102 protein-coding genes and 1 pseudogene (2 of these 103 running past the window's edge) are annotated in these 113,971 nt (G+C 71.9%); 41 read left to right on the top strand and 62 right to left on the bottom strand.

The window, feature by feature from the left end; translation table 11 throughout:
- From OG959_RS06250 to OG959_RS06230, 5 genes are all read right to left on the bottom strand, one after another.
- A protein-coding gene (locus OG959_RS06250) for a 3-hydroxyacyl-CoA dehydrogenase NAD-binding domain-containing protein (RefSeq protein WP_326657132.1) crosses the window boundary here: on the bottom strand, nt 1-942 show its 5' portion. It extends 1,188 nt beyond the left edge of the window; only the first 942 of its 2,130 coding nucleotides appear in the window; the start codon lies at nt 940-942; the stop codon falls past the left edge of the window.
- Complete coding sequence (locus OG959_RS06245) at nt 939-2,165, bottom strand: thiolase family protein (RefSeq protein WP_326657131.1); 1,227 nt, start codon at nt 2,163-2,165, stop codon at nt 939-941. Before OG959_RS06245 ends, OG959_RS06250 begins: the two co-directional genes overlap by 4 nt.
- Nucleotides 2,166-2,408: 243 nt before the next feature.
- Nucleotides 2,409-3,683, bottom strand: a complete 1,275-nt coding sequence (locus OG959_RS06240) for a ribonuclease D (RefSeq protein WP_326657130.1) — start codon at nt 3,681-3,683, stop codon at nt 2,409-2,411.
- Nucleotides 3,684-3,798: 115 nt separating this feature from the next.
- A complete protein-coding gene (locus tag OG959_RS06235; RefSeq protein ID WP_093899280.1) occupies nt 3,799-4,461 on the bottom strand; it encodes a helix-turn-helix transcriptional regulator in 663 nt (220 codons plus the stop codon).
- Nucleotides 4,462-4,709: 248 nt separating this feature from the next.
- Nucleotides 4,710-5,369, bottom strand: a complete 660-nt coding sequence (locus OG959_RS06230) for a DUF3000 domain-containing protein (RefSeq protein WP_326657127.1) — start codon at nt 5,367-5,369, stop codon at nt 4,710-4,712.
- Between the two features lie 92 nt (nt 5,370-5,461).
- Between OG959_RS06230 and hemE the strand changes: the two genes are divergently transcribed.
- Nucleotides 5,462-6,535, top strand: a complete 1,074-nt coding sequence (hemE, locus tag OG959_RS06225; protein WP_326657125.1) for a uroporphyrinogen decarboxylase — start codon at nt 5,462-5,464, stop codon at nt 6,533-6,535.
- A 22-nt stretch (nt 6,536-6,557) separates the two neighbouring features.
- Here the strand turns inward: hemE and OG959_RS06220 are convergent, their stop codons facing one another.
- Both OG959_RS06220 and OG959_RS06215 read right to left on the bottom strand, forming a co-directional pair.
- Complete coding sequence (locus OG959_RS06220) at nt 6,558-7,940, bottom strand: FAD-dependent oxidoreductase (protein ID WP_326657124.1); 1,383 nt, start codon at nt 7,938-7,940, stop codon at nt 6,558-6,560.
- A gap of 85 nt (nt 7,941-8,025) precedes the next feature.
- Nucleotides 8,026-8,970, bottom strand: coding sequence for a DUF4349 domain-containing protein (locus OG959_RS06215; RefSeq protein ID WP_326657123.1), 945 nt, complete (start codon nt 8,968-8,970; stop codon nt 8,026-8,028).
- Between the two features lie 127 nt (nt 8,971-9,097).
- On the opposite strand from OG959_RS06215, the gene hemG reads away from it, so the two are divergent.
- A complete protein-coding gene (gene hemG, locus OG959_RS06210) occupies nt 9,098-10,597 on the top strand; it encodes a protoporphyrinogen oxidase (protein WP_326657122.1) in 1,500 nt (499 codons plus the stop codon).
- Nucleotides 10,598-10,601: 4 nt separating this feature from the next.
- Entirely contained in the window at nt 10,602-11,336 is a 735-nt protein-coding gene (hemQ, locus tag OG959_RS06205) for a hydrogen peroxide-dependent heme synthase (protein ID WP_148021503.1), read from the top strand.
- A 135-nt stretch (nt 11,337-11,471) separates the two neighbouring features.
- On the opposite strand, the gene OG959_RS06200 is transcribed toward hemQ, so the two are convergent.
- The 5 genes from OG959_RS06200 to OG959_RS06180 all read right to left on the bottom strand — a co-directional run bounded on the left by OG959_RS06200 (nt 11,472) and on the right by OG959_RS06180 (nt 16,524).
- Nucleotides 11,472-12,272 carry a TIGR04222 domain-containing membrane protein gene (locus tag OG959_RS06200; RefSeq protein WP_326657120.1) on the bottom strand — a complete coding sequence of 267 codons (801 nt, stop codon included), beginning with the start codon at nt 12,270-12,272 and terminating at the stop codon, nt 11,472-11,474.
- Nucleotides 12,273-12,336: 64 nt separating this feature from the next.
- A complete protein-coding gene (locus OG959_RS06195; protein WP_326657119.1) occupies nt 12,337-13,350 on the bottom strand; it encodes a TIGR04222 domain-containing membrane protein in 1,014 nt (337 codons plus the stop codon).
- Between the two features lie 6 nt (nt 13,351-13,356).
- The gene (locus OG959_RS06190; RefSeq protein WP_326657118.1) at nt 13,357-14,664 is read right to left on the bottom strand and encodes a DUF692 domain-containing protein; all 1,308 of its coding nucleotides are present in this window, start codon (nt 14,662-14,664) and stop codon (nt 13,357-13,359) included.
- Between the two features lie 123 nt (nt 14,665-14,787).
- A complete protein-coding gene (locus tag OG959_RS06185; RefSeq protein ID WP_326657117.1) occupies nt 14,788-15,525 on the bottom strand; it encodes a DUF4142 domain-containing protein in 738 nt (245 codons plus the stop codon).
- A gap of 231 nt (nt 15,526-15,756) precedes the next feature.
- Nucleotides 15,757-16,524 (bottom strand): peptidyl-tRNA hydrolase, encoded by a 768-nt coding sequence (locus OG959_RS06180; protein WP_326657115.1) that lies wholly within the window; start codon nt 16,522-16,524, stop codon nt 15,757-15,759.
- A 71-nt stretch (nt 16,525-16,595) separates the two neighbouring features.
- Here OG959_RS06180 and OG959_RS06175 point away from each other — a divergent pair, with 71 nt between their 5' ends.
- From OG959_RS06175 to OG959_RS06160, 4 genes are all read left to right on the top strand, one after another.
- Entirely contained in the window at nt 16,596-17,273 is a 678-nt protein-coding gene (locus OG959_RS06175; protein ID WP_326657114.1) for an AIM24 family protein, read from the top strand.
- A gap of 59 nt (nt 17,274-17,332) precedes the next feature.
- The gene (locus OG959_RS06170) at nt 17,333-18,148 is read left to right on the top strand and encodes an ATP-binding cassette domain-containing protein (protein WP_326666243.1); all 816 of its coding nucleotides are present in this window, start codon (nt 17,333-17,335) and stop codon (nt 18,146-18,148) included.
- Nucleotides 18,145-18,816, top strand: a complete 672-nt coding sequence (locus OG959_RS06165; RefSeq protein WP_326657113.1) for an ABC transporter — start codon at nt 18,145-18,147, stop codon at nt 18,814-18,816. The genes OG959_RS06170 and OG959_RS06165 overlap by 4 nt, the downstream gene beginning before the upstream one ends.
- Nucleotides 18,817-18,994: 178 nt before the next feature.
- A complete protein-coding gene (locus OG959_RS06160) occupies nt 18,995-19,186 on the top strand; it encodes a hypothetical protein (protein ID WP_326657112.1) in 192 nt (63 codons plus the stop codon).
- Between the two features lie 79 nt (nt 19,187-19,265).
- Here the strand turns inward: OG959_RS06160 and OG959_RS06155 are convergent, their stop codons facing one another.
- The 10 genes from OG959_RS06155 to zapE form a co-directional block, all read right to left on the bottom strand.
- Complete coding sequence (locus tag OG959_RS06155; protein ID WP_326657111.1) at nt 19,266-20,129, bottom strand: polysaccharide deacetylase family protein; 864 nt, start codon at nt 20,127-20,129, stop codon at nt 19,266-19,268.
- A gap of 21 nt (nt 20,130-20,150) precedes the next feature.
- A complete protein-coding gene (locus OG959_RS06150) occupies nt 20,151-20,309 on the bottom strand; it encodes a hypothetical protein (RefSeq protein WP_326657110.1) in 159 nt (52 codons plus the stop codon).
- 40 nt (nt 20,310-20,349) lie between these two features.
- Nucleotides 20,350-21,723, bottom strand: a complete 1,374-nt coding sequence (locus OG959_RS06145; RefSeq protein WP_326657109.1) for an alkaline phosphatase PhoX — start codon at nt 21,721-21,723, stop codon at nt 20,350-20,352.
- 81 nt (nt 21,724-21,804) lie between these two features.
- Nucleotides 21,805-23,325 (bottom strand): sensor histidine kinase, encoded by a 1,521-nt coding sequence (locus OG959_RS06140; protein WP_326666241.1) that lies wholly within the window; start codon nt 23,323-23,325, stop codon nt 21,805-21,807.
- Nucleotides 23,326-23,348: 23 nt separating this feature from the next.
- Complete coding sequence (locus tag OG959_RS06135; RefSeq protein WP_326657108.1) at nt 23,349-24,068, bottom strand: response regulator transcription factor; 720 nt, start codon at nt 24,066-24,068, stop codon at nt 23,349-23,351.
- A 174-nt stretch (nt 24,069-24,242) separates the two neighbouring features.
- Nucleotides 24,243-25,982, bottom strand: coding sequence for a CotH kinase family protein (locus OG959_RS06130; RefSeq protein WP_326657107.1), 1,740 nt, complete (start codon nt 25,980-25,982; stop codon nt 24,243-24,245).
- Nucleotides 25,979-26,656 (bottom strand): DUF4956 domain-containing protein, encoded by a 678-nt coding sequence (locus OG959_RS06125; RefSeq protein WP_306106195.1) that lies wholly within the window; start codon nt 26,654-26,656, stop codon nt 25,979-25,981. Before OG959_RS06125 ends, OG959_RS06130 begins: the two co-directional genes overlap by 4 nt.
- Nucleotides 26,653-27,564, bottom strand: a complete 912-nt coding sequence (locus OG959_RS06120) for a polyphosphate polymerase domain-containing protein (RefSeq protein ID WP_442805542.1) — start codon at nt 27,562-27,564, stop codon at nt 26,653-26,655. The genes OG959_RS06125 and OG959_RS06120 overlap by 4 nt, the downstream gene beginning before the upstream one ends.
- 196 nt (nt 27,565-27,760) lie before the next feature.
- Nucleotides 27,761-28,186, bottom strand: a complete 426-nt coding sequence (locus OG959_RS06115) for an OsmC family protein (protein ID WP_326657106.1) — start codon at nt 28,184-28,186, stop codon at nt 27,761-27,763.
- A gap of 83 nt (nt 28,187-28,269) precedes the next feature.
- Complete coding sequence (gene zapE / locus OG959_RS06110) at nt 28,270-29,364, bottom strand: cell division protein ZapE (RefSeq protein ID WP_326657105.1); 1,095 nt, start codon at nt 29,362-29,364, stop codon at nt 28,270-28,272.
- A 35-nt stretch (nt 29,365-29,399) separates the two neighbouring features.
- Between zapE and OG959_RS06105 the strand changes: the two genes are divergently transcribed.
- The 4 genes from OG959_RS06105 to msrB all read left to right on the top strand — a co-directional run bounded on the left by OG959_RS06105 (nt 29,400) and on the right by msrB (nt 32,618).
- Nucleotides 29,400-30,170 (top strand): pyrimidine reductase family protein, encoded by a 771-nt coding sequence (locus OG959_RS06105; RefSeq protein ID WP_326657104.1) that lies wholly within the window; start codon nt 29,400-29,402, stop codon nt 30,168-30,170.
- Between the two features lie 142 nt (nt 30,171-30,312).
- Nucleotides 30,313-30,765, top strand: coding sequence for an indole-3-glycerol phosphate synthase (locus tag OG959_RS06100; RefSeq protein ID WP_326657103.1), 453 nt, complete (start codon nt 30,313-30,315; stop codon nt 30,763-30,765).
- A 40-nt stretch (nt 30,766-30,805) separates the two neighbouring features.
- On the top strand, nt 30,806-32,200 hold the full coding sequence (murC, locus tag OG959_RS06095; protein ID WP_326657101.1) for a UDP-N-acetylmuramate--L-alanine ligase: 1,395 nt from the start codon (nt 30,806-30,808) through the stop codon (nt 32,198-32,200).
- Nucleotides 32,201-32,210: 10 nt separating this feature from the next.
- Entirely contained in the window at nt 32,211-32,618 is a 408-nt protein-coding gene (gene msrB, locus OG959_RS06090; RefSeq protein ID WP_326657100.1) for a peptide-methionine (R)-S-oxide reductase MsrB, read from the top strand.
- 86 nt (nt 32,619-32,704) lie between these two features.
- Here msrB and OG959_RS06085 read toward each other — a convergent pair whose 3' ends face one another.
- From OG959_RS06085 to OG959_RS06060, 6 genes are all read right to left on the bottom strand, one after another.
- The gene (locus tag OG959_RS06085; protein ID WP_326657099.1) at nt 32,705-33,403 is read right to left on the bottom strand and encodes a serine peptidase; all 699 of its coding nucleotides are present in this window, start codon (nt 33,401-33,403) and stop codon (nt 32,705-32,707) included.
- 84 nt (nt 33,404-33,487) lie between these two features.
- Nucleotides 33,488-35,095 (bottom strand): serine/threonine-protein kinase, encoded by a 1,608-nt coding sequence (locus OG959_RS06080; protein WP_326657098.1) that lies wholly within the window; start codon nt 35,093-35,095, stop codon nt 33,488-33,490.
- Between the two features lie 193 nt (nt 35,096-35,288).
- On the bottom strand, nt 35,289-35,747 hold the full coding sequence (locus OG959_RS06075) for a hypothetical protein (RefSeq protein WP_326657097.1): 459 nt from the start codon (nt 35,745-35,747) through the stop codon (nt 35,289-35,291).
- Between the two features lie 94 nt (nt 35,748-35,841).
- Entirely contained in the window at nt 35,842-38,301 is a 2,460-nt protein-coding gene (locus OG959_RS06070) for a GTPase-associated protein 1-related protein (protein ID WP_326657095.1), read from the bottom strand.
- Nucleotides 38,302-38,602: 301 nt separating this feature from the next.
- Nucleotides 38,603-39,508: a hypothetical protein gene (locus OG959_RS06065; protein ID WP_326657094.1), complete on the bottom strand. Its 906-nt coding sequence runs from the start codon at nt 39,506-39,508 to the stop codon at nt 38,603-38,605.
- Nucleotides 39,509-39,520: 12 nt separating this feature from the next.
- On the bottom strand, nt 39,521-41,347 hold the full coding sequence (locus OG959_RS06060) for a hypothetical protein (RefSeq protein ID WP_326657093.1): 1,827 nt from the start codon (nt 41,345-41,347) through the stop codon (nt 39,521-39,523).
- Between the two features lie 352 nt (nt 41,348-41,699).
- Here OG959_RS06060 and OG959_RS06055 point away from each other — a divergent pair, with 352 nt between their 5' ends.
- The 3 genes from OG959_RS06055 to OG959_RS06045 all read left to right on the top strand — a co-directional run bounded on the left by OG959_RS06055 (nt 41,700) and on the right by OG959_RS06045 (nt 47,711).
- Nucleotides 41,700-42,620 (top strand): LysR family transcriptional regulator, encoded by a 921-nt coding sequence (locus tag OG959_RS06055; protein ID WP_326657092.1) that lies wholly within the window; start codon nt 41,700-41,702, stop codon nt 42,618-42,620.
- Between the two features lie 352 nt (nt 42,621-42,972).
- A complete protein-coding gene (locus tag OG959_RS06050) occupies nt 42,973-43,677 on the top strand; it encodes a hypothetical protein (RefSeq protein ID WP_326657091.1) in 705 nt (234 codons plus the stop codon).
- 212 nt (nt 43,678-43,889) lie between these two features.
- Nucleotides 43,890-47,711, top strand: coding sequence for a S8 family serine peptidase (locus OG959_RS06045; RefSeq protein WP_326657090.1), 3,822 nt, complete (start codon nt 43,890-43,892; stop codon nt 47,709-47,711).
- A 136-nt stretch (nt 47,712-47,847) separates the two neighbouring features.
- Here the strand turns inward: OG959_RS06045 and OG959_RS06040 are convergent, their stop codons facing one another.
- Together OG959_RS06040 and OG959_RS06035 are read right to left on the bottom strand one after the other, a co-directional pair.
- Entirely contained in the window at nt 47,848-48,618 is a 771-nt protein-coding gene (locus OG959_RS06040; RefSeq protein WP_326657089.1) for an oxidoreductase, read from the bottom strand.
- 136 nt (nt 48,619-48,754) lie between these two features.
- Nucleotides 48,755-49,000 carry a DUF397 domain-containing protein gene (locus OG959_RS06035; protein WP_326657088.1) on the bottom strand — a complete coding sequence of 82 codons (246 nt, stop codon included), beginning with the start codon at nt 48,998-49,000 and terminating at the stop codon, nt 48,755-48,757.
- 254 nt (nt 49,001-49,254) lie between these two features.
- Between OG959_RS06035 and OG959_RS06030 the strand changes: the two genes are divergently transcribed.
- Complete coding sequence (locus tag OG959_RS06030) at nt 49,255-49,728, top strand: ATP-binding protein (protein WP_326657086.1); 474 nt, start codon at nt 49,255-49,257, stop codon at nt 49,726-49,728.
- A 10-nt stretch (nt 49,729-49,738) separates the two neighbouring features.
- On the opposite strand, the gene OG959_RS06025 is transcribed toward OG959_RS06030, so the two are convergent.
- The 3 genes from OG959_RS06025 to OG959_RS06015 all read right to left on the bottom strand — a co-directional run bounded on the left by OG959_RS06025 (nt 49,739) and on the right by OG959_RS06015 (nt 52,476).
- Complete coding sequence (locus OG959_RS06025) at nt 49,739-50,149, bottom strand: RidA family protein (protein ID WP_326657084.1); 411 nt, start codon at nt 50,147-50,149, stop codon at nt 49,739-49,741.
- Between the two features lie 80 nt (nt 50,150-50,229).
- Nucleotides 50,230-50,850, bottom strand: coding sequence for an L-threonylcarbamoyladenylate synthase (locus tag OG959_RS06020; RefSeq protein ID WP_326657083.1), 621 nt, complete (start codon nt 50,848-50,850; stop codon nt 50,230-50,232).
- A gap of 120 nt (nt 50,851-50,970) precedes the next feature.
- Nucleotides 50,971-52,476 (bottom strand): MFS transporter, encoded by a 1,506-nt coding sequence (locus tag OG959_RS06015; protein WP_442805541.1) that lies wholly within the window; start codon nt 52,474-52,476, stop codon nt 50,971-50,973.
- A gap of 131 nt (nt 52,477-52,607) precedes the next feature.
- Between OG959_RS06015 and OG959_RS06010 the strand changes: the two genes are divergently transcribed.
- Nucleotides 52,608-53,054: a MarR family winged helix-turn-helix transcriptional regulator gene (locus OG959_RS06010; protein WP_326657080.1), complete on the top strand. Its 447-nt coding sequence runs from the start codon at nt 52,608-52,610 to the stop codon at nt 53,052-53,054.
- 73 nt (nt 53,055-53,127) lie between these two features.
- Here the strand turns inward: OG959_RS06010 and OG959_RS06005 are convergent, their stop codons facing one another.
- Nucleotides 53,128-55,119, bottom strand: a complete 1,992-nt coding sequence (locus OG959_RS06005; protein ID WP_326657079.1) for an RICIN domain-containing protein — start codon at nt 55,117-55,119, stop codon at nt 53,128-53,130.
- 241 nt (nt 55,120-55,360) lie between these two features.
- Here OG959_RS06005 and OG959_RS06000 point away from each other — a divergent pair, with 241 nt between their 5' ends.
- Nucleotides 55,361-55,654: a hypothetical protein gene (locus OG959_RS06000; protein WP_326657078.1), complete on the top strand. Its 294-nt coding sequence runs from the start codon at nt 55,361-55,363 to the stop codon at nt 55,652-55,654.
- A gap of 72 nt (nt 55,655-55,726) precedes the next feature.
- Complete coding sequence (locus OG959_RS05995; RefSeq protein WP_326657076.1) at nt 55,727-56,563, top strand: alpha/beta fold hydrolase; 837 nt, start codon at nt 55,727-55,729, stop codon at nt 56,561-56,563.
- Nucleotides 56,564-56,730: 167 nt separating this feature from the next.
- On the opposite strand, the gene OG959_RS05990 is transcribed toward OG959_RS05995, so the two are convergent.
- A complete protein-coding gene (locus OG959_RS05990) occupies nt 56,731-58,527 on the bottom strand; it encodes a flavin-containing monooxygenase (protein WP_326657075.1) in 1,797 nt (598 codons plus the stop codon).
- 181 nt (nt 58,528-58,708) lie between these two features.
- Between OG959_RS05990 and OG959_RS05985 the strand changes: the two genes are divergently transcribed.
- On the top strand, nt 58,709-59,728 hold the full coding sequence (locus tag OG959_RS05985) for an SMP-30/gluconolactonase/LRE family protein (RefSeq protein WP_326657074.1): 1,020 nt from the start codon (nt 58,709-58,711) through the stop codon (nt 59,726-59,728).
- A 15-nt stretch (nt 59,729-59,743) separates the two neighbouring features.
- On the opposite strand, the gene OG959_RS05980 is transcribed toward OG959_RS05985, so the two are convergent.
- Complete coding sequence (locus tag OG959_RS05980; RefSeq protein ID WP_326657073.1) at nt 59,744-60,334, bottom strand: TetR/AcrR family transcriptional regulator; 591 nt, start codon at nt 60,332-60,334, stop codon at nt 59,744-59,746.
- A gap of 317 nt (nt 60,335-60,651) precedes the next feature.
- On the opposite strand from OG959_RS05980, the gene tdh reads away from it, so the two are divergent.
- Genes tdh through OG959_RS05965 form a run of 3 tightly spaced genes read left to right on the top strand, consistent with a single transcriptional unit; the run spans nt 60,652 to nt 63,880 of the window.
- The gene (tdh, locus tag OG959_RS05975) at nt 60,652-61,680 is read left to right on the top strand and encodes an L-threonine 3-dehydrogenase (RefSeq protein ID WP_326657072.1); all 1,029 of its coding nucleotides are present in this window, start codon (nt 60,652-60,654) and stop codon (nt 61,678-61,680) included.
- 42 nt (nt 61,681-61,722) lie between these two features.
- Nucleotides 61,723-62,916: a glycine C-acetyltransferase gene (locus OG959_RS05970; RefSeq protein WP_219574444.1), complete on the top strand. Its 1,194-nt coding sequence runs from the start codon at nt 61,723-61,725 to the stop codon at nt 62,914-62,916.
- Between the two features lie 43 nt (nt 62,917-62,959).
- Entirely contained in the window at nt 62,960-63,880 is a 921-nt protein-coding gene (locus tag OG959_RS05965) for a LysR family transcriptional regulator (protein WP_326657069.1), read from the top strand.
- Between the two features lie 21 nt (nt 63,881-63,901).
- On the opposite strand, the gene OG959_RS05960 is transcribed toward OG959_RS05965, so the two are convergent.
- Nucleotides 63,902-66,490: an ABC transporter permease gene (locus tag OG959_RS05960; protein WP_326657068.1), complete on the bottom strand. Its 2,589-nt coding sequence runs from the start codon at nt 66,488-66,490 to the stop codon at nt 63,902-63,904.
- Entirely contained in the window at nt 66,487-67,197 is a 711-nt protein-coding gene (locus OG959_RS05955; protein ID WP_326657067.1) for an ABC transporter ATP-binding protein, read from the bottom strand. Before OG959_RS05955 ends, OG959_RS05960 begins: the two co-directional genes overlap by 4 nt.
- A gap of 169 nt (nt 67,198-67,366) precedes the next feature.
- Here OG959_RS05955 and OG959_RS05950 point away from each other — a divergent pair, with 169 nt between their 5' ends.
- Both OG959_RS05950 and OG959_RS05945 read left to right on the top strand, forming a co-directional pair.
- Nucleotides 67,367-68,596, top strand: a complete 1,230-nt coding sequence (locus tag OG959_RS05950) for a sensor histidine kinase (RefSeq protein WP_326657066.1) — start codon at nt 67,367-67,369, stop codon at nt 68,594-68,596.
- Nucleotides 68,584-69,243, top strand: coding sequence for a response regulator transcription factor (locus tag OG959_RS05945; protein WP_326657064.1), 660 nt, complete (start codon nt 68,584-68,586; stop codon nt 69,241-69,243). The genes OG959_RS05950 and OG959_RS05945 overlap by 13 nt, the downstream gene beginning before the upstream one ends.
- Before the next feature lie 6 nt (nt 69,244-69,249).
- Here the strand turns inward: OG959_RS05945 and OG959_RS05940 are convergent, their stop codons facing one another.
- Nucleotides 69,250-69,636: a VOC family protein gene (locus tag OG959_RS05940; protein ID WP_326657063.1), complete on the bottom strand. Its 387-nt coding sequence runs from the start codon at nt 69,634-69,636 to the stop codon at nt 69,250-69,252.
- Nucleotides 69,637-69,692: 56 nt separating this feature from the next.
- Between OG959_RS05940 and OG959_RS05935 the strand changes: the two genes are divergently transcribed.
- Together OG959_RS05935 and OG959_RS05930 are read left to right on the top strand one after the other, a co-directional pair.
- A complete protein-coding gene (locus OG959_RS05935) occupies nt 69,693-70,334 on the top strand; it encodes a nucleoside/nucleotide kinase family protein (protein ID WP_326657062.1) in 642 nt (213 codons plus the stop codon).
- A 68-nt stretch (nt 70,335-70,402) separates the two neighbouring features.
- A complete protein-coding gene (locus OG959_RS05930) occupies nt 70,403-71,533 on the top strand; it encodes a M24 family metallopeptidase (RefSeq protein ID WP_326657061.1) in 1,131 nt (376 codons plus the stop codon).
- Between the two features lie 10 nt (nt 71,534-71,543).
- On the opposite strand, the gene treZ is transcribed toward OG959_RS05930, so the two are convergent.
- On the bottom strand, nt 71,544-73,304 hold the full coding sequence (treZ, locus tag OG959_RS05925; protein WP_326657060.1) for a malto-oligosyltrehalose trehalohydrolase: 1,761 nt from the start codon (nt 73,302-73,304) through the stop codon (nt 71,544-71,546).
- Nucleotides 73,305-73,469: 165 nt separating this feature from the next.
- Here treZ and OG959_RS05920 point away from each other — a divergent pair.
- Nucleotides 73,470-73,650 (top strand): annotated as a pseudogene (locus OG959_RS05920) (family 1 glycosylhydrolase); the annotation flags it as partial.
- Nucleotides 73,651-73,757: 107 nt separating this feature from the next.
- On the opposite strand, the gene OG959_RS05915 reads toward OG959_RS05920, so the two are convergent.
- A complete protein-coding gene (locus tag OG959_RS05915; RefSeq protein ID WP_326657059.1) occupies nt 73,758-74,714 on the bottom strand; it encodes a GNAT family N-acetyltransferase in 957 nt (318 codons plus the stop codon).
- A gap of 174 nt (nt 74,715-74,888) precedes the next feature.
- Here OG959_RS05915 and OG959_RS05910 point away from each other — a divergent pair, with 174 nt between their 5' ends.
- Complete coding sequence (locus OG959_RS05910) at nt 74,889-75,455, top strand: DUF1707 and FHA domain-containing protein (RefSeq protein WP_326657058.1); 567 nt, start codon at nt 74,889-74,891, stop codon at nt 75,453-75,455.
- Between the two features lie 10 nt (nt 75,456-75,465).
- Here the strand turns inward: OG959_RS05910 and lpdA are convergent, their stop codons facing one another.
- The gene (gene lpdA / locus OG959_RS05905) at nt 75,466-76,887 is read right to left on the bottom strand and encodes a dihydrolipoyl dehydrogenase (protein WP_326657057.1); all 1,422 of its coding nucleotides are present in this window, start codon (nt 76,885-76,887) and stop codon (nt 75,466-75,468) included.
- Between the two features lie 97 nt (nt 76,888-76,984).
- Here lpdA and OG959_RS05900 point away from each other — a divergent pair, with 97 nt between their 5' ends.
- Both OG959_RS05900 and OG959_RS05895 read left to right on the top strand, forming a co-directional pair.
- A complete protein-coding gene (locus OG959_RS05900) occupies nt 76,985-77,893 on the top strand; it encodes a LysR family transcriptional regulator (RefSeq protein WP_326657056.1) in 909 nt (302 codons plus the stop codon).
- A gap of 111 nt (nt 77,894-78,004) precedes the next feature.
- Nucleotides 78,005-79,000, top strand: a complete 996-nt coding sequence (locus OG959_RS05895; RefSeq protein WP_326657054.1) for a cytochrome P450 — start codon at nt 78,005-78,007, stop codon at nt 78,998-79,000.
- Here OG959_RS05895 and treY read toward each other — a convergent pair.
- On the bottom strand, nt 78,960-81,353 hold the full coding sequence (gene treY, locus OG959_RS05890) for a malto-oligosyltrehalose synthase (protein ID WP_326657052.1): 2,394 nt from the start codon (nt 81,351-81,353) through the stop codon (nt 78,960-78,962). The two genes, OG959_RS05895 and treY, sit on opposite strands and share 41 nt — an antisense overlap.
- Nucleotides 81,354-81,419: 66 nt before the next feature.
- A complete protein-coding gene (gene glgX, locus OG959_RS05885; protein ID WP_326657051.1) occupies nt 81,420-83,597 on the bottom strand; it encodes a glycogen debranching protein GlgX in 2,178 nt (725 codons plus the stop codon).
- 386 nt (nt 83,598-83,983) lie between these two features.
- Here glgX and OG959_RS05880 point away from each other — a divergent pair, with 386 nt between their 5' ends.
- On the top strand, nt 83,984-85,216 hold the full coding sequence (locus tag OG959_RS05880; RefSeq protein WP_326657050.1) for an SAV2148 family HEPN domain-containing protein: 1,233 nt from the start codon (nt 83,984-83,986) through the stop codon (nt 85,214-85,216).
- Between the two features lie 78 nt (nt 85,217-85,294).
- Entirely contained in the window at nt 85,295-86,023 is a 729-nt protein-coding gene (locus tag OG959_RS05875; protein WP_326657049.1) for a 3'-5' exonuclease, read from the top strand.
- Between the two features lie 131 nt (nt 86,024-86,154).
- On the opposite strand, the gene OG959_RS05870 is transcribed toward OG959_RS05875, so the two are convergent.
- On the bottom strand, nt 86,155-87,021 hold the full coding sequence (locus tag OG959_RS05870; RefSeq protein ID WP_326657048.1) for a phosphotransferase enzyme family protein: 867 nt from the start codon (nt 87,019-87,021) through the stop codon (nt 86,155-86,157).
- A gap of 126 nt (nt 87,022-87,147) precedes the next feature.
- On the opposite strand from OG959_RS05870, the gene OG959_RS05865 reads away from it, so the two are divergent.
- The 5 genes from OG959_RS05865 (at nt 87,148) to OG959_RS05845 (ending at nt 92,268) form a co-directional block, all read left to right on the top strand.
- Nucleotides 87,148-88,098, top strand: coding sequence for a carbohydrate ABC transporter permease (locus OG959_RS05865; RefSeq protein ID WP_326657047.1), 951 nt, complete (start codon nt 87,148-87,150; stop codon nt 88,096-88,098).
- Nucleotides 88,095-88,934 (top strand): carbohydrate ABC transporter permease, encoded by an 840-nt coding sequence (locus OG959_RS05860; protein ID WP_326657046.1) that lies wholly within the window; start codon nt 88,095-88,097, stop codon nt 88,932-88,934. Before OG959_RS05865 ends, OG959_RS05860 begins: the two co-directional genes overlap by 4 nt.
- The gene (locus tag OG959_RS05855) at nt 88,934-90,226 is read left to right on the top strand and encodes an ABC transporter substrate-binding protein (protein WP_326657045.1); all 1,293 of its coding nucleotides are present in this window, start codon (nt 88,934-88,936) and stop codon (nt 90,224-90,226) included. The genes OG959_RS05860 and OG959_RS05855 overlap by 1 nt, the downstream gene beginning before the upstream one ends.
- A 247-nt stretch (nt 90,227-90,473) precedes the next feature.
- Complete coding sequence (locus OG959_RS05850) at nt 90,474-91,676, top strand: S8 family peptidase (protein ID WP_326657044.1); 1,203 nt, start codon at nt 90,474-90,476, stop codon at nt 91,674-91,676.
- A 208-nt stretch (nt 91,677-91,884) separates the two neighbouring features.
- Nucleotides 91,885-92,268, top strand: a complete 384-nt coding sequence (locus tag OG959_RS05845; protein ID WP_219566635.1) for a nuclear transport factor 2 family protein — start codon at nt 91,885-91,887, stop codon at nt 92,266-92,268.
- A 28-nt stretch (nt 92,269-92,296) separates the two neighbouring features.
- Here OG959_RS05845 and OG959_RS05840 read toward each other — a convergent pair whose 3' ends face one another.
- Together OG959_RS05840 and OG959_RS05835 are read right to left on the bottom strand one after the other, a co-directional pair.
- Nucleotides 92,297-93,127, bottom strand: a complete 831-nt coding sequence (locus tag OG959_RS05840) for an ABC transporter ATP-binding protein (protein WP_326666238.1) — start codon at nt 93,125-93,127, stop codon at nt 92,297-92,299.
- Between the two features lie 20 nt (nt 93,128-93,147).
- Nucleotides 93,148-94,014 (bottom strand): aldo/keto reductase, encoded by an 867-nt coding sequence (locus OG959_RS05835; RefSeq protein WP_326657043.1) that lies wholly within the window; start codon nt 94,012-94,014, stop codon nt 93,148-93,150.
- Between the two features lie 95 nt (nt 94,015-94,109).
- Between OG959_RS05835 and OG959_RS05830 the strand changes: the two genes are divergently transcribed.
- Both OG959_RS05830 and OG959_RS05825 read left to right on the top strand, forming a co-directional pair.
- On the top strand, nt 94,110-94,694 hold the full coding sequence (locus tag OG959_RS05830; protein WP_326657042.1) for a TIGR03086 family metal-binding protein: 585 nt from the start codon (nt 94,110-94,112) through the stop codon (nt 94,692-94,694).
- A 233-nt stretch (nt 94,695-94,927) separates the two neighbouring features.
- A complete protein-coding gene (locus tag OG959_RS05825; RefSeq protein WP_326657041.1) occupies nt 94,928-95,560 on the top strand; it encodes a mycothiol-dependent nitroreductase Rv2466c family protein in 633 nt (210 codons plus the stop codon).
- 10 nt (nt 95,561-95,570) lie between these two features.
- Here the strand turns inward: OG959_RS05825 and OG959_RS05820 are convergent, their stop codons facing one another.
- From OG959_RS05820 to OG959_RS05755, 14 genes are all read right to left on the bottom strand, one after another.
- Entirely contained in the window at nt 95,571-96,341 is a 771-nt protein-coding gene (locus OG959_RS05820) for a sirohydrochlorin chelatase (RefSeq protein WP_326657040.1), read from the bottom strand.
- 9 nt (nt 96,342-96,350) lie between these two features.
- Entirely contained in the window at nt 96,351-97,274 is a 924-nt protein-coding gene (locus tag OG959_RS05815) for an ABC transporter permease (protein WP_326657039.1), read from the bottom strand.
- On the bottom strand, nt 97,261-98,049 hold the full coding sequence (locus tag OG959_RS05810) for an ABC transporter ATP-binding protein (RefSeq protein ID WP_326657038.1): 789 nt from the start codon (nt 98,047-98,049) through the stop codon (nt 97,261-97,263). The genes OG959_RS05815 and OG959_RS05810 overlap by 14 nt, the downstream gene beginning before the upstream one ends.
- Before the next feature lie 33 nt (nt 98,050-98,082).
- Nucleotides 98,083-99,198: an aliphatic sulfonate ABC transporter substrate-binding protein gene (locus tag OG959_RS05805; protein WP_326657037.1), complete on the bottom strand. Its 1,116-nt coding sequence runs from the start codon at nt 99,196-99,198 to the stop codon at nt 98,083-98,085.
- Nucleotides 99,199-99,441: 243 nt separating this feature from the next.
- Nucleotides 99,442-100,785: a sulfate adenylyltransferase subunit 1 gene (locus OG959_RS05800; protein WP_326657036.1), complete on the bottom strand. Its 1,344-nt coding sequence runs from the start codon at nt 100,783-100,785 to the stop codon at nt 99,442-99,444.
- Nucleotide 100,786: 1 nt separating this feature from the next.
- Nucleotides 100,787-101,722, bottom strand: coding sequence for a sulfate adenylyltransferase subunit CysD (gene cysD, locus OG959_RS05795; protein ID WP_148021566.1), 936 nt, complete (start codon nt 101,720-101,722; stop codon nt 100,787-100,789).
- The gene (cysC, locus tag OG959_RS05790; protein WP_442805540.1) at nt 101,719-102,264 is read right to left on the bottom strand and encodes an adenylyl-sulfate kinase; all 546 of its coding nucleotides are present in this window, start codon (nt 102,262-102,264) and stop codon (nt 101,719-101,721) included. The genes cysD and cysC overlap by 4 nt, the downstream gene beginning before the upstream one ends.
- A gap of 23 nt (nt 102,265-102,287) precedes the next feature.
- A complete protein-coding gene (locus tag OG959_RS05785) occupies nt 102,288-103,004 on the bottom strand; it encodes a phosphoadenylyl-sulfate reductase (RefSeq protein ID WP_326657034.1) in 717 nt (238 codons plus the stop codon).
- Nucleotides 103,001-103,180: a hypothetical protein gene (locus OG959_RS05780; RefSeq protein WP_326657033.1), complete on the bottom strand. Its 180-nt coding sequence runs from the start codon at nt 103,178-103,180 to the stop codon at nt 103,001-103,003. Before OG959_RS05780 ends, OG959_RS05785 begins: the two co-directional genes overlap by 4 nt.
- Nucleotides 103,177-104,874: a nitrite/sulfite reductase gene (locus OG959_RS05775; RefSeq protein ID WP_326657032.1), complete on the bottom strand. Its 1,698-nt coding sequence runs from the start codon at nt 104,872-104,874 to the stop codon at nt 103,177-103,179. Before OG959_RS05775 ends, OG959_RS05780 begins: the two co-directional genes overlap by 4 nt.
- Nucleotides 104,875-104,988: 114 nt before the next feature.
- A complete protein-coding gene (locus OG959_RS05770; protein ID WP_310739661.1) occupies nt 104,989-105,072 on the bottom strand; it encodes a putative leader peptide in 84 nt (27 codons plus the stop codon).
- Nucleotides 105,073-105,278: 206 nt separating this feature from the next.
- Nucleotides 105,279-105,887, bottom strand: coding sequence for a GNAT family N-acetyltransferase (locus tag OG959_RS05765; protein ID WP_326657031.1), 609 nt, complete (start codon nt 105,885-105,887; stop codon nt 105,279-105,281).
- An 82-nt stretch (nt 105,888-105,969) separates the two neighbouring features.
- On the bottom strand, nt 105,970-107,226 hold the full coding sequence (locus OG959_RS05760; RefSeq protein ID WP_326666236.1) for a GAF domain-containing protein: 1,257 nt from the start codon (nt 107,224-107,226) through the stop codon (nt 105,970-105,972).
- Between the two features lie 288 nt (nt 107,227-107,514).
- Entirely contained in the window at nt 107,515-109,152 is a 1,638-nt protein-coding gene (locus tag OG959_RS05755; protein WP_326657030.1) for an acyl-CoA dehydrogenase family protein, read from the bottom strand.
- 74 nt (nt 109,153-109,226) lie between these two features.
- On the opposite strand from OG959_RS05755, the gene OG959_RS05750 reads away from it, so the two are divergent.
- Together OG959_RS05750 and OG959_RS05745 are read left to right on the top strand one after the other, a co-directional pair.
- Nucleotides 109,227-110,336: a YihY/virulence factor BrkB family protein gene (locus OG959_RS05750; RefSeq protein ID WP_326666234.1), complete on the top strand. Its 1,110-nt coding sequence runs from the start codon at nt 109,227-109,229 to the stop codon at nt 110,334-110,336.
- Between the two features lie 185 nt (nt 110,337-110,521).
- Nucleotides 110,522-111,220, top strand: coding sequence for a helix-turn-helix domain-containing protein (locus tag OG959_RS05745; RefSeq protein ID WP_326657029.1), 699 nt, complete (start codon nt 110,522-110,524; stop codon nt 111,218-111,220).
- On the opposite strand, the gene OG959_RS05740 is transcribed toward OG959_RS05745, so the two are convergent.
- Nucleotides 111,217-113,971, bottom strand: the 3' portion of a protein-coding gene (locus OG959_RS05740; RefSeq protein WP_326657027.1) for a hypothetical protein. The gene runs 2,006 nt beyond the window's last position; only the last 2,755 of its 4,761 coding nucleotides appear in the window; the start codon falls outside the window, past its right edge — the gene reads right to left on this strand; the stop codon is at nt 111,217-111,219. The two genes, OG959_RS05745 and OG959_RS05740, sit on opposite strands and share 4 nt — an antisense overlap.

Genomic DNA, 113,971 nt, shown 5'->3' with positions numbered 1-113,971 from the left:
GTAGATCCCGGAGCGCAGCTCGCCGCCCATGATCAGGTCCGCCAGGGCCTGGTCCTCGCGGTCGAAGCCGGCCCCCAGGTCGCCGTCCTTGGCCGCGGCGATGATCTCCAGCGCGCGGTACGCGGCCGGGGCGGCGCCGTGCACCTTGGAGTCGGCGATGGCCTTGCCGCGGGCGACGGCCTGGTCCCAGGCGTCGCCGCGGTCGATCCCGGGGCGCTCGACCGTGACCGTGCCGTTCAGCACGTTCGCGGTCCAGATCAGCGACTGCTCCAGGAAGTCGGCACCCTCGAAGAGCGCGTCGGCGATCCCGAGCTCGAAGACCTGCTTGCCCTTGAGCTGGCGGTTCTGGTTCAGCGAGTTCTCGATGATCACCGAGACCGCGCGGTCGGCGCCGATCAGGTTGGGCAGCAGCGCACAGCCGCCCCAGCCGGGAACCAGGCCGAGGAAGACCTCGGGCAGCGAGAACGCGGGCAGCGCCTTGGAGACGGTGCGGTACGAGCAGTGCAGACCGACCTCGACACCGCCGCCCATCGCCGCGCCGTTGTAGTACGCGAACGTCGGGACGGCGAGGCCGGAGAGCCGGCGGAAGACGTCGTGGCCGCCCTTGCCGATGGCGAGCGCGTCCTTGTGCTCCTTCAGCAGCTCGACACCCTTGAGGTCGGCGCCGACCGCGAAGATGAACGGCTTGCCGGTGATGCCGATACCGGTGACGGTGCCTTCGGCGGCCTCCTTCTCGACCTGGTCGATCGCGGCGTCCAGGTTCGCCAGCGACTGCGGTCCGAAGGTGGTCGGCTTGGTGTGGTCCAGGCCGTTGTCCAGCGTGATGAGGGCGAAACGGCCCGCGCCGGCCGGAAGGTCCAGGTGGCGTACGTGCGCCTGGGTGACGACCTCGCCGGGGAACAGCTCGGCCGCCCCCTTCAGAAGCTCGGTGGTGGTGCTCACTTGTCGCCTCCGGCGTTCTCGAAGTGCGGGTTCTCCCAGACGACCGTGGCGCCCATGCCGAAGCCGACGCACATGGTCGTCAGGCCGTAGCGGACCTCCGGCTGCTCCTCGAACTGGCGGGCCAGCTGAGTCATCAGCCGGACACCGGAGGAGGCCAGCGGGTGGCCGTACGCGATCGCGCCGCCGAACTGGTTGACGCGGGCGTCGTCGTCGGCGATGCCGTAGTGCTCCAGGAAGGCGAGCACCTGTACGGCGAACGCCTCGTTGATCTCGAAGAGACCGATGTCCGAGATGGACAGGCCTGCCTTCGACAGAGCCTTCTCCGTGGCCGGGATCGGGCCGTAGCCCATGACCTCCGGCTCGACGCCGGCGAAGGCGTAGGAGACCAGGCGCATCCTGACCGGGAGGCCCAGCTCGCGGGCGACGTCCTCGGCGGCGAGCAGCGAGGCGGTGGCGCCGTCGTTGAGACCCGCGGCGTTACCCGCCGTCACGCGGCCGTGGGCGCGGAACGGGGTCTTGAGGCCGGCCAGGGACTCCATCGTGGTGCCCGGACGCATCGGCTCGTCGGCGGTGACCAGGCCCCAGCCCGTCTCACCGGCCTCCGGGTTGGTGCGGCGCACGGAGACCGGCACCAGGTCCTGCTGGATCTTGCCGTTGGCGTACGCCTTGGCGGCCTTCTCCTGCGAACGCACCGCGTACGCGTCGGCGCGCTGCTTGGTGATCGTGGGGTACCGATCGTGCAGGTTCTCCGCGGTCATGCCCATGAACAGGGCGGACTCGTCGACCAGCTTCTCCGAAACGAAGCGCGGGTTCGGGTCCACGCCCTCGCCCATGGGGTGGCGGCCCATGTGCTCGACACCACCGGCGACGACGACGTCGTACGCGCCGAAGGCGATGGAACCGGCCGTCGAGGTGACGGCGGTCAGGGCGCCCGCACACATGCGGTCGATGGAGTAACCGGGGACGGACTGCGGCAGCCCGGCCAGGATCCCGGCGGTGCGGCCGAGCGTGAGGCCCTGGTCACCGATCTGCGTGGTCGCGGCGATGGCGACCTCGTCGATCAATGCGGGGTCCAGATCCGGGTTGCGGCGCAGCAGCTCCCGGATGGCCTTCACGACGAGATCGTCGGCGCGGGTCTCGTGGTAGATGCCCTTCGGGCCCGCTTTGCCGAACGGGGTGCGGACGCCGTCGACGAAGACGACGTCCCGGATGGTACGAGGCACGGTGGCTCTCCTCCAGGGTGCGGGATGGCACTGCTGCGGGGCACGCCCAGGAGCGCGCCGCCACCCTCATGCTACTTGCGGGTAACCAGACTGCCCAGCCCTTGCGGCGGGAGCGGCGAAGGTCACATGCGCGAAATGGCCCGGACGGCCCCGAAAGGGGGCCGCCCGGGCCATGAAAAAGACGAGGCGAGTGGCCGCGGGCCGCGTGAACCTGGCGTGAATACGACCCTGTCACATGCCCTCTCAGGCCTCCGAAGCGAGCGCGCGCAGCAGGATGGGGGCCACTTGTTCGATCTGCCAGCGCCGCGCCCCGTATCCGGCGAGTGCGTTCTCCACCGTGTCCGGCGTGAGTTTCTTCGGCGGTTCCCAGCACACCCGGCGCACGGTGTCGGGGGTGATGAGGTTCTCCTGCGGCATGTTCAGCCGCTCCGCGAGCTCGGACACGGCCGTGCGGGCGGCCGACAGCCGGGCCGCGGCGGCCGGGTCCTTGTCCGCCCAGGCGCGGGGCGGCGGCGGTCCGGCCAGCGGCTGGCCGGGCTGCGGGAGCTCCGCGTCGGGCAGTTCCTTCGCCCGGTCCACGGCGGCCTGCCACTGCTCCAGCTGGCGCCGGCCCATGCGATGGCCGAAGCCGGTCAGTGCGGTCAGCGCGTGGGCGTTGGGCGGGAGCGTGAGGGCGGCCTCCACGATCGCGGCGTCCCCGAGCACCTTGCCGGGCGAGATGTCGCGGCGCTGGGCGATCTGGTCGCGCATGGTCCACAGCTCCCTGACCACCGCCATCTGCCGGCGCCGGCGGACCTTGTGCATGCCGGACGTGCGGCGCCACGGATCCTGGCGCGGGGGCGCGGGCGGTGCCGCGGCGATGGCGGAGAACTCCTCCTGGGCCCATTCCAGCTTGCCCTGGTGGTCGAGCTCCTCCTCCAGGGCGTTGCGTAGATCGATCAGCAGCTCGACGTCGAGTGCCGCGTAGCGCAGCCAGGGGTCGGGGAGCGGGCGGGTCGACCAGTCGACGGCGGAGTGGCCCTTCTCCAGGGAGTAGCCGAGCACGCTCTCGACCATCGCGCCGAGGCCGACCCGCGGGAACCCGGCCAGCCGCCCGGCCAGCTCGGTGTCGAAGAGCCCGGTCGGCGTCATCCCTATTTCGCGCAGGCAGGGCAGGTCCTGGGTCGCCGCGTGCAGGATCCATTCGGTGCCGCGCAGCGCCTCGCCCAGCCCGGACAGGTCGGGGCAGCCCACCGGGTCGACGAGCGCGCTGCCCGCGCCGTCTCGGCGCAGCTGTACGAGATAGGCGCGCTGCCCGTACCGGTAACCGGAGGCGCGCTCGGCGTCCACGGCCACCGGGCCCGAGCCCGCGGCGAAGGCGGCGATCACCCCGGCCAGGGCATCGTCGGAGGCCACCACCGGTGGAATGCCCTCGCGAGGTTCGAGCAAGGGGATCGGCGCCGGGGCGACGTCGTCCGGGGGGGCGCCCCCGGTGGTTCGCAGTGAGGTGTCTGCTGCGGTCTCTTGGGCGTCGGTCACGTATCAAGGGTATCTGTGTATGCGCGGCGCCCGTCGACGGAATGATCCGTCGGCGGGCGCCGATGCATGTAATCCAGCCGGATCCGCATTTCTGCACACCGGCGGGGGTGCGGAATCAGTGGATGATGCCCGTCCGCAGGGCGACGGCGACCATGCCTGCGCGGTCTCCGGTGCCGAGCTTGCGGGCGATTCGGGCGAGGTGGCTCTTGACGGTGAGGGCGGACAGCCCCATGGAGACGCCGATGGCCTTGTTGGACTGCCCTTCGGCGACGAGCCGCAGGACCTCCACCTCGCGGCCGGACAGTTCGCGGTAGCCGCCCGGGTGGCTCGGGGTGCCGGGGGGCCGGCGGTGCATACGGGCGGCGGTGGCGCCGATGGGTGCGACGCCGGGACGGGTGGGATGGCCGATGTTGGTACGGGTGCCGGTGACGACGTAGCCCTTCACGCCGCCCGCGAGGGCGTTGCGCACCGCGCCGATGTCATCGGCGGCGGAGAGGGCGAGGCCGTTCGGCCAGCCGGCGGCTCGGGTTTCGGACAGCAGGGTCAGCCCGGAACCGTCGGGCAGGTGGACGTCGGCTACGCAGATGTCGCGCGGGTTGCCGACGCGGGGGCGGGCCTCCGCGATGGACGACGCCTCGATGACGTCACGTACTCCGAGTGCCCACAGATGGCGGGTGACGGTGGAACGGACGCGCGGGTCGGCCACGACGACCATGGCCGTCGGCTTGTTCGGGCGGTAGGCGACCAGGCTTGCGGGCTGCTCGAGGAGAACGGACACCAGGCCTCCTGGGGAGTGGCGGGACGGGCCGGCTCGGGGATGAAGCCGGGGCGAACCGTGCTTGAAGGGTCATTGACTCCTTCGGCAGCAGACCCCTGCTCCTTTAGAGGAAGATCACGATTTGGTGAGTAACAATTCGGGCAAATAGGACGCGCGATCGATTGTACGAAAAGAGAGCCGGTGGCTGTGCGAGGTTTTGTGACGCAGCGTCACAAAAGCTGGGGGTGGTGGGAGAGGCGGGGAGCGTCCTACGAAACCTGCGGCCCGCGCCGCTGCGGCAGCGTCACCACTGCCGCGTCCACCGGCTCCGAGGGCGGCAGACCGGCGATCTGGCACAGCAGGTCGCCCCACGCCATCAGATGTGCCGCCGTGTCCGGCACGCCGCCACGGCCCTCGCGCGGGGTCCACGACGCCCGGATCTCGATCTGCGTCGCCGGACGCCGGGTCGCCAGCTCACCGAAGTAGTGCGAACTCGCCCGGGTGACCGTGCCGCCAGCCTCCCCGTACGACAGGCCGCGCGCCTCCAGCGCGCCGGTCAGCCAGGACCAGCACACCTCCGGCAGCAGCGGGTCGGCGGCCATCTCCGGCTCCAGCTCGGCGCGCACCAGCGTCACCAGGCGGAAATTGCCCTGCCAGGCCTCGTGCCCGGCCGGGTCGTGGAGCAGGACGAGCCGCCCGTCGGCAAGATCGTCCTCGCCGTCGACGACCGCCGCCTCCAGCGCGTACGCGAACGGAGCCAGGCGTTTCGGTGGCCTCGTCGGCTCCACCTCCAGCTCGGGCCTCAGCCGCGCCGAGCGCAGCGCGTCCACCGCCGAACGGAACGCGGGCGGGACGGAAGCATCCTCCGCACTGTCCGTGCTGTCAGCACCATCGGATTGATCGGAGAAGTGTCCCTGCGCCGGAGCCATGCGGGGAAGAGTAGGCGGAACCGGAGCCTCGCGCGCGGAAGGACACCCGTGCGGGGCAGGGCTCCTTCGGCATGCGTGCGAAGATTCTGTGCGTGAGTGCCATTGACCGCCCCTCGGGCCACCAGACGCAGACCTCCGCCACCCACGACTCGGTGTTCCTGAAGGCGTGCCGCCGCGAGCCCGTGCCGCACACGCCGGTCTGGTTCATGCGCCAGGCGGGGCGCTCGCTGCCCGAGTACCTGAAGGTGCGCGAGGGCATCCCGATGCTCGACTCCTGCACGATGCCGGAGCTCGTCGCCGAGATCACGATGCAGCCCGTCCGCCGCCACAAGGTCGACGCCGCGGTCTACTTCAGCGACATCGTCGTCCCGCTCAAGGCCATCGGCATCGACCTCGACATCAAGCCCGGCGTCGGACCCGTCATCGCCGAACCGATCCGCACCCGCGCCGACCTGGCCCGGCTGCGCGATCTCACCCCCGAGGACGTCTGGTACGTCACGGAGGCCATCGGCCTGCTCACCGCGGAGCTGGGGTCCACCCCGCTGATCGGCTTCGCGGGTGCCCCGTTCACCCTCGCCAGCTACCTCGTGGAGGGCGGCCCGTCCCGCAACCACGAGCACACCAAGGCCCTGATGTACGGCGACCCGGAGCTCTGGGCCGACCTGCTCGACCGTCTCGCCGAGATCACCGGCGCCTTCCTCAAGGTCCAGATCGAGGCCGGCGCCTCCGCCGTGCAGCTCTTCGACTCCTGGGTCGGCGCCCTCGCCCCCGCCGACTACCGCCGCTCGGTGCTGCCCGCCTCGGCGAAGGTCCTCGACGCCGTCGCGTCGTACGACGTCCCGCGCATCCACTTCGGTGTCGGCACCGGTGAACTGCTCGGCCTCATGGGCGAGGCCGGCGCGGACGTCGTCGGCGTCGACTGGCGGGTCCCGCTGGACGAGGCCGCGCGCCGCGTCGGTCCCGGCAAGGCGCTCCAGGGCAACCTGGACCCCGCCGTGCTGTTCGCCCCGACCGCCGCGGTGGAGGCCAAGACCCAGGAGGTGCTGGACGCCGCCGCGGGTCTGGAGGGCCACATCTTCAACCTGGGCCACGGCGTGATGCCGAACATGGACCCGGACGCGCTGTCGCGGCTCGTCGAGTACGTCCACACGAGCACCGCGCGCTGAACGACGGGCAGGCGGGCGCCGCTCAGGCGGTGCCCGCCTTCCGCAGCACCGTCACGGTCTTGCGCGCCGCCACCAGGACCGGGTCCCAGACCGGTGAGAACGGCGGTGCGTAGCCCAGGTCGAGCGCCGTCATCTGCTCGACCGTCATGCCGGCGGTGAGCGCCACCGCCGCCACGTCCACCCGCTTCGCCGCCCCGTCCCGGCCCACGATCTGCACGCCGAGCAGCCGCCCCGTGCGGTACTCCGCGAGCATCTTCACCGTCATCGGCCGTGCCCCCGGGTAGTAGCCCGCCCGGCCCGTCGACTCGATCGTCGCCGTGACGAAGCGCAGGCCCACCGCACGGGCGTCCTTCTCGCGCAGGCCCGTGCGGGCGATCTCCAGATCGCAGACCTTGCTCACCGCAGTACCGACCACGCCCGGGAACGTCCCGTAGCCGCCGCCGACGTTGGACCCGATGATCTGGCCGTGCTTGTTGGCATGGGTGCCCAGCGCGATGTGGCGGGTGCGGCCCGCCACCAGGTCGAGGACCTCGACGCAGTCGCCGCCCGCCCAGATGTTGTCGTGACCCACGACCCGCATCGACAGATCGGTGAGCAGCCCGCCGTGCGGGCCGACCGGCAGCCCGACCGCCCTGGCCAGCGTCGTCTCCGGCTCGACGCCGATGCCGAGCACCACCACGTCCGCCGGGTAGGACGCGTCGCCCGTCTCGACGGCGGCGACCCGGCCGTCCGCCCCGGTCCGGATCGCGGTGACCGCGGCCCCGTTCACCGTCGTGATCCCGAGCCCGTCCATCGCGTCGTGGACGAGACGCCCCATGTCGGGGTCGAGCGTCGCCATCGGCTGCTCGCCGCGGTTGAGCACCGTCACCTCGAAGCCGCGCTTCAGCATCGCCTCGGCCATCTCGACGCCGATGTAGCCCGCGCCGACGACGACCGCGCGCCGCCCGGTCGCCCGGTCCAGGGTGTCCAGCAGGGCCTGCCCGTCGTCCAGGGTCTGCACACCGTGCACCCCGGCCGCGTCCATCCCGGGCAGCGCGGGCCGCACCGGGCGGGCTCCCGTCGCGATCACCAGCTTGTCGAAGCCGGTCCAGGAGGTCTCGCCCGAGTCCCGGTCCAGGGCGCGTACCCGCTGCCCCGCGACATCGATCTCCGTCACCTCGGTGCGCATCCGCAGGTCGATGGCGCGGGCCCGGTGCTCCTCGGGGGTGCGGGCGATCAGGTCGTCCCGCTGCTCGACGTCGCCGCCGACCCAGTACGGGATGCCGCAGGCGGAGTACGAGGTGAAATGGCCCCGCTCGAAGGCGGTGATGCTCAGCTCGTCCGGGCCCTTGAGCCGGCGCGCTTGGGAGGCGGCGGACATGCCCGCCGCGTCACCGCCGATGACCACCAGTCGTTCCGCCGCCATGCCAGGTCCCTTCGACGTCCCTGCGAAAGGCCCCACGCTACGGCGCCATGGACCCCGGGGGCGCGGCGGCGCCCCCGGGGAACGCTCACTCGCCCGTCGGCGGCCGCTGCCCCGCCTTCCCGCCCGCTCGGCGCGCCAACAGCCGCCACAGGACCAGCAGGACGGCCGCGGCGGCCAGGAACGGGGCCGCGGCGCCCACCGCCACCGCGAGCCACCGCAGCATCGTCAGGAAGGCGTGCCAGCCACCGCTCAGCGCGTCCAGGAACCCCGGATCCTCGTCGGCCTCGGGCGCGGTCTCCGGCTCCATCAGATCGAGCGTGATCGTCGCCAGCGCCGTACGGTCCTTGAGCGAGGCCTGCTGGGCGAGCAGGGACTCCAGCGAGGCCTGACGGCTGCTCAGTTCGCCTTCCAGTGTGACCACGTCGGCGAGCTTGTCGGCCCGGTCCATCAGCTTGCGCACCCGTGCCACGCTGGCGCGCTGGGTGGCGATCCGGCTCTCCACGTCGACCACCTGGTCGGTGACGTCCTTGGCGGCCGACGAGCGGGAGATCAGCTTCCCCGCCCCGGAGAGCTCGCGCAGCACACGGTCGTACTCGGCCTGCGGCACGCGCAGAACGAGATGAGAGGAGTCGTGCGTGTCGTCCACCTGCTCGGTGGACTCGTCGGCGACCAGCCCGCCCGCGTTCTGCACGACCGCACGAGCGGCAGCGGCCGCCCTGGACGCGCTCTTCACCTGCACGGACAGGGAAGCAGTGCGGATGACGTGCGTGGCGGTCACCGGATCCGGCTTCTTCGGTGTGCCCGACTCGGCCGCGCCCTCCTTGGCGTCGGCTGCCGCCTCCCCGGCGGCGTCCGCCTTGTTCCGGCCGGCGGACAGGGCGCGCTCGTCGGACGAGGAGGCGCTGTCGCTGTCGGAGGCCGCGCCGCAGCCGCTCAGCGCCAGGACCGCGGTGAGCAGCCCGGCGGCGAGCGCGGTGCGGGTGCGGCGGGCTGGGCGTCTGCCGGTACGGGTGATGGGTGCTGCCTGCATAACTGTCCCCCCAGGACGGGTGATTGATGGCTCCGGTTCGACGTACGAGGTGGTGGAACGGGTTGCGGAACACCGGTTTCGAAGCGGTCACGGTCTGGACTCGGGCGAGGTTTGAGAGAGTGGGGGCATGCAGCGTTCACCACACCGTGCGGACAGGGCCCCCGGCCACGTCGTCGTCATCGGCGGGGGCATCGCCGGACTCGCGGCCGCCCACCGGCTCCTCGGCACCGGGCTGAGGGTCACCCTCCTGGAGGCCACCGACCGTCTCGGCGGCAAGCTCATGACCGGTGAGGTCGCGGGCGTACAGGTCGACCTCGGCGCCGAGTCGATGCTCGCCCGCCGGCCCGAGGCGGTCGCCCTGGCCCGCGCCGTGGGCCTCGGCGACCGGCTCCAGCCGCCCGCCACCGCCACCGCCGCGCTGTGGACGCGTGACGCGCTGCGCCCCATGCCCAAGGGCCATGTGATGGGCGTACCGGGCGACCCGTCGGTCCTCGGTGAGGTGCTGTCGCCCGAGGGTCTCGCCCGTATCGCCCAGGAACGCGACCTGACCCCGACCGCCGTCGGTGACGACGTGGCCGTCGGCGCGTACGTGGCGGACCGGCTCGGCCGCGAGGTCGTGGACCGGCTGGTGGAGCCCCTCCTGGGCGGGGTGTACGCGGGCGACGCCTACCGGATCTCGATGCGCGCCGCCGTACCGCAGCTCTTCGAGGTCGCCCGGCAGCCGGGCTCCCTGCTCGACGGGGTCACCCGCATCCAGGAGCAGGCCGCCGCCCGGCAGCAGACCGGACCGGTCTTCCAGGGGATCGCCGGAGGCCTCGGCACCCTGCCGGGCGCGGTGGCCGACGCCGTACGCGCCGGCGGCGGCGAGATTCTCACCGAGACCCCCGTACTGGGCCTGACCCGTAGCGCCGAAGGATGGGACGTGCGCACGGACGCCCGGGTGATCACCGCCGACGGCATCGTCCTCGCCGCCCCCGCCTGGTCCGCCTCCACCCTGCTCGCCGCCGAGTCCCCGGCCGCCTCCGCCGAGCTCGCCGGCGTCGAGTACGCGTCGATGGCCCTGGTCACCATGGCCTTCCGGCGCTCCGACATGACGGGCTCCAAGGCCTTCGACGGCCGCTCCGGCTTTCTCGTGCCCCCGGTCGACGGCCACACCATCAAGGCCGCCACCTTCTCCACCCACAAGTGGCAGTGGGTCGCCGACGCGGCACCGGACCTGTTCGTCCTGCGGACCTCGGTGGGCCGCTACGGCGAGGAGGACCATCTGCACCGCGAGGACGCCGAGCTCGTCGACGTGTCGCTGAGCGACCTCGCCGCGGCGACCGGGCTGACCGCGAAGCCCGTCGCCACCGAGGTCACCCGCTGGATCGGTGGACTGCCCCAGTACCCCGTGGGCCACCTCGGCCGCGTAGCCCGGATCCGTGAGGAGGTCGCGAAGATGCCCGCGCTGCGCGTCTGCGGCGCGGTCTACGACGGGGTCGGCATCCCCGCCTGCATCGCGAGCGCGCACCGGGCCGCGGACGAGATCGTCCGGGACGTCGCGGGAGGCGGTCGCGGGGAGAGCGACGGAGAGATCATCGCCACTCCGACCCTGGTTCAGGGCACACGGAGCGAGGCGGGACAATAGCCGTATGAGTGCTCCTGAGACTGTGACATCAAGCAAGGCCCCCAACGCCGGCAAGAAGGCGAAGGACCTCAACGACGTCGTCCGCTACACGCTGTGGTCCGTCTTCAAGCTGCGCGACGTGCTGCCCGCGGACACGGACCGTGCGGCGTACTCCGGTGAGGTCCAGGAGCTGTTCGACCAGCTCGCGGCCAAGGACATCACCGTGCGCGGCACCTATGACGTCTCCGGCCTGCGCGCCGACGCCGACGTCATGATCTGGTGGCACGCCGAGACGTCGGACGCGCTGCAGGAGGCGTACAACCTCTTCCGTCGCACCCGCCTCGGCAAGAGCCTCGACCCGGTCTGGTCGAACATGGCGCTGCACCGCCCCGCCGAGTTCAACAAGTCGCACGTCCCGGCGTTCCTCGCCGACGAGACGCCGCGTGACTACATCAGCGTGTACCCCTTCGTGCGCTCCTACGACTGGTACCTGCTGCCCGACGAGGACCGTCGCCGCATGCTCGCCGACCACGGCAAGATGGCCCGCGGCTTCCCCGACGTGCGCGCCAACACCGTGGCCTCCTTCTCCCTCGGCGACTACGAGTGGGTGCTGGCCTTCGAGGCGGACGAGCTGCACCGCATCGTCGACCTCATGCGTCATCTGCGGGCCTCCGAGGCGCGGATGCACGTCCGCGAAGAGGTCCCCTTCTACACCGGCCGGCGCAAGTCGGTCGCGGACCTGGTGGCCGGGCTCGCGTAGCGAGCGGGTTCCGACCACCCCAACCCGGAAGATCAGACGGCGGAACCCCCGGCACCCTGTGCCGGCCGCCGTTCCAGCGACACCGGGTTCGGCTCCCGGTGCGGCGCGCTTCCAGCGCGCCGCACCGGCGTTTTTCTACGGCACGTTCCGCGTGCCCCGGCCGCCGAGCGCGGCCCGCAGCGCCGGATCGGCCACCGCGCGCACGCCCCGCACGGCGACCGCCACCAGCACATCGCCCTCCGGGCTGTCCGCGGTGGCCGTGCGCACGTCCAGCAGCCGCTGTCCGGCGGGAGAGGCCCAGGAGCTGTAGGGATGCACCTCCATCCGGGCGATGGCCAGACAGCCCAGGGTCAGTACGAGCGGCAGCCCGAACCAGACGAGCACGGGTATCCCCGAGCCGCCCGGCCCCTGCTCCAGGCCGGGTGTGAGCAGCGCAGCGGTGCCCATCGCGGCCACCAGCAACGCGGCCCCGCGTACCGCCCGCACCGCCGACACGAGGTCCGTCCCTGCCTGGCCCGGCAGCGCCAGCCCCGCGGCGACCAGCCGGTCGGCGAGGGCGCGTACGGCGTCGGCGGCGGCCGCGGCCGCGCGGACCGGGGGTATGGGGGACTGGCCCTGCGGGCCGATGGCACGGATCACCGTGCGCTCCACGTCGTCGCGGCCGTCCGGGTCGACCACCGTCGCCCAGCCGGTGTGCGCGAGCAGCAGCCGGCGGCGCAGATGCATGGTGACGAGCGCGAGATCGGCGACCCGGTGCGGGCCGCCGGCCAGGAACGCGGTCTCGTACAGCGTGAGTTCAGGACCGTCTGCCGTGCGCCGAGGCTCCCGCGACAGCCCGCTTCGCGGCGGAGCCAGGCGGGCGGCAGCGAGGCAGAGCCTGACACACGAGATGGCCGCCGCACCCCATGCGACCAGCAGAAACAGAACCCAGAGCATGCCGGAGTTCTATGCGAGACGGGCCCGGAGCGCCAGAGAATTCCAGGATGCGGACGGCGACCGCTCAGGAACTGCTGCCGCAGCTGGAACCCGAACTGCTGCCGCAGCTTGATCCTGAACCGCAGCTTGATCCTGAACCGCAGCTGGATCCCGAGCTGCAACTGGAGCCGGAACCGCAACCGGAGCCGCCCCCGCCTCCGCCGCTGTTCCCGGCGGAGCTGCCGCAGCCGCCGTCGCCGGGGCTCGACCCCGCGCACCACACCGTCGGCACGAGCAGCAGCCCCGAGGAGTCGGACGAGTGGTGCGAGGGCGAGGGCATGGGCGGCCCCGCCGGCCGCATCCGCGCCGCCGTGACGAGATGCGCCCGCAGCGCCGGGTCGCGGAGCGCCCGCGGCCCCGCCGTGGCCACCAGATGGGCCGCGCCCGTCCCCTGCCCGTAGGCGATCCGGAACGCCGCCGCGGCTCTGCGGCCCGCCTTGGTGATCCGGGCGCGGGCCCCGCCCGCGACGGCCAGCCCGACGACGGCCCCGCCGAGCAGCGCCGGGAGCCCCTTGATGATGAACGGCGCGGGTGTCTCCCCGAGGCTGTCGGCCGAGGTGAACTGGGCGACGGTCAGCACGAAGGAGACCGGCAGACCGAGCAGGCAGATCACTGCCTGCGTCATGCCCCAGCGACGCCACGTCCGGTTCGCCCCGGGCACGTTCAGCAGACCGCGCCCTGCCAGGCCGTCCCCGACCTCCTGCACGGCGGGATGGCGCATCACGGCGTTCCGCAGGGTGTGCAGGGCGCCGCTCGGAGCGGCGGCGTGCTCCTGGAGCACGGCCCGCTCCACCGGGTCGTGGGCGACCGGCCGCTGGACCGCGACGATCCCCGGACCGCCGACGAGCAGCCGGCCGTCCTCCAGCATCGCGGCGAGCGCGGTGTCCACCACGCGGCCGGGCCCGCCGTTCAGGAACGCCACCTCGGACAGGTCGTGGACGACGCCGTCCGTACGGGGGCGGGCGCGGCCCGCTCCCACGATCAGCAGCGTCGAGGAGACCACCACGGCCAGTGTCAGGACCAGGGCGAAGATGTTCATGCCCCGTCACCTCCTTACGAGTACGGAACGGGCCGCCCGGACCAGCCGGGTGGTGCGGCGGGGCGGCCGGGGAGCCGTCCGGTCCTGCCACCAGCGGGTCAGCCGTCGGCGGGCCGCCTCGTCAGCGGGGCGCCCGGCGATGAGCAGCTGTTCGGCGAAGTCCAGGGCGTCGCGCCGGTATCCGGCGGACATCGGGCGGCTCCTGGCGTACGCGAGGAACGCGTCCCGGTAGCCGAGGCCCAGGATCCGCGGGAGTTCGGGGGCCACCTTGGCGACGACGTCGGCGCGCTTGGCGGCCAGGGCCCGGCTCTGGACGCCGAGCCGGCGGTGGTCGAAGCCCTCGGGGGCGGGGGTGCCCGCGACGAGGGCGGACAGCAACGAGGTCTGCGCGACGGCGACGCCGTCACGCAGGGTCTCAGGGTCCCCGGGCCGGTGCGCCGGGGGCGTGGTCCGCGGCGTGCGGCGGACGGGCGGGCGCACGCCGTCCCGGTCCGTGTCCGCTTCGAGCGTGGCGCGGATCGTGTCCAGTTCGCCCGCCAGCTCGGCGGCCGGCGGGAAGTCGTCGTCGCGCTCCAGCAGGACGCCGGGCGGCGCGATACGGGAGCGGAGCTCGGCGAGGACGCCGAGGACCGGAGCGGTGACCGGGTGGGCGTGGGTGTCGTGCCAGACGCCGTCCTTCTCGACGCCGCCCGCCACATGGACGTACGCGATGGCCTCCACGGGCAGTTCGTCGAGGGCCGTGGCCGGGTCCTCGCTCCGGTTCACGTGGTTCGTGTGCAGATTGGCCACGTCGATGAGCAGCCGCACCCCCGTGCGCTCGACCAGTTCCGCCAGGAACTGCCCCTCGGTCAGCTCCTCGTCGGGCCAGGAGATCAGCGCCGCGATGTTCTCCAGCGCCAGGGGCACCGGCAGTGAGTCCTGCGCCACGCGCACGTTCTCGCACAGCACGTCCAGCGCCGCCCAGGTACGCGGCACGGGCAGCAGGTGTCCCGCCTCCAGCACCGGCGACGCGGTGCGCGACCCGCCCGCCCGGACGAACGCGATGTGTTCGGTCACCAGGGGCGTGCCCAGCAGGGTGGCCCGCGCCGCGAGGCCGGCGAGCCGGCCGGGGTCGGGGCGGTCCGCGCCGCCGAGGCCCAGCGAGACCCCGTGCGGCACCACGGTGACGCCGCGCTCCCTCAGCCGTACCAGGGAGGCGGGCAGGTGATCGGTGCAGAGGTTCTCCGCGACCGCTTCCACCCAGTCGATCCCCGGCAGCGCCTCCACGGCGTCGGCGATCTCCGGCCGCCAGCCGATCCCGATGCCCAGCTCCATGGTGTCCCCCTCCGCCGCTCCGTGCAGGGGTCATGACCCCGCCGCACCGCGCTGAATCCGAAGAGGGGGACGTTCAGAGCTCGATTTGAGGTTCCCGCCGCTCCGCCGGGCGGGTGCGGTCCCTCAGGGCATCGGGGCCGTGGAGGGCCGCGAGGTGAACGACTGGTCCCCGGTCGGCGCCGCCGGAACCGGCTGCGGCAGGACGGAACCGTCCGGTGCCACCGGCGGTCCTGTCGGGCTGGCCGTGGCCGCCCCGGCCGCCTCGCGGGCCAGGGCGTCGAAGTCCACGAAGCTCGTGCTCTCCAGCATGGTGATGTGGTCGAGCACGGTCTGGTTGGCGTCGGTGGCCAGCTGCCGGATCAGTGTGTTGCGGGTGGTGTGCCGGACCTGGGCGATCAGGGCGAAGACCTTGCCGTGCGCGTTGCGCAGCAGATTGGCGAACTTCCGCTCGTAGTCCTCGCCGCTCGCCGCGGTCAGTTCCCGCAGCCAGCCCTGCTGCTGGTCGGTCGGCTGGTTCGGCAGCTCCACCCCCAGCTTGGCGGCCACGTCCCGGGCCCGGCGGTCCAGATCCGTGTGCCCGACGACCAGATGGTCCCCGGTCGCCTTGATCGCCTCGGTCGGCGCCCGCTCGATCGCCTGCTGGCCGGCGGGCAGTTCCCAGAGCCCGGCCAGGCGGACCTTCACCAGGAAGTCCCGGTCGGTCGCGGAGAGCGGACCCCACTGGGTCGAGGTGGACGACGCGTCGAGGTTGGCCTCCCCGGTGCCGGAGCGGTCGGCGTAGGACCAGACCGGATAGGCGAGGGCGCCGAGCGTGGCGACGAGCGCCGCGATGATGAGGGCCGTTCCGTTGATGCGTCGCACAGAGGGTTCTCCCGGGCCGAGGCGTGACGGCGTCCAATCAACCGCCGTGGCAACGGCCGGGCACTGACCGGCCGTTCAACCTACTGGGCAGTATCGCCAGTGCGGCGGTGTCAGGAGGTACGTATCGGTGGACCGGGTTGTTCAACGGCCCGGGACGAATCCGTGAACGAGGCGCGGGCACGGCCGCCGGTCCGTTTCCGCGGAGGAAGCGAGTACCCGGCCGCCCGTCCGTCAGCGGCGCAGGGCCGGATGGTCGGCGACCACCGTGCACGAGCCCGGGGCGATCTCGGTGAACCCCGCGTCCCGTACCACCGGCAGCCCGCTCACCGTGAGCTCCCGCCAGCGGTCCGCGTCAGGGGTGGCGACCGAGAGCGGGAAGCCCGCCTCGCGCCAGGCCTTGCGCTCCGTCTCCGGCAGTTCCCACCAGGCGAGCTGGGCCCCGTGCCCGGCCTGCGCCATCTCCTTGCCCGCCGACATGCCGAGCTCCGGGTTCAGCCACAGGACCGGGCCGGTGAGGTCGGGCGCGGCGGGGGGTCCGGGGTCGTCGAGATCCGTCCCGGAGACCTGGAGCTTGGCGAGCTCCTTCGGCCAGCCGTCGAGCGGCACCGGCGGGTAGACCCGCACCTCGGCCTCGTCGCCCGTGACCGTGATCCCGGGCAGAGCGCAGGCCTTCCGCCACTCCGCGCCGCGTGCCCGGCGCACCACCTTCCGGATCCGGGCGTCCTGCCAGTCGCGCATCACCTGCGCCCACTCGCCCTCGCCCGTCGACCGCTCGTCGGAGAGCATCACCAGTACCGCCCGGGCGGCCGTGCGCAGGGCGTCGGTACGGGCCGGGGGATCCGTCTTCTCGATGTGCACCACCAACGGGAGGACGTACTGGGGCGCTTCGTCCCGGTCCGTCCGCTCCGTACGGAAGGGACTGTCCACCGGCGGACCGGCGGGAACGGACGGCGACTCGGCGGGAACGGACGGGGACGCGGGGGTGTCGTTGCTGCTCACCCGTCCAGTCTGCCAGCCGCCCCGAAACGCGTTCTTGGCGGAATGAAACCCTCCGGGTGAGGATGCATCGCATGAAGAGCGATCTCTTTTCCAGCGAGCACATGGCGCAGCAGGCCACCGCCCCCGGAATGACCCTGCAGAACGCCAAATCCATCAAGTACGCGGTCAACGGCGAAATGCACGCACGCCAGGGATCGATGATCGCCTTCCGCGGTGACCTCCAGTTCGAGCGCAAGGGCCAGGGCCTCGGCGGCATGCTCAAGCGCGCTGTCACGGGCGAGGGGCTGCCGCTGATGGCGGTGCGCGGCCAGGGCGAGGCGTGGTTCGCGCACGAGGCGGCCAACTGCTTCATCGTGGAGATGGAGCAGGGCGACGTCCTCACCATCAACGGCCGCAACGTCCTGTGTTTCGACGCCACGCTCGCGTACGAGATCAAGACCGTGAAGGGTGCCGGGATGACCGGCGGCGGACTCTTCAACAGCGTCTTCAGCGGCTACGGGAAGCTCGGCCTGATGTGCGAGGGGAATCCCATAGTGATCCCCGTCACGCCCCAGCAGCCCGTGTGCGTCGACACGGACGCGGTCGTCGGCTGGAGCGCCCACCTGAACACCTCGCTGCACCGCTCGCAGAGCGTCGGCTCCATGCTGCGCGGCGGCTCGGGCGAGGCCGTCCAGCTGCGGCTGGAGGGGGAGGGGTTCGTGATCGTACGGCCCAGCGAGCTCAAGACCGAGAAGACGTCGTCCAGCTGAGCACGGACCTTCTGAGGCTGAGCGGGGTGGGCCGCCGGTACGGTCTCGCCGGACCATGGGTGCTGCGCGGGGTCGACCTCGGGCTGCCCCCGCGCTCCCTCGTCCGCGTCGAGGGAGCCAACGGCACCGGCAAGTCCACCCTGTTGCGGCTCCTCGCCGGGATCGACGCCCCCACCGAGGGCCGGATCACGGGCGGCCGGCCGCGCACGGCGTACGTCCCCGAGCGGTTCCCGGCGGCACTGCCCTTCACCGCCGCCGGCTACCTCGTCCACCTCGGCCGGATCCACGGACTGCGCAGGGCCGAGGCGGCCGGGCGTGCGCAGGAGTGGCTGACCCGCTTCGGGGCCGCGGAGCACGCCCGCACGCCGCTCGCGGAGCTGTCCAAGGGCACCAGCCAGAAGGTCGCCGTCACCCAGGCGCTCCTGGCCGAACCGGAGTTGCTGGTCCTGGACGAGGCCTGGACCGGCCTGGACACCGCGGCCCGCGGCGAACTGGACCGGGCCGTCGCGGCACGCGTGGCCGCGGGCTCCACCGTCGTCTACGTCGACCACGACCCGCACCGGCTCGCGGGCGCGGTCGCCGTGACCCTCCGCGTCGAGGGGACCCGGCTCGTCGCCGCGCCCCCTGCCCCTGTCCCCGCCGGCGCGACGGCCGGCCCCCGGGTACGGATCGAGGTCACGGGCCCGCCCGGTGCGACACTCCCCGCCCCCTTGCCCGGCGCCCCCGTGCGGACCGCCGCCGCGGACGGAGCGATCCGGCTCACCGTCGCGTCCGCGCACTCGGACGCCCTGGTGGGCGCGCTGCTCACGGCCCGCCCGTCCTGGCACATCAGGAGCCTCTCGACAGTGCCCGACGGCCACGACGAGGCGCCATGACCGCACTGGTCCGCTACCAGGCCGCCCTTCTGCTGCGCTCCCAGCGCTGGCTCGCACCCGTGCTCCTGTACGTGGCCTTCCTCGGGGTCGGCGTCCGCTCGGGCCAGCCCGTGCTGGACTCGCTCGGCTACTCCGCGGCCGGGCTGCTCCCCGTCACCGCCTGGCTCGTGCAGGTCTGCGTCACCCAGGAACCGCCCGCCGCCCGGACGGTCGTCGCCGCGGCCGTGGGCGGGCAGCCGCGGGCCCATCTGGCGGCCCTGCTCGCCGCGTCGGGGTGCGCCGGGCTCCTGGGCGCGGCCGCCACCGCGGTGGTGCTGGTGATCAGTGAGCCGGCGAGCACGGACCACACGGTCGAGGTTCCGCTGCCGTCCGCCGGTCTGGCCGGGCTGCTCGCCGCCGCCTGCTGCGTCCTGCTGGGAGCGACGGTCGGGGCGCTGTGCGCGCGGCCGCTGCTGCACCGGCGCGGCTGGTCCGTCGCGACGACCGTGCTCGCGGCGCTGCTGGCCCTGGTGACGAGCGGGTCACCCGCGAAGTACGCGGTGACGGGGCTGGTCACCGGATCGCACACCGGCGCCGTCGAGGTGCCGGTTCTCCCGCTCCTCGGCGCGGTGGCCGTGGCGACCGCGGCGGCCGTGCTCGCCTGCCGGCTCACGTCGACGCGCGGCTGAGTAAGGGCTGTCCCGCAATTCCTGGTGGATCAGCGCACGGCGTCAGATGCGGTGCATCGCAAGGCGGAGAGGCGCCCGCATACTGGATGTATTCGGGCGTTTCGACAACGCGGCGAGGTGCCGTAGCTGTCGTCGTGCGCCCGCCAGGAATTGCGGGACAGCCCTTAGGCTCGTCCGCATGAACGAACCCGCGCACGAGTCGCCCCGCGCCGCACCGGCCGTTCCGACGCCCGGCACCGCCGAAGGCCCTCCGTACGCCGAGTGCGTGCTGTGCCGGAAGCCGACCGAGTACGCCGAGTCCGTCAAGGGCATCACGCTCTGCCCGGTCTGCGAGTGGCAGGAGGCCCAGCGCACGGCCTGCTCCGGCTGACGCACGCCGTGCCGGGGCCTCTTGTTCGGATCATGCCGAGCGCGCGGGGTCCGGCCCGATCCAGACGAAAGGCCCTGGGTCAGCCGGCCATCAGCTCCGACACCTTCACGAAGCGGTATCCACGCTTCCGCAGCTCCGGAACCACCTGGCCGACCGCCTCGTCCGTGACCGGAGCCGCGCTGCGGGTGCAGTGCATGACGACCAGCGATCCGGGCTTCACCCCGTCCAGCACCTGCTGCGCCACCGCGTCCGCGTCCGTCGCGAAGGCGTCACCGCTGACGACGTCCCACTGCACCGCGGTCACCTTCTCCGGCGCGAGCGCGCGCAGCGTGGCGTCGTCGTAGCAGCCGCCGGGGAAACGGAAGTACGGCACGACATTCCGGGCGCCGGTCTTCCGGATCGCTCCGAAGGCCCGCTCCACCTCGTCGTGGACCGCCCCCTCCGCCACGCTCGGCAGCCCGTAGCAGGGTGAGGTGAAGGCGTAGTGGCTGTACGAGTGGTTGCCGATCTCGAAGAGCGGGTCCGTCCCGATGGAGCGGGCCTGGGAGGGGTACTCCTCGGCCCACCGGCCGGTCATGAAGACGGTCGCCGGCACCTTCAGCCGGCGCAGCAGCGCGATCAGTCCGGGATTGTCGAAGTGCTCACCGGCAGCCGCGCGCGGCCCCTCGTCGGCCGTCATGTCCGCATCGAAGGTGAGCGCCACGACCTTGTCCGCGTGCTGCGGTCCTCGTTCGAGGACCGGGGTGAGGCCGGCGGGGCCGGGCGCCATGGTGGGCGGCTTCCTCACGGGCCGGGGCGTCGCCGACGGCGCGTGGACCGGGGCGTGCGCGGCGGCGGTCGTACGGTCCGCGTCCGTGTGCCGGTCACCACGGGAGTCGCCCGAGGCCGCGCAGGCGACGAGCCCGCCACCCAGGACCGCTCCAAGAACGGTCGTAACCGTCATTTTCCGTACAAAGTTTGTCACTCACGGAAAATAGCCGATCAACTGACTGGGATCGGCCTGCGCCGTGAAGCGTTCGGCCGGGCGGGTGGCGCCGCGTGCCACCGCACCGGCGCGCCCGCGTCGGTCGGACCGGATCGGCTCCACGGTGCCGTCCGCGTCGGGAACGGGGCGCGCCGCCACGCCTCTGTGCTGAGTCGGCCGGTGTCGGTGCGTCAGCGCGTCAGCGCCATGGACCCGTCACCGCGAACGTCGTCCCCGGCGTGTAGCAGTTGACGAACATCGTCTCCCGGTCCGGTGCGAACGTGACCCCGGCGAACTCGCCCCACTCCGGTTCCTCGGCCGTCCCGATGTTCTGCCGGCCGCGGGCCATCGCGTACACCTCGCCGCCCCGCGTCAGGCCGAACACGTGCTGCGCCCCGCCGCCGTCCTCGCACACCATCAGTCCGCCGTCGGAGGCGAGACAGATGTTGTCCGGGGACTCGCCCGGCAGCTGGATGTCCGTGTCCGGGCCGAAGGCGATGACCAGGGTCAGCCGGCGACGCTTCGGCTCGTACCGCCAGACCTGTCCGAAGTGGTCGGCGGCCGAGCCCTCCGCGCTGTGCGCGAAGCTGGAGACGAAGTAGACCGAGGAGCCGCCCCAGTAGCAGCCCTCCAGCTTCTGGCCGTGGGTGATGCCCTTCGGCCCGAAGTCCTGGAAGCGGATGGCCGTTTCGGCGGCCAGCGGGTCCGGCACGGGAACCCACTCGATGCCCTCGAAACTCGTCCCGGTCTCCTGGACCGCGGAGAGGTCGGGGACCCCCGGCACCCGCATGGCCTCCAGCCGGCCGCCGGCCCGCAGCGAGCCCGTGCCGCCGAGCGGCTTCTCCGGGAGGAAGCGGTAGAAGAGCCCGAACGGCTTCTCGAACGCGTCCTCGGTCTCGTACACGACGCCGCTGCGCGGATCGATCGCGATCGCCTCGTGCTGGAAGCGGCCCATGGCGGTCAGCGGAACGGCGCCGGTGCGGTGCGGATTCGCGCCGTCCACCTCGAAGATGAAGCCGTGGTCCTTGGTGTAGCCGTTGGTGCCGGCCTTGTCCTCGGTCTCCTCACAGGTGAGCCAGGTGTCCCAAGGGGTACGGCCACCAGCACAGTTGACCGCGGTGCCGGCGATGGCGACGCGTTCGCCGAGGACGTGGTTACGGCCGTCCAGTTCCAGGGCCGTGCAGCCGCCCTTGCCCATCGGGTCGTAGGTGAGCCCCCTGACGGTCGGCACGGAGATCGCCGCGTCGACCCGGTTCTCGTGGTTGCGTACCAGCTGGACGTGGTCGCGCCGGCCCGCGAAGGCCGCCATGCCGTCGCAGTGGCTGGGGACCGGGCCCTCGCCGGAGCGGAGCGGGTCGCCCTCCCGGGAGAGCACCCGGTAGCGGAAGCCCTTCGGCAGGTCGAGGAGTCCGTCCGGGTCGGGCACCAGCGGGCCGTAACCCGCGTGGCCGCGGGCGGCGGACGTCCCCGCGAAGAGTTCGGTGAAGGCCCCGGTGAAGGCGATCGCGGCGGCTGCGCCGCTCGTGGCCAGGACCTGACGGCGTGTCGCGAGAGGTCGGGATGCGGTTGACATGGGGCAACTCCCTGTTGGCGGACAGGTGACATGGCATTGTCAAAAGCAGGCCTGCCCGTTCGAGGCCCTCGGTGAACGTTGTCACGGCCGAGTGGCCGATCCTGCCCCGACGCTCCGGGGCAGAAGCAGACGGAAGGTCGATCCCGCGCCCGGCCGGGTGTCGAGTTCGAGCCGGCCCCGGTGCGCCTCGGCGATGGTGGAGGCGATGGACAGGCCGAGACCCGAACCGGGCAGGGGGCCGTCCGCGCCCGTCGCGGGCCCGCGGTAGAAACGTTCGAACACCTGCCGGGCGGTGCCGGCCGGCAGTCCCGGACCGTCGTCCGCGATCTCCACCACGCACGCCGGTACGTCCGGGGGCAGTGCTCCCGTGGCGCTGCTGCGGCCCGGCCGGTCGGTCCCTCCGGTGTCCGGACCGGTCCGTAGCGTGCCGACCCGCACCTCGACACGCGCCTCGGGCGGTGTGTGGACGCACGCGTTGGCCAGCAGATTGGCGATCACCTGCGCGAGCTGATGGGGGTCACCCAGCGTCTCGACCACGTCGAGTACGTCCGGGGAGCCGTCCGGGCCCCCGCCGGTCAGCGGCGCCAGCCGCACGTCCCGCCCCGGATGCGCGACGACGGCCGCGCCGACCCCGTCAGCGGCCAGGGAGAGCAGGTCCACGCTCTCCCGGTGCGCCACCGGTGCGTCACCCAGCCTGGCCAGCAGGGAGAGATCGTCGACGAGGCGGCTCATCCGCTCCGCGTTCCGGGCGATCAGCTCATGCGCTTCCCGCCGGCGCGCAGCCGGGAGGCGGGGATGCTCGACGAGCAGTTCGGCGAACCCCTGGATGGAGGTGAGCGGTGTGCGCAGTTCATGGCCCGCGTCCGCCATGAACCGGCGCAGCCGCTGCTCCGACGCGTCCTTGCGGTGCAGGGCCGCCCGCACCTGGCCGAGCATCGTGTTGAACGCGATGCCGAGCCGTCCGGTCTCCGTACGCGGATCCGTGTCGGTGACGGTCAGGTCCGGCTCGCCGCCGGTGATCCGCCGTGCCGTGCGTTCCATCCGGTCCAGGGGGTGCAGTCCCAGGCGTACGGCCGCGCTCCCCAGCAGCCCGACGCCGGCGGCGGCCACGACACCGATGGCGAGGCTGAACCACAGCAGTTTGGACGTGGCGCCCTCGACCGTGTCCAGGGGGAGTGCGACGACGAAGCGCAGGCCGTCGGGGCCCGTACGGGCGATCACCCGCCAGTCCGACGAGCCGCGGCCGGCGGGTACGGTGGCGGGCCGCCCGTCGGCGAGAGGGAGGGCGGACACGGCCGCGGGGAGCAGGGGACGGCCGTCTCCGCTGCCGAGCGAATCCCGCCGGAGCCGTCCGTCGGCCCCGTAGAAGTAGACCCGGTAGTCGGAGGGCAGCGCGTCCTCACGGGGGAACGGCCGGGGCGCGCCGGAAGCCCTGTCATGGGCCGGCTCGGCGAGGAACGGGGGAGGCGGACCGAAATGAGTGAGGCGGTGGTCGATCTGGCCGGTCAGCCAGGAGCGCATGACCGTCAGCCCGGCCGCCTGGGAGGCCAGCACGGCGGCCGTGGCCAGCACGGTGGAGATCAGTACCAGGCGGGTCCGCATCGAGCGGGGCCGCAGCCGGAGCTTCACGGCGCGTCCGCCCGGGGCAGCCGCAGGCAGTAGCCCACACCGCGCACGGTGTGGATCAGCGGCGGCCCGGTGTGATCGGTCTTGCGGCGCAGGTTCTTGATGTACGTGTCGACGATGCGGGTGTCCCCGGCGAAGCCGTACTGCCAGACCTCCTGAAGGATCTCCCGCTTCTCCAGCACCGTCTCCGGACGGGACACCAGGCACACCAGCAGCCGGAACTCGGTCGGGGACAACTGCACGGGCTGCCCGGCACGGTGGACGGTGTGCCGGTCGCGGTCCACCCGCAGGTCCGCGTAACGCAGCGGCGGGTGCTCGGCCGGCGGCCGGGGAGTTCCGCCGGTGCGGCGCAGGATCGCGCGGATACGCAGCAGGATCTCCTGGATGTGGAAGGGCTTGGTGACGTAGTCGTCGCCGCCGGAGCTGAGCCCGATGATGCGGTCCTCGATGTCGGTGCGGGCCGTGAGGAACAGCACGGGCGTGTAGTCGCCCCGGGACCGGAGTTCGCGCGTCACGGCGAACCCGTCGGTGTCCGGAAGCGTCACGTCCAGCACGATCAGGTCCGGCCGGCAGCGGCCGGTCTCGCCGAAGGCCTCCCGCCCGTCCGCCGCCGAGGCGACGCTGTACCCGGCCGCGTTCAGGGCCGAGGCGAGCAGGGTGCGGATGCTCGGATCGTCCTCGACGACCAGGACGGTGTGCCGGGCTGACTGCGCGCCCATGGGTCGGATCACCTCGCGGTGTACGGACGGAACGCACGCCGGGCGAGGCGGCGCTGTGCGGTGCGCGAGATGGTAGTCGGCGAACATGTGCGGGTTCACAGGAACCGGAACCGCGGGCACGGCTGCGGCGCGCCCGGGCACGGAAGGGGGCTTCCTGCCGGGGCGCGCCGTCGGTCAGCCGGTGACCTCCTTGTTCTTCGCCAGGGCCGTGGTCCGCGAGGCGACCGTGGTGCGCAGCGTGCCCACCACGGTGGCGACGTCCTTGGCGGGGACGCCGGCCCGCTCGGCCTGCGCCGCGAGGTCCTTCAGCGTCTTCGTGGCCTTGCCGGAGGCGAAGAACTTCTCGTACAGGTCCTGGTACGCCTTCTTGTAGACCGCGTCGAAGGCGTCGAGCCCGAGGAAGCGTTCCTTGAGCGCGTGCCCGGACATCCCGCCGCCGCGCCCCGCGCCCTGGGCTCCGTCGCCGGCCGCGCCCGGGCCGCCCGCCCCGTCGGGCATGTCAGGCATGTTCGCCCTGTCGGGCATGCCCCCGGGGGCTTCCCCGGTCTGCCCGCCGTCCTGGCCGGCCTGACCGCCCGGGCGGCCTCCGCCGCCGCCCATGCTCATCTCGTCGTCGGGTCCGGCGGTCGCGTCCCCGCTGAAGGTGAGGTTGTAGTCCCAGCCGAGCACCGAGAACTTCTTGGTGTTCAGGTCGTATCCGAGGAGGTAGTTCTTCCCCGGGCCGGCCATGTCGTCGAAGTTCATCAGCAGGTTCTGCGTCGCGACGTAGTGGGCGAACGAGTCGACGTCGACGTACTTGTCGAGGTTCGCGGCGAACTCCTTGTCCGAGGAGTTCTCCACCCACTTGGTCAGCTTCATCACGGGTTCGAGGTCCTGGCTGCCGACCTTGTTCAGCTGACGGAAGGACGTCTCGTACTTCGAGGGGTCGTCCCCCTGGTAGGCGAACGTGCCGCCCGCCCTGGCCTTGTAGACCACCGACTCGCCCTCGACGGCCTCGGCGTACTCGGTGTCGGGGTTCTCGACCATCAGACGCACCGCGCTCGGCCGGTTGTTGACCTTCAGGGTCGAGAAGCCGTACCGCTCGGCCGGCTCCCCGGTCCCGTCGATCAGCGAGAGCGCCAGCGCCTCGTTGACGGGCACCTGGGCATTGGCGCCCGGACGGAGCGAGATCTCGCGCTCGCCCTGGTAGGCGCGGCCCTCGACGTACTCGTCGATCTTGATGAGCCAGGGGAGTTCCTCCGGCTTGTCCGCGGACAGGTTGTACTGCGTCATCCCGCCACCGCCGGCCCGCCCACCACCACCGGCCGCCTGACCACCACCGGCCGCCTGACCGCCACCGGCCGCCTGACCGCCACCGGCCGCCTGACCGCCGCCGGGCGCCTGACCGCCGCCGGGCGGCTGCGCGCCGCCGGGCAGTTGCGCGCCCCCGCTCGCTTCGCCGGCGCCGGGGAAGCCGTTCTGTCCGCCGCCCCCGCCGCCCCCGCCGCCCCCGCCGGGCATCCCTCCGGTGCCCTGAAGGGACCTCAGGGTGGAGTTGCCCTTGAGACGGATGCCGACGTCCTGGAGGTAGACCCCGTCGACGGTGAGGTCGGCCGGGATCGAGTCCTTGGTCCCGTCCTTCTTGAACTCCTTCATCATCTTGTCGAAGTCGGTCTGGTTGTACTCCAGTTGGATGGAGTGCCGCACCGCGGTGTCGTACAGCCCGACCGTTCCCCTGACGTTCTCCGTGATCGTGTCCGCTTCGACCCGCGAGGCGGAGGTCACGTACGGGGAGATGCGCGCGTCGCCGAACGCGTACAGCATCACCGCGAGTCCCGCGCACAGCGCCCCGGCCGGCTTCCAGTGGTGCCGCACCCGTACGGGCACACGGTCGCGCAGCCGTCGCCTTCGGGGCGTTCCGTCGACCGGGCTCACAGGTCGGTCGTGTCGTAACCGGTCAGCACCGTCACCCGCTGGCCGGACGTGCGCTCCTGCAGCGCGGTGACCAGGTCGCCCGGCTCGGTGCCCTTCTTCATGCGGACCGTGTAGAACACCTCGTTCAGCGCCCCGCCCCGGATCGTCTCGGTGCTCACCAGCTCGAACTCGGTGGTGTACTTGATCAGCACGTCACGTATGCCGGGGGTGTAGTCCTCGCCCGCCGGGACCTGGACCTTGACGACCTGGCGCTGGACGTTCAGGGCGAACCAGTCGAACTTGTGCATGATGACGACCACGACGCAGATGACGACGGCACCGACGGCGGCCAGCGTGTAGAAACGCGCACCGCAGGCCATGCCGATCGCCATGGCCAGGAAGATGAAGCCGACGTCCCGGGTCTCCTTGACCGCGTTACGGAACCGGACCACGGACAACGCACCGACCAGCGAGAACGCCCGTGCGAGGTTGGACCCGACGACGAGCATGATCAGCGCGACGATCATGCCGACGATGACGAGGGTCTGGACGTAGGACTGGCTGTAGGACACGTTCCGGTGGGTGTACCGGTAGACGTAGCCGATCACCGTACTCAGGACGAAGGACAGCACCATCGCCGCGACGACGTCGGTGACGCTGAACGTCCCGCTGAGTTCCTGCAGTTCGAGATTCACTGTGCTCCTGCTTTCACCGGCGGCTCGTGCGCCGGCACCTGCGTGTCGAGGGGGGCGGCGGGCGGGGGGAAGTCCGCCTCGTCGAGATGGAAGACGGACCGGGGCGCCAGGCCGAACGCCTCGATCGACTGGACGTACTTGGAGACCCGCACCAGGCTGAGATTGCGGCGGGCGGCCAGATCGGTGATCCAGTGAGGGGTGCGCTCGTTGACCTTGACCTCCATCACCGACATGTGCGGCGGGACGGTGAAGCGGTTCTCCGGATGCGGCTGACCGAGGTGGAAGTCCCGGTCACGGCCCCTGATACGACGGTCGAAGGTCACGCGCAGGCCGGTGTCCGAGCCCCGCCCGACCAGCGCCTCGCGCTGGTAGCCGGTGATCGCGGTCGGGCGCAGGTTCAGCCGTACCACCAGGTCGAGCACTTCGTGGATGAAGGCGCGTTCCTTCGGCGAGTGCTCCACCAGCTCCCGCCCGTCGCAGAGCTGACGGGCCGTGCCGTACGGGAGGGTGATGCGGCGCTTCTGTGTGACCCGGTTGACGCGCTGCTTGATCTCGACGCACACCGGCGAGGCGTCCGAGACACCGTCCGGCTCGCCGTAGTGCCGGATGCGCAGCTTGCGGCGGAACTTGAGACCCTCGATCTTCTCCCAGTAGAACCGGAGCTCGGGTGAGTCGTAGTAGAGGCTCCACACGCCGTAGCCGCCGGCCGGACTGTTCAGGTCACGGTCCATCCGCTCCGCGAGTTCGTCGCGGAGTTCCGCGGCCAGGTCCACGGGGACCAGGTACTTGAGCTCGTATCTGTTGAACGCGTGCAGCCTGCTCGCGACATGCAGCGGTGGGGGGTCCTCGTCGTCCTCGGGGCGCCCCTGGGCGGGCTCCCGGAACGGAGCCGTGTCGGGTTGCGACACCGTGCGCCTCCTTCGTCGTCCGTGCCGGACCGGCCGGCACGCGTCACGCAACCAACGACGGATGAGGAAGCGATGAGAAACCCGGGTGTATTACAGGAGGATTCAAGATGGCCGGAAGGTGAACTCGGCGATGTGCGGGAACAGCGATGCCCCCGGGACCGGCCGTGGCCGTCTCCCGGGGGCATCGAGCAACTGCTCAGGCGAGCGAGGCGCTCAGCGTGATCGTCGTGCCCGTCAGCGCCTGGCTGACCGGGCAGTTCGCCTTCGCGTCCTCGGCCGCCTTGACGAAGCCCGCCTCGTCGAGACCCGGCACCTCGCCCTGGACGGTGAGGTGGATGCCCGTGATGCCGGTGCCCGGCTGGAAGGTGACCTCGGCCTGGGTGTTCAGCCGGGTCGGCGGGGTGCCGGCCGTGGCGAGACCGTTGGAGAGCGCCATCGAGAAGCAGCTGGAGTGTGCCGCGGCGATCAGCTCCTCCGGGCTGGTCTTGCCGTTCGCCTTCTCCGCGCGGGACGGCCAGGAGACCGGGTACTCCCCGATCCCGGAGGAGTCGAGGGTGACGACACCGTTGCCCTCGAGCAGGTTGCCTTCCCAGACCGTGTGCGCCTGACGCGTGGTAGCCATGCTGGTTCCCTTCAAAGGAATGCGCGGTTGTACGGGGGTGGCGAGGCACTCCGTCGTGCCTCCCCGGTGTTACGTCCCCGAACCTACTGCGCCACCAGCCCCTTTGCGTCACGCGCCAGCGCCGTCAGCCGGGAGATTGCCCGGAAGTACTTCTTCCGGTACCCGCCGTTCAGCATCTCCTCGCTGAACAGGCGGTCGAACGGCATCCCGGACGCGAGCACCGGAACCTCCCGGTCGTACAGCCGGTCCGCGAGCACCACGAGCCGCAGCGCGGTCGACTGGTCGGGCACCGGCTGCACCTCGGTGAGGCACACCGCCCGGACTCCGTCCGTCAGCGCCCCGTACCGGCTCGGATGGACGCGGGCCAGATGGTCGAGCAGCGCGGGGAAGTCGTCCAGGCTGGCGCCCTCGGTCGCGTACGCCGCCCTGGTGACCTGCTCCTCGGAGTACGGCGGCGGGGCGTCGGGCAGGCCGCGGTGGCGGTAGTCCTCGCCGTCGATGCGCAGCGGGCGGAAGTGTGAGGACAGCCCCTGGATCTCCCGCAGGAAGTCGGCCGCGGCGAACCGGCCCTCGCCGAGCTTGCCCGGCAGCGTGTTGGAGGTCGCGGCGAGCGCCACCCCCGCCTCGACCAGCCGGCTCAGCAGCGAGGAGACGAGGACGGTGTCGCCCGGGTCGTCGAGCTCGAACTCGTCGATGCACAGCAGCCGGTGCCCGCTCAGCGTCCGCACGGTCTGCTGGAAGCCCAGCGCGCCCACCAGGTTGGTCAGCTCCACGAAGGTGCCGAAGGCCTTCAGCGAGGGCGCCGCGGGCGTGGCGTGCCAGAGCGAGGCGAGCAGATGGGTCTTGCCGACGCCGTAGCCGCCGTCGAGATAGACCCCCCGCGGGCCACTGGGCGCGGCAGCGGCCTTCTTGCCGAACCACTTGCGCTTGCCCGCGCCCGTCGCGTGCGCCCCGCCGAGCCCGGCCGCGAAGTCGGAGAGGACCTTGACGGCCTCGATCTGGCTCGGCTGGTTCGGGTCGGGGACGTAGGTGTCGAAGCGCACCGAGTCGAAGCGCGGCGGCGGCACCATCTCGGCGACCAGCCGGTCGGCGGGGACGTGCGGCTCAAGGGCGCACAGGGACAGCGGGGCCGTTTCGGCTATGGGGCTGGACCCCGGCACGGCGGTGGAGGAGGACACAACTCCCCAGCTTAGGCCGTGCCAGACTGCGGAACATGCGACGCCTGTTCCCTGTGACCGACCTGACAGCGGCCGACGACCGAGGCGAGTGGAGCCTGGACGCCCTCGCCGACGCCTACGCCTACCCCGGGGCGGACGGCCCCTGGCTCCGCGCCAACATGGTGTCGACCCTCGACGGCGCCGCCCAGCACGACGGCCGCTCGCAGCCGATCTCCTGCGACAGCGACATGCGGATCTTCGGCACCCTGCGGGGTCTGGCCGACGTGGTGATCGCGGGGGCGGAGACGGTACGGCTGGAGGGCTACCGCCCCGCGCGGGCCCGGGAAGCCTTCGCGGCGCGCCGGGAGGCCGCCGGACAGGGCCCCGCGCCCGCGGTCGCCGTGGTGAGCGGCAGCCTGGATCTGGACTTCTCGCTGCCGCTCTTCGTCTCGCCGCTGGTCCCGACGCTCGTGCTCACCGGCGCGGGGGCGCCGCCCGACCGGATCGAGACGGCCCGGAAGGCGGGCGCCGAGGTGGTGATCGCGGGGGAGGGCTCCCGGGTGGACCCCGCCCGTGCCGTGCGGGAGCTGGCCGACCGCGGGCACCGCAGGCTGCTGACGGAGGGCGGGCCCCGGCTGCTCGGACAGTTCGTGGCGGCGGACGTGCTGGACGAGATGTGCCTGACCCTGGCACCCGTGCTCACGGCCGGTGACGCACAGCGGATCGCGGGCGGTCCGTCGGTGGCCGTGCCGGAACGATTCGCCCTGGCGTCACTGCTGGAAGAGGCCGGGTTCCTCTTCTCTCGGTACCGTCGGATCCGACAATGAGCGGAATATCCCGTTCCGCTTAGCGTTCGGTGGGCAGAATGGATCTCGCAGACCCCGTGCGAGCACGGGGAAGGATGGTTTCCGCAGTGACCGGCGACGGTCACTGAAGCAGAAGGGCCCTGTGGTGTTCACCAGCGTTTTGATGATCGAGAAGCCCCTCACTTCCGAGGACGTCGAGTTCGTCACCACCCTGCACGGGGAGGAGCAGATCTCCTTCGTCGTGCTCATGCAGCCGCGTGGTGACCAGGCGGATGTGCTGTTGCGGGCCATCGACGACCTGGCGATGGGCGAACTGAAGGAAGCGGCCCGGGAGAGCGAGGAGCCGGAGGGCAAGAACGCCAGACAGTCCGCCGAACTCGCGCTCGAGGTGTCCCTGGAGGCCCTGCGCCAGGCCGGTTCGGAAGCCGTCGGACAGGTGATCGAGGACCACCCCCTGGACAAGCTCACGTCCGTCGTCGACGAGGCGGAGGCCGACGAGGTCATCGTCCTGACCGCGCCGCACTACGTGGAGGAGTTCTTCCACCGCGACTGGGCGTCCCGCGCCCGGCACAAGGTCGGCGTACCGGTGCTCAAGCTCTTCGCGCACAGCGAATAGGCTGGGAGCCCCTACCCGTACCACCCTGGGAGACACACGCATGGCACCCGGTATTCCTGCCGCCATGGAACGGCCGCACTTCATCGGCATCGGCGGCGCCGGAATGTCGGGCATCGCGAAGATCCTCACCCGGCGGGGTGCGGACGTCGCGGGCAGTGACTCCAAGGAGTCCGCCACGGCCGAGGCACTGCGCGCGCTGGGGGCGACCGTCCACATCGGGCACGCCGCCGGTCACCTGGCCGACGACGCCACCTGCGTGGTCGTCTCCAGCGCCATCCGCGCCGACAACCCGGAGCTGGTGCGCGCCGGGGAGCTCTCGATCCCCGTCGTGCACCGCTCCGACGCGCTCGCCTCCCTCATGCAGGGGCTGCGGTCCATCGCCGTCGCGGGCACCCACGGCAAGACGACCACCACGTCGATGCTGGCCGTCGCCCTCACCGAGCTGGGACTCGACCCCTCGTACGCGATCGGCGGCGACCTCGCCGGACCCGGCACCAACGCCACGCACGGCGAGGGCGCGATCTTCGTCGCCGAGGCCGACGAGAGCGACCGGAGCTTCCAGAAGTACGACCCCGAGGTCGCGATCGTCCTCAACGTCGAGCTGGACCACCACGCGAACTACGCCTCGATGGACGAGATCTACGACTCCTTCGAGACCTTCACCGGCAAGATCGTCCCCGACGGCACCCTGGTGATCTCGGCCGACCAGTCCGGCGCCGTCGAGCTGACCCGCCGGGTCCGCGACCTGTCCGCGCTCAAGGTCGTCACGTACGGCGAGTCCGAGACCGCGGACGTCCGCGTCCACAAGATCACCCCCCGCGGTCTGACCAGCGAGGTCACGGTCGTCCTGAACGGGAAGTACCTCACCTTCACGGTCTCCGTCCCCGGCCGCCACTACGCGCTGAACGCCGTGGCCGCCCTCGCCGCGGGCGTCGCCCTCGGCATCCCCGCGCACAACCTCGCCTCGGCCCTCGGCAAGTACACCGGGGTCAAGCGCCGCCTCCAGCTCAAGGGCGAGGCGGCCGGCGTGCAGGTCATCGACAGCTACGCCCACCACCCGACCGAGATGACGGCCGACCTCGAAGCGATGCGCGGCGCCGCCACCGACGCCCGCATCCTGGTCGTCTTCCAGCCCCATCTCTTCTCCCGCACCCAGGAGCTCGGCACCGAGATGGGCCAGGCCCTCGCGCTGGCCGACGCCTCCGTGGTCCTGGACATCTACCCGGCCCGCGAGGACCCGGTCCCCGGCGTCACCAGCACCCTGATCATCGACGCCGCGAAGGCAGCCGGCGCCGACGTCACCGCCGTGCACGACAAGGCGACGGTCCCCGAGGTCATCGCGGGAATGGCGAAGCCCGGCGATCTCGTTCTCACCATGGGGGCGGGCGACGTCACGGACCTCGGCCCGCAGATCCTGGACCACCTGTCGAGCTGAGGGAGCCACCGTGCCGTACGACATCGAGAAGCCGGACGAGCAGTGGCGGGAGGAGCTGTCCCCCGCCGAGTACGCGGTCCTGCGCAAGGCGGGCACCGAGCCGGCCTTCGTCGGCGAGTACACCGACACCAAGACCACCGGCGTCTACTCCTGCCGCGCCTGTGACGCGGAGCTGTTCCGCTCCGACACGAAGTTCGAGTCGCACTGCGGCTGGCCGTCCTTCTACGACCCGAAGGACACGGACGCGGTCGAACTGATCCAGGACCGCAGCCACGGCATGGTCCGCACCGAGGTGCGCTGCGCCCGCTGCGGCTCGCACCTGGGCCACGTCTTCGAGGGCGAGGGCTACCCGACCCCGACGGACCAGCGGTACTGCATCAACTCGATCTCGCTCCGGCTGACGCCGGAAGAGGACTGACCGCAGTCAGCTGACGCTGGTCCGAACTGATGCCCGCACAGGAGTAGTGGTTCTGTGCGGGCATTTCTGTCTCATCAAGCCGTGTGTCAGGAGTTGGCGAGAAAGGGCGCCAGCGTCGCGGCAACCGCGGCGGACCTCGGATACGGAGCTGCGCGGTGGAAGTCGAACGGGGCGATGCTGTCCGTCAGATCGAGATCCACCGACGGGAAGCGCTGTTTGAGCGGGCGCGGGACGGCGACGATGTCCCCGTGATCGCACAGGTCGACCCATCGGCGCACGCCCGGCGGACGTTCTCCGGTGCCGTTGGCCGGGGCTGGTGACAGGCGGTCGAAGACGCCATGGCGGAGCGCGAGGGGGGAGCCGAGTGTCAGGAGCAGATCGACTTCGAGCTCCGGGTGGGCGTGGAGGGCCTCGTAGGCCACGACGCTTCCGAGGGAGTGGGCGATGACCACGCGGGCACCCGTCGAGGAGATGACGCCTGCGACCTCCTCGCGGGCCGCTGCACGGACGCTGTCGTCCGGCCCGCCGAGATAGCGCGAGACGTCGCGGAAGAGCGTGGCGATGAATGCGCGGGTCAGGCGGCCGTCGAGACTCAGGTGCTCGGAGATCGCGGACACGAGCTGCCGCAGTGGAACGGCCAGGCGTCCGTGCGACGTCCCGGGTGGCGGAAGCCTCAGGCCCAGGGGCGCCTCCAGCGATTTCGCCCAGTGGGAGACGTCCTCGGCCAGGTGCGGGTGCTCGCGCTCCAGAGGTAAGGGCTGTCCCGCAATTCCTGGCGGGCGCACGACGACAGCGACGGCACCTCTCCGCCTTACGATGCACCGCATCTGACGCCGCGCGCTGATCCACCAGGAATTGCGGGACAGTTTTTAGACGCTGGGCAGCAGCAGGGTGACCAGGGCCGCGGCGGCCACCCATGCCGCCGCACCGGCCTGAATCGCGAGGGGTACGGACAGAACGCCCCCGGCGGCCAGCAGGCCGGCCAGAACGACGCCGTTCAGCAGGCCGACGGCCGTGCCGGCCGCGGTCTGCCACGGTGCCCCGGGAACCACCGCCGCGACGGTCTTGCATACCCCCACGCCGCCGAGCCACAAGAGGGGACCGCCCAACACACCGAACAACAGGGCTGTCCACCACGGCGACGGGGGCCAGATGACGAGAAACGCGACGCCGATCAGCGTGCAGAGCAATGCCATGGCGAACAGGCAGATATCCGGATCATTGTCGTCGTGCGCCGAAAGGGTCGGCGCCCCCAGATAGGCCACCGCCGTGGCGGCCAGGAAGACCGCTGCGCACAGTGCCACAGTCCAGACCGGGGACCAGTCGGTCAGCAGGGCGAACTGGGACCAGAGAGAGGTGGCTGCGAGCAGTCCGTTCCAGGCCGATACCCGGCCGGCTCCCGGCACCGCCGGCGAGGCGGGGGGCTGGGTGGCCGGCTCCACGGGCGGATCCGTCCGGAGGCCCGGTTCGGCGGTGAGTGGAACGGCCGGGGGGTCCGGTTCGGCGGTGAGCTGATCGGCCCGGGGGTCCGGTTCGGTGAGCGGATCGGCTCGCCTCGGGGGCTCCGCGCCCGGCGCGCGGGGGGCATCGACCGTGGGGGCCCCGGCGAGCTTCCGGACGGCAGGGGGCGCGTTGCCGAGGTCGTCCAGCACATCGCGCAGACGTTCGGACACCTCTTCGGCCGTGGCGGGCCGGCGGTTCGGGGCCTTGTCCAGCAGACGGAGGACCAGTCGGTCGAGAGCGTCCGGAATTCCGGGACGCAGGTTCCGCACCGGTTCCGGTGTCCGGTTGAGGTGCTGGGCCAGTACCGACCATCCCGCGCCCTCGAAGGGCGGTCTGCCGGAAAGGAGTTCGTACAGCAGACAGCCCAGCGAGTAGAGGTCGCTGCGCCCGTCGAGGGTTCGGTCGCCGCGTACCTGCTCCGGTGACATGTAGGCGGGCGTGCCAATCGTCGCCCCGGGGCCTGTGAGCCCGGTTCCGGACTCCTCGATCAGCCTCGCAATGCCGAAGTCGCAAATTTTCAGGTCGAGTTCACTGTCTCCGTACACCATGACGTTCGCCGGCTTGATGTCCCGGTGGACGACGCCTGCGCGGTGGGCGGCCGAGAGGCCGGCACAGATCTGCCGCCCCCAGGCCACGACGTCCTCGACGCTCCGCCGTTCCGTGGCGGCGAAGGAGGCCATGGAGCGGCCGGGGACCAACTCCATGACCAGGAAGAGCACTTGGTGGCCTCCGAGGGCGGCCTCGCCGTGATCGTGAATGGTCACGATGCTCGGGTGGGTCAGACGGGCGGTGGCCCGTGCCTCCTGACGGAACCGCGCGGCCGACTGGCTGGTCGTGAGAGCGCTCTGGGTGATGACTTTGACGGCGACGTCACGGTCGAGCCGCGAGTCGACAGCCCTCCACACCTGGCCCATCCCACCGGCTCCGAGCATCTCCACCAGCCGGTAGCGGCTCTCGAGCACCTCTCCACGCACCGAGTGCCCCCTTCGATCGTCCGATCGTCGTGTGCGGGGTGTCCGACGCGGCGGCTACGCCCCGCCCGTCGGCTCCCGGGCAGCAGCCTACGCAGCGACAGGCCCGGAAACCTCACCGATTCAAGATCCCCTCGACTCGGTTCAGGAGGTCGGGCCTGCAGCGGGCCATGCCCGGATGGCGTCGAGCGTCGGGTCAGGCGTCCTCGGCCTCGGGCTTCAGCAGCGGGTGCACCACACCGGGGAAGACCCGGGCCCGCACGACCTCCTCGGCCGAACCGCCCTGGATCACCGTCTCCGCGACACCCCAGGGCCGGTCGGGCAGCTGGACGATCAGCGTGTACGAGGCGGAGCAGCCGGTGCACTCGTACCGGTCCACCCAGGTCTCCACCTCGGTGGCACTCCCCGGGTAGCGGGCCACGTGCCGGTGCCGGGCGTGGCACCGCTCACACGTCTCGCCGGGCTCGCACGTGCCGCCGCACGGGCACGGCACGTCGAGCGACTCGGCCGGGCGCCAGCGCTGCGTGAGGACGGCGTCACGCGTGGCGCCCATGTCCTTCATCGCCTTGAGGTTGCGGGCGGCCACGTTGTACGACTCACCGGTCGCCGCCATCCGGTCGCGGATCACGTCCTTGCGCCCACGGTTCGTCGTCATCTGTTCCTCCTGGGGTTGACGGCAGGCCCCAGGCCCACGAGATCGTTGTGCCCCAAAGGTACCCGGCACACGGCGCCCCCGACGACTCGCGCGGTCAGCCCCGGCGCACGCGGCCCGCGATCCGCCGGCTGATCCGCCCCAGAGTGCCCCGGCCCCGGCGGTTCCAGTCGTGGAAGGCCTCCGCCCGGCCGCTGCTCCCCGAGCGCCCCACGGCCTCCTCCACCGCCGCGACCCTGTCGGCGGAGAGCGTGCGCACGGCGGGGCGCAGCACCTCCTCCAGCAGGGCGTCCGCGGTCCGGCTCCACTCCGCTCCGGCGTGCGGATGAGCGGTCCAGACGGCGAAGCAGTCCGCGGCGTACGCCGGTTCCGCCTTCAGGCGGGAAAGGACACCGGCCTCGCGCGCGGCCCGGTCGTACGCGGCGACGAGATCCGGTTCGCCGCTGTGCACCAGGGCGTACAGCTCCGCCTCCGGCCGGTCCGGCGCGAGCAGCCGCGTGGCCAGCGCCCCGTACGCATGGTCCAGCACCTCCGGCTCCACCGGCTCGGCGCCCTCGCGCAGTCCGCGGGCCCGCTCCGCCCACTCCGGCGCCGCCTCGTCCGACCGGATCTCGCGGGCGAACTCCAGGAGCAGCAGGGCCCCGCGTTCCCGGCCCGCGATCTCCTGCGGGAAGCCGCGCAGCAGGTCATGGGCGAGCTCCGGCGCCTCCTCGTCAGCGGCGGGGGCACCGAGCGCCGCCGCGACCAGGTGCGACCAGGTGCCGGCCGTCCGGTGGGCGTCCGAGGTGGCGGCCTCCAGCAGCAGCCGGGCCTCGCCCGCCGTCATCGTGCCCGTCTCCGTGCTCTCCTCCCACACCAGCCCCACGGCCGTCCGCAGCACCAACGGCTCCGCGAACGGGGACATCCCGGCGGCCCGGAGCACCCGGTGCACCGCGCCCACCCGGTCCGTTCCGCAGCCGGCCTTGGCCTCCGGCGCCTCGGCGCACATCCGCAGATGCGGCAGCGACTGGGTGCCGGTGAAGGGCAGCGGGACCCGGCCCAGCAGCCGTTCGACCCCCGACGGGTCCTGCGGCGCGATCCGGTCCAGCGCACCGAGCAGGGCCGTACGGACGTCGAACTGCTCGTCCATCAGTTCCAGCAGCGCGGGCGCCCAGCCCGGCTCGCCGTCCGCGGGCTCCAGCAGTGCGGGCGCGAGCCGGCGGACGACCGCGGGCAGCAGCTCCGCGCAGTCCACGCCGAGCAGCCGGGCCACCCGCAGCAGCTGGACCGTCCTGGCCACGTCGAGACCGACGCCCGCGCCGCTCAGCTCGGTCAGGATCTCCGGGCCCAGCACCGAGGCGACGGCCGCGCCCTCGGGACCGCTGAAGGCGGTACGGCCGGGCAGCTCCACGGAAGCGTTGCCGCCACGGACCGCCTCCGTGACCAGCATCGCGGCCAAGGGGGCCGTGGTCGTCGCGGGGGAGCGGCCGTCGAGTGCGGCGAACAGCCGTCCCGCGGCGTCGAACTCGGGACCGGTGCGGTCGTCGACCCCGGGCGCGGTCAGCGCGTCGACGAGCTGCCGGGTGCGCTTCGCGTCCAGCGCGTAGGGCCGCTCGGCGGCCCAGCCGGCCGCGGCGGCGCGCCCGCCCGTGCCCAGCGCGATGCCCGCGCACAGGGCCGTCACGGCCACCGGCCCGGCGGCGAACGGATCCCCGGGCAGCTCGGCGGCCTCCCGGAACAGTTCCGGTGCGCGGCTGCGCCAGATCCGGGCGGCCGTCTCGGCCCAGGCATCGGCCACGGTCCCTTCCGGGCGCGGGCCGGTGCAGGTGTGGACGTGGAAACCGGGAGCCGTCAGTGCGTGCGCGTCCTGCGGCAGTACTCCGACGATCCGCTGCGGGGCGCGCTGCGGGTGACGGGTGTACGTGGTGAACGTCAGCCGTTCGGCGAGTTCGTCGGGCAGCGCGACGCAGGCCAGCGCGATCCACCGGGCCACGTCCGCGCTCTGCCGCTCGACGAGCACGACCCGGCCGGCGCCGTCCTGTCCGTACAGCCGGCGCAGGTCGGCCAGCACACCGGCGAGCCAGGGGCCCCGGGAGACGGCGAAGTCGTTGAGCCCCTCGCGGTCCCGGGCGTGGCCGGTGGCGGGCAGGGCGGTGAGGGGGCCGGGCAGTGTACGGTCCGGCGTCGTGGCGGCCCAGCGGGCGGACCGGCAGGCGGTGATCGGGAGGGCGCCGCCCGGCAGCCGGGTGCCGGCGGGAAGATGGACCGCGTGTGCGTGGAAGCCCACGTCGGAGCCGGGTCCGGGCCGGGTTGCCACGGTCCTGGCCAGGAGATGGCTGCCGTCGGAGAGGACGCTGAAACTCAGTGCCTCGGGCAGTGCGCGCAACGCGGCGTCCGTGGGCCGGGGTTCCGTTCCTGCGGGCGTCCCGTACGCCAGGAGAGGGCCCGCCTCGGTGAGCACGGAGGCGGGTATCGCGGGGTCGACTGCGGTGAAGCGGGCCGGTATCGGTTCGGCCTCGCCGGTGCCGGGACCGTCCCCGCCGGTTGCCGAGGTGTAGTGCAACTGCGCGAGGCTCATGCGTCGGCTCTCTTCGTCCCTGCCGTGAAGGTCCCCCTGCCACCCGCACCCGCCGTCGCGTGGTGGCAGCGCCGTCCCGGCAGAGCGACGACCCCGGCGGGGAGTGGTCCGCAGTCGCTGGGGCGACGCTATCAAGTACTGGGGTCCCCGAGGTCGCGAAGACGGGGCCGCGGCGCACAGCCCGGGCCCCGCTGTCGCGCCGGGGCCGGCCCCGTTCCCCGGCCCACCCGGCACCCGGCGGTCCCGGTGCGGGGCGGGGGCTGTCCCGCCACGCGCGGCGGATCGCATCACTGACGGGCACTCAACTCCCGTGCAGCAGCATCGCTATGCCGCCGACCGGCCGCTCGTCCCGGTACTGGGCGATCTGGAAGGGGACGAAGGTCCCACTTCCCACCTCGTCGGTCACGACGATCAGCAACTCCATCTCGCGCTGCTCCCGCGGGCCGAGCGTCAGCGTCCGGGTCACCGCGTCCTGGCCCTGGACCTCATCCCCACCGGCCGTGCTGGTCAAGGACAGCCATGCCGAAGCCTGCGTCGGCCGAAGCCGTTCGTCGGTGGGCAGATTGCCCCACAACTCCTGCGGCATGGACCGGACATCGATCTGATACGTGACCTCCTGATCAGCCGGGTTCGTCGCCAGGAACGCGAACGGCCGAGGCGGGGATGCGGGCATGGCGGTCAGGTTGTGCTGCGCCCAGTGCCTGTCGTTGACGGGATCTGCCAGCCCTCCGGCGGCCACGTTGTCCAGCGGATGCCAGACCTTGGCCAGCAGGCATATGTGGTTTCCCGAGCCTGAGGGAATGCGCGCGGTGACGGGAGCGGTTTCTGCCCGGCCGCCATGAGGAGGAACTTCGACCGGCGAGAATCCGATGAACTTGGACGCGTCGGGGATGACGGGCCCACTCACCGGCCTGGACCACCACACTCCGACGTAGGCCAGCGAAGCGCTGTTCCCGCCCTGCCAGTTCCCGACGGACACCTGGACCGTCAGGTCTTCTCCGGGCTCGAACGGCGTCAGCGTCTGGATGCCGGAGCACAGATACCAGCAGACCTCGGGGGGCACCGGCCGTTCACCGATGTCCTCTTCCGCAGAGGGAAGGGCGGGCGGCGGGTAGCTGTGGACGTACAGGAACGGTCGGTCGTTCGTCTCGCCCTGCGGCTGCTGATTGCCGTTCGGCTGCTGTTCGCGGCCTTGATCCACGTCCATGGCTGCCGGTCCTTACTGGTCCGGGTAGGCGAGGATGTCCACGCCCACCGGGTCGTCGTCGATGGAGCCGACGGTGGACCAGCACGGATGGGCCACGCCCCGGTCCGCGTCGAGGTCAAGGTTCTTGAGACCGGGCGAGCCGTCGGCGATTTCTTCCCACCTCTGAACGCAGTCGGAGACCGCGACAGCGAGGAATCGTCCGGGATTGGCTCCGACGGGAACGCGTGCGGAGAAATCTACCGGGTTCTCGAGCTCGGTCTGCGGATACCGATAGAACGTGCGGACGTCGTCCAGCTCAGGACGATGCGGCTGCACAGTATCATTCGGGACCGCGAGGAACTGGCGATAGAGAGGGAATTCAAGACGCCCTTCCGGGTAGATTAGTCCGCAGCCGGAAAGAAACGCGCTCGCCTTACCCAGGGCCTCCCACAAACGAACCTGGAGGTCGAACAACTGGGCGACGAGTTCATCCATCTGGGGAACTCCCGCTGCGGTGGCGAAATTGCTCGTGGTGAGAGGCTGGTTCTGTGCGGCCAGCGCATCCTTCTCCTCCTGGCTGAGATCTATGGTGAATGCGTTTCTCCAGTTCTCCGCCACATGCTTTTCCCAGAAGGTGCAGGATCGTCCGTCGGCCCATTCTCCCCAGCAAGGGCCTCCCAGCAGGCCGGCGAAGGCGAGGAACGCCAGCACGGCGAGGCAGAAGCTTCCGCAGGCGCTCTCGCTGTCGGCCGTGCTGTCCGTCGCGGTGGGCGGGCGCTTCTGCCCGGCGCCGAACCCGGGGCCACCGGAGAACGTGGTCGGCACGACGCCGGGCCCGTGGGCGTACGCCGGCGTGGCTGTCTCCGGCGTGGTGGGCGACTGCGGTGGATGCGCGGGGTCGGAGAACATCTTCGTGATGAACCGAGGCGCAGGCAGCGCCGGCGTCGGTGGCTGAGCGAACGTATCGAGAAGTTCCAGCTGTGTGATCAGGCGCTCGTACCCTCGCCCGAGGTCGGGCACCGCGGTCAGCTGCGACAGGTCGTACGTTGCCCCGAGCGTTCGGGTGATGAAGTCGATCGCCTCACCTGGCAGCGTCCCGTCCGGAACGCCGGTGAAGCGGAGGGATTCCGCTATCCCGCGACAGCTCCTGACGTCCGGGTACCGTTCGCCGAACCATGACCCGACGGAGTTCCGGGCTATGCGGTCCCGGAATCGGTGGGAACGGCGAGGCCCGCCGACGACCTGCGTGAGGTACGTCGATCCGTGGACGTTCGTCGAGTAGCCGGACAGGATCCCGAAAGCCATGGCACGGGTTTCCGGCGTGCCGGCCTCGCCGAACGCGGCACGGGCGAGCGCATCGGTTCTGCGGGCCAGGAAGACGTCCCCCCAGCCCCACTGCGACAGGGGCTCATCCTGTTGCCGCGGATGCCGCGGGATGTGAGACATCTTCCGCAGCCTCTTTCCGAGGCTGTCCATCTCGGTGAACGTGCCCTTCGCGTTGTCCATGAGCTGACGGAAGCTCAATGTGGCATCGCAGAACCTCGATGGGGAACGCGGGTCCGACGGATCGACCAGTGCGGATTCGATCTCACCGCGAATTCGGCCGACCTCGGCATAGAGAGCGACGCCTTCCGCCCACATGGCCGATGCCTCCGCGAGCAGATCGACCTCCGCACCGTCCGAGGCCGCGTGGTGCAGCACCTGGTCGAGCAGGGCTCCCAGCCGTGCGTACGCGCGGTGGTCGGCGCAGTCCGCCACGAGCTGGTCCCGGGCGGCCCCGAGCCGGGGGTGAACGGGTGCGGCAGCCAGCGAGTCGATCTGATGAGACAGCGCGACGACATGGGTTCGAGCGTCAATCATGACGCATATCCCCTTTTACGTGTCGGTGATGATTTCCCCCGACAGAACTCTGGATCGGCTCTGCTGCCGGCGCCGGCCCATTCGCCAGTCCTTGCACCCGGCCGGGCTTCGATCCGCATTGCGGGATTCTCGAAAGGGCCTTTGCCACCAGGATCGCGCCGATCCATCCATGCGGCAACTCAGTCGAGGAGCGACTCCGGCGCGAGTCGGCGGAGTTCGTGAGCTGCGTGCCTGCCCCGGGCCGCCGCCGCGATGAGGGAATACACGGGGCACGGTCCACGATGTAACGGCTGTCAGTACAACGATGGCCACGGGCTGGACCGTGGCCATCGCCGGAAGGGGACAGGAGCAGATGAGCCTTCGTCAGTTCGAGTACGCCCTGGCCGTCGCCGAGGAGGGCTCGGTGACGGCGGCGGCGGAGCGGTTGCACGTGGCTCAGCCGTCGGTGTCCCAGCAGATCCGCGGCCTGGAGCGGGAGCTCGGCGTGGAGCTGTTCGACCGCACGCCGACCGGGCTGGTGGCCACCGCGGTCGGCCGCGCGTTCCTGCGGGAGGCCGAGGTCGCGGTGAGCGCGGCGCGGAAGGCGAGGGCGACGGCGCGGGCCGGTGCCGACGAGCTGGTGGGGGAGCTGGTGGTAGCGGCGCAGATGGGGTTCGGTACGCGGCAGTTGCCGGGCGCGCTGGACGCGCTGCGGCGCCGCTTCCCGCGTCTGGAGGTGACCGTCTTCGAGGAGCCGAGCTCCGCGGAGCTGGAGCGCCTGTGCCGCCGTGGCGTGCTGGACCTCGCCCTGATGGCGGCGTGCGAGCGGACCCCCGCCGACGCCCACCGCCTCGGTGACGAGGAGTTCGTCGTGGTGCTCGGGCCCGGGCACCGGCAGCTCGCCGCGGACCGGGTCGACCTGCGTGACCTGGACGGGGAGGCGTGGGTGAGGTTCGACCGCGACAGCGCGCTCGACGGCGTACTGCTGGGCCTGTTGCGGGACAACGGCCTGACCCCGGCCACCGCCGCCCGCGTGTCCCAGACCGCGACGGCCGTGCGTTGGGCCGCCCACGGGCTGGGGGCGGCGCTAGTGCCGGCATCCGCGGTGCCGCACGGGCACGAGCACCTGGTCCGGCCGGTGTTCCCGGCTGTGTCCCAGCCCGTCATCGCGGTGCTCCGGCAGGGTGCGGGCCCCGGCGAGACGGCGCTGCTCGACGTGCTGCGCCGGGAGACGTGGACCGAGTCCTCTCCGTACGGACGTTCCGGCAGCGACGGGCCACGCGCGGCCACATAATTTCTCACCGGCAGATGACCGGACACCGCGGCCAGTTGCGGGTCACGAGCCCGGCCGACACCCTCCACAGCCTGCTCAAACGTGCAATCGGTCACGCCCGGACCCGCCGGTAGCCCATTGCCAGATTCCGGATGAGTTCTCAAGATTCGGAATAGTCCCCGGCGAGGAACCGGGGCCGGGCCGCGCGCGGCCGAGGGTGGAGGTGGGTGTGGACGTGGAGGCGATCGGGCCGTCGGAAGAGGAAGCGCGCCATTCCGGCGAAGCGGTGCGCGAGGGGTCCGGCGGGTTACCGGGGCTCGCTGCTCGGCTGAGGCTGACCCCTGATCGTCTTGAGCGGGCCCTGGAGGGTTTCGTGCGGCAGATGCCCGCGGCCCGGCCGGCCGGCGCCCGCCCGCCCGAGCCCTCCGCCGAGGCCCCGCGGCCCCCCGGACGTGTGATGTCGCCGCGGGACAGCCTGCTGCTCCGGGCACGGCACGAGGTGCTCCACTTCGACGTGCCGCCGTACCTGTCCGTGGACAACGGCACCCAACTGGACCAGCTGGCCCGGGGGGTGGTCTACCGGACGGTGTACGGGCAGCGGGCTGTCGAGTACCCGGGGGCACTGGTCCGTATCGATCAGTGTCTGGAAGCCGGCGAGAAGGCGCGGGTCACGGCCCGTCTGCCGATGAAGATGATGATCGTCGACCGTGAACGGGCCGTTCTCGCCGTCGCCGCCGACGTGGCACTGAGGCCCGGCACGGCCGTCGTCATCACCCACGGACCCCTGCTGGACGGGCTGATCGAGCTGTTCGAACGAGTCTGGGCCGAGAGCGTGCCCCTGGATCCGGCCGGCGCCGTTGTCGATGCCCAGGAGGGCGAACTGAACCCGGAGGAGGCGCGGTTGCTGGCTCTCCTGCTCAGCGGACTCACGGACGACGCGGTCGCCCGCCATCTGGGTATCGCCCGGCGCACGGTCGTGCGCCGGGCCCGCAGTCTCATGGACCGGGCCGGGGTGGCGACCCGCATGCAACTGGGCTGGCACGCGGCGCGGCGCGGCTGGATCGAGGTGCCGGGCTGAGGGGGACCCCTCCGGTCCTCCTCAGCCCCGCGCCCTGCTCCGCCGACGTTCACAGGTGGCGCATATGCGACACCCGAGGAGCCTCACCAGCGGACCTGACGGGCTATAGCCTCCGATGGCGCGCTGGTCATCCGGCCGGATCCTTCGATTCCAAGCTGGCGTGCCCGGATTTCGGCGTGCCGTCTTTCCCCTCCCCACCCAAGGAGACGTACGTGCACAGTCCCTCTCGCGGCAGACGTGGCAGACGGCTGATCGCCGTCGCCACGGTGATCGCCACCGGAGCCCTCATACCCGCGGTCGGTTCCGGCACCGCAGCCGTCGCCCAGCCCGCCACACCGCAGGGCGGCTCTCTGCCGACGGCGGCCAAGCCCGTCCAGGTCACCCTGGTCACCGGCGACCGGGTCTCGGTCACCACGGCCACCGACGGCCGGCAATCCGCCACCATCACCCCCGCGCCCGGCAACCCGAAGAACTTCCAGACGGTCACCGACCCCGACGGCGACCTCCACGTCTATCCCGCGTCGGCCCTCTCCGGCCTCGGTGCCAATACCCTGGACCGCCGGCTGTTCAACGTCTCTCAGCTCATCAGGGACGGCCAGGCAGACAGCAAGGGTGACTCCCTGCCCGTCATCGTCTCCTACGACGACAAACCGTCCCGCTCCACCCTGGGCCAACGCGCCGACCGTCTTCCCGGAAGCGAGCGCGGCCTCGTCCTGGACCGAGTGGACATGGCGGCGCTGCACGTCGACAAGAGTGAGGCGGCCTCGTTCTGGAAGGCTGCCGCACCGCGTACGGCGGCCAACGGCCGCACGGCTGCTGCCGGTTCCGGCGTCGCCAAGATCTGGTACGACGCACCGGCGAAGGTCTCCCTCGACAAGAGCGTCCCGCAGATCCACGCCCCCGAGGCCTGGGCTGCCGGCTTCGACGGCACCGGAACCAGGATCGCCGTGCTGGACACCGGCATCGATCTGAACCACGCCGACGTCAAGGACCGTGTCCTGGGCTCCAAGAGCTTCGTCGGTACCGCCACCGTCCAGGACGGACACGGCCACGGGACCCATGTCGCGTCGACCATCGCCGGCAGCGGCGCCGCGTCCGCAGGCCGTCTCAAGGGGGTCGCCCCCGGGGCGAAGCTCCTCGTCGGCAAGGTGCTGAGCGACAGCGGCTCCGGCCCCAACTCCGGTGTCATCGCGGGTATGGAGTGGGCGGTCGAGCAGGGCGCCGACATCGTCAGCATGAGCCTGGGCGACGACGCGGGCACGGCCGACGACCCCACGTCCCAGGCCCTCGACCGGCTGAGCGCCACCAGCGACTCGCTGTTCGTCGTCGCCGCGGGCAACACCGGGCCAGGTGCCTCCACCGTGGGCAGCCCCGGAGCGGCCGCCTCCGCACTGACCGTCGGCGCGGTCGACCGTGCCGACGCGCTCGCCGACTTCTCCAGCCGCGGCCCGGTCGGCGAGAACCAGGCCATCAAGCCGGACATCACCGCCCCCGGGGTCGACATCGTCGCGGCCAGGGCGGCGGGCACCGCCATGGGCTCCGTGGTCGACGCCGACTACACCTCGGCGAGCGGCACGTCGATGGCCACGCCGCATGTCGCCGGCGCCGCCGCCATTCTCGTCCAGCGTCATCCCGACTGGCCGGGTGAGCGGATCAAGGCGGAACTCACCTCCCACACCACGCCGTCCGCGAACTACACGGTTCAGGAACAGGGCAACGGCCGCGTGGACGTGGCCGCTTCGCTTCACGCGAAGGTGGACCTGTCGAGCCCGGTCGACTTCGGCATGATCTGGTTCCAGAAGAACCGGCCGTACGACAAGCAGACCCGCACCCTCACCGTGAGCAACCCGACCGACACCGCCACCACGGTGAAGCTGTCCGCGGGCACCTCGACCGGAACCCTGACCGAGGGTGCGCTCACCTTCGACAAGGACGCGGTCACGCTGGCCGCGGGCGGCAGCACCGAGGTCACCGTCACGCTCGATCCCCATCTGCTCGCACCCGCGACGTACTCGGGGCAGATCACGGCGACGACGGACGACGGAGCCACCGCCACCTCGGCGCTCGGCTTCACCAAGGAGACCGAGAGCTACGGTCTGACCGTCGGCCTCCAGGGCCGCGACGGCACGGCCCCCGACAGTGGTCTGCTTGTCGTGATGGGCCTCGACAGCGACTACTACGAGTCCTTCCCCTTCGCCCGCCAGGACAGCCTGAAGCTGCGGATGCCCCAGGGCTCCTATGCTCTCTACGGTGCGATCGGCACGGGCGACATGGGGTTCCGCGGCGGTTTCTCCGACGCGTACGACCTCTTCAGCCTCCCCGACGTGACGGTCTCCGATGAGCCCGTCGAGGTCACTGTCGACGCGACCGAGGCAACGGACTTCCGGCTCGACGTGCCCGGTGACAAGCGCCCGCGCGTGAACTCCGGGTACGCGCATACGCTCCGGCGGACCACCGCCGACGGCCGCGGCGCGGGCATCGCCCTTGAGGGCGACGCGTTCATGACCACCGGTCACCTGGGGGCGATCCCGGCTGCCAAGCCCTCGTCCGGCAAGCTGCTGACCTCCTTCTACCACCGGGAGCGGGCTCCGCTGATGACGGCGGAGGTCACCGGGCGCGGAGGCTTCACGCTCACGCCGCGCACCTACGAAGAGTTCGCGCGCTTCGAGGGCGACCGGACCCTGACCCTCGTCGACGTGGGCAGCGGCACTCCGGAGGAGGTCGCCGCAGCGGACGTCAAGGGAAAGGTCGCGCTCGTCCACGACGACGCTCACGCCATTGTGGAGGCGGCGAACGCCCTGGAGGCAGCGGGCGCCGCGGCGGTACTTCAGGCACCTGTCACCGACCGCCCGGTGTACGCCGTGCTCGGCGCGGGTCTGACCATCCCCCTCGCGGTGCTCGACCACAAGGACGGCACCAGGCTGTCGGCCCGGCTGGCGGCGGCCGGCAAGTCTCCCGTCCGGGTGACGCTGCACGGCGACAAGGAGTCCGCGTTCGCCTACGGCGGGCAGTGGGACTTCGAGAACACCATCCCGGCCGACCTGACCGTCAGGGCCCGGCGCGGTGACTTCACCAAGGTCACGAACCGCTTCCACGGCTACGGCACCGAGCAGGCAAGCTATTACCAGCAGCAGATCTGGAGCGGCGCGACCTCACGGCTCGTCGTCCGGGTGCCGGAGCCCCTCCTGCGGGGCCACGAGCGGGACGACTACGTCTACGCGAAGGCCGGTCAGGCGTACCGCCAGGGCGTGGGCACCTCCCGGTTCGGTCCCGAGATGTTCGGCCGGACCGAGACCTATCGCCCCGGCCGGTCCGTGACCGAGGAGTGGTTCGCCCCCGCACTTCACCCCGCGCCTGTGGGGAGCCAGCTCTCCTGCAACTTCTGCAGCACCGACGCCGGGATCGCACCGTTCCCCGGGGCGGTGGGCGACTCCGACCAGGCGCACTACAGCGAGGACGGGTACTCGGCCCTGGGAATCGCCTTCTACCGCGACGGGGTCGAGGTGCCGGCCAGCACTCCCTGGATCATCAAGGACAAGGCCGTCTACCGGCTGGACCTGGACACGACCTACGAGGCGGCCAACGGCTTCGCCGACTCGACGAGCCACAGCGAGTACTCCTTCCCCGCGGACGCGCCTCAGGGCATGAACGACACGTTGTGCAAGGACTTCGTCGGTATGGTCGCCTCCTGCGAGCCGATGGCGGTCGTCCTCCCGCACTACGGCATGAAGACCGACCTGCTGAACCGGGTGCAGGCGGGCGAGAAGTACACGTTCACCCTCGACGGCTACCGCGCCGGCGGCTGGACCGGTTCGACGAAGCTGGCCGGCGCGAAGGTGTCGCTCAGCTACGACGGCGGCAAGACCTGGAAGGCGGCCGACGTACGGCGGCTGGACGGTGACTCCTTCCGGGTCTCGGCCCAGAACCCGAAGCTCGCGAAGACGAACGGGCACGCGTCCATCAGGGCCGAACTGTGGGACGCGGCGGGCAGCCGCACGGTCGAGACCATCGACTGGGCCTACGGGCTGAAGTAGGGGTCGATCGGCGTCACATTCCCGGCCCCGGACGCGTTGCGTCCGGGGCCGGTTCCCTGTCGGGCCGGCGCGGTCGAATTCTTCCCGGCAACCCGGAGGCAGCCATTCCATTCCGTGTCCCGGAATTTTGTGCGCGTCAACTCCTGGGAAATTCTCCCCCGTCCACCGTGAGAATGTTCCCGGTCACCCAGCTCGCCCGGTCGGAAACGAGGAACAGCACCGCGTCGGCGATGTCTTCGGGACGGCCGACGCGTCCCAGCGGCACGCCGCTGTTGTCCGCGCCCGACCCCGGGACCATGCGCGCCCACGCCTCCCGCGTCGCCTCGCCGCCGGGAGTCTCGGTCCTTCCGGGGCTGACGATGTTGACGCGGATCCCGGACGGTGCCAGCTCCTGGGCCAGCCCACGGCTGTAGTTCTCCAACGCGGCCTTCGCCGCCGTGTAGTGCAGGAACGGCGGGGGCGTGAACGGGGTCGCGGCAGAGGACACGTGCACGATCGCCCCCGTTCCCTGCTCCCGCATCCCCGGCGCCAGCAGGGCGTCCAGCCGTACGGAGGCCAGGTAGTTCAGGTCCAGCTGGTTCTGCCACTCCTCGTCGGGGATGTCTGCGGTCTGCCGGAACGGCCCTGCCCCGCCTGCGTTGTTGACGAGGATGTCCACCCCGCCGAGCGTCTTCTGCGCGGCTGCGGCGATGGCCTCCGCCCCGGCCCGTGTCCGCACGTCGGCCTCGATGAAGGTGACCCCGTCCGCCACCGCGTCCGGCGCCGACCGGGCAGTGGTGAGCACCTCGGCCCCCGCGTCGCGTAGTTGGCGCACGACGGCCGCTCCGATTCCACGGGAACCACCTGTGACCAGGGCCCGCTTTCCGGCGAGTTCCCGAGTTCCTGATCCGTTTTCCGTCGTGCTCATTGCCGCTGTTCCTCTCGGTGAAGTCGTACGCTTCCGCGTTGTTTTGAAGGTACGACCGGGAGAGAACGAGAGGCAAAGACCAAATGTCAGCAGGCGCTATAGGGGATTCCTATAGCGCCTGGGACGAGCCGCGTGCTCAGCCCTGGACCGCGTACGCGACGAAGTGGGTCCAGGTGGTGGGGGAGAGAGCGAGCTGGGGGCCCTCCTCCACCTTGGAGTCGCGGATGTGGACGGTGGTGGGGCAGGTGGCGACCTCTACGCAGGAGTCGCCGGAGCCGCTGCTGTAGGTGGACTTGTGCCAGGACAGGGCGACCTCTACGCAGTCGTCGCCGGAGCCGCTGCTGTAGCTGCTCTTGAACCAGGTCAGTTCCGTCGTGCTCATAACGCTCCTCGCATCTGCCGCAGCAGGCTCACGGAGTCCTCCAGTGAGACCACCTCCCCGAATGCCTTGAGGCTGTCCGAGCAGTCGGGTTCGTCGGTCATGTGCGGCCACCTTTCGTACGCAGTCCCCAGTCCGCAACTCGCCCATGGTCACGCATCGTTACGCGTACCGTCCACTCTCCGTACTCGTACGCTGACCCAGCGTACGAGTGGCGGAGCTGGTCCGGGTGGTCCGGCGGGGCGAGGCTGGGGCGCATGGAAGCACCCGTCACCTCACACCCGCCGCGTACCGAGAAGCTGTTCGTGCAGCGGTTCAGCTCGACGCCCCGGGGCGCGCGCCTCGCGCGCAGGCTCGCCGTTCACCAACTGCACGCCTGGGGCGTCCCGTACCGCACGGACGTGTCCGACACAGCCGCGCTGCTGGTGGCCGAACTGGCGGCCAACGCGGCGACCCACGGCCGCGTGCCCGGAAGGGACTTCGAGCTGCTGCTCGCCCTCGCCCCCGGCGGTCCGGAGACGGCCGGCACGCTCCGTATCGAGGTCACCGACACCCGGGGCGAATGCCGGCCGCCGGGCCCCGGGGAGGTCGTGGCTCCACCGCCCGGGTCGGACAGCGGGCACGGGCTGGTGCTGGTCGAGGCGTTGGCGGACCGGTGGGCGGTGCTGGAGCGCGGACCGCGGGAGCGGCCGGGGAAGACGGTCCGCGCGGAGCTCGATCTGCGCTACTGAGCAGGCAGGTTCAGGCGTCGAGGACGGCGGCGACCGACTCGATCTCGACGAGCTGGTCGGCGTAGCCGAGCACCGTGACCCCCATCAACGTGCTGGGAACGTCATGGTCGCCGAACGCGGCCCGGACCACCTTCCAGGCGGTCCCCAGGTCCTCCTGCCGGGTGGAGGCGACGAGCACGCGCGTGCTGATGACATCTTCCAGGGACGCACCCGCGTCCTTCAGCGCGGTCCGCATGTTCTCCACGGCTTTCGCGGCCTGGCCCGCGTAGTCCCCGATCGCCGCCGTCGAACCGTCCTCGTTCAACGGGCACGCGCCTGCGAGGAAGATCAGCCGTGCCTCGGCGGGGGCCGTGGCGGCGTAGGCGTACTCGGCGACGTCGGACAGGGCGGCGGAGCGTATCAGCGTGACGGAACGAGGCATGGTCGGTCAGGTCCTCCGGTGTGAGGGTGCAGGGGAATCGGGCCCGGCGGGCCGGGAGCGTGGGCCCGGCCCGCGCCCGTCTACTCGAAGCGGGAGGGGTCGCCGGCTCCGCGTCGTACGATCTCCAGCTCGCCGCTGGAGAAGTCGATGACGGTGGTCGGCTCCGTGCCGCAGTCGCCGGAGTCGACGACGACGTCCACCTCGTGGTCGAGGCGTTCCTTGATCTCCCAGCCCTGGGTCATCGGCTCCTCCTCGTCGGGCAGGAGCAGGGTGCTGGAGAGCAGCGGCTCGCCGAGTTCCTCCAACAGGGCCTGGACGACGGGGTGGTCGGGGATACGGACGCCGACGGTCTTCTTCTTCGGATGCAGCAGCTGGCGCGGCACCTCCTTCGTCGCCGGAAGGATGAAGGTGTACTGGCCGGGCGTCGCGGCCTTGATGGCGCGGAACACGTCGTTGTCGATCTGGACGAACTGCCCGAGCTGGGCGAAGTTCTGGCACATGAGCGTGAAGTGATGACGGTCGTCGAGGTTGCGGATCGCGCGGATGCGGGAGATGCCGTCACGGCTGCCGAGCTGGCATCCGAGGGCGTAGCAGGAGTCCGTCGGATACGCGACGAGTGATCCGGAGCGGATGCTTTCGGCCACGCCGGTGATGGTGCGTCGCTGGGGATTTTCGGGATGTACGTCGAAATACTTCGCCATCCGGCGAGTCTACGGCGGGGGCGGGGGCCGGTTCGAGGCAAAAGCGGGTTGTCCTGCCCCTGGGAGGGACAGGACAACCGTTTCGGGTGGTGAGGTGCCGCTCAAACCTTTTCGGCCATGTCAGGCCTGGGCGGTGGCAGCCTCGGGTGCGCTGGGTTCCGTGGCGAGCGGGTCCTTGTTCGCCGGTGCCCGTACGGGGATGAGGGCGGCGAGGAAGGCGGCGGCGAGGGCGACTCCGCAGCCGATCAGCATGGCGGCGCGGAAGCCGCCTGCCGTCGTGAGGGCGTGACCGCCGAAGTCGGTGGTCATCTGGGCCATCACGACCCCGATCACGGCGGCGGCGAGGGAGCTTCCGATCGACCGCATCAGGGTGTTGAAGCTGTTGGCGGAGGCGGTCTCGGACTGCGGCACCGCGCCCATGATGAGTGCGGGCATGGCGCCGTAGGCGAACCCGACGCCGGTGTTGCAGACGAGGGTCACCGCGAGCAGGCTCCAGGTGGAGCCGCCGTCGATCACCGGTACGGCGAGGCCGTAGCCGAGGGAGATGATCAGTGCGCCGGTGGCCAGCGTGACCTTGGGGCCCCGGGCCGCGGAGAGCTTGGCGCCGACCGGCGACATGACCATCATCATCAGGCCGGACGGGGCCATCCACAGGCCCATGGCGAGCATCGACTGACCCAGGCCGTACCCCGTCCCTTCGGGCAGCTGGAACAGCTGGGGCACGACCAGGGACTGGGCGTACATCGAGAACCCGATCAGGACCGAGGCCGCGTTCGTCAGGAGGATCTGGGGGCGGGCGGTCACCCGGAGGTCGACCAGCGGGTCCTCGACGCGCAGTTCCCACCGGCCCCAGGCGAGCAGGACGACGACCGCGGCGGCGAGGAGGCCGAGGGTCGTGCCGCTGCCCCAGCCCCAGTCGGCGCCCTTGGAGACGCCGAGGAGCAGGCAGACCAGGGCGATGCCCAGGCCGATGGCGCCGAGCACGTCGAACCCCTGGGACGCCCTGCTCTCCGCGTCGCGCGGAACGAGGAACCGGATCAGCGCACCGACGGCCAGGGAGAGCGCCGCGACGACCCAGAACAGGACCCGCCAGCTGGAGTTCTCGGCGATGGCAGCCGCGAAGGGGAGGCCGAGCGCGCCGCCCACGCCCATGGAGGCGCTCATGATCGCGATGGACGAGCCGAGCTTCTCCGCCGGCACCACGTCACGGAGCAGGCTGATACCCAACGGCACGACGCCCATCCCGAGGCCCTGGAGTCCGCGGCCGACGATCATCGGGACGACCGAGGAGGACAGGGCGCAGACCACGGAGCCGGCGACGAGCGGCGTCAGGGAGACGAGCAGCATGCGCCGCTTGCCGAACATGTCGCCGAGGCGTCCGGCGACCGGCGTGGCCACGGCGGCGGCGAGCAGTGTCGCGGTGATGACCCAGGACGCGTTCGACGAGGAGGTTCCGAGGATCTTCGGGAGCTCCGCAATCAGCGGCACCACCAGGGTCTGGGTGATCGCGGCCACGATGCCCGCGAAGGCGAGGATGCCGACGACGCCGCCTGTGCGGGCCGTGGGCCGGGGTGTGTCCACGAGTACTCCTGGCTCTGCGGGGCCATGGCGGACTGCGCCATGCATGACCTATGCACCATACATGAGAAATGTAGGATGCACATCGCGTGCATGGTGCATATCTGTGGTATATATGTACCAAAGAGGTCGCCCGCCCCGCGGGGAGGCGAGCCCCCGGCAGTCGAAGGAAGCCTCGCGTGGACATGCCTGTGGACCGGATCGAGTTCGAGACGATGCTGCTCGGGCGGCATATGAGTCTGCTGACCTCGCGAGGTGGCGGGCGGCTCGACCGGAGCGCCTACATCCTCCTCAGCCGCATCCGGGCCCAGGGCCCTATGTCGATCGGGCAGCTCAGGGACGCCTTCGGCCTCGACACCTCCACGCTGAACCGGCAGACCGCGGCGATGCTCCGGGTCGGAGTCGTGGAGCGCATCCCCGACCCGGACGGCGGGATCGCCCGGAAGTTCGCGATCACGGCCGAGGGCGAGCACCGGCTCGACAAGGACCGCGCCGAGAACCGGGACGGTCTGCAGCGCGTACTGGCCGAGTGGACCCCGCAGGAGGCGGCCCAGCTCGCGGACGGTCTCGCCCGCCTCAACCGCGACATCGAGCGCCTCGACGGACGGCCCTGGCCGCGGGAGTGAGCGGGCCGGCAGCGACGCGAACGGGGCCGGGCGCCTTTCGGCATCCGGCCCCGCCCTGTGTACCGCGGTCCGGTCAGGACACCTTGGTGAAGGACCAGGTCTGGACCGCGGTGGTGGAGGGCGCCTGCTGGGTGAGCAGCGCCCCGTTCGTGGTGGAGGCGGCGGTGAGGAGCAGCCCGCTGGACCTGCTCGTCAGCCGGTAGCCCCCGGCCGCGGGGGTCGCGGTCCAGCGCTGGTTCGCGTCGCCGCTGCACGCCCACTGGTCGATGGCGGCGCCCGCCGCCTTGGAGTTCTTGTAGACCTCGGCGCACAGGCCGCTCGTGACGTTCTTCAGGGTGTACGTGCCGTCGGTGTCGGCCGTGACGTTCCACTTCTGGTTGTCGCCGCCGTTCCAGAGCCAGCCGACCAGCTGGGTGCCCTGGGCCGTGGAGTGCGCCGGTACGTCGATCGCCTGGGTGCCGGCGGAGATCCGGTTGATTCCGGCCGCCGGACCCGTCGGCTGGACGCAGGCGGTGGACGACTGCTGCGCGCCGCGGTCAGGCACGCAGCCGGCGGTGACCGGTCCGCCGAAGTAGTCACGTACGCCCGCGTTCGCCACGACCGCGCCGTTGGCCAGGGCGGAGGAGCCCGCCTGCAGCCGGTAGCCGTCGGCGTCCGTGCGTGAAGTGGCCGTGCCGGGGGCCGTCAGCTTCGGGTCAGTCGTCACCTTGTGGGCGTCGGCCGGCTCACCGGCCGGGTGGGTGCCGTAGAAGACGTTCGCGTCGTATCCGAGGCCGGCGGCGTTGACGTAGCTCGCGTCGGCCGTCGCCACGTGGAAGATGTTGTTGGTGAACGTGGCGTTCGCCGCCGTCGAACCGTTCGAGTTGCTGATGATCTCGACCGGCTTCGACAGGTAGAAGGTGTTGTTGTAGATCTGCGTGTTCGTCGCCTTGGCGCAGACCATGTCGAAGAGCTGGCCGCCGTCGTTCTGGCTGATGTTGTAGCGGACGACGTTGTCGGCGGTCGTCGACCCGCCGCCGTTGCACAGGAGGATGAAGCCGCCCTCGTTGTCGTGGCTGTAGTTGTACTGGTAGATGGTGCGGATGTTGCCCTCGTCGAGGTCGAGTCCCTGCCCGTCGCAGGTGCTCCTTCCGCCGCTCACCTCGTTGAACTGGTACAGCGCGTCCTCGGTGTTCCACCCCCAGAGGCCGGCCGCGCAGTGCGCGGGCTCGCGCTCACGGAAGCCGTCGACCTTGTTGTACTCGATGAGGGCGCCCTCGGTGTGGTGAGGGACGATCGCGTCGCCGCCGATGTCGGAGACGGTGTTCCCACGGATGACGACTCGCGTCTGGGGCGTCCAGGCCCCGCAGGTCGTCCCGCAGTTGGCGTTGGCGAGCTCGGGGCGCTGCATCCACCGGGTCCAGAAGTGGATCCCGTAACGGTCCACGGCCCGCACCGTGTTGCCGGTGAGGGCGACGTCGTCGAACTTCGTGGGCGTCGTGTTGCCCAGGACCTCGAAGAAGATTCCGGCGCTGGCGTCGTCGTCCTTCTTCGTCTGGTTCCCATTCACGTCATGGACGTCGAGACCCGTGAGCCGGTAGTAGGTGCCGGTGCCCGAGTCGGTCCTGGTGACGTGGACGCCGCGCCGGGTCGCCGCGGCCGCACCCTTGTTGGAGACGTCCAGGTTGCGGATCTCCCAGTACTGCTGGTCCGCGAGACGTACGACATCGGTGACCTGGCCGGCGCCGGCCAGCGCGGGCTTCGCGCCCGTGCCGTACGCGTCGACCACGACCGGCGCTCCGACGGCGCCCGACCCCTTGGGGAACAGCGTCTGGCCGGTGCAGGTCGAACCGCGCTTGAGGAGGATCGAGTCGCCCGGCTGGAACGTGTGGGAGTTGACCGGAGCCAGCGCGTTCCAGGGTGCGGCCTGGGTTCCGTCGCCGGCGGCGGCGGCTCCGCAGTCGACGTAGAAGGACTGTGCGGCGGCCGGTGCGGCGGCCTGTGCTGCTGTGGTGGGGGCCGCGGTCAGGAGAGATGCCAGCGGTAGCGACAGGGCCGAGAGGAGCAGGGTTCGTCTTCCGGTCATGGAACAACTCCATATTTCGAAAACGGACAGCAGACGTCTGATGCCTGCTCAGGTTAGGGAGCCGCAGTACCAGTGGTCAAGACCTGTCCATGCCAATCGATGGTGGGGTGCGGACGCCTCAACGTCCTTATGGCGTAACAGTTTTGACGCCTCCTGCCTCTGGCCGGCCGGCGATCATAGGGTCGGTGCGGCCTTCGGGGGAGAGGGGTGGTCGATCGTGGCGTGCGCGAGGACGAAGCGCATGTGTCTACTCCGGCCGTTCGAAGAGTCGTTGGCCATCGGGCTGACCAACTACCTCACCCGCGTCCGGCCGGCCGAGCACGTGGTCGTCATCGAGGACCGCGCGGACCCGACCAGCGCAGTCGAAGCCCCGCGCGGCGGGGTGGCCGCGCGGATCCTCCGTAGCGACGACCGGGGCATGACCAGGCGCCTCTCCTTCGACGGCACACGCCGGGTGGACTGCACGACGGGCAGCCTGCTCCACCGGGTCGACAAGGGGCGGCTCCGCTTCCTGGGACCCGCCGCGTCGGCGTGAGCCGAAGCGCCCCTCCCCGCCGCTGGGTACGGTGGAGCGACGAGCACGGAAGCCACCGAAGAGGAGCACCACATGCCCGAGTCGGAGCTCTCCGCAGGTGTCGTGGAGTACGAGGACACCGGCGGGAACGGGCCGGTCGTGGTCCTGCTCCACGGTGTGGCGATGGACGGCTCGCTGTGGCGGCACGTCGTCGCGGATCTGCGGGACGGCCATCGGTGCATCGTGCCGACGCTGCCGCTCGGCGGGCACCGGCGGCCGATGAGGCCCGACGCCGACCTTTCGGTCCTCGGCGTGGCACGGCTGGTCGCGGAGTTCCTCGAAGCGCTCGACCTCACCGGTGTCACCCTGGTCATGAACGACTGGGGCGGCGCGCAGGCCCTGGTGGCGGACGGCCGGGACCGGCGGATCGGCAAGCTGGTCATCACCTCCTGCGAGGCGTTCGACAACTTTCCGCCCGGCCTGCCCGGCAACAACCTGTACGCCTCCGCCAGGATGCCCGGCGGCCTGAACGCGGCCTTCGCCCTGTTGAGGTTCAAGCCGCTGCGGCGGCTGCCGATGACCTGGGGCCGCATGAGCAAGCGGCCGGTGCCCGACGCGGTCATGGATGCCTGGTTCCGGCCGCTGTGGACCTCCCCGGACATCCGCCGGGACCTGCGGAAGTACGTCCTGGGCGTACCGCCGAAGGCCGAACTCCTGCGCTGGGCGGAAGCCCTGCGCACCTTCGACCGGCCGGCGCTCGTCGCCTGGGCGGCGGAGGACAAGGTCATGCCGCTGGAACACGGCCGCCGGCTGGCCGGAATGATGCCCAAGGGCGAACTGGTGGAGATCGCGGACAGCTACACCCTGATCCCGGAGGACCGGCCGGAGGAACTCGCCCGGCACCTGCGGGAGTTCCTCCGGCACGGCTGATGTCTAAGGGCTGTCCCGCAATTCCTGGCGGGCGCACGACGACAGCTACGGCACCTCGCCGCGTTGTCGAAACGCCCGAATAAATCCAGTATGCGGGCGCCTCTCCGTCTTGCGATGCACCGCATCTGACGCCGCGCGCTGATCCACCAGGAATTGCGGGACAGCCCTTAGCGCCTTTCGCTGAGCGCCTCGTCCATGGACTCCTCCCGCCAGCGGCGCAGGAGTTCGTGGAAGGCGGTGGCGCCGTGCGGATACACGTTCGGGCCGTTGGGGCGGCCGCGGCCTTCACGGTTGTAGTAGCCGGGAGTGCACTCGGCGTGGAACCACTCGTGATCCGGGGCGCCCTGCGCCATCGTGGCGAGCCAGGCGTCCTCCGCCGCGCGGGAGGGTTCCAGGAGCGCGCCCCGGTCCTCGGCGGCGGCGACGAGGGACGCGGCGTGCACGGCCTGTTCGTCGAGGACGTGCGTGTAGTTGACGCTGCTGGCGTTCTGCAGCGAACCCATCTGGATCAGATTCGGGAAGCCGTTGCAGGTGAAGCCGTGGAGGCTCCGGATGCCGTGCTGCCCCCAGGCGTGCAGCAGCTGGGTGCCTCCCCGGCCGTGGACGGGCAGCTTGCCGGAGTGGACGCCGGACACGCCGACGGAGAACCCGGTGGCGAAGATGAGGCAGTCGAGCGCGTACGCGGTGCCGCCCACCACGACGCCGTCCTCGGTGACGCGTTCGATGCCGTGGGTGTCCGCGGTGTCGACCAGGGTGACGTTGCCGCGGTTGAACGCCGGGTAGTACAGGTCGGAGAAGGTGGGGCGCTTGCAGGCATAGCGGTACCAGGGCTTGAGTGCCTCGGCCGTCGCCGGGTCCTTGACCGTCCGCTCGACGCGGCTCCGTACCTCGTTCATCTTGGCGGCGTCGGCGGCCTCGTAGGCGGCTTCGAAGCCCGCCCGGTCGTCGGGGCGGTGGAAGCTCGGCAGCAGCTTCTCCAGCAGCGCGGCCGATGACGTCCACCCGTCCGCCACGAGGTCCTCGCCGAACGCCTCGCCCGAGACGATGCGCAGGAAGTTCTCGCGCCGCGCGCCGGCCCAGCCCTCGCGGTCCGCGCCGACGTCGGCGGCCGTGGTGCGGCGGTTGGCGCGCACGTCCACCGTGGAGGGGGTGCGCTGGAAGACGTAGACGTGCCCGGCGTCCTCGGCCAGCTTCGGAATCACCTGCACGCCGGTGGCGCCGGTGCCGACGACTCCCACCCGCTTGCCCGCCAGTCCCCTCAGGGCGCCTTCGGGGGAGCCTCCGGTGTAGGCGTAGTCCCAGCGGGAGGTGTGGAAGGTGTGCCCCGCGAACTTCTCGATGCCGGGTATCCCCGGCAGCTTCGGGTCGGACAGGGTGCCGGTGGCGGTGACGACGTACGTAGCCCGGAACGCGTCACCGCGATCGGTCGTCACGACCCATGAGCGGGAACCCTCCTCCCAATGAAGAGCGGTGACGGTGGTCGAGAACAGGGCGTCCACGTAGAGGTCGTACCTCTGCGCGATCCGTACCGCGTGACGCCGGATCTCCTCTCCCGGGGAGTACTTCCACCGCGGTACGTACCCGGTCTCGTCGAGCATCGGCAGGTAGACATGGGACTCGATGTCGCAGTGGATCCCGGGGTACCGGTTCCAGTACCAGGTGCCGCCGAAGTCGCCGGCCGTGTCGATGACTCGGACGTGTTCCACGCCCCGCTGCCGCAGCCGTGCTCCGGCGAGGATGCCGCCGAACCCGCCGCCGACGACGGCGACGTCCACGGTGTCGCGCAGCGGCTCGCGCTCGGCCCGGTCCTTCACGTACGGGTCGGCGGCGTAGTAGCCGAACTCGGCCTCGGCGCCCAGGTACTGACGGGGGCCGTCGGCCCGCACGCGCCGCTCACGCTCGTGACGGTAGCGGCGGCGCAGTGCGGAGAGCTCGTCAGGGGTCGCTGTCTGAGGCGACGTCATGTGGGGGGCCTCGTTTCCTCTTCGTCGTTCGTGCGTCTGTCCGTCGTGGGCCGGACCGTCCGTGGGCTGCCGAACTGCCGTGGAAGCGGGCGGCCTTCCGCACCGTAACAACAACCGGACAGGCGTGTCCGGTTAGGGTGCGGGGGCACGTCGATCTTCGGACAGGAAGAGGAACCCCCCCATGCGACGACTCCGGAACCGTTCACTGGCCGTGCTCGCCACCCTCGGCGCCCTGGCGCTGACGGGGTGCGGCAGCGAGACGTACGCCCCCGGCGGTGAGGCGGAATCCACAGCCTCGGGCCGGACCGTGACTGCCCGCCAGCTCATGCGACTGACGTCGGTGCACGAGGAAACCGGGATGACCCTGCTGGAGGGCCCGGTCTTCGGCGCGGACGGCACACTGAACGTCGTCGACGTCACCGCGCCCGCCGGTGAGCCGAAGGTGCTGCGCGTCGATGTCCGGAAGAAGACGGTGCGCACGCTCTACACCGACAGTCGGGGCGCCTACACCTCGGCGCAGTTCAGCCCGTACGACGGGCGGCTCTATCTGACCGACATCTCCCACGGCGAGATCGTCTCCCTGGCCCCGGACGGCAGCGACCGGCGCACCTTCTTCGCCGGTGAGGTCGACGGTGACCGGATGCAGCCCGACGACATCGCCTTCGACCCGGACGGCCGGCTGTACGTCAGCGACGCCCTCGGCATGGCCGAGGGCGAGCCGCGCGGACGCGTGGTGCGCATCGGCCGTGACGGCGGCGACGCCACCGTCCTGGCCGGCGGGCTCGCCGCGACGAACGGCATCTCGTTCGACGTGGACTACCGGGGGCTGTGGATCAGCGAGCTGACGGAGAACCGCATCTCCTACCTCCCCGTCGAGCAACGGCCCGGAGCAGCGGGCCGGCATACGGCGATGCGCGTCGACGGCGGCCTTGCCCGGACCGACTCGATCGCCGTGGACGCGGACGGCAACCTGTACCAGGCGCTGCACGGCCGGGCCGCGATGGCCGTGTACAGCAAGTACGGCGAGCGCCTCGCGACGGTGGAGGTGCCGGCCCGTGCCGAAGGGCTGGAGTCGGCGACGAATGTGGCGATCACGCCAGGCGGGACCAAGGCGTACATGACCGTCAGCGGACCGGCCGGCGGCTACCTCTACACCTTCGACGCGCTCGCGAAGGGCATCCGGCAGTCCAACGGAGGCTGACCCCGCCCGCTCCTTTCACCCCTCGAAGGGGCGAACCGGTCCCACCGTGACGCCGAGCAGGCCCCAGGCCGCCAGCGCCCGGTGCTCACGCTGCTCGGGGGTGGGGCCGCTGACGGCTCCGGAGACCATGGAGACGGCGAGCATGAGGTCGCCCGGGGCACCCAGCCGGTGGCCTTCCGGCAGGCACTGGCGAAGGGTGCGTTCGACCCGGTCGTGCAGGTCCCGGGCGAACGTGCGGGTGTGCGGGTGGCCGCCGCTCGCCTCGTCGGCGTGCAGGAGGCTGATGAAGGCCGCCGACTGGGTGAGGTGCCAGGTCAGCACGCCCAGGACGCCGGCGAGGGCGGTGCCTTCGCCGGCCGCCTGCTCGATCTGGCGCACGTTCTCCTCCAGGACCGCGGCCGCGATGGCGTCCCGGTCGGGGAAGTGCCGGTACAGCACGGCCTGCCCCACCCCGGCCCGGCGCGCGATCCCGGACAGCGGGGCGTCCAGACCCTGCGCCGCGTAGATCTCCCGGGCGGCGGAGATCAGGGCGGCCCGGTTGCCGGCGGCGGCCTTCGGCCCCCGGTTCGCCGGTCTCCGCGCGGCCGCAGTGGGGTGCTGGGTCATCCGGTCAGGGTAACGGGGAGGGTCGGGCCCTGGCCGGGCCGCTTCAGCCCCGTCCCGTCCGCCGAACGGAGCAGGCGGACCTCACGCCCGTACGGCAGGGCGTGAAGCCAAGCTGCGGGCGCGCTTAAGAAAACCTCGATGGACCTGGGGCGCGGGGTACGGCAGATTGCTCCGTGACGGCGGAGGATGGTGCGCGGCAGCCGGTCGAACGCGCTGCCACGCAGTCCCTCTCATAACTTCCCCGGGCCGCAGGCTTCCTTTGGCATGCCCCCGGCCCGGGGACATCAACGCCGCACCAGGTACAGGGAGCCGCAGCCGTGAAGGCACTCGTGAAGCAGAAGGCCGAGCCGGGACTCTGGCTGATGGACGTGCCCGAGCCGGAGACCGGCCCCTCGGACGTGCTGATCAAGGTGCTCCGCACCGGCATCTGCGGCACCGACCTGCACATCCGTAACTACGACGGCTGGGCGCAGAACGCCATCAGGACCCCGCTCGTCCTCGGCCACGAGTTCGTCGGCGAGGTCGCCGCGATCGGCTCCGACGTCGTCGACATCGCCGTGGGCGACCTGGTCAGCGGCGAGGGCCACCTGGTCTGCGGCAAGTGCCGCAACTGTCTGGCCGGACGCCGCCACCTCTGCCGCTCCACGCTGGGACTCGGTGTCGGACGCGACGGGGCCTTCGCCGAGTACGTCGCGCTGCCCGCGTCCAACGTGTGGATCCACCGGGTCCCCGTCGACCTGGACATCGCCGCGATCTTCGACCCGTTCGGCAACGCCGTGCACACCGCGCTGTCGTTCCCGCTCGTCGGCGAGGACGTCCTCATCACCGGCGCCGGCCCGATCGGCATCATGGCCGCCGCCGTCGCCAAGCACGCCGGCGCCCGCAACGTCATGATCACCGACGTCAGCGAGGCCCGCCTGGAGCTCGCCCGCAAGGTCGGCGTCAGCCTCGCCCTCGACGTCGGCGAGCAGACCATCGCCGACGGCCAGCGGGAGCTCGGGCTGCGCGAGGGCTTCGACATCGGCCTGGAGATGTCCGGCCGCCCCGAGGCGATGCGCGACATGATCGCGAACATGACGCACGGCGGCCGCATCGCGATGCTCGGACTGCCGTCCGAGGAGTTCGCCGTCGACTGGTCCCGGATCGTCACCTCCATGATCACGGTCAAGGGCATCTACGGCCGCGAGATGTACGAGACCTGGTACGCCATGTCCGTCCTGCTGGAGGGCGGCCTCGACCTCGCCCCCGTGATCACCGGCCGGTACGGCTACCGCGACTTCGAGGCGGCCTTCGATGACGCGGCGAGCGGACTCGGCGGCAAGGTCATCCTCGACTGGACCGTCTGAAACCGGATCGCCCGACCTCTCGAAACCCTTAAGGAATCCCGCATGTTCGACTCCGTACGCGACGATCTGCGCACCACTCTCCAGGAGATCGAGGCCGCCGGGCTGCACAAGCCCGAGCGCGTCATCGGCACCCCGCAGTCCGCGACCGTGGCCGTCACCGCGGGCGGCCGCCCCGGTGAGGTGCTGAACTTCTGCGCCAACAACTACCTGGGTCTCGCCGACCACCCCGACGTGATCGCCGCCGCGCACGAGGCACTGGACCGCTGGGGCTACGGCATGGCCTCCGTCCGCTTCATCTGCGGCACCCAGGAGGTCCACAAGGAGCTGGAGCAGCGGCTCTCCTCCTTCCTGGGCCAGGAGGACACGATCCTCTACTCCTCCTGCTTCGACGCCAACGGCGGAGTCTTCGAGACGGTCCTCGGCCCGGAGGACGCGGTCATCTCCGACGCCCTCAACCACGCCTCGATCATCGACGGCATCCGGCTGTGCAAGGCCAAGCGCTTCCGCTACGCCAACCGCGACATGGCCGACCTGGAGCAGCAGCTCAAGGAGGCGTCCGGGGCCCGGCGCCGCCTCGTCGTCACCGACGGCGTCTTCTCCATGGACGGGTACGTCGCGCCGCTGCGCGAGATCTGCGACCTCGCCGAGCGCTACGACGCCATGGTCATGGTCGACGACTCGCACGCCGTCGGCTTCGTCGGCCCCGGCGGGCGCGGAACGCCCGAACTGCACGACGTGATGGACCGCGTCGACATCATCACGGGCACCCTGGGCAAGGCGCTCGGCGGTGCGTCCGGCGGCTACGTGGCCGCCCGCGCCGAGATCGTGGCGCTGCTGCGCCAGCGCTCACGCCCGTACCTCTTCTCCAACTCGCTCGCCCCGGTCATCGCGGCGGCCTCCCTGAAGGTCATCGACCTGCTGGAGTCCGCCGGAGACCTGCGCGAGCAGCTCAACGCCAACACCGCGCTCTTCCGTACCCGGATGACCGAGGAAGGCTTCGACGTCCTGCCCGGCGACCACGCCATCGCCCCCGTGATGATCGGGGACGCGGCGAAGGCAGGCCGGATGGCGGAGCTGCTCCTGGAGCGCGGTGTGTACGTGATCGGGTTCTCGTACCCGGTCGTCCCGCAGGGCGCGGCCCGCATCCGCGTCCAGCTCTCCGCCGCGCACTCCACCGCGGACGTGAACCGGGCGGTCGACGCCTTCGTCGACGCCCGGGCGGCGCTGGGGGAGTGAGGCCCGACGGGGGCGTCCTTCGCGACCTGGGACAATAGGGCACATGATCGATGCACGGCGGCTGCGCATCCTGCGTGCGGTGGCGGACCACCGCACGGTGACGGCCGCGGCCGCCGCGCTGTACCTGACCCCCTCCGCCGTCTCCCAGCAGCTCGCCGCGCTGGAGCAGGAGACCGGCCACCGGCTGGTCGAGCGGAACGCCCGCGGCGCCCGGCTCACCCCCGCCGGGGAGATCCTGCTGACCCACGCCAACGCGGTGCTGGCCCAGCTGGAACGGGCGGAGGCCGAACTGGCCGCGTACGGCGCGGGTGACGCCGGTACGGTCACCGTCGCCGCCTTCGCCACCGGCATCGGCCTGGTCCTCGCCCCCGCGATCGCCGCCCTGAACAGGACCGCACCCGGCATCAAGGTCCGCGTCCAGGACGCCGAGGGCGACGCGAGCGTCCCCATGGTGCTGGACCGGCAGGTCGATGTGGCGGTCGCCGTCGAGTACCGCGGCGCACCGGGTGAGGACGACCGGCGGCTCACCCGCGTACCGCTGTACTCGGAACCGTTCGACGCGGTGCTCCCGGTGGGGCACCGGCTGGCCGGCCAGGAGCAGGTGGCCGTCGCCGATCTGGCGAAGGACGCGTGGATCGGCCCCTACCCGGGCAACCCGTGCCACGACGTGGTCGTCCTGGCCTGCGAGTACGCCGGCTTCGCACCGAACCTCGAACACTCCTCGGACGACTTCCACGCGGTGGTCGCACTCGCGGGCGCCGGCGCCGGAGTGGCCCTGGTCCCGCGTTCCGCGCTGCGCGGAGTGGCCCTGGCCGGAGTGGTGGTCCGCCCGGTGCGGGGCAGCGCGCCCACCCGCCGGGTCTTCGCGGCGGTGCGGCGGGGCGCGGAGGCGCACCCGCTGATCGCCCCGGTGCTGGAGGCGCTGGCGGGGGCGGCCGGGGACGACGTGCTCAGGACGGGCTGAGGCGCCCCGGGGCCCGGCACCTCACCCGCGGGGCGGGCCCGAGGGCCCGCCCCGCGCCCCCGGGAACAGCGTGCCCATGGCCGCCGCCACCGTGACGGCCGCCGCGAGCACTCCGTACCGCACGGGCGGCAGGTACGGCAGCCCGCCCGTCGCCGGGAGCGCGAACGCGAGCAGCGGGACGGCCGCGACCACGGTTCCGATGGTCAGCCCGGCCACCGTCACCAGGCCCGTCTCCAGCACCCGCATCCGCAGCAGTTGCCCGCGTCCCGTGCCTACCAGCCGCAGTAGGCGGAACTCGGGGCGGCGGCCGACCGAGATCAGGGCGAGGGTGCTGACCACGGCCAGCAGCGCGAACCCGCCGATCACCCCGACGCCGATGACGATCAGGGCGTCGTCCCGGTCCGAGGACGACGGAGCGATCCGCACGTCGTCCGCCGTCGCCGCGCGGACCTGGAGCCCCTTGTACGGTGTCAGCGCGGCCCGTACGGCCGACGTGGCGTCCCCGTCCCGCGAGCGCACCAGGATCTGCCGGTCGGGCGGAGCCGATACGTGTCCGGCCAGGGCCTCGCGGGGCAGCATGAACTCGCCTATCCCCAGGGACCGTTCATAGAGCGCCACCACCTTCAGCCGTGCCTGCGTACCGTCCCCGAGGCGTAGCTTCACCTCGTCCCCGACACCGACGTCCAGGTCGGCGGCCCGGTCCTCACCCACGGCGACCGTGCCCCGGCCCGTGAGCGCGGCCGGGTCACCTGCCGTGACCCGCGCGTCGAGCGTGCCGGACAACTGGTCCGCGGTGACGCCCAGCACCGGGAAGCGGTCCAGCACCGGGTCGCCGGTCTCGCGGTGGGCGAGGACGACGGCCGACCGCAGCAGACCCGTCGCGGCCGCCACACCGGGCGCCCCGCGCACGGCCTCGGCGGCCTCCGCCGGGATACCGGCCGCCGGGCCCGTCACGACCAGGTCCGCCCGCAGGGCGTCGGCCGCCTGCCGGCCGGCGGCCCGCTCCAGCGTCGTACCGGCCGCCAGCTGGACGCACACGAACGCGACGACCAGCACGATCGGGGTGAGCGCCGCACCCAGCCGGCGGTGGTGCGCGGCGGCGGAACGGGCTGCCAGGAACCCGGAGACCCCGCCCGCACGCCGAACCGACGTGCCCAGCACCCGCATCGAGATCCGGGCGATCCACGGGCCGAGCAGCGCCACCGCGATGATCAGCGAGGTGGCCGCGCCCGACGCGGCGAGCGCCGCGGACTGACCGCTCCGCGTGGCCGCGGTACCGGCCGAACCGAGCCCCGCGACCGCCAGCAGCACCCCGGCGCCCGTGCGCAGCCGCCCCGGCTCGCCAGGCTCCGGCGCCCGCGCCGCGCTCAGGGCCGCCGCGGGCCGCATCCGGGTCACCGCACGCGCCGCGAGCAGGGCCATCGGCCGGGCGGCCAGGACGACGAGCAGTGCGCCCACGACGCCCGCCGCGGCCGGCAGCCACACCGGGACGGGCAGCGGCAGCGGGTCCGTGGCCAGCAGCGACCGCATCAGCAGCCCGAGCGGTACGGAGCCGGCCGCGCCCAGCACCGCGGCGGCGCCCGCGACCCGGCCCGCCTCACGGCCGATCGCCGACCTGAGCTGCCGGGGCGTCGCTCCGACCGCACGCAGCAGCGCCAGTTCACCGGAGCGCTGGTGCACGGCCTGGGAGACCGTGGTGGCGATCACGAGCAGGGCCACCATGACCACCGTCGCGGCGATCGACGCCAGCATCGCCAGCAGATCGCCGCGCCCGCCGAGCGCGTCGACGTGTTCCGCCTCGCCGCGCCCGGCGCCTGTCAGCACGCGCGGCCCGCGCTCGCCTCCGCCCGGCCCCGCCACGGCCTTGTCCAGCGAGGCCCGCAGCGTGTCGGCGGACACGCCCCGCTCGGCCACGACGCCGATCGCGTCCACGGTGCCGGGGTGCCCGGCCAGTGCGGTGAGCCGGGGCTCGGTGAAGAACACGGCGGGTGTGCCGCCCCGGTGGCCGGTGACGGCGACCCCGCTGACGGTGTACTGACGGGCGGCGCCGCCTGCTTGAAGCGTGACGCGTCCGCCCGTGGACGCCAGCGCAGGGTCCACGACCACCTCGTACGCCGACCTCGGGGCACGCCCCTCGGAGAGTTCGTACGGAGTGAGTGCGGCGGACGGCCAGGAACGGCCCACCGCCGGCGCCCCGTTGCCCACCGTCACCGGAACCGAGTCGTCCGCGACGGCGCGCGCCACGCCGTCCGCCGCTGCCGCCCGCGCCACCGCGGAACGCTCCAGCCGCACCCGTTCCGGCAGATGGGCGGTGGCCGTCCGCGGTTCGCTGCCCCACGGCTTCGCCGTGTAGGTCACCCGCTGATCGGCCACCACCACCGCATCCGCCCCGGCGTAGCGCTCCACCGGCGGCCCGGCCGGCAGCAGCGAGCCGAGCACCAGCGCGAAGGCGCCGAGCAGCGCGGCGGCGGCCGCTGCCGTGGCGAACACCGCGGTCCAGGCCCGGCGGTGGGACGTCAGCGAGCGGCGGGCCAGAAACGCCGAGGCCCGCTGGCTCCCGGTCCGCACGCCCGCGCGCACCGGCTTCCTCCGTGTTCCGGCGACCGTCATCGCAGTCGGCCCCCGTCCATCGTCATGACCCTGTCCGCCCAGCTCGCGGCCACCGGGTCATGGGTGACCATCACGACCGTGCGGCCGTCGAGCCGTACCGCGTCCCGCAGCAGCCCCAGCACCAGTGCCGCGGACTCCTGGTCCAGGGAGGCGGTCGGCTCGTCCGCGAAGAGCACATCGGGTTCGGTCACCAACGCCCGTGCGACCGCGACCCGTTGCTGTTCACCGCCCGACAGGGTCGCCGGTTTGCCGCCGCCCCGGCCGGACAGCCCGACCCGCTCCAGCAGCCGGCGCCCACGGTCCAGCACGTCAACGGCCCCGGGGTCGGCGCCGGCCAGGACCAGCGGCAGGACGACGTTCTCCTCGATGCTCAGCGAGGCCACCAGGTTCAGTGCGTGCGACTGGAAGACGAAGCCGATCCTGTCCCGGCGCAGCCGGGTCAGCGCGGCCTCGGAGAGCGTGCCGAGGTCGGTCCCGGCGATCCGTACCGTGCCCGACGACGGACGGTCCAGGCCCGCCGCGCACTGGAGGAACGTGCTCTTGCCCGACCCCGAGGGGCCGACCACCGCGGTGAAACTCCCCGCGGGAATCACACAGCTCACCGCATCCAGCGCGACCGCCTCCCGGCCGCTGCCGCGCCGCCCGTGGCGCCGGCTCACCGACTCCAGCTCCAGCGCCGCCGTGCGCACTGCCGTGGTTGTCTCCACCTTGGTCCCCTCGCCTGTTCCGTACTTCCTGACCTGCGTAAACGCTATGAGCGCGCGGGTGTGGGGGCGAGGGTGCGCGCTCCCGGACCGGGGGTGTAGCGGGCACCACCACCGCCCGGGGTGACGGCTCCACTCCGGGGGCGGCCGGCCCGCCGTAACGTAGGGCGGCATGAGCACCGCCCCCGTCCCGCTGACCGTCGCAGTCCGGCGTTCCTGGCACGCCTCGCGCTACGTCTTCATCGGCATCCCGATCGCCCTGTTCGCGTACGTCGCCACGTTCCTCGTGGTGGCGGTGCTGCTGTTCGCGGTCGTGGTCGTCGGACTCCCGGCGCTGCCCGAGGCGGCCAAGGCGCTGCACCGGTTCGCGGAGTTCGAGCGGCGCAGGGCGGCGGCCTACCTCGGAGTCGCCTTCCGGCCCACGCCGTATCTCCCGCTCGACGGCGGCGAACTCGCCGCGCGGGTCAGGCATGTGCTCACCGACCCCGTCGTCCGGCGCGAGGCGGTGTGGCTGCCGTTCCAGGCGCTGGCCGGCAATCTCATCGGCTACGCCACGATGGTGCTGTGGCCGGTGGGGCTGCTGGTGGACGGGATCGTGCTCGGTGCCGTGCACCTGCTGGACCGGCGGAGCAGCGACGAGTACGGCACGCCACCGCCCGAGCGCCATGGCCTGGTCCTGCGCTGGCACCCCGTACTCGCGGAACTCTCCGCGAGCTGGACGAGGTCCCTGCTGACGCCGCCGCACTCCGCCGAACTCGCGGAACGCATCACTCAGCTGACGGAGAGCCGCGCGGGCGCGGTCGAGGCGCACGGAGCCGAACTCCGCCGTATCGAGAGGGACCTGCACGACGGCGCGCAGGCCCGCATCGTCGCCCTGTCGATGCGCATCGGCCTGGCCAGACAGATCCTGGACCGGGACCCGGCCGCCGCACGGCAGCGCCTCGACGAGGCCCAGGACGGAGTCGACGCGGCCCTCGCCGAGCTGCGGCACGTGGTCCGCGGTATCCACCCACCGATCCTGACGGACCGTGGACTCGCCGGAGCTGTACGGGCACTGGCCGCGGATTCGGCGGTCCCCGTCACGGTGGAGCTCGACGGCGTCGAGGACGGGCGCCGGCTGCCGGCGGCCATCGAGGCCGCCGCCTACTTCGTGGTCGCCGAGGCACTCACCAACATCGGCAGGCACAGCGGCGCCACGACCGCACGGGTACGGGTCGACCGGGCCCGTGACGCCCTGCTCGTCGCCATCGGCGACGATGGGAACGGCGGCGCGGACGAACGCGGCGGCAGCGGACTGGTCGGGATCAGGCGGCGGATCGCCGCCCTGGACGGCACCACCCGCATCAGCAGCCCCACCGGGGGGCCGACGGACATCGAAGTGGAGCTGCCGTGCGGATCGTGATCGCCGAGGACAACGCCCTGTTGCGGGAGGGGCTGATCCTGCTCCTCACCAGCTCGGGCCACGAGGTGGTCGCCGACGCCGCGGCCGGACCCGAAGTACTGCCCGCCCTGCTGGAGCACCGCCCGGACGCCGCCGTCCTCGACGTACGGCTGCCACCCACGTTCCGCGACGAGGGACTGCGCGCCGCCATCGCCGCCCGCGAGGAGATGCCCGACCTGCCGATCCTGGTCCTCTCCCAGTACGTGGAGGAGACGTACGCCGCCGAGCTGCTCGCCCGGGGCGCGCAAGGCATCGGCTACCTGCTCAAGGACCGGGTGGGCCGCGTCGACCAGTTCCTCCAGGCCCTGGACCGGGTGGCATCCGGCGGCACCGCACTCGACCCCGAGGTGGTCAGCCAACTGCTCACCCGCAAGGCGTCCGCGAAGCCGCTGCTGAGCCTCACCCCCCGGGAGCGGGAGGTTCTGGAACTGATGGCGCAGGGCAAGGCGAACGGCACGATCGCCACCGAACTCGTCGTCACGGAACGGGCGGTGAGCAAGCACATCGGATCCATCTTCGCCAAGCTCGGTCTCGAACCGGACGACGGATCGGTCCACCGCCGGGTCCTCGCGGTCCTGGCGTACCTGGAGGGCAACGGGGCGCGCTGAGCGCGCTCACGCGGGCTGGAGCAGATCCCAGCGGTTGCCGTACAGATCCTCGAAGACCGCGACCGAGCCGTAGACCTCGTGGCGCGGCTCCTCCAGGAACCGGACCCCGGCCGCCCGCATGCGCGCGTGGTCACCGGCGAAGTCCCCGGTGTGCAGGAAGAAGCCGACCCGCCCGCCGGTCTGCGCGCCGACACTGGCGGTCTGCGCCTCGTCCTTGGCCCGGGCCAGCAGCAGTCCCGTCCCCTCGGTTCCGCGCGGACGCACCACGATCCAGCGGGAGCCGTCGCCCCGGTCGGTGTCCTCCACCAGCTCGAAGCCGAGGGCGCCGGTGTAGAAGGCGAGCGCCTCGTCGTAGTCGCGGACGACCAGGGTGACCAGAGCGATGTGGGACATGGGGTTCCTCGCGGGACGAAGGGGAATGGGAGGCTCTTGGCGGGACAATATCCGCCATGGACACCAGCGACCTCATCGGGCTGACGGCCCGCGCCCGCCGCCTCGCCCTGGCCGCGGACCGACGCGTCCTCGGAATCGCCGGGCCGCCCGGTGCCGGGAAGTCAACCCTGGCGGAGCAGCTCGTCGACGCGCTCGGCCCGCTCGCCGTCCTCGTGCCGATGGACGGCTTCCACCTGGCCCGGGCCGAACTCGAGCGGCTCGGCCGGGCACAGCGCAAGGGCGCGCCCGACACCTTCGACGCCGCCGGGTACGCGGCCCTGCTCCGGCGGCTGCGGACGCCCGAACCGGGGACCGTCGTGTACGCCCCCGCCTTCGACCGGTCCCTGGAGGAGCCGGTCGCGGGATCCGTCCCCGTACCGCCGGACGTCCCGCTCGTCGTGACCGAGGGCAACTACCTCCTGTACGGGGAAGGGGACTGGGCGCCCGTGCGGGGGCTGCTCGACGAGGCGTGGTTCCTGGAACTCGACCAGGACGTACGGATCCGCAGGCTCGTCGACCGGCATGTGCGGTTCGGGAAGCCGCGGCCCCACGCGGAGCGCTGGGTGGCCGGTTCCGACGAGGCCAACGCGCGGCTCGTCGCGGCCGGGCGCGGCCGCGCCGACCTCGTCGTGCGACTCGCCACCGGCACGCCGCCCTGACCGCTCGCGGCCGGGCCCCCGGGCGGGCAGGATGCAGAGAGCCGTTCCGCGCCGCCAGGAGGTTCCGCATGTCCAGCCCGAACCAGCCCGTACCGTTCACCGCCGACGACTACCGGGCCCGCATGACTCGGGCCGCCGAGAGTGCCGCAGCCGCCGGACTCGCGGGTGTACTGGTGGCCCCCGGACCGGACATGGTCCATCTCACCGGCTACCAGCCCACCGCGATCACCGAGCGCCTGACCCTCCTCGTCCTCACCGCGGGCCAGGAACCGGTCCTGGTCGTACCGACTCTGGAGGCCCCGGACGCCGAGAAGGCCGTCGGGGCGCCCGCGCTGACCCTGCGCGACTGGACCGACGGCAAGGACCCCTACGCCGTCACCGCCCCGCTGCTCGACGGCCAGGGCCGGTTCGGCATCAGCGACAACGCCTGGGCGATGCATCTGCTCGGCCTCCAGCAACTGCTCCCCGGGACCTCGTACGCCTCCCTCACCGAAGTGCTCCCGATGCTGCGCGCCGTCAAGGACGCCCATGAACTGGACCGGCTCGCCGCGGCCGGCGCGGCCGCCGACGCCACGTACGAGGAGATCCTGAAGGTCCGGTTCTCCGGCCGCAGGGAGACCGACGTCGCGGCCGACCTGGCCCGGCTGCTCACCGGGTTCGGGCATTCCCAGGTCGACTTCACCGTGGTCGGCTCCGGACCCAACGGCGCCAACCCGCACCACGAGGCGGGTGACCGCACCATCGAGCGCGGTGACATGGTGGTGCTGGACTTCGGCGGCCTCAAGCACGGGTACGGCTCCGACACCTCCCGCACGGTCCACGTCGGCGAACCCACCGCCGAGGAGCAGCGGGTCCACGACATCGTGCGGGAAGCGCAGGAGGCGGGCTGCAGGGCCGTCCGGCCTGGTGTCGCCTGCCAGGAGATCGACCGGGCCGCCCGCGCCGTCATCACCGAGTTCGGTTACGGGGAGCGCTTCATCCACCGCACCGGCCACGGCATCGGCGTCACCACCCACGAACCCCCGTACATGATCGAGGGCGAGGAGCAGCCGCTCGTCCCCGGCATGTGCTTCTCCGTGGAGCCCGGCATCTATCTGCCGGGCCGCTTCGGCGTCCGGATCGAGGACATCGTGACCGTCACCGAGGACGGCGGCCGGCGCCTCAACGCCACCGCCCGCGAGCTGGCGATCGTCGAGTAGGAGCGCTTCCTCAGTCGTCGGCCAGCACCACGCACGACTCCGGCGGCAGATGCAGCGCCCCGTCCGGGCCGGGCGCGTCCACGGGCAGCCAGGCGGCCAGCACCCGGCCTCCGCCACCGCGGTGCCGGCCGCCTCCCAGCGGGATCGTGGCCGGCTTCTCGTCGAGGTTGACGGCGATCCGCAGATCCCCCCGACGGAACGCCAGCCAGCGGGCCTCGTCGTCGTACGCCGTCCTCACCGTCGCCAGATCGGGGTCACTGAGGTCGGGCAGGGAGCGGCGCAGCGCGATCAGTTCGCGGTACCAGGCGTGCAGGCGGGCGTGCGGTTCGCGCCGCGGTTCGCTCCAGTCCAGACACGACCGGTCGCGGGTGGCGGGGTCCTGCGGGTCCGGAATGTCCTCCTCGGCCCAGCCGTGCGCCCCGAACTCCCGCCGCCTGCCGGTGCGTACGGCCTCGGCGAGCTCCGGATCGGTGTGGTCCGTGAAGAACTGCCAGGGTGTACGGGCGCCCCACTCCTCGCCCATGAACAGCATCGGGGTGAAGGGGCCGGTGAGTACGAGCGCCGCCGCGCAGGCCAGGAGACCGGGGGAGAGGGAGGCGGCGAGCCGGTCGCCGAGCGCCCGGTTGCCGATCTGGTCATGGGTCTGGGCGTAGCCGACGAAGCGGTGGGCGGCGCTGCGCGTGACGTCGACGGGGCGGCCGTGCGAACGGCCGCGGAAGGTGGAGTACGTGCCGTTGTGGAAGAACGCGCTCGTCACGGTTTTGGCGAGCCCGGCCAGCGGGGCGGCGGCGAAGTCCGCGTAGTAGCCCTGGGCCTCACCGGTCAGCGCGGTGTGCAGACAGTGGTGGAAGTCGTCGTTCCACTGGGCGTGCAGACCGATGCCGCCGGACTCGCGCGGAGTCGTCGTCCGCGGGTCGCAGAGGTCGGACTCGGCGATGAGGGAGAGCGGACGGCCCAGTTCCGCCGAGAGTGCGTCGGTGGCGGCGGACAGCTCCTCCAGGAACGTCAGCGCCCGCGTGTCGGCCAGGGCGTGGACCGCGTCGAGCCGGAGCCCGTCGAGCCGGTAGTCGCGGAGCCAGGCGAGCGCGCTGCCCCGCAGGAAGGCCCGCACCTCGTCGGAGCCCGGCGCGTCCAGGTTGACCGCCGCGCCCCAGGGGGTGTGGTGCGTCTCGGTGAAGTACGGGCCGAAGGCGGGAAGGTAGTTGCCGGACGGGCCCAGGTGGTTGTGGACCACGTCCAGGACGACCGCGAGCCCGAGCCCGTGCGCCGTGTCGACAAAGCGCTTCAGCCCCTCGGGGCCGCCGTACGGCTCGTGCACGGCCCACAGCGACACCCCCTCGTACCCCCACCCGTGGACCCCGGGGAACGGGCAGACCGGCATCAGTGACACATGGGTGATGCCCAGCTCGGCGAGGTGTCCCAGCCGGGCCGCCGCCGCGTCGAAGGTGCCCTCGCCGGTGTACGTACCGATGTGCAGTTCGTACAGGACCGCGCCCGGCAGCCCGCGTCCCGCCCAGTCGGTGCGCCAGGTGTACGCGTCGTGGTCGACGACGGCACTCTCGCCGTCCGGCCCGTCCGGCTGGCGGCGCGAGCGCGGATCGGGGCGCACCGGGCCGCCGTCCAGGGCGAATCCGTAGCGGTCGCCGTCCGTCGCCTCCGCATCCGCGGTCCACCAGCCGTCCCGGTCCGGATCACGCGCCATGGTCCGCAGCTCACCCGACAGCCGCAGGGCGGCCACATCCGCGTCCGGTGCCCATACCTCGAACAACATGCAGCGCTCCCTCGTTTCCGTGTACCGGCCCATGGTCGGCAGAAGGCGCGATCTTCGACCCGCGACACTGGGTCGAGCCCGTTACTGGCGATTAAGGTCTGATTCTGATCATTGCCCTGCCGGCTTCTGACATACGCACTCCCACTTACGGCTGTGGAGGCCGAGATGACTGTGCCGCCGTTCCCGCCCGGCTTCCCTGAGGGCCTCCGCGTCCGCCTTCCAGACCGAGGGCGCCGCCGACACCGACGGCAAGGGACCCTTCGGCTGGGACGCCTTCGCCGCGCAGCCCGGACGCATCAAGGACGGCACCGACACCACCCGCGGCACCGGATTCCAGCGGCACTGGCCGAGACGCTGCGCCGCACGCCCAAGGAGTCGTACGCCCGGTACCACGACGTCATCAGACAGCAGCGTGCACCCGGGAGCTGACGCCGGCCGCCCGCCGGCCCCGCGTCAGTGGTGCCACACCATGTCGAAGGCGCGCTCGAAGTTGACGTACCCCAGGCGCGCGAAGGACTTCGCCATCGGTACGTTGCCGAGGTCCGTCGACGCCCGGATGCGCTCCACACCGTCCTGCCCGGCGAGCACCCGGGTTCCCTCGGCGAGGAGTTCGTCGATGTGGCCGTGACCGCGCTGCGCGGGCACGACGCCGATGTACGCGATGATCGGGTTGTAGCTGTTGCGGGCCGGGACGACGAAGCCGACCGGTTCGCCGTCCGGGAGTTCGGCGACGCGCCACCACTCCCGCGGGGTCGAGTAGTGGGCGAGCTCCTCGTCGTAGTGCTTCTCCGCGGCCTCGCGCGCCGACAGGCCCGACGCCAGGTCCTGCTGTCCGTGGGCGTCGAGCGTGCCCTCCATCACCGGCGTCATCAACGCCAGGAGATCCTCGCGCCCCTCCACCGGGCGGAACCGCAGCCTGCCGCTGTCGGCCGGAACAGGGGTGCCCGCACGCCACTCCAGACGCAGCCGCTCCACGAGCATCCGGGCACCGCTGCGTTCCATGACCCGGACGCGCGCCTCCACGACGTCACGGGCCACCGGGTCCTCACGCCAGTCGGGCGGTACGTAGCGCCCGTACTCGGGACGCGGGGCACCGGCCGGAACGACGGCGGCCGTCGCCGTCTCCAGCAGCCGCGCTCCCGCCTCCCCGCGTTCGGGCTCGGGAAGCGTGTCGTCCAGGTCGAAGAAGTCGAGGAGCTGAGGCTCCTTGCCGTCCTTGCTCCACCAGGCGATCCGCGCCACCACCCGGTCGTTCCGCAGGGCCACCCACATCCACTCCGGGCGGCGACGCCCCGCCGCCAGGTCGCCCGCGAGTTCGTGATCCAGGACGTAGGAGAGCCGGCGGAAGAGGCCGAGCTCCTCCGGCCCGCTGATCGGACGGACAGTCAGGCCGAGTGGCGCGTCGAGCACAGATCCCCCACAGGTGTACGGGCGCGCCCGGCGGTCGCCGGAGCGGCACGGCGGCCGACAGTAGCAACGCCCGCCGTGCGGCGTCCCGGATATTTCCGGGGCCGCGCAGGTCAGGAGGGCGGAAAGCGGCGTTGTTCTGGACACTCCGGGGCGGTCGGCCCGACAATCGATCCTGTGACGTCCTCCTTCGAGTCCCACACGTATCCCGCGCGGCTGTCCGACGCCCAGCGCGACCGTGTTCTCGGTGTGCTCAGAGAGGGTGCGGCACAGGGCAAGCTCTCCCACGACACCTTCATGCGGCGGATGGAACTGGCCCTGACCGCCAGCCGTTCCGAGCAACTGGACGCGCTCACCGCCGACCTGGGGCACGACGGCCGCTGGTCGCGGCAGCTGTTCCGGGCCGTGAGCGGGGTCTCCGGCTTCCCCGAACGGGTACGCAGGGCCTGGCGGGCCGAGCGGCTGCCCAAGCTGCTGCTCCCGGCACCGAGCCCGCACCCCCTGCGCATCGGCCGCGACCCGGGCAACGGACTCCGCCTCAGCCACGAGACGGTGTCCCGGATGCACGCCGAACTCACCGCGCACGGCGGCCGGTGGCTGCTGCGCGACCTCGGCTCGACCAACGGCACCTGCGTCAACGGGCAGCGCGTCACGGGCGCGGTCCCGGTGCGGGAGGGGGACCAGGTGAGCTTCGGCAGGATGGCCTTCCGGCTCTCCGCGCCCGCGCTCCGGCCGCCCGCCTGACCGGACGCGGTCACGCCTGCTGGTGCAGTCCGCGGCCCGCCAGGGTGAGGAACGCCTCACCGACCGCCTCCGAAAGCGTGGGGTGGGGGTGGATGTGGTGTGCCACGTCGGAGGGTTCGGCGTCCCAGCCGACGATCAGCTGGCTCTCGGCGATCATCTCCGAGACGTGCGGCCCGACCAGGTGCACCCCGAGCACCCGGCCGCCGCGCTCCGCGACGACCTTCACCACACCGCCCTGCCCGTGCACCATTCCCTTGGCGACGGCCGTCAGCGGCATCGTGTTGACCGCGACATCGTGCCCGGCGTCACGGGCCTGCGCCTCGGAGAGCCCCACCGAGGCGGTCTGCGGGGCGGAGTACGTGACCCGGGGCACCGCCGCGTAGTCCACCGGCGTCGTACGCAGACCGGCCAGCGTCTCGGCGGCCAGCAGCCCCTCCGCGAACGACGCGTGGGCCAGCCCGAGGGACGGCGGCGGCAGCAGATCCCCGACCACGTGGATGCCCGGCACGGCGGTCTCCAGCCGCGACCAGTCCGCCGGTGCCACGTGTCCGCGCCCATCGGCGGTGAGGCCCGCCGCCGCGAGACCCAGACCGTCCGTCACCGGAACCCGGCCGACGGCCACGAGCAGCCGCTCCGCCTCCACGGTCCGGCTCTCGCCGCGCGGGGTGCGGACCGTGGCCCTGACCCCGGCGTCGAGAACGGTCGCCTCCACCAACCGTGCCCCCACCAACACGTCGATCCCGCGCTTCTTCAGACCACGGGTCAGATGGCGTGACACATCGGCGTCCTCCAGCGGGACGAGCCGGTCCGCGGCCTCCACCAGAGTGACCCGGGCCCCCATCGACCGGTGCAGCGAGGCGTACTCGACGCCGATCGCCCCGCCGCCCAGCACCAGCACCGACTCCGGCAGACCGGGCGCGAACAGCGCGTCGTCGCTGGTGACCACGCGCCGTCCGTCGGCGACGAGTCCGGGCAGCATCCGGGGCCGCGAACCGGTCGCGAGCACGATGCCGCGACGGGCGGTGACCTCACCGTACCCTTGGATCCGGACGCTCCGCTGACCCGTCAACCCGGCGCTGCCGTGCACCACTTCGACGGCCGCGTGGGCCAGATGTCCCTCCACGCCGCGGTGGTTGCGGGCCACGATGTCGTCGCGGGTGGCGACGAGCGCCGGCCAGTCCACCGACTCCAGCGTCGCCTTCACGCCCCAGCGCTCGCGGGCCTCCACGATGCCGTCCACGAGTTCCGCGGCGTGCAGCATCGCCTTGCTGGGGACGCAGCCCCGGTGCAGGCAGGTACCGCCCACCTTGTCGCGCTCGGCGAGCACCACCTCCAGGCCGAGCGCCGCCGCCCGCAGCGCGGTCGAGTAGCCGCCCGTCCCGCCGCCGATGACCACGACATCGGTTTCGTTCACGTTCTGCTTCTGCGTCATGTCCTCAGCCTCCGCCCGGTCCTTGCCATGAGTCCAAGGCAATGTTTGTGTGGGATCGATGCACAGTGTTTATGGCTGAGGTCAGGAGGCGGGCGCGATGAGCCTGCGGCAGATGGAGTACTTCGTCACGGTCGTCGAGGAGGCGTCCTTCACCCGGGCCGCGGAACGGCTCCATGTCACCCAGCCCGCGCTGTCCCACCAGATCAAGGCGCTGGAGCGGGAGGTCGGCGGCGCGCTGCTCGAACGGCTGCCGCGCGGAGTCCGGCTGACCCCGATGGGCCGCGCCTTCCTGCCGCACGCCGAGCGGTCCGTGCGCAGCGCCGCCCAGGCCCGGCGCGCGGCCCGCGCCGCGGCGGGTGTGGAGGGCGGCGAGCTGCACATCGCCACCGTGCACGCGATCGCCGTCGGCATCCTCCCCGACGTCTTCGCCCGCTGGCGCGGCACGCACCCCGGAGTCGGGCTCGTCCTGCACGAGTACGCCACCACCGACGCCCTGGAGGACCGGATCGAGCGCGGCACCGCGGACCTCGCCGTCGGCCCGCCGCCCCCGCGCTGGTCCGGACCGGTCGTCCCGATCGGGGCGGAGGACATCGTCCTGGTCGTCCCCTTCGACGACCCGCTGGCCGGACGGGCCTCCGTCCGGCTCCACGAGCTCGCCGACCGGCCGTGGGTCCGATGCGCGATGGAGGCCGTGGTGGAGGGCCGCCCGTTCCTCGACTGGGCCTGTGCCCGCGCGGGATTCGAACCCCGTACGGCGGTGCGGACCGAGCACACGTCGACCGCGGTACGGATGGCGGCGGCCGGCGTCGGCGTCGCGACGGCCCCCGCGCATGTCGTACGGGGCGCGGTCGGCGAGGACTGCGCGGTGCTCACCGTGGACCCGCCCTGGAGGCGGGAGCTCGCGGTCTTCTCCCGCGTCGGGCTGACCGGCGCGGCCGCCGCGTTCACCGAACTGCTGACCGTCTGCCGGCCGCCCGCAGTCCCGGGAGCCGGGACCGGACGGTGACCGCCCCGTCACCCGTACGGCCCCACGCCGGCTGCGGCGGGACCGTTCAGGTGATCCCCTGAACGGGAGCGCGCCGCGCACCGGCGCACCGGACACCCCGGGGGGTACGCCATGCAGGCAGACACGCCCGGAGACATACCGGCCCCGACACCCTCGCCCGAACGACGCGGCACCCGGAGCCCGTCCACGCGGCCCCGCCGTGCCGCCCGGGCCGGCGGCGGCCCCAGTCTCCTCGCACCCGGCGCGGCCCACGACCCGTACCGGCTCTACCGGGCGCTCCGCGAGGAGTACCCGCTCTGCTACGACGCGCCGCTCGGCGCCTGGCTGGTCAGCCGCTACGACGACGTGGCCACCGCCCTCACCGACCCGCGGTTCGCGGGCTACCCGCACGACGGAGCGCCCCGGGGCGGCCCGGCACCGCTCGGCCTCTGCCACGGGAACTTCCGCTGCCTGCCCAGCGACCCCTACGCGGTCGCGCCCGGCACCGTGCCCGGGCACCTGGCCGAGCGCGTCGAACGGACCGCCTACGTGCTGGCCCGGCGCATCGCCACCCGCCCGCAGGCCGATCTCGTCGAGGAGTTCTGCCGCTGGCTGCCCACCGGCGCACCCGCCGACGCCCCCTGCACCCGGCGCACCGCGCTGCGCGAGACGGCGCTCGCCTCGTTCCTCGCCAATCTGCTGGACGACCCGGACCTGATGGCCGTCATGCGGATCGAACCCGCGCTCGCCGGGCGGGCCTGGACCGAGTCGCTGCGCCGCGACCCACCCGTCCAGATCGTGCTGCGCCGCACCGTCGCCGAGGTCACCCTCAGCGGCGGCACCCTGCCCGCCCGGGCACCCGTCGCCTGTCTGATCGGCTCGGCGGGCCGGGACCCGGAACGGTTCGCCGCACCGGACGTCTTCGACCCCTTCCGCCGCGACCAGGACCGCAGCACACCCGGCCCCGCGGGCTGCCCCGCCGTGCTGCTGGGCCGGGTGGAGGCCGAACAGGGCCTGCGCGCCCTGCTCGACGCGATGCCCGCACTGCGGTGGGCGGAGGGCTTCCGCCCGGCGGCCACCGGCCTGCTCACACGCGGCCCGCGCTCCCTCCTCGTCCGGCCCGGCTGAGCAGCGCCACCGGCCGCTCCGCGAACAGCTCCGCGGCCGGCACCGCGCCGCCGGAGAACTTCCGGCCCGGCGTCAGCAGGTCGTGCCACACCCCCTCGTCCGGCAGCGCCAGTTCCGTCCCGCGCCAGCCGCCCGACTCGGCCAGCCGCAGCGACAGCCGGGTCACCGCGGTGACCACCTCGCCGGAACGGCAGAAGGCGAGCAGGTGCGCCGCCGCCGGACCGGAGGCGGTCAGCGGGGCGTACGTGCCCGACTCGCCGAACACTCCGGGCCGCTCCCGGCGCAGCCGCAGCGCCGTCCCGGTGAGCTCGCTCTTCTCGTCGTCGGGCGCCCCGTCGGGCGGCTGCCGGAACGGCTGCCGGTTGTCCGGGTCGACCAGCGCCAGATACTCCCGCTCCGTGCCCTGGTAGAGATCCGGCACCCCCGGCATCGTCAGGTGGACCAGCGCCGCGCCCAGCACGTTGGCCCGCACATGAGGGGCCAGCGTTCCCGCGAACCGTTCCAGGAGCGCCCGCGCCGGACCGGTGCCGGCGGCCGGACCGGCGGCGACGAAGTCCGTCGCCACCCGCTCGTACACCGGATCGGGCTCGGTCCAGCTCGTGAACAGCCCCGACTCGCGCACCGCCTTCAGCAACGCCGGCTCCAGCCGCCCGGCCTGCTCCCCGGGAGGGAACCCCACACACCCGATCGCCGTCTGCCACGCCTGCCAGGCGAGCTGCGGATCGGGGGCGGCGGGGGCCGTCCGCGTCAGCTCGGCGACCAGCTCCGTCCACGGTCCCGGGCACTGCGACAGCACCGCGATCCCCGCCCGGACGTCGGCGCTGCGCTTGGTGTCGTGCGTCGTCAGCGCCGTGCCGGTGGCGGGCCAGTCGCGGGCGAGCCGCGCGCAGAAGGAGTGGAACGCCTCCGGTGCCACCGCCGGCTGCCCCGGGTCGCCCCCCACCTCGTTGGCCGAGATCAGCGGCACGTACCGGTAGTACGCCGTGTCCTCGACCGCCTTGGCGCGCAGCGCGGACGCGGTCTGGGCGAACCGGGCGCAGAACGCCGTCCGGTCCCCGCCCCCGCCGAGCCGTCCCAGGGCCAGTTCCCGCACCACGTCGACGGCGGAGGCCTCCTCCCGTACCGCGAACGCCGCCTTGGCGTCGCTCACCGCGACCGGGCCGAGCGTCGCCTCGGCCGTCTCGGTGCAGGGGCCGCCCGCCGTCACGTACGGGCGGTAGACCGGGACCCGGACCAGCAGTTCGCGCACGGCGGTGTGCAGCGCCCAGGGGGCGTGGTCGCGCAGTGCGGGGTCCTCGGCGCAGATGCGTGAGGCCAGCCGGGTCAGCAGCTCCGTCTCCGCTGCCAGCTCATGGGTGACCACCCGGTACGCGGCCCGACGCACCGTCGCCGTCCAGTAGCCGCCGCGGTCACCGGCCGGGGCGGCGGACTCGCGATAGCCGCCGAGCAGCTCTGCGGCGCCCACCGGGTCGACGAAGAGCCCGTCGATCCGGTGCAGCGCGTCGTACCCGGTCGTCCCGGCGACGGCCCAGCCCGCGGGCAGCGGCTCGGCGCCGGTGAGGATCTTCTCCACGACCGTCCACACCCCGCCGCTCGCCACGGAGAGCCGCTCCAGGTAGCCGGCCGGGTCGGCGAGCCCGTCCGGGTGGTCGATGCGCAGGCCGTCCACGACCCCGTCCCGGACCAGCTCAAGGATCTTGGCGTGGGAGGCGGCGAAGACCTCGGGGTCCTCGACCCGCACCCCGATCAGCTCCGAGATGGTGAAGAAGCGCCGGTAGTTCAGCTCGGTACGGGCCAGCCGCCACCAGCCGAGCCGGTAGTGCTGGGCGTCCAGAAGTGCGGGCAGATCGAGGTGGGCGGTGCCGTCCCGCAGCGGAAACTCCTGCTCGCCGTAGCGCAGCACCTCCCCGTCGGCCCGGAGCCGGTCCGTCTCCTCGCCGATGCGTCCGGCGAGGACGGGCAGCAGGATCCGCCCGTCGCCCGCCGCCCAGTCGATGTCGAACCAGCGGGCGTACGGGGAGGAGGGTCCTTCGCGCAGGACCTCGCGCAGCGCGTGGTTGTGGCGGGGGTCGGCGGCCATGTGGTTCGGCACGATGTCCAGGACGAGCCCGAGCCCGTGCTCGCGGGCGGTGCGGGCCAGTCGGCGCAGCCCCTCCTCGCCGCCCAGCTCGGCGCGTACCCGGCTGTGGTCGACGACGTCGTAGCCGTGCCGTGAGCCGGGCACGGCTTCGAGCACGGGGGACAGGTGCAGATGGGAGACGCCGAGCGAGGCGAGATACGGCACGGCGTCCTCGGCGGCCGAGAACGGGAACTCCGGCTGAAGCTGGAGCCGGTACGTGGCGGAAGGCGTCATGGGAACGTTCGTACCCAGATCCGGGCCGCCTCTGTCATCCGGGCACGCACGAGTGCCCGGTCGGTCTCATGCCGGCCGCTGCAGCACCACCATGCTCCGCCCCACCAGCGTCACCCGATCGCCCGCCGCCACCTTCGGACCCGCCCCGGTCAGCACCCCGTCCGGGCGGGCCGTGTCGACCACCGCGAGCCACTGCCTGCCGTGATTGACCGGAACGGCGAATTCCAGCGTTTCGGCGCTCGCGTTGAACATCAGCAGGAACGAGTCGTCGGAGATCCGCTCCCCACGCGGGCCGGGCTCCGAGATGGCGTGCCCGTTCAGGAAGACGGTCAGTGCCTTGGCGTGCGCCGCCTGCCAGTCCCGCTGGGTCATCTCCTGGCCCTCGGGCGTGAACCACGCGATGTCCGAGAGCTCGTCGTGCGTCCCCTCCACGGGGCGGCCGTGGAAGAACCTCCGGCGCCGGAAGACGGGATGGTCGCGGCGCAGCCACACCATCGCCCGGGTGAACTCCAGCAGACTGCTGCCGAGGCCGCCGTCGTCCTGCCCGGCCCGCTCCTCGCCGTCACCGTCGCCGTCGCTGTCCGCCGTCCGGCCCGGGTCGGGCCAGTGCACCCACGACAGTTCGCTGTCCTGGCAGTAGCCGTTGTTGTTGCCCCGCTGCGTCCGGCCGAACTCGTCGCCGTGACTCAGCATCGGCACGCCCTGGGACAGCATCAGCGTGGCGATGAAGTTGCGCATCTGACGCTCACGCAGCTCCAGCACCTCGGGCCGGTCGGTCTCGCCCTCCACACCGCAGTTCCAGGACCGGTTGTGGCTCTCGCCGTCCCGGTTGCCCTCGCCGTTGGCCTCGTTGTGCTTGTCGTTGTACGAGACGAGGTCGTGCAGGGTGAATCCGTCGTGGCAGGTGGCGAAGTTGATCGAGGCCAGCGGCCTGCGCCCGTCGTCCTGGTACAGGTCGGAGGAGCCCGTCAGCCGGCCGGCGAACTCGGCCAGCGTCCGCGGCTCGCCGCGCCACAGATCCCGTACCGTGTCCCGGTACTTCCCGTTCCACTCGGTCCACAGCGGCGGGAAGTTCCCCACCTGGTAGCCGCCCTCGCCCACGTCCCACGGCTCGGCGATGAGCTTCACCTGGCTGACCACCGGGTCCTGCTGCACGAGGTCGAAGAACGACGACAGCCGGTCCACCTCGTGGAACTGACGGGCCAGCGTGGCCGCCAGATCGAAGCGGAAACCGTCCACGTGCATCTCGGTCACCCAGTAGCGCAGCGAGTCCATGATCAGCTGGAGCACGTGCGGTGAGCGCATCAGCAGGGAGTTCCCGGTCCCCGTGGTGTCCATGTAGTAGCGCTGGTCGTCGGCGAGCCGGTAGTACGAGGCGTTGTCCAGCCCCCGGAAGGAGAGCGTCGGCCCCAGGTGGTTGCCCTCCGCCGTGTGGTTGTAGACCACGTCGAGGATCACCTCGATGCCGGCCTGGTGCAGGGCGCGGACGGCCTGCTTGAACTCCAGGACCTGCTCGCCCCGGTCGCCCCAGGAGGCGTAGGCGTTGTGCGGGGCGAAGAAGCCGATGGTGTTGTAGCCCCAGTAGTTGGCGAGCCCCGCGTCCGCCAGGCGGTGGTCCTGGACGAACTGGTGCACCGGCATTAATTCGATGGCCGTGACACCGAGCTCCGTCAGGTGCGCGATGACCTCCGGATGGGCCAGTCCGGCGTACGTACCGCGCAGCTCCTTCGGCAGCCCCGGATGGAGCATCGTCAGGCCCTTCACATGGGCCTCGTAGATGACCGTGCGGTGGTAGTCCGTACGCGGCCGCCGGTCGTCGCCCCAGTCGAAGTACGGGTTGACCACCACCGAGGACATCGTGTGGGGCGCCGAGTCGAGGTCGTTGCGCGCGTCGGGCCGGCCGAACGGATAGCCGTACACCGCCTCGCCCCACTGGATCTGCCCGGCGACCGCCCGTGCGTACGGATCGAGGAGCAGCTTGGCGGAGTTGCAGCGGGCGCCGCGCTGGGGTTCGTACGGCCCGTGGACCCTGAACCCGTATCGCTGACCGGGCATCACCCCGGGCAGATAGGCATGGCGGACGAAGGCGTCGGTCTCCCTCAGCTCCACCGCCGTCTCGGAGCCGTCGTCGTGCAGCAGGCACAACTCGATTCGGTGGGCGGCCTCCGAGAAGACCGCGAAGTTGGTCCCGGCGCCGTCGTACGTGGCACCGAGGGGGTACGCCTGTCCCGGCCAGACCTGCATAGGTTCGACTCTTCCCCTTCTGATGCGGTTGCCTGGGGATTGCGGGCTCCCTGGGGCAGATCTTCCCCGAAAGAGCGGCCCTTACCTAGGACCGGCCGGTTAACGGGGGCGGCGTCGCGGACGCCGCCCGGTCCGGTCAACATCGGGCCCCTTCGTGTCGCCCGGAACCGGAATCCGGCACCTCGCCCGGCCGGTTGTCCGGAATGCGGCTTGAGGTGGGGTGTTTAATCACTATGAATCCGCTCACTCCGGCAGATCTCGTCGCACGGAACATGCGTGTGCGGTAGGGGAGTTGGGAAAGGAGCCTGTGCATCCGGCTGCACCGGCTCCCGCTCGCGGAGTACCCTTCCTTGATCGTTGGTGGGGGAGTGGAAGGCGGTGCGCGGGTGAGCTCGGGAGGGTTCGAGCTGCCCCCAGGTGACACGGGTCACGAGGGGGATCCGGCCGATGTCCCGCCCGGGGCGGTCTCGCTGGCGCAGCCCCTGGAGATCGGTGCGGAACTGGACTGGGGCGCGGACGCCTGGAGTGAGGTGCGCACGCGCGCCCAGCGGGCCGGGCGCGCCTATATCTGGCTGAATCTCGTCGAGCAGCGGCTGCGCGCCGTGGTCGCCGCGGTGCTCCGGCCGATCTACGAACCGGTCCACGGCGAGGACTGGGTGGTGGCCGCGGCGGGACCCGCCGGGCAGGAGTGGGTGCAGCGCGCCGTCGCCGTACGCGAGGTGTCCCGGCGCAAGGGCTATCTGCTCGACCCGGCCGACGACAACGTCCTGAGCTTCCTCACGCTGCCGCAGCTGCGTGAGCTGATGGTCCAGCACTGGCCCTGCTTCGAGCCCTACTTCGACGACCGCCGCGATGTCGAGCTGGCGCTGGACGAGCTGGAGGTCGCCCGTAACGTGGTCTCCCGCAACCGCGCCCTCAACGAGGCGGTGCTGGCCCAGGCCGAGCGGGCCTCCGCCCGGCTTCTGGAGATCCTCGGCAGCGGCGCCGCCGTCCCGTCCGCCGACCGGCTGCCGGTCGACGCCGTGGAGGAGCTCGTCGGAGACCGGTACGCGGACGTGGTCTCCGTCCACCCCGACCGGGTGCGGCTCCAGCGCCAGCTGCCCGCCGAGGACCTCTTCGGCGGAGCGCGCCGGCTGGACGCGATCGGGATAGGGCTCAACCTGCTGGTACAGAACTTCTCCGGGCGCCGGCTGATCCGGCTCGCCGAGTCGGGCTGCCGGGTCCGGCTGCTCTTCATCAACCCGGCCAGCAGCGCGGTCAAGCGCCGGGAGCGGGAGCTCGGCCTCAAGAAGGGCGAGCTGAGCCGGTCGGTGGAGATGAACATCCTTCACATGCGCCGGGTCCGCTCCAAGCTGCGCGACCCCGGTGCCTTCGAGATCCATGTCTTCGACGAGACACCGCGCTTCACCGCCTACCTGGTGGACGGCGACGGCGCCGACGCCGTGGGGGTCGTCCAGACGTATCTGCGCCGGGCGCGCGGCATGGAGGCGCCGGTTCTGGTGCTGCGGGGCGGCGGACGGGCGGTCGTCCGGGCCGGCCAGGACAGCGAGCACGGGCTGTTCGAGACGTACCGCGAGGAGTTCGAGTCCGTGTGGACGGACTCCCGGCCGGTCTCCTGAGGGACCGTCCCTCCTCGTTGTCAGTGCCCCGTGCGAGGGTGGTCGTCATCTGGGGGAGCACCACGAAGGAGGTACGGGATGAGCTGGCACCGGCATGCGCTGGTCGGCTTCGACCTGGAGACGACGGGTACGGAACCGCTGGAGGCCCGGATCGTGACGGCCGCGGTCATCCGTGTCGACGGCCGGGACGGTGAGCCCGCCAGCCGGCACACCTGGCTGGCCGATCCGGGGATCAGGATCCCCGCACAGGCCTCGGCGATCCACGGCATCAGCAGCGAGCGGGCGGCGGCGGAGGGCCGGCCGGTGCGCGAGGTGGCCGACGAGATCGCCGACACCCTGACCGGGTACTGGCGGCGCGGCGTCCCGGTCGTCGCGTACAACGCGGCCTTCGACCTGACGTTGCTGACCGCCGAACTGCACCGCCACGGGCTGCCCTCGCTCAGCGACCGGCTCGACGGCGCGGGGATCGGGCCGGTGATCGACCCGTACACGATCGACCGGTCCGTCGACCGTTACCGCAAGGGCAAGCGCAACCTCGAAGCGGTCTGCGTCGAATACGGCGTGGTCCACCAGGGAGCGCACGACGCGGCGGCGGACGCACTGGCGGCGGTGCGCGTGGCGTACGCGATAGCCGCACGGCACGGCTCGGTGGCCGCGCTGTCGGCGCAGGAGCTGCACGAGCGCCAGGTCGTCTGGTACGAGGAGTGGGCCGCCGACTTCCAGCAGTTCCTGCGCCGCAAGGGGACGGCGGACGCGGTCATCGACGGCCGCTGGCCGGTCCGGGAGCCGGTGGGGGTCTCGGGCTGAGGGGCGTTGCCCGGCCTTCTGCGTGCTGTGTCCTCAATCGCCGGACGGGCTTGTTCCGGAGTCCGGGCGGGAATCAACGCCCGTCCGACGCTTGAGGACACGCCGTTCACCGGCGTTCGGTGAGCCCCGACTCAGAACGGGTACCACCGCACCGCGGTGTCCCCGTCCCGCAGGGACGCCACCCGGCGGCGGAACTCGGCGAGTGCCTTCGGGTTGTCCGGGGCGTGCTGCGCGACCCATGCGCAGCTGGCCGTCTCCCGTGCTCCGCGCAGTACCGCGCAGCCGTCCCACTCCCGTACGTCCCACCCGTACGCCGAGGTGAACGCGTCGTAGGCCTCGGCGGCCAGCCCGTACCGGTCGCGGGACAGGGCGAGCACCACCAGGTCGTGCTCGCGCAGATCCGCGGAGAAGGTCTCCAGGTCCACCAGGACCGGCCCGTCCGCACCGACATGGACGTTGCGTGCGAGCGCGTCGCCGTGGATCGGGCCCGGGGGCAGCCGCGGGACGAGGCCGGCGGCCGCTGCCGCGAAGCCGTCGCGGCGCTCGCGCAGATACGCGGCGTCGGCCGGATCGATCGCCTCGCCCGCCAGGCTCAGCCACCGCTCGACGCCGCCCAGCAGCTCCCGGCGCGGCAGGGCGAGGCCGGCCGGGTCCGGCAGGGCGTGCACCGCGCGCAGCAGCGGAGCCAGATCCCGCGGCTCGGCGGGCCGCACCGCGTCCGGCAGCCGGTGCCACAGCGTCACCGGATGGCCCTCGACCAGCCGCGCCTCCGGCTCGGCGGCCCGGACAGCGGGGACGCCGGACGCGGCGAGCCACCGCGCCACGGCCACCTCGCGCTCGGCCCGGTCCCGTAGTTCCGGGCTCCGCACGGCGTCCCGGCCGATCTTGACGACCAGGTTACCCACGGCGAACACCGCGTTCTCGCCCAGCGCGATCAGCTCCGCGTCACCGGGCAGTCCGGCGGCGTTCAGCACCTCGCGCGCTCGCATCTCGTTCATGGATCCGATTTTCGCATCTGTGCAGGTTGTCTTGACGAACCGACGGCCCGTCAGCACGATGGCGGAGGCCACCTGAGCGGCCAGAACGGTATAAAGCCGGTCGAATGACGCAAGGGGGTCTTATTCATGACATTGGCTAATGCAACCGTACGGTCCGGGCGGCATGGTCCGCCGGGCGGCCCGCGCGACGAACGGTCCGGGCCGGTCAACCGGAACGCCGGAACCTGGTTCCTGGTGCTGCCCGCCCTGATTCCCATCCTGATCCTCAGCGTCGGGCCACTCCTCTACGGCATCGCGCTGGCCTTCACGGACGCCCAGTCCGGCCGCACCCGGTCCACCCAGTGGGTCGGCGTACTGAACTTCCAGGACCTGCTCCACGACGGACTGTTCTGGGAGTCGTTCCGGATCGGCCTGGTCTGGGCGGTCGGCGTCACCGTCCCGCAGTTCGTGCTGGCCCTGGGCCTCGCCCTGCTGCTCAACGAGAACCTGCGGATGCGCTGGCTGGCCCGCGCCCTGGCCATCATCCCGTGGGCCATGCCCGAGGTCGTCGTCGGCATCATGTGGCGCCTCGTCTACAACCCGGACGCCGGCATCCTCAACGAGAGGATCCGCGACCTGGGGCTCGGCGACGGCCGGGACTGGCTGACCGGGCTGGCCACCGCACTGCCCGCGGTGATCCTCGTCGGCGTCTGGGCCGGCATGCCGCAGACCACGGTCGCCCTGCTGGCCGGACTGCAGAACACCCCGCACGAACTCCACGAGGCCGCTGCCCTGGACGGTGCGGGCGCCTGGCGCCGGTTCCGTACCGTCACCTGGCCCGCGCTCAGGCCCGTCGCGCTCTCCATCACCGCGCTCAACTTCATCTGGAACTTCAACGCCTTCGCCCTGGTCTACGTGCTGACCAACGGCGGCCCCGGCGGCCGTACCCGGCTGCCGATGCTCTTCGCGTACGAAGAGGCCTTCCGGTACGGACAGTTCGGCTACGCCGCCGCGATGGGCTGTGTGATGGTCGCGGTGATCTCCGTGATCCTCGCCGTGTACCTCGCCGGACGGCTCAGGGGAGGCGAGGACCGATGAGCCTGCGTACCAGCCGGCCGGTGCGCGCCGGGCAGTACCTCGCGCTTCTCTGCTATCTGGTCTTCCTGGCCTTTCCGTTCCTGTGGCTGATCTCCACCGCCTTCAAACCCGCACCCGAGCTCGGCTCCCTGCACCCCACCTGGATCCCCGAGAATCCGACGCTGGACAACTTCCGGCAGGCGTTCGACGAGCAGCCGCTGCTGCGGGCCGCCGCGAACTCGCTGATCGCCGCGCTCTCCGCCGGTGTCATCGCCGTCGTGATCGCGACCCCGATGGCCTATGTGATGGCCCGCCACCGCTCACGGCTCTCCACGGCCGCCACCGGCTGGGTCGTGGTCAGCCAGGCGTTCCCCTTCGTCCTGCTGATCATTCCGCTCTTCCTGGTCCTCAAGAACCTGCACCTGATCAACACCCTGTGGGGGCTGATCATGGTGTACGTCGTCTGGGCCCTGCCCTTCGCGCTGTGGATGCTGGTCGGCTACGTACGGGCCGTACCGCCCGAACTGGAGGAGGCGGCGGCGGTCGACGGGGCCGGCCGGCTGCGGACCCTGGTCTCGGTCACCGCCCCCCTGCTGGCCCCCGGGATCGTCGCCACCGCACTCTTCGCCTTCATCACCGCATGGAACGAGTTCTTCTTCGCGCTCGTCCTGCTCAAGACACCGGAGAAGCAGACCTTGCCGGTCGTACTGACCCACTTCCTCGGCGCGGAGGGCGCCAGCGACCTCGGACCGCTCGCCGCCGCCGCGTTCCTCGCCACCCTTCCCTCACTCGTCCTCTTCGCCGTCATCCAGCGGCGGATCACGGGCGGCATGCTCGCAGGGGCGGTGAAGAGCTGATGCGCGCACTGGCACGTACGGCAGCGGCGGCGGCCACCGCGCTCGCCCTGCTGCTCACCGGATGCGCCGGTGGCGGCGGCGACGGGGCGGACGGGAAGATCCGGATCCGCTTCCAGTCGCTCGCCTGGCAGAAGGAGTCCGTGGACATCAACAAGCAGCTGGTGAAGGAGTGGAACGCGAGCCATCCCGGCGTCGAGGTCCAGTACGTCCAGGGCAGCTGGGACAGCGTCCACGACCAGCTCCTCACCTCCTTCGAGGGGGACGAGGCCCCCGACGTCATCCATGACGCGTCCGACGACCTCGCGGACTTCGCGTACGGCGGCTACCTCGCCGATCTCCGCACGCTCCTCCCGGACCGGCTGACCGACGACATCCCCGCACGGAGCTGGCAGACCGCCACCTTCGACGGCGGCGTCTACGGGGTCCCGTTCCTCCAGGAGCCGCGGGTCCTGATCGCCAACACCACGATCCTCAAGGAGTCCGGGGTCCGCATCCCGACCCCCGAGAAACCCTGGAGCTGGCCGGAGTTCCGCCGGGTCACCAAGGAGCTGACGGGCAAGGGACGTTACGGGATCGCCTGGCCGCTCAAGGAGCCGGTCTCCGTCACCCTCAACCTCGGCCTCTCGTCGGGCGGCCAACTGTTCCACCGCGGCGCCGACGGAAAGGTGACGGTCGAGTCGGGCGAGGGCGACGAGGTGGTCCCGGGCACCATCCACGACCAGGTCAACACCGACCACAGCGCCGCCCGCACCGCGCTCGGCATGGGCGGGGGCGACACGCTGCCAGGCCTGTTCGGCGGGAAGTACGCCATGGTGCCGCTCGGGTTCTCCTACCGGCAGCAGGTGGTCGAACAGGCTCCGAAGGGCTTCGAGTGGACCGTGCTGCCCGCTCCGGCCGGCAGCGAGGGCCTGGCCCAGGGAGTGAGCCCGCAGACCCTGTCCGTCGCCGAGGACAGCCCGCACAAGAAGGAGGCCGTGGAGTTCATCGACTTCCTGCTGCGGCCGGCGAACATGGTGCGCCTGGCCAAGGGGGACTGGATGCTGCCGACCGGTACGGCCGCGCTGGCCGACCCCTCGCTGCACACCGCGGACCTGGGCTGGGCGACCGGGGCCGCGCTCGCGACGGCGCTGCGGCCGGCGCCGGCGCAGTCCGTGCGCGGCTACCCCGAGTGGAAGGACAAGGTCGCCACGCCCGCCCTCCAGGAGTACTACAGCGGGGCGATCGGGGCGGACGAACTGAGGAAGCGTCTGGTGGAGGACGGGAACCGGGTCCTGGCGCGCTATCAGCGGTGACGTCGCCGGGGCCGTGCCGTACGCCGCGGCCCCGGTCGGCGGTGTGCGGCCGGTAACGGGCAGTGATTGTGACGGACTTGGGTGCGGGTGGTCGAATTCCTGTGACGAAACCGTGGTCCGGACGGCTCAGGCGCAGAGTAGGTCTTGATCTGCGCGCGTCAATCGGTAAGGGTTTCGAACCAACCCCCGGAGATCTTCCGGCCGAGGGCCAATCCCCCCACAAAGAATGACGAGGAGATCCCTCTTCATGGCAATTCACAAGCGTGCACGCCGGTTCAAGCTGACCGCCTCCATCACCGCGGTGGCAGCCGCCGCCGGAGTCACCCTGATGGCCAGCCCGTTCGCCGGAGCGGCACCCGCTCCCGCGACGGGCAAGATCTACGGTGCCGACGCGGCGACCGCCGTCTCCGGCAGCTACATCGTGATGCTGGACCAGAAGGCCGACAAGGCGAAGCTCGCCAAGGAGTACGGCGGGAAGCTGAAGCGCAACTACAGTTCCGCCATCAACGGCTTCTCCGCCAGCGGCCTTTCGGAGACCGAGGCCAAGAGCCTCGCCGCCGACCCGGCCGTCTCCAAGGTCGTCCAGAACAAGAAGTTCCACGCGAGCGCCACCCAGGACAGCCCGCCGTCCTGGGGCCTGGACCGCATCGACCAGACGGAGACCGCCGGGGACAACGCGTACACCTACCCGGACAGCGCGGGCGACGGTGTCACCGCGTACGTCATCGACACCGGGGTCCGCACCACGCACCAGGAGTTCGAGGGCCGGGCGAGCTCGGGCTTCGACGCCGTGGACAACGACGACAGCGCCGACGACGGCAACGGCCACGGCACCCACGTGGCCGGCACCATAGCCGGGGCGACGTACGGCGTCGCCAAGAAGGCCAAGATCGTCGCCGTCCGTGTCCTCGACGACTCGGGCTCGGGCACCACCGAGCAGGTCGTCGCCGGCATCGACTGGGTGACCGAGAACCACCAGGGCCCGTCCGTCGCCAACATGAGCCTCGGCGGCGGCGCGGACGAGGCGCTCGACGCGGCCGTCCAGAAGGCCATCGCCTCCGGCGTCACCTTCGCGGTGGCCGCCGGGAACGAGTCGAGCGATGCCGGCCAGGGCTCACCGTCCCGCGTCCCCGAGGCGATCACGGTCGCCTCCTCCACGGTGGACGACGAGCAGTCGTCGTTCTCCAACTACGGCTCGGTCGTGGACATCTACGCCCCGGGCTCGGACATCACCTCGTCGTGGAACGACAGCGACGACGGTTCCAACACCATCTCCGGTACGTCCATGGCGACCCCGCACGTCGTCGGTGCCGCCGCCGTCTACCTGGCAGGGCACCCGGAGGCCACCCCGGCGGAGGTCGCCACGGCGCTCACCGAAGGAGCCACTCCGGACGCCATCGGCAACGCCACCGAGGGCACGGCGAACAAGCTGCTGAAGATCGTCGAGTAGACGCGGGCACCCGCTGACCCGGCGGCCGCCGCGCTCTCCCCCACGGGGCGCGGCGGCCGTACGGCTCGGGCAGATCGTCCTAGGGTGTGCCCATGATGATGTACGCGGTGCCGTCACCCGGAACGCGCGGGAGCGGCCACCGGAGGCCCGTCGCGGCCGGGCCCCACGCGCTGCCCACCGGACCGGCAGCCACCCCGGGACGCGGCGCATGAGCGAGCCGACCCCCGGAGTGGCCGCGGCGGTCGAGGGCGAACTCCGCCTCATGGACCCGATGGTCCGGGCCTCCACCGAACTCCTCGTCCAGGTCCTGCACCCCGACTTCCACGAGGTCGACACGACCGGCCGCCACTGGGACCGCGCGATGGTCATCACCTCGCTGATCTCGGACGAGGCACCGCGGCCCGGACAGCTCACCGCCTCACGGATGCGGGGCGTGCAGCTCGCCGACGAGCTCGTCCACGTCACCTTCGACACCGAGGCCAAGGGAAAAAGGGCCCACCGCAGTTCGTTGTGGCGGCTCACCGAGGCGGGCTGGCTGCTCTACTACCACCAGGCCACCCCCTTCGTCACCGCGGCGGACGCCGACGAGTGAGAGCCGGCGGGTGACCCCGCGGGCGGGGTCAGCCCCGGGCCGGCCGCTGTGCCCGCGCCGTCCACCGCCCGTCCGTGCGGGCGATCCGCACCGGATGACCGAAGCAGTCACTGACCAGGTCCGTGGTCAGCACCTCGTCGGCCGCCCCCGAGGCCGTACAGCGCCCGCCGCGCAGCAGCATCGCGTGCGTCGTGGAGGCGGGCAACTCCTCCAGATGGTGCGTGACCAGCACCGTCGCCAACTCCGGATGCTCCTCGCGCAACGCGTCCAGACTGTCCAGCAACTGCTCCCGGGCGGCCAGATCCAGCCCGGTGGCCGGCTCGTCGAGCAGCAGCAGCCGGGGCTGCGGCATCAGCGCACGGGCGATGAGCGTACGGCCGCGCTCACCCTGGGAGAGGGCCGGCCAGCGCGCGTGCGTCTTCCCGCCCATCCCCAGCATCCTCAGCAGCCGCTCGGCCCGCTCCCGCTGCTCCGCCCCGGGTGCCCAGCGCGGCAGCGGCTCGACCGAGTTGGTCAGACCGGTCAGCACCACCTGGCTCACCGTCAGCGGAGAACGCAGCGGATGGCGCGGATCGACATGGCCCAGCAAGGTGCGCAGCTCCCGCAGATCCACCCGGCCGAGCGTGCGCCCCAGCACCTCCACCGTGCCCCGGGTCGGATGGGCGACCGCGCCGAGCAGTTTGAGCAGGGTGCTCTTCCCCGCACCGTTGGCACCGAGCAGGGCCCAGTGCTCCCCGCCGCGCACGGTCAGCGAGACGGAGTCCAGCAGGACGTTCCCGTCGCGTACGAGCGAGACACCATCGGCCCGGATCACCGGTACTCCGGCGGTCGGGGCGGGCCGGTCGTGGGCGGCGGTCATGGTCACGTGCGGGTACTCCTTCATGCGGGTGCGAGCGCCTCCAGGCGGCTCATGTCCTCGGTCGTCAGCCGGACCTCCCGCGCCCCCAGGTTCTCCGCAAGATGGACGGGCGAACCGGTGCCCGGGGTCGGGCACAGCACGGGGGAGCGGTGCAGCAGCCAGGCGAGGGCGATCTGCCCGCGGGTGGCACCGTGGCTCCGCGCGACCTCGTCGAGGGCGGCGGCCTCGCCCGTCAGTGCGCCGTTGGCCAGCGGGAACCAGGGGAGAAACGCCAGGTCATGGGATTCGCACACCTTCAGCACCGCGTCCGAGCCGCGGTCGAGGAGGTTGAAGCGGTTCTGCACCGAGGCGATCCCGGTCAGGGAGAGCGCCTGCTCCAGCTGGTCGGCGGTGAGGGTGTCCAGACCGATGTAACGGATCTTACCTTCCTGCCGCAGCGCGTCCAGGGCACCCAGCTGCTCCGCCATCGGCACCCGGGGGTCCAGCCGGTGCAGCTGGTACAGGTCGATCCGGTCGGTCCGCAGCCGGAGCAGGCTGGCCTCGCACATCGCGCGCAGCTGCTCGGGCCGCCCCGCGATGTGCCAGGCGTCGTCGCCGGTCCGTACGACCCCGCCCTTCGTCGCGATCACGAGGTCGTCGCGGTACGGGTGCAGCGCCTCGGCCACCAGCTCCTCGGCCACACCCGGGCCGTAGTTGTCGGCGGTGTCGATCAGCGTGACGCCCTGCTCGACCGCCGACCGGAGCACCGCCAGCGCGTCCCGGCGCTCGCCGCGCGGGCCCCAGTAGCCGGGGCCGGTCAGCTGGGCGGTGCCGTAGCCGAGGCGGCGTACCGGCAGCTCCCCGCCAAGGAGGAACGAACTGTCGGGGGAGGGCAGCGGTGAGGGCATGAAGGAACAGTAGTCCGGCGGCCCGGCGCCCCTCCGGCCGGTTCCTGTCGCGTTTTTTCAAGACCGGGAGCATGATCCTTCCTAGGGTGAGGCGCATGAAGAACGAGCACACCCACATGACCGAATGCGCCGCCGAAGCCGCCCGTGTGGCCCGCGGCGTCCGCCCCGAACAGCTCGACGCCCCCGTCACCCCCTGTGCCGGCTGGGATGTCCGCGGCCTCGTCAACCACTGGGTGCTCTACACCTCGCACGGAATGGAGCACCGCGCCCTGCGCACGGAGATCCCCGAGGAACTCACCACCCGGGACTTCACGGCGGACGCCGACTGGGCCGAGCAGTACGCGGCCCAGCTGGACCGCGCCGTCGCCGCCTGGTCGGACCCCGCCGTCTGGGAGGGAGAGATCGGCAGCGGTGAGTCGGCCACCCCGGCCGCGGACACCGCCGCGATGCTCATCGAGGAGACGGCCCTGCACGGCTGGGACGTGGCCCGGGCCACCGGCCAGGAGTTCCGGCTCTCCGACGAGGCGGCCGCCCACGTGCTGGGGATCGTCGAGAGCACCGCCGCGCTCTACCGCCAGTACGAAGGCTTCGCCGACGAGGTCACGGTCGACCCGGGGGCCGACGACTTCACCCGCGCCCTGGCCCTGAGCGGCCGAGATCCCCAGTGGACCGCCGCCTAAGGGCTGTCCCGCAATTCCTGGCGGGCGCACGACGACAGCTACGGCACCTCGCCGCGTTGTCGAAACGCCCGAATACATCCAGTATGCGGGCGCCTCTCCGCCTTGCGATGCACCGCATCTGACGCCGCGCGCTGATCCACCAGGAATTGCGGGACAGCCCTTAGGAAATGGCCCATCCCCGCGGGTGCCGAATGGCCCGCGGGGATGAGCCACCGGCTGGCTAGGCTCCTCGTATGACCTCTCACCGCACCCCGGGCACGGGCAGGGCCGTCGTCGACTTCTACTTCGACCCGGCCTGCCCGTTCGCCTGGATCACCTCCCGCTGGATGCTGGAGGTGGAGCAGCAGCGCGACATCGAGCTCCGCTTCCATGTGATGAGCCTCTACCTGCACAACACGGGCAACGAACTCCCCGACTGGTACCGCGCCCTTGTCGACAAGTCGATCGGCCCGGTCCGTGTCGCCGCCGCCGCGGCCGGACTGCGTGGCGAGGCCGTGCTGCGCGAGCTGTACACGGCCTACGGGACCCGGATCCACCAGCAGAAGAACGAGGACTTCGACGAGGTGATCGCCCAGTCCCTCGCCGAACTCGGCCTCCCCGCCGAACTGGCCGGGGCCGCGCACGACCCGGCGTACGACGAGGCGGTGCGCCGCAGCCACGACGCCGGCAAGGACCCGGAGGCGGACGGATACGTGGGCACGCCCACCCTCCACGTCGACGGGACCGTGTGGTTCGGCCCCGTGCTGCGGGCGGTGCCGCGCGGCGAGGAGGCGGCGCGGCTCTTCGACAGCTTCCGGGTACTCGCCGGCCACGAGGACTTCTTCGAGCTCAAGCGGACCCGTACGGGCGGCCTGGACATGGGCTGAGCGAAAGGCCCTACGCGCTGACCCGGGAGGTCCGGGCCGCCCGGACACGGGCCTCGTCGTACCGGTCGAGCAGCAGCCGCGCCAGCTCGGGCGACGGGCCCAGCACACCGGCCAGCACATCCGCCCCGGCCTCGGCCGCCCCCGACGCGATGCGGTCCGGGAGGCGGCCGGGCGCGATCACGTACGGGGCGACGGCCACCCGGCGCAGACCGTCGGCCCGCAGGGCCCGTACCGCGTCCTCGGTACGGGGGATGCCCCCGGCAGTAACAGCGGAGGCGAACGCAGGCCGCACGGAACACCAACCGGTGTGCCGCAGCTCCCGCGCGATTTCAGCGATCACTGCGATCGCCTCCGGGTCTGTGGAGCCCGCCGAGGCCAGGACGAGCCCGGTCGAGCTTCGGTCACCGGGGCGGACCCCGGCTTCGTACAACCGCCGCTCCAGGGCGGAGTTCAGCAGCGGCGACGGGCCGAGCACCTCGGCCTGCCGCACCCGCAGCCGCGGCAGCCGGGCGCGCGCCTCGCGCAGGACCGCAGGGATGTCGGACTTGGCGTGGAAGGCGCGGGTGAGCAGCAGCGGAAGCGCCACGACCTCACCCGCCCCTTCGGCGTCCAGCCGTTCCAGGACCCGCGGCACCGACGGTGCGTTGAAGTCCAGGAACCCGGTCTCCACCCGAAGCCCCGGCCGCAGCGCCCGTACCCGCGCGGTGAGCGCGTGCACGGTCGCCGCGTGCCGCGGATCGCGGCTGCCGTGGGCGATGACGAGAAGGACCGGAGATGTCATGTCACCAGCTCAGTTCTTGACGAGGAGACCGCGGCTGCGCAGCACCCACCGCTCCAGCGGACTGAAGATGAGCAGATCGATCGCGATGCCGACGAACAGGATCAGGAGGATGGCGAGGAAGATCCCTGGCATGTCCGCGTTGTTGCGGCCGTTCTCCAGCAACTGCCCGAGTCCCAGACCGAGGTCGGGCGACGAGGCGATGATCTCGGCGGCCATCAGCGAGCGCCAGGAGAAGGCCCAGCCCTGCTTCAGACCGGCCAGATAACCGGGCAGGGCCGCCGGCATGACGATGAACCACGTGCCCCGCAGGCCGGTCGCGCCGAGGGTCCGGCCCGCCCGGAGGAAGAGCGGCGGCACCTGGTCGACACCGGACACCAGCCCGTTGGCGATCGACGGCACGGCGCCCAGCAGGATGACCGCGAACATCATCGAGTCGTTGAGACCGAGCCAGATCACGGCCGGCGCCACCCACGCCACGGACGGCAGGGACTGCAGCCCGGACAGGATCGGGCCGATCGCGGCACGGACGAACTTCACCCGGGCCACCAGCAGACCCAGCGGCGTACCGATGGCGACCGAGAGCAGGAAGCCGAGCAGACCGCGCGAGACGCTCGTCCACACCACCTCCAGCAGCGTCCCCTGCCGCCACATGTCACCCAGGCTCTCCCCGACCGCGGCGGGCGAGGGCAGCTTGTAGTCCTCGGTCACCTGCGCCCAGACGAGCAACTGCCAGACGACGACGACCAGGGCGACCGCCAGCAGCGGCGGCAGGACCTTGCGCAGCAGGACCTCGCGCACCGGCGTGCGGTGCACCTGCACGGCGTCCAGCGCGTCCAGGCCGGCCTCCAGACCGGCCAGGTCGTCCGGCTTCACCGCATCCGGCCCGGCCCCGCCGGACCTCGGTGCGCCCGACTTGATATCAGTGCTGGCCATGACGGCGGATCTCCCCACGCAGTTGTTCGGTGATCTCGACGGACAGTTCCGCCACCGCGGTGTCCTCGATGCGGCGCGGCTGCTCGATGTCGACCGTCCACTCGCGGGCGATCCGGCCGGGGCGGGAGGAGAGCAGCACCACGCGCTCGGCGAGACGCACCGCCTCGCGCACGTTGTGCGTGACGAACAGGACCGAGACGTTCGTCTCGCGCCAGATCCGGGTCAGCTCGTCGTGCAGCACATCGCGGGTGATGGCGTCGAGCGCGGCGAACGGCTCGTCCATCAGCAGCAGCTGACTGTCCTGGGCGAGCGCGCGGGCCATCGCCACCCGCTGCCGCATGCCGCCCGACAGCTCGTGCACCCGCTTGCCGTACGCCCCGCCCAGCCGCACCAGCTCCAGCAGCCGCTCCGCCTCCGTACGGCGTTCCGACTTCGGCACGCCACGCAGACGCAGCGCCAGCTCGATGTTCTTGCCCGCGGTCAGCCACGGGAACAGGGCGTGCTCCTGGAACATCAGGGCCGGCCGCCCGCCGGGGGTCTCGATCGTCCCCCCGGTCGGGCGGTCGAGTCCGGCCACCAGATTGAGCAGCGTCGACTTTCCGCACCCGGAGGCTCCCAGGAGGGTGACGAACTCGCCCGGAGCGACATCGAGCGTGATGTCGTCCAGGACCAGCTGCGTTCCCGTGGGTCCGGCGAAGGACTTCGAGACATGTGCGATGCGGGCGGCGTGCCCGACCTCGACACGGTCCTCGGCCTTGGTGAGGGTGTTCGCCATGGTCGTCACCTCCTGGGGTCTTCGAGCGGCTGGTTACTTGACGCCGAGACCGGCGTCGGCGACCTCGGGCTTGCCCGCGGCCTTGAGGATCTTGTTCAGCGGCTTCAGGTCGTAGATGCCCTTGAGGTCGGGCTCCTCCAGCAGACCGGCCTTCACCGCGTGCTCGGCCTGCGCGTCGAGCGTGGCGGCCAGCGGGTCGTCGGTGATCTGGATCGACTTCCAGGCCGGGTCGATGATCTCGGCCGGCAGCGCCTTGCCGGTGAGCTTCTTCAGCGCGGCGTTCGCGGAGGCCTTCGCCTCGTCGGGGTTGGCGTTGATCCACGCGTTCGTGTTCACCGAGCCGCGCAGCACGGCCTCGACGACGTCCGGGTGCTCCTTGAGGAACTTCTGCGACACGATGATGTTCGTGATCACGAACTTGTCGTCGGGCCACAGCGTCGACTCGTTGAGCAGCTCCTTGGCGCCCTCGGCGACCAGCTTGGAGGCGGTCGGCTCGGGGACCCAGGCACCGTCGATGGAACCGGACTTGTAGGCGTCCGGGGTCACCTTGTTGTCCGTACGGACGACGGAGACGTCACCCTTGCCGCTCTGGGCGTCGACCTTCCAGCCCTTCTCGGAGATCCAGTTGAGGAAGGCCACGTCCTGGGTGTTGCCGAGCTGCGGGGTGGCGATCTTCTTGCCCTTGAGGTCGTCCAGGGTCTTGATCTTGTCCGGGTTGACGACCAGCTTCACGCCGCCGGAGGCGGAACCACCGATGATCCGCAGGTTCTTGCCCTGGGACTTGGTGTAGCCGTTGATGGACGGCGAGGGGCCGATGAAGCCGATGTCGATCGAGTCGGCGTTCAGCGCCTCGATCTCGGAGGGACCCGCGTTGAACGTCGAGGTCTTGAGCTGGGTGCCGCCGAGCTCCTTCTGGAACAGACCCTCCTGGTCGCCCACGAGCGCGGTGGCGTGGGTGAGGTTCGGGAAGTACCCGATCCGCACGGTGTCGGCGGAGAGCTTCTTTCCGTCGGCGGCGGCGTTCGCCTTCTTGGCGTCGTCGTCCTTCGCGTCGGAGCCGTAGCCGCAGGCGGTGAGCGCCACGGCGAGCAGCGGCAGGGCGGCGGCAGCGGCGAGGCTGCGGCGAAGCGTGGTACGGGGGGCAGACACGGGAGGTCTTCCTCTCGGAGGCCCGGTGCTCACGTCCCTCGGAAGTCCGGGGACGCGGCCGGGAGGTCGGCAGGTCTTCGTCTGAACTGGCGGTACAGGCGGTGCGGTCGGTGCTGCCGGGCGCGCAGGCAGTGCGCGTACGTCAACGCGCACATCGCGCAACCCCGCCCTGGCCGCTGCCGAGGGCGCCGCTGCCGACACGGCCGCCCTCCTTCGCGAAGGTCGAGAAGACGTCGCGACTCATCAGAAGTCCCACTCGGCGTCGTCGTCCACCGGAGTCCCGGTCTGCGGGACGGCGGCGAACGAGGCGCCCGCCATGCCGGCCGAGAGCGTGGTGCCGTCCGCCGGGTCGATCAGCAGGAAGGAACCGGTGCGCCGCGAGTCGGCGTAGGCGTCGAGCGCGAGCGGCTCGGCGGTACGGACCACGACGCGGCCTATGTCGTTGGCGACGAGTCGGCCGGGTGCCGGGTGCTGCGAGAGGTCGTCCAGGGTCAGCCGGGACGGGATGTCCTTGACGATCGCCTTGACCGTGCGGGTGGTGTGCTTGAGCAGCACCCGCTGGCCCACGGTGAGGGGCTGGTCGGCGACGTGGCAGACGGTCGCCTCGACGTCCTGGGTGACGGCGGGCGAGTCGTTCGCCGGGGCGATCAGGTCGCCGCGCGAGACGTCGATGTCGTCGGTCAGGCGCAGGGTGACCGACTGGGGGGCCCAGGCGATGTCCACGCTGTCGCCGAGCAGATCGATTCCGGCGATCGTCGACGTACGGCCGGAGGGCAGCACGGTGACGGGTTCGCCGACGCGGAACACTCCGGCGGCGATCTGGCCCGCGTAGCCCCGGTAGTCGGGGAGCTCGGCGGTCTGCGGCCGGATCACGTACTGGACGGGGAAACGGGCGTGGCAGGCGGTGAGGTCGTGGCTGACCGGGACCGTCTCCAGGTGTTCCAGGACGGTCGGGCCGCCGTACCAGTCCATGTTCGCGGAGGGTTCCACGACGTTGTCGCCGGCCAGCGCGGAGATCGGGATGGCGGTGATCTCCGGGACGCCCAGGGAGGCCGCGTAGGCGGTGAACTCCTCGGCGATGGCGGCGAAGACCGGCTCCGCGTACTCGACGAGGTCCATCTTGTTCACGGCCAGCACCACGTGCGGGACCCGGAGCAGGGCCGCGACGGCGGCGTGCCGGCGGGTCTGCTCGACGACGCCGTTGCGGGCGTCGACCAGGACCACGGCCAGCTCGGCCGTGGAGGCGCCCGTCACCATGTTGCGGGTGTACTGCACATGGCCCGGGGTGTCGGCGAGGATGAACCGGCGCCGGGGGGTGGCGAAGTAGCGGTAGGCGACATCGATGGTGATGCCCTGCTCGCGCTCGGCCCGCAGCCCGTCGGTCAGCAGCGCCAGGTCCGGCGCCTCCTGGCCGCGCTTGCGGGACGCGTCCTCGACGGCCTCCAACTGGTCGGTGAGGACCGACTTGGAGTCGTGCAGCAGCCGTCCGACGAGGGTGGACTTACCGTCGTCGACGGACCCCGCGGTGGCGAACCGCAGCAGGGTGGTGGTCGACAACTGCTCGGCCAACTGGGTGGGTGTGGTCATTTTAGAAGTACCCCTCGCGCTTACGGTCTTCCATCGCGGCCTCGGACATCTTGTCGTCGGCGCGCGTCGCGCCCCGCTCGGTGAGCCGGGAGGCGGCGATCTCGGTGATCACGGCGTCCAGCGTGGTGGCGTCGGAGTCGACGGCACCGGTGCAGGACATGTCGCCGACCGTGCGGTAGCGCACCTGACGGGTCTCGACCGTTTCGTGTTCCTTGGGGCCGCCCCAGTCGCCCGCGGTCAGCCACATGCCGGAGCGGTTGAAGACCTCGCGCTCGTGGGCGAAGTAGATCTGGGGAAGCTCGATGCCCTCGCGCTCGATGTACTGCCACACGTCGAGCTCGGTCCAGTTGGAGATCGGGAAGACCCGGACGTGCTCACCGGCGGCGTGCCGGCCGTTGTAGAGCTGCCAGAGTTCCGGGCGCTGACGGCGCGGGTCCCACTGGGAGAACTCGTCGCGCAGCGAGAAGACCCGCTCCTTCGCGCGCGCCTTCTCCTCGTCGCGGCGGCCGCCGCCGAACACGGCGTCGAAGCGGTGCTGCTGGATCGCCTCGGTCAGCGGCACGGTCTGCAGCGGGTTGCGGGTGCCGTCGGGGCGCTCGCGGAGCTTCCCGGCGTCGATGTACTCCTGGACGGAGGCGACGTGCAGGCGCAGCCCGTGCTCGGCGACCGTGCGGTCGCGGTACTCCAGAACCTCGGGGAAGTTGTGCCCGGTGTCCACGTGCAGCAGGGTGAACGGCACCGGCGCGGGCGCGAACGCCTTGAGCGCCAGATGCAGCATCAGGATGGAGTCCTTGCCGCCGGAGAAGAGGATCACCGGCCGCTCGAACTCTCCCGCCACCTCACGGAAGATGTGCACCGCCTCGGACTCCAGGGAGTCCAGGTGGCTGAGTGCGTACGGATTGTCGGTGCCTTCCGACACAGTCGCGACGGTCGTCACGCTGCACCCCTCTCGCTCAGCAGCGCGTACAGCTCCGCCGCGGACTCCTGCACGGTCTGCTGGTGCGACTCGATCCGCAGATCGGGCGACTCGGGCGCCTCGTAGGGGTCGTCCACCCCGGTCAGCCCGCTGATCTCGCCCGCCGCCTGCTTGGCGTACAGCCCCTTCACATCGCGTACCGAGCACACCTCGACCGGAGTGGCGACGTGCACCTCCAGGTACGTGGTGCCCTCGGCCCGGTGCCGCTTGCGGACCGCGTCACGGCTGTCCGCGTACGGGGCGATGACCGGGACCAGCACCTTCACGCCGTTGGCCGCCAGCAGTTCGGCGACGAAGCCGATGCGCTGGACGTTGGTGTGGCGGTCCTCGCGGGTGAAGCCGAGGCCCGCGGAGAGGAACTCGCGGATCTCGTCACCGTCGAGCACCTCCACCCGGTGGCCCTCGCCGCGCAGCCGCCCGGCGAGTTCGTACGCGATGGTGGTCTTGCCCGCGCTCGGCAGACCGGTCAGCCAGACGGTGGCTCCCGTCTCCGTCACGCTCATCGAAGTCTCCTGATCAGTCGTCATCAGTCGTGCAGCCCGCATTCGGTCTTGCCGCGCCCGGCCCAGCGTCCGGACCGTGCGTCCTCGCCCTCCAGCACCCGGCGGGTGCAGGGGGCGCAGCCCACGGAGGCGTAACCGTCCATCAGCAGCGGGTTGGTGAGCACCCCGTGCTCGGCGACGTACGCGTCGACGTCGTCCTGGGTCCAGCGGGCGATCGGCGAGACCTTGACCTTCTGCCGCTTCTCGTCCCAGCCGACCACCGGGGTGTTCGCCCGGGTGGGGGACTCGTCGCGGCGCAGCCCGGTGGCCCAGGCCGTGTACGAGGTCAGTCCCTCTTCCAGGGGCTTGACCTTGCGCAGCTTGCAGCAGAGGTCCGGGTCGCGGTCGTGCAGCTTCGGCCCGTACTCGGCGTCCTGCTCGGCCACGGTCTGCCGCGGGGTCAGCGTGATGACGTTGACGTCCATCACCGCCTCCACCGCGTCACGGGTGCCGATCGTCTCGGGGAAGTGGTAGCCCGTGTCGAGGAAGACCACGTCCACCCCGGGCAGCGCCCGGGAGGCGAGGTGCGCGACGACCGCGTCCTCCATCGACGACGTCACACAGAACCGCTTGCCGAAGGTGCGGGTGGCCCACTGGAGGATCTCCAGGGCGGAAGCGTTCTCCAGCTCCCGGCCCGCCCGCTCGGCCAGCTCCCTGAGCTCGGCCGCGGAGAGCTTGTCGGTCTGCAGAGTGTCCGTCATATCCCGTCCCCTTCACCGTTGTTGCGCTCCAGCCCCCGGGCCAGCAGGCCCAGGAACTTCAGCTGGAACGCCCGGTTGCAGGAGGCGCATTCCCAGGCCCCGTGCCCGGCCTCGTGCGGGCGCAGGTCCTCGTCGCCGCAGTACGGGCAGTGGAACGGCGCGGCGCGCTCGCTCATGACAGCGACTCCGCACTGGCCCGGGCCGCCCAGGTCGCGAAGCGCTCGTCGTCCTCGCGCTCCTTCTGGAAGTTCCCGAGCACCCGCTCGACGTAGTCGGGCAGTTCGGCCGAAGTGACCTTCAGGCCGCGGACCTTGCGGCCGAAACCGGCCTCCAGGCCGAGCGCGCCGCCCAGATGGACCTGGTAGCCCTCCACCTGGTTGCCCTCGTCGTCCAGCATGAGCTGGCCCTTGAGGCCGATGTCCGCGGTCTGGATGCGCGCGCAGGCGTTGGGGCAGCCGTTGATGTTGATCGTGAGCGGCTCGTCGAACTCCGGGAGGCGGCGCTCCAGTTCGTCGATGAGCGAGGCGCCGCGCGCCTTGGTCTCGACGATCGCCAGCTTGCAGTACTCGATGCCGGTGCAGGCCATCGTGCCGCGGCGGAAGGGCGACGGCTTCACCTGGAAGCCGAGCTCTTCGAGGCCGGCCACCAGGGAGTCGACCCTGTCCGGCTCCACGTCGAGGATCAGCATCTTCTGCTCGACCGTGGTGCGCAGCCGGTCCGAGCCGTGCGCGGCCGCCAGATCGGCGATCTTGGTGAGGGTGGGGCCGTCGACCCGGCCGACGCGGGGCGCGAAGCCGACGTAGCGGCGGCCGTCCTGCTGCTCGTGGACGCCCACGTGGTCGCGCCAGCGGCTGCTGGGCTGCTCGGGCGCGGGGCCGTCGAGCAGGGGACGCTTCAGGTACTCGTCCTCCAGCACCTGGCGGAACTTGACGGGGCCCCAGTCGGCCATCAGGAACTTCAGCCGGGCACGGGTGCGCAGCCGCCGGTAGCCGTAGTCCCGGAAGATCCCGACCACGCCGGCCCAGACGTCGGAGACCTCGTGCAACGGCACCCAGGCGCCGAGGCGTTCGGCGAGCCTCGGGTTGGTCGAGAGACCGCCGCCGACCCAGAGGTCGAAGCCGGGGCCGTGTTCGGGGTGGACGACGCCGACGAAGGCGATGTCGTTGATCTCGTGGACCACGTCCTGCACGGGCGAGCCGGAGATCGCGGTCTTGAACTTGCGCGGCAGGTTGGAGAACTCCTTGCTGCCGATGTAGCGGTCGTGGATCTCGTCGACCGCCGGGGTCCCGTCGATGATCTCGTCGGCGGCGATCCCCGCCACCGGGGAGCCGATGATCACTCGGGGGCAGTCGCCGCAGGCCTCCGTCGTGGACAGTCCGACGGCCTCCAGCTTCTCCCAGATGGCCGGAACGTCCTCGATGCGGATCCAGTGCAGCTGGATGTTCTGCCGGTCGGTGACATCGGCGGTGCCCCGCGCGTAGTCCTGGGAGACCTCGCCGATCGCCCGCAGCTGCGCCGCGGTCAGCCGGCCGCCGTCGATCCGGACCCGCAGCATGAAGTAGCGGTCGTCCAGCTCCTCCGGCTCCAGCACGGCGGTCTTGCCGCCGTCGATGCCGGGCTTGCGCTGGGTGTACAGCCCCCACCAGCGCATGCGTCCACGAAGGTCGTTGGGGTCGATCGAGTCGAACCCGCGCTTGGAGTAGATCGTCTCAATGCGTGTCCGCACGTTGAGACTGTCGTCGTCCTTCTTGAACTGCTCATTGCCGTTCAGCGGGGTGTAGTGCCCCAGGGCCCACTGACCTTCGCCACGGTGGCGCCCCGCTTTACGGCGGGGCGCGGCGGGCGCGGGCTGTTCCGGGGTAGCGGCCATGACAGTACGTCCTTCGGGACTGCAGGAGGGCGGCTCTGAACTGCACACTCGCGTCTGGGCGCGGCGGTGCGCAGGGTTTGCAGAGAAAGGGTGATCGCGGCGGTGCTGGGACTCTCAGCTCGCCGGACAGATGGCGCTGGACATGCGGCCGAGGTCGACGTGGCGTCGACTCACCAAGGCAATTCCAGTTCCAGGCATGACGGAAGCGTGTCACGCGGGTCTCCGGGCAGTCCACCACTATCCATGATGTGGACGAGACTGTCCCGACAGGTGAGACAATGTGGCGCCCGTCACGTGGATGACGGGCGCCTGGTGGCCGGAATACCGGACAAGCATGTGCATTTCTTACATGTCTTACAAGCGCTTCTTCGGGACGCTCCGATGAAGGGTTCCTGCGAGAGTTCCTACGGAAGCGGCGTCCGGCCGGACCCGGGCCACGGACCCGGGGTGGCGACCTCGGGCTCCAGCTCCGTCGTGGTGTCGAACAGCCGGAAGCCGCGGCGCAGGTAGTTGCCCATGGCGTGCGGCCCGTCCTTGGAACAGGTGTGAACCCACACCCGTTTGGTCGCCGGCCGCTCCGGCCACCGTTCGGCCAGGTCCCAGGCACGGGCGACCCCGTACGAGAGCAGATGCCCGCCGATCCGGCGGCCCCGGAAGGCAGGGAGAAGACCGAAGTACATGATCTCGACCGCGCCGTCGTCCTGCGGGTCCAGCTCCACGTACCCGGCCGGCGTCCCGTCCACGTACGCCACCCAGGTCTCCACGCCCGGCCGGTCCAGTACCTCCTGCCACTGCGCGTACGTCATCGACAGCCGGTCCGTCCACTGGATGTCGCCGCCGACGGCCGTATAGAGGAAGCGGCTGAACTCGGGCAGCGGCACCTCGGACCGGACGATCCGTACGTCCGGGCCGGGCACGGCCGAGGGCTGCAGATCGTCGGGGGAGGTCTGCTCCAGGGACCAGACGGTCACCTCGGCGAGGGCAGGGTCGGATGGACGCTCGGGGTTGCTCATGACTGCCAGAAAACCATGCCCCGCCTCCCCGGCCCAAGCCGGTACCCGGGACGAGGCGCCCCGGACCTGCGGGAACACGGGTTCAGGAGGCGCTGCGGGCCGCCACCACCACCGGCGCCTTGGACCGGGGCAGCAGATCGCCCGGGTGCTCCGGACCGATCACCTCCACCTCGACGCCCTCCCCGAAACGGTACGGGCGGTGGGCCAGCACCTCCGCGAGATGGCGCCGCAGCCGGGAGATCTCGGCCCGGACCGTCACCGTCCTGGTCGGATCGCCGAAGATGTCCTCGGCCAGCTCGGACGCCGTACGCCCCTCGGGGCACCGGGCCAGCGCGTACAGCAGCTCGGCGTGGCGCGGGGACAGCCGCTGCGTCCACGTGCCCACCGGGCTCACCACGTTCACCGTCAGGCTGCCCGGCATGCTCAGATCCAGCACCACCCGGCGCGGCGGGCTGTCCATCGCACCGTCGGCCACCTGCACCAGCCATCCGCCCGGCAGCGGCTCCACCCGGCACATCCCGAGCGAGGGCAGCCACACCCGGCCCGGCTGCACGGACTTCGGCAGCGGCAGCCGGTCCACCGGCGGCATCCCGGTGACCGCGGCCAGCCAGCCGTTCGCGTCCACCACCAGCGCCCGGCCACCCAGCCGGCACAGCATCGGCGCCGCCACCGAACGCAGCCGGTCGATGGCCTGGAGGTGCTGGGTCCTGATCTCGCTCTCGGCCAGCCGGGCCACCGACCCGACCAGAGCGAGCGTCGTGGGATGGAAGGTGTTCGCCGGACCGCTGATGTCGACGATCCCCATCAGCCGTCCGTCGCGCGGATCGCGCACCGGGGCCGCCGCGCACGTCCACCCGTGCAGACTGCGGACGAAGTGCTCCGCGGAGTGGACCTGCACCGGCGCGCGCGAGGCGAGCGCGGTACCGATCGCGTTGGTGCCGGTGATCTCCTCCGACCAGGCGGCGCCCTCGGCCAGACAGATGTCGTCGGCCCGGCGCAGGATCCCCGTGTTGCCCTGGCGCCACAGCACCCGGCCCTCCACATCGGTGACCACCATGATCTGCTGCGCGGCGTCGGCGATGCTCACCAGGCCGTCACTGAGGAGCGGCATGACCTCGCCCAGCGCGGAACTCCGGCGCCGGTGCTCGATCTCCTCCAGCTCCAGCAGCACGCTCTGCGTGGTCTGCTCCGGATCGATGCCACTGCGCAGCACCCGGTCCCACGAGGCCCCGATCTCCGCCCGCGGCTGGACCGGCATCTTCTGGCCCGCCATCCGCGCCTCCCGGGCGCGGTGGAGCAGGCGCGTGGCCCGCTCCGAGTCCCGCGCGGCAGGGCGCATCACATCGACAGGACTTGTCTCCACGTCCGGATCCCCCTAGTGCCAGTGCCAGCGTCAGTACCAGGACCGTGCCAAGGGCCATGGGGTCATCCTGCCGCCTCGCGGTTCCCTGTGTCGCAACTCCACACAATGGTTGCAACCCTCTGCAACTCTGGCGAGGGCCCCCCTGCCGTACGAGAGTGGCGGTACACCGCACGGTGGGGTTTCGGCCCCGAAGTCCGGTGTGTACAGCATGGGGGGTGGTGCCGTGTCGGCGCAGCACCACCCCCTGTTGCTGCCCCGCCCGGATCAGCGCTCCACGGGCCGGGCCCGTTCCACGACCGACGCCAGGTCCAGGGTGTGCGGCAGCGTTCCGAACGCCGAACCCCACTCCCCGCCCAGACGTGACGCGCAGAACGCGTCGGCGACCTCCGACGGGGCCCAGCGCACCAGCAGCGAACCCTGCAGCACCAGCGCCATCCGCTCCACGAGCCGGCGGGCCCGCGCCTCGATGCCCTGCAGATCGGCGAGCTCGGTGAGCAGGTCCCTGATCGCCCGGTCGAGCCGGTGGTCGGCGCCCCGCGCCCGCCCGACCTCCTGGAGGAACGCGTTCAGCGCCAGCGGCTCACGCTGCAGCGCACGCAGCACATCCAGCGCCTGTACGTTCCCCGAGCCCTCCCAGATCGAGTTGAGCGGCGCCTCGCGCAGCAGCCGGGGCATCCCCGACTCCTCCACGTAGCCGTTGCCGCCCAGGCACTCCAGCGCCTCCGCGACCAGCGGGGCGCACCGCTTCGTCACCCAGTACTTCGCCGCCGGCACCGCGATGCGCAGGAACGCCGACTCGCTCTCGGTCCCGGCGTCGTACGCCGCCGCGAGACGCATCGCCAGCACCGTCGCCGCCTCCGACTCCAGCGCCAGATCGGCCAGCACATTACGCATCAGCGGCTTGTCGACCAGCAGCCCGCCGAACGCGCTGCGGTACGTGGAGTGGTGGACCGCCTGCGCCACAGCCTGCCGCATCAGCGCCGCGGAACCGGTCACACAGTCCAGCCGGGTCGCCGCCACCATGTCGATGATGGTGCGCACCCCGCGCCCCTCCTCACCGATCCGGCGCACCCACGTACCGTCGAACTCGACCTCGGCCGAGGCGTTGGACCGGTTGCCCAGCTTGTCCTTGAGCCGCTGGATCGCGAACACGTTGCGCGTGCCGTCGGGCAGCACCCGGGGCAGCAGGAAACACGTCAGGCCGCCGGGGGCCTGCGCCAGCACCAGGAACCCGTCGGACATCGGAGCCGAGCAGAACCACTTGTGCCCGGTGAGCAGGTACTCCCCCTCACCGGACAGGGGCTCGGCGCGCGTCGTGTTGGACCGCACGTCCGTGCCGCCCTGCTTCTCCGTCATGCCCATCCCGAGGAGCGCCCCGGCCTTCTGCCCGGCCGGCCGCAGCTCCTCCTCGTACACACGCGAGGTCAGCAGCGGCTCCCACTCCGCCGCCACCGCCGGATCGGTCCGCAGCGCGGGCACCGCCGCGTGCGTCATGGAGAGCGGGCAGCCGTGCCCCGCCTCGGCCTGCGTCCACACCAGGAAGCCGGCGGTCCGGCGCACATGCCCGCCCGGCCGGTCCCAGGCGTCGGTCAGACCGGCGGTGACGGCGTGGCCGAGCAGCCGGTGCCAGGCCGGATGGAACTCCACCTCGTCGACGCGGTTCCCGTAGCGGTCATGGGTGCGCAGCCTCGGCGGATTCTCGTTGGCCTGTGCCCCCCACTCCGCTGCCTGGGCGGATCCGGCGGACCTGCCGAGCTCGGCGAGACCGCCGCGCGCATCGTCGAGCAGGTCGGCCGGGAGGTGCCGTTCCACGGCTTCGGTGAGGACCCGGTCCGCGCCGAAGACGTCGTAGCCGAGGAGGGGAGGGGCCTGGTTGGACACTGTGTGGGTGGTGGCTGCCATGCCGATACGGTAAGGACGTGCAGGCAGCAAATGAAACACCCGAGCGGCCACCGGGCCGGCTCCACCGGGCCAGAGTGCTCTACCGCAACGTGTCCAAGCGGCAACTGGCCTGGCAGTTGCTGAAGGACACCGTCAACTCGTGCATGGAGTACCGCATTCTGGGACTCGCCGCCGAGGCGGCGTTCTTCACCCTGCTGTCCCTGCCCCCGCTGCTCCTCGGACTCATCGGCCTGCTCGGGTACGTCGACGAGTGGACCAGCACCGCGACGGTCGCCTCCATCGAGCGCAACATCCTGAGCGCCGCCCATACGGTGCTGTCCGAGCGCGGTGTCAACGACTTCGCGAAACCGCTCCTGGCGGACGTCACCACCGGGGCCCGGCCCGATGTCATCTCGATCGGCTTCGCGATCGCCCTCTGGTCCGGCTCCCGCGCGGTCAACGTGTTCATCGACACGATCACCGTCATGTACGGGCTCGACGGCCAGCGCGGCATCGTCAAGACCCGGATGCTCGCCTTCCTGCTGTACGTGGTGGCGCTGCTGCTGGGTGCGGTCGTGCTGCCGCTTCTGGTGGTCGGTCCCGACCGGGTCGTGGAGTTGATCCCCTGGGGCACCGAGGTCATAAGCGTCCTGTACTGGCCGCTGGTGATACTGCTGTCCATCGCCTTCCTGACGACGCTCTACCACGTGTCCGTCCCCGTCCGCTCGCCGTGGATCGAGGACATGCCGGGCGCCCTGATGGCACTGGCGATGTGGGTGCTCGGCAGCTTCCTGCTGCGGATCTACCTCACCAGCACGGTCGAGGGGCCCACGATCTACGGGTCCCTGGCCGCCCCCATCGCGGTCCTGCTGTGGATCGGCATCTCCGCGTTCGCGGTGCTGGTGGGCGCTGCGGTCAACGCGGCCATCGACCGGGTGTGGCCCTCGGTGGCGACGGCGGCGGCCCGTGCGGCCAACGACCGGGTGCGCGCGGCCCAGGCCGCCGAGTTCGTGGCCCGTACCCAGGCGGAGAGCCGGTACGGGGACTGGGACGACGAAGGGGACGGGGACGACGGAGACAGCCCGTACATGCCGTCCGAGTTCCCCGAGCGCTGGTCGCGGTTCCTGCCGCCGGACGACGTGAAGTCGCGGCTGCAGCCGAGCCGCGAGAAGGAAGCGGACAAGCCGGAGCCGCACGGCGAGTGAGCTGCGGTACGGCGGCTGCGGGCGAGGGGGCGGGGGAGCCTCGGCGGACGACCCCGGCGACCACGACAGCTTGACCGTCGGACAGCCCTCCAGGGGCTCTTCGCGATCACGCCCCGGCCTCGGCGGTGATCTTCACCCCGAACCCGGACCCGGACCCCACCCCGTCGGTCGACGACACTGGTGCCATGAGCGACCGTTACGAAGAGCGCGTGTCACGGGTGGACGGTGCGAAGGTCTGGACCCTGACCGTGCCGCGGGGATCGTCCCACCCGGTGCTCCCCGACGGCTGCATGGACCTGCTCCGGATCGGCGGCAGGCTCCTCGTCGCGGGCCCGGACACCCGTGCGGAAGCCCCCTCCGGAGCGGACGGCGGCAGCTACGCGGGCATCCGCTTCGCCCCCGGCACGGCGCCCGCCCTGCTGGGCGTGGAGGCGCACGAACTGCGGGACCGCCGCGTCGCCCTGGCCGACCTGTGGCCGTCGGCCCTGGTCCGGGAGCTCACCGAGCGGGTCGCCTGCGCCGCCGATCCGGCCGCCGCGCTGGAGGACATCGCCGTGCGCCGGGCCGCGGCCACCCGGCCGCCGGACCCGGCGATGCGGGCCGTCGCCGCGCAACTGGACAGCGGCCGCACCGTCGCGCAGACCGCGCGGACGGTGGGCCTCGGCGCCCGTCAGCTCCACCGCCGCTCGCTGGCCGCCTTCGGCTACGGCCCCAAGACGCTCGCCCGGGTCCTGCGGCTGCAGCGGGCACTGGCACTCGTCCGGACGGGGACGCCGTACGCCGAGGCCGCGCTCCTGGCGGGATGCGCCGACCAGGCACACCTCGCCCGGGAGATGCGCGAACTGGGCGGCACCACCCTGACCGAGTACTTCGCCGGGTCTTAGCGCCTGTCACCGCCGCGCTCGCCCGCCGTCCGCGCCCAGGCGTCCTCGAACATCTCGTGCAGGGGCGCCGTCGGCAGGATCCGGCCGAACGGGGCGTGGATCTCGCTGCCCCACAGCGGACGTACCCGGTACGGCGCCAGCTTCGCGGTCTCCAACGGCAGATGCGGGGCCTTGAGACCGGACCACTCCCCGGGCAGGAAGAGGGTCCGGCCCGCCCTGGCCCGCTTCGCCTCCACCACCGCACCCGTGGCGAGCAGCTCCGCCCGGGCCCCGGCGTGCCGCTTCGCCGTCCAGCCGTTCCACCGCCGCACGTTCCGGTCCGTGGGCGTGGCCAGGGCCGCCAGCTGGAGGTACAGCGCCGCGGCGTCCGGGCCGACGCCGAGTCCGCCGGCGGCCCGTGCGACCAGTTCCGGGCAGGACTGCCCCGGATCCGCCTCGTACGCCCCGGCCGGCACCGCTCCGGAGCGTGACCTGGTCATCATCCGGTCCAGGCCGCCGCCGGCCAGCAGGGGTGCCACCCGGTCCAGTTCCCCGGCCAGGTCGGTGACCTCCCGAACCCGCTGCCACACCCCGGGGGCGGCGACCGCCGCGGGCCGGATGAAGGACGCACCGCCCGGCGCGCACACGACCAGGGGCCCGGAGTCGTACGCGGTCACCGGAACCTCGCCCGTCTCCTTGCGGCGGTCCATCGCCACCGGCAGCCGCTCCGGTCCGAACCGTTCGGCGATCCGTGCCGAGGTGTCCTTGACCCGCCCGCCGGGCAGCGCCAGCAGGAGTTCCGGACGCGACAACTCGGCCCGCAGCCGCTCGTACAGGGCCATCGCGCCGGCCACCGCGGGATCGCCGACGGGACGGTCCGTCCACGCCCACACCAGCGCACGCGCGATCCGGCCGAGCGGCAGACCCACCGGGGTGCCGTAGGGCAGCCCGGACCCGGCCGGCTCCACGGCGCGGACCTCCACACCGATGCCGTACGGGGTCGCCGCCAGCTCCCAGCCGGCCGTCTCCACGGTCGCGTCGGCGGCGGCCCCGTACCCGCCCGCGAGCCGGCGGGCCCACACGTCGCCGAGCCCCAGGTCCGCCTCCAGCGCGTCGGCCGCCTCGTCGTGCACGACGGGCTGCGTACCGACGAGCTCCCGCCACATCGCGGCCATCCGTTCCACCGCAGCCTCGACGCCGCCCGGCTGCCACAGCCCGGCCGGGTCGTCGGGCAGCGCGGCGGCCAGGACGGCGCGGCGGCCGGCCTCGCCGAGCCGCGCACGCAGTCCGTCGTACGACTCGGCCGTCATCGGGGTCGCCCGGTACGGGGCCTTGCGCACCAGGGCACGGTCCTCGTCGCGGCCGGACCGGCCGACCAGTCCGGCCACCACGAGCCGGGCCACGGCCCGGCGTACACCGGTCAGCTCGGCGAAGCGCGCGGCGGCCGACTCCGGGACCGCGACCGGCCCGTGCGCGTCCACCGCCGCGACCAGGGCCCGCAGCCGGGCGGCATCGTCACGCTCCACCCGGACCTGCCGTACCCGCGTGCCGGGCACCGGGCCGTCGTCCGGGTCGTCGGCGGCGGCGGGCGTCACGAACCAGCACGGGGAGTCCCCGCCCCGCACCGCGGCGGACACCACGGCCGTCCCCCGCGCACGCAGCCCCTCCAGGGCCTGTGCGTCCGGCGCGCCGCCCACCCACCACCGGCTGCCCGCACGGGCGAACGGCTGGCCGGCCCAGGTGTCCAGGAGCGCCAGCAAAGCCGCCCGTTCCCGGTCCGGGGTCGGCGCCACCGCCGCCCGCCACGCCGCGGCGTCGATCGCGCCCAGCAGCTGAGACCAGTCGTGCGGGGGCGCCGGCGGAGAGAGTCGCCGTACCTCCTCCGCGATCGTCCCGGCCAGGCAGGCGCCGTCGGCGGCGAGCGCGGTCAGCGTCGCAGGAAGGGCCACCTCCGGGGCCGGCTGCCTTCCGGCGCGCTCCCCGTCCGCGACCAGCCCGTACAGCGCGGGCAGCAACTCCGTGTCGAGGGCGCCCCGGCGCGGCAGCGCCGGCGGCGCCCCGGCGAGCAGACCGACGCGCCGGTGCAGGGCTCGTCGCCGCTCCTCGACGCGGGCGGCCCGTTGGGCCACCGCCACGACGGCCTCGGCCAGTACCGGGTCGGTGATCTCCGGCAGCTCCCGGGCCACCGCCGCGCGCACCGCTTTAGTGCCGCCGGGCGCGGCCGCCAGCAGGGTGTCCGCCGTCTGCCGTCCCACGGCCCGCAACGCGCGGGACCCGGCACGGTCCCGGGTCCGCAGCAGATACCAGAAGGCGGGCGGCAGGGCCACGCCGCCCGAAACGGTGACCTCCCGGGCCGGCTTCACCCGCGGGTGCCGCGGCGAACGGTGACCGTCCAGCTCCCACAGCAAGGAGCCGTCGGCGGTGTACGCGCGCACCCCCGTCGGGGTCTTCGCCTCGGCGAGGACCACATCCTCCACCGCGCCCTCCGGGGCCGCCCACAGGCCCCAGGGCTCCTGTCCCGGCCGGTCGATGTCGAACCGGGCGGTGCGCCCGTCCACACTCTCCACGAGGAAGTGGTCGGGCGCGTGGGCGCGGTGGCGGGTGCGGAACAGCACCCGGGTTCCGACCAGCCCGTCCCTGCTGCCCAGCGGGGAGCCGGTCAGGCCGGTGGGCAGCGGCGCCAGTTGCAGGGCCTCCGAGGCCAGGGCCATGCCCGCCTCGGAGGGGTCCGCCGCAGGGTCGTCACCCGGGGCGCGGCCCGGGAACCCCGGC

It is taken from the genome of Streptomyces sp. NBC_00385, assembly GCF_035917155.1.
GTDB classification, from domain to species: Bacteria; Actinomycetota; Actinomycetes; order Streptomycetales; family Streptomycetaceae; genus Streptomyces; species Streptomyces poriferorum.
Note: the sequence above shows the minus strand (reverse complement) of the source record. Positions and strands in the feature narration are given on the sequence as shown.

Excerpts from the sequence above, each read along its gene's own strand:
- OG959_RS06230 (WP_326657127.1), bottom strand. The coding sequence starts at position 5,369 with ATGGCTCCGGCGCAGGGACACTTCTCCGATCAATCCGATGGTGCTGAC.
- OG959_RS06220 (WP_326657124.1), bottom strand. The coding sequence starts at position 7,940 with ATGGCGGCGGAACGACTGGTGGTCATCGGCGGTGACGCGGCGGGCATG.
- OG959_RS06215 (WP_326657123.1), bottom strand. The coding sequence starts at position 8,970 with ATGCAGGCAGCACCCATCACCCGTACCGGCAGACGCCCAGCCCGCCGC.
- hemG (WP_326657122.1), top strand. The coding sequence starts at position 9,098 with ATGCAGCGTTCACCACACCGTGCGGACAGGGCCCCCGGCCACGTCGTC.
- hemQ (WP_148021503.1), top strand. The coding sequence starts at position 10,602 with ATGAGTGCTCCTGAGACTGTGACATCAAGCAAGGCCCCCAACGCCGGC.
- OG959_RS06200 (WP_326657120.1), bottom strand. The coding sequence starts at position 12,272 with ATGCTCTGGGTTCTGTTTCTGCTGGTCGCATGGGGTGCGGCGGCCATC.
- OG959_RS06195 (WP_326657119.1), bottom strand. The coding sequence starts at position 13,350 with ATGAACATCTTCGCCCTGGTCCTGACACTGGCCGTGGTGGTCTCCTCG.
- OG959_RS06190 (WP_326657118.1), bottom strand. The coding sequence starts at position 14,664 with ATGGAGCTGGGCATCGGGATCGGCTGGCGGCCGGAGATCGCCGACGCC.
- OG959_RS06175 (WP_326657114.1), top strand. The coding sequence starts at position 16,596 with ATGAAGAGCGATCTCTTTTCCAGCGAGCACATGGCGCAGCAGGCCACC.
- OG959_RS06165 (WP_326657113.1), top strand. The coding sequence starts at position 18,145 with ATGACCGCACTGGTCCGCTACCAGGCCGCCCTTCTGCTGCGCTCCCAG.
- OG959_RS06160 (WP_326657112.1), top strand. The coding sequence starts at position 18,995 with ATGAACGAACCCGCGCACGAGTCGCCCCGCGCCGCACCGGCCGTTCCG.
- OG959_RS06155 (WP_326657111.1), bottom strand. The coding sequence starts at position 20,129 with ATGACGGTTACGACCGTTCTTGGAGCGGTCCTGGGTGGCGGGCTCGTC.
- OG959_RS06145 (WP_326657109.1), bottom strand. The coding sequence starts at position 21,723 with ATGTCAACCGCATCCCGACCTCTCGCGACACGCCGTCAGGTCCTGGCC.
- OG959_RS06140 (WP_326666241.1), bottom strand. The coding sequence starts at position 23,325 with ATGCGGACCCGCCTGGTACTGATCTCCACCGTGCTGGCCACGGCCGCC.
- OG959_RS06135 (WP_326657108.1), bottom strand. The coding sequence starts at position 24,068 with ATGGGCGCGCAGTCAGCCCGGCACACCGTCCTGGTCGTCGAGGACGAT.
- OG959_RS06115 (WP_326657106.1), bottom strand. The coding sequence starts at position 28,186 with ATGGCTACCACGCGTCAGGCGCACACGGTCTGGGAAGGCAACCTGCTC.
- OG959_RS06105 (WP_326657104.1), top strand. The coding sequence starts at position 29,400 with ATGCGACGCCTGTTCCCTGTGACCGACCTGACAGCGGCCGACGACCGA.
- OG959_RS06100 (WP_326657103.1), top strand. The coding sequence starts at position 30,313 with ATGATCGAGAAGCCCCTCACTTCCGAGGACGTCGAGTTCGTCACCACC.
- murC (WP_326657101.1), top strand. The coding sequence starts at position 30,806 with ATGGCACCCGGTATTCCTGCCGCCATGGAACGGCCGCACTTCATCGGC.
- OG959_RS06075 (WP_326657097.1), bottom strand. The coding sequence starts at position 35,747 with ATGACGACGAACCGTGGGCGCAAGGACGTGATCCGCGACCGGATGGCG.
- OG959_RS06070 (WP_326657095.1), bottom strand. The coding sequence starts at position 38,301 with ATGAGCCTCGCGCAGTTGCACTACACCTCGGCAACCGGCGGGGACGGT.
- OG959_RS06065 (WP_326657094.1), bottom strand. The coding sequence starts at position 39,508 with ATGGACGTGGATCAAGGCCGCGAACAGCAGCCGAACGGCAATCAGCAG.
- OG959_RS06060 (WP_326657093.1), bottom strand. The coding sequence starts at position 41,347 with ATGATTGACGCTCGAACCCATGTCGTCGCGCTGTCTCATCAGATCGAC.
- OG959_RS06055 (WP_326657092.1), top strand. The coding sequence starts at position 41,700 with ATGAGCCTTCGTCAGTTCGAGTACGCCCTGGCCGTCGCCGAGGAGGGC.
- OG959_RS06040 (WP_326657089.1), bottom strand. The coding sequence starts at position 48,618 with ATGAGCACGACGGAAAACGGATCAGGAACTCGGGAACTCGCCGGAAAG.
- OG959_RS06035 (WP_326657088.1), bottom strand. The coding sequence starts at position 49,000 with ATGAGCACGACGGAACTGACCTGGTTCAAGAGCAGCTACAGCAGCGGC.
- OG959_RS06030 (WP_326657086.1), top strand. The coding sequence starts at position 49,255 with ATGGAAGCACCCGTCACCTCACACCCGCCGCGTACCGAGAAGCTGTTC.
- OG959_RS06025 (WP_326657084.1), bottom strand. The coding sequence starts at position 50,149 with ATGCCTCGTTCCGTCACGCTGATACGCTCCGCCGCCCTGTCCGACGTC.
- OG959_RS06020 (WP_326657083.1), bottom strand. The coding sequence starts at position 50,850 with ATGGCGAAGTATTTCGACGTACATCCCGAAAATCCCCAGCGACGCACC.
- OG959_RS06015 (WP_442805541.1), bottom strand. The coding sequence starts at position 52,476 with ATGCATGGCGCAGTCCGCCATGGCCCCGCAGAGCCAGGAGTACTCGTG.
- OG959_RS06005 (WP_326657079.1), bottom strand. The coding sequence starts at position 55,119 with ATGACCGGAAGACGAACCCTGCTCCTCTCGGCCCTGTCGCTACCGCTG.
- OG959_RS06000 (WP_326657078.1), top strand. The coding sequence starts at position 55,361 with ATGTGTCTACTCCGGCCGTTCGAAGAGTCGTTGGCCATCGGGCTGACC.
- OG959_RS05995 (WP_326657076.1), top strand. The coding sequence starts at position 55,727 with ATGCCCGAGTCGGAGCTCTCCGCAGGTGTCGTGGAGTACGAGGACACC.
- OG959_RS05990 (WP_326657075.1), bottom strand. The coding sequence starts at position 58,527 with ATGACGTCGCCTCAGACAGCGACCCCTGACGAGCTCTCCGCACTGCGC.
- OG959_RS05985 (WP_326657074.1), top strand. The coding sequence starts at position 58,709 with ATGCGACGACTCCGGAACCGTTCACTGGCCGTGCTCGCCACCCTCGGC.
- OG959_RS05980 (WP_326657073.1), bottom strand. The coding sequence starts at position 60,334 with ATGACCCAGCACCCCACTGCGGCCGCGCGGAGACCGGCGAACCGGGGG.
- OG959_RS05970 (WP_219574444.1), top strand. The coding sequence starts at position 61,723 with ATGTTCGACTCCGTACGCGACGATCTGCGCACCACTCTCCAGGAGATC.
- OG959_RS05965 (WP_326657069.1), top strand. The coding sequence starts at position 62,960 with ATGATCGATGCACGGCGGCTGCGCATCCTGCGTGCGGTGGCGGACCAC.
- OG959_RS05960 (WP_326657068.1), bottom strand. The coding sequence starts at position 66,490 with ATGACGGTCGCCGGAACACGGAGGAAGCCGGTGCGCGCGGGCGTGCGG.
- OG959_RS05950 (WP_326657066.1), top strand. The coding sequence starts at position 67,367 with ATGAGCACCGCCCCCGTCCCGCTGACCGTCGCAGTCCGGCGTTCCTGG.
- OG959_RS05940 (WP_326657063.1), bottom strand. The coding sequence starts at position 69,636 with ATGTCCCACATCGCTCTGGTCACCCTGGTCGTCCGCGACTACGACGAG.
- OG959_RS05935 (WP_326657062.1), top strand. The coding sequence starts at position 69,693 with ATGGACACCAGCGACCTCATCGGGCTGACGGCCCGCGCCCGCCGCCTC.
- OG959_RS05930 (WP_326657061.1), top strand. The coding sequence starts at position 70,403 with ATGTCCAGCCCGAACCAGCCCGTACCGTTCACCGCCGACGACTACCGG.
- treZ (WP_326657060.1), bottom strand. The coding sequence starts at position 73,304 with ATGTTGTTCGAGGTATGGGCACCGGACGCGGATGTGGCCGCCCTGCGG.
- lpdA (WP_326657057.1), bottom strand. The coding sequence starts at position 76,887 with ATGACGCAGAAGCAGAACGTGAACGAAACCGATGTCGTGGTCATCGGC.
- OG959_RS05900 (WP_326657056.1), top strand. The coding sequence starts at position 76,985 with ATGAGCCTGCGGCAGATGGAGTACTTCGTCACGGTCGTCGAGGAGGCG.
- OG959_RS05895 (WP_326657054.1), top strand. The coding sequence starts at position 78,005 with ATGCAGGCAGACACGCCCGGAGACATACCGGCCCCGACACCCTCGCCC.
- treY (WP_326657052.1), bottom strand. The coding sequence starts at position 81,353 with ATGACGCCTTCCGCCACGTACCGGCTCCAGCTTCAGCCGGAGTTCCCG.
- glgX (WP_326657051.1), bottom strand. The coding sequence starts at position 83,597 with ATGCAGGTCTGGCCGGGACAGGCGTACCCCCTCGGTGCCACGTACGAC.
- OG959_RS05875 (WP_326657049.1), top strand. The coding sequence starts at position 85,295 with ATGAGCTGGCACCGGCATGCGCTGGTCGGCTTCGACCTGGAGACGACG.
- OG959_RS05870 (WP_326657048.1), bottom strand. The coding sequence starts at position 87,021 with ATGAACGAGATGCGAGCGCGCGAGGTGCTGAACGCCGCCGGACTGCCC.
- OG959_RS05865 (WP_326657047.1), top strand. The coding sequence starts at position 87,148 with ATGACATTGGCTAATGCAACCGTACGGTCCGGGCGGCATGGTCCGCCG.
- OG959_RS05860 (WP_326657046.1), top strand. The coding sequence starts at position 88,095 with ATGAGCCTGCGTACCAGCCGGCCGGTGCGCGCCGGGCAGTACCTCGCG.
- OG959_RS05855 (WP_326657045.1), top strand. The coding sequence starts at position 88,934 with ATGCGCGCACTGGCACGTACGGCAGCGGCGGCGGCCACCGCGCTCGCC.
- OG959_RS05850 (WP_326657044.1), top strand. The coding sequence starts at position 90,474 with ATGGCAATTCACAAGCGTGCACGCCGGTTCAAGCTGACCGCCTCCATC.
- OG959_RS05845 (WP_219566635.1), top strand. The coding sequence starts at position 91,885 with ATGAGCGAGCCGACCCCCGGAGTGGCCGCGGCGGTCGAGGGCGAACTC.
- OG959_RS05840 (WP_326666238.1), bottom strand. The coding sequence starts at position 93,127 with ATGACCGCCGCCCACGACCGGCCCGCCCCGACCGCCGGAGTACCGGTG.
- OG959_RS05835 (WP_326657043.1), bottom strand. The coding sequence starts at position 94,014 with ATGCCCTCACCGCTGCCCTCCCCCGACAGTTCGTTCCTCCTTGGCGGG.
- OG959_RS05830 (WP_326657042.1), top strand. The coding sequence starts at position 94,110 with ATGAAGAACGAGCACACCCACATGACCGAATGCGCCGCCGAAGCCGCC.
- OG959_RS05825 (WP_326657041.1), top strand. The coding sequence starts at position 94,928 with ATGACCTCTCACCGCACCCCGGGCACGGGCAGGGCCGTCGTCGACTTC.
- OG959_RS05820 (WP_326657040.1), bottom strand. The coding sequence starts at position 96,341 with ATGACATCTCCGGTCCTTCTCGTCATCGCCCACGGCAGCCGCGATCCG.
- OG959_RS05815 (WP_326657039.1), bottom strand. The coding sequence starts at position 97,274 with ATGGCCAGCACTGATATCAAGTCGGGCGCACCGAGGTCCGGCGGGGCC.
- OG959_RS05810 (WP_326657038.1), bottom strand. The coding sequence starts at position 98,049 with ATGGCGAACACCCTCACCAAGGCCGAGGACCGTGTCGAGGTCGGGCAC.
- OG959_RS05800 (WP_326657036.1), bottom strand. The coding sequence starts at position 100,785 with ATGACCACACCCACCCAGTTGGCCGAGCAGTTGTCGACCACCACCCTG.
- cysC (WP_442805540.1), bottom strand. The coding sequence starts at position 102,264 with ATGAGCGTGACGGAGACGGGAGCCACCGTCTGGCTGACCGGTCTGCCG.
- OG959_RS05785 (WP_326657034.1), bottom strand. The coding sequence starts at position 103,004 with ATGACGGACACTCTGCAGACCGACAAGCTCTCCGCGGCCGAGCTCAGG.
- OG959_RS05780 (WP_326657033.1), bottom strand. The coding sequence starts at position 103,180 with ATGAGCGAGCGCGCCGCGCCGTTCCACTGCCCGTACTGCGGCGACGAG.
- OG959_RS05775 (WP_326657032.1), bottom strand. The coding sequence starts at position 104,874 with ATGGCCGCTACCCCGGAACAGCCCGCGCCCGCCGCGCCCCGCCGTAAA.
- OG959_RS05770 (WP_310739661.1), bottom strand. The coding sequence starts at position 105,072 with ATGCCTGGAACTGGAATTGCCTTGGTGAGTCGACGCCACGTCGACCTC.
- OG959_RS05765 (WP_326657031.1), bottom strand. The coding sequence starts at position 105,887 with ATGAGCAACCCCGAGCGTCCATCCGACCCTGCCCTCGCCGAGGTGACC.
- OG959_RS05760 (WP_326666236.1), bottom strand. The coding sequence starts at position 107,226 with ATGCGCCCTGCCGCGCGGGACTCGGAGCGGGCCACGCGCCTGCTCCAC.
- OG959_RS05755 (WP_326657030.1), bottom strand. The coding sequence starts at position 109,152 with ATGGCAGCCACCACCCACACAGTGTCCAACCAGGCCCCTCCCCTCCTC.
- OG959_RS05745 (WP_326657029.1), top strand. The coding sequence starts at position 110,522 with ATGAGCGACCGTTACGAAGAGCGCGTGTCACGGGTGGACGGTGCGAAG.